This is a genomic window from Giesbergeria giesbergeri, assembly GCF_054779375.1.
On record NZ_BAAGYJ010000004.1, the window covers coordinates 1 to 115,343 of the forward strand.

Here is a 115,343-nt window from a genome sequence, read left to right on the forward strand (position 1 = left end):
CGTCGATGGCTTGCTTGCCCAAAATGATGAGGCCGGGTTGTTCTTTGTCCACCAGCGCCTTGAGCAGCTTGGCCACGGCCAGCGGTTGCAGTTCGGCCTCGGTTTCGACCAAGATGGCGCGGTCGGCACCAATCGCCATGGCCGTGCGCAGGGTTTCCTGGCACTGGGCGGTGCCGCAGGAGACGGCGATCACCTCAGTGACCAAGCCTTTTTCTTTCAGGCGCACGGCTTCTTCGACGGCAATTTCGTCAAAGGGGTTCATGCTCATTTTGACGTTGGCGATGTCCACGCCGGTGCCATCGGATTTGACACGCACTTTCACGTTGTAGTCCACCACGCGCTTGACCGGTACGAGAATTTTCATAGTTTCAATCTCTCAATCATGGAAATAACGACCCGCTGCCGCACGCTGCACCACGGCGGGTGCTGGTGCATACAGTGGTGAAATGGATTGGTAGCTTTGGCAACGGCGCACCATCTCGGCCAAACCGATGCGGTCGGCCCAGTGCAGGATGCCGCCCAAATGGCGCGGAAAGCCCAGCCCCAGAATCAACCCCATGTCCACCTCCACGGCTGAACCCACAATGTTGTCGTCTAGGCAACGTGCGGCCTCTAGCACCATCGGTAGCATCATGCGGTCTATGATCTCTGCGTCTGTGAAGCTGCGCGGGCCACGGGGCTGCACAGCAGCCAGCAGGGCCGAAACGCCCTCATCTACCAGCCGCTTGGGCTTGCCCTTGGCATCGGTTTCGTAGCGGAAGAACCCTGCACCAGACTTTTGCCCCAACCGCTGCGACTGCACCAGCAGCTCTACGGCCAACGGAAAATCGGGCTGCATCCGAGGGCCGTAGCCATCGGCAATGATGTGCAACACATGCTCGAGTGTGTCCATCCCGATCACATCGGCCAGATAAGCGGGCCCCATCGGCCAGCCAAAGGCTTCCATGACCCGATCCACCTGCTGGTAGTCGGCCCCATCATGCACCAGCCGCAAAAAGGCCAGGCAGTATGGCACCAGAATGCGGTTGACCAAAAAGCCGGGGCAGTCCTGTACCACAATGGGTGTCTTGCCCATGGCCACCGCATAGCCAGCGGTGGAGGCGGCTGCCACCGCATCGGTGGCCGGGCCTTGAATCACTTCTACCAGTGGCATTTGTGGCACAGGGTTGAAAAAGTGCATGCCAACAAAGTTTTGTGGCCGCTGCAAGGCGCTGGCCATGTCGGCAATGGACAGTGACGAGGTATTGGAGGCAATGATGGCTTCTGGGCCTACCAACGCCTCCACCTCGGCCAGCACTTTTTTCTTGATGCCCAGGTTCTCGACAATGGCTTCAATCACGATGTCGGACTGCTCAAAGCCTGCAAAATCGAGTTGTGCGTGGATGGATGCCCGCACCTGCTGGGCTTTTTCGGGTGGCATGCGGCCCGAAGCCACTTGCTTGGCCAGCAGCTTGTCGGCCTCGGCCAGCCCCAAATCCAGTGCAGGCTGGGCAATGTCTTTCATGCGCACAGCAACGCCGCGCACGGCGCTGGTGTAGGCAATGCCCCCTCCCATGATGCCCGCGCCCAACACCGCCGCTTGTTTGACGGGCCGAGCCTGCCGGGCATAGGCCTTGGCCTTCTTTTTCAGAAACTGGTCGTTGACAAACAGGCGCACCAGTGAGGCGGCTGTTTCTGTCTTGAACAGGCGGGCAGCCACCTGCGCCTCCTGTTGCAAAGCGGCGGGAGCCTCTTGGGAGGCTGTGTCTGCCAACAACTGCACAAAGGCCGAGGCTGCGGGGTAGTGGGCAGCCGTTTTGGCTGTGCTGACACGGGCCTGCTCCAGCACCGCAGCATCCAGTGCCACACCGGCATGGACGCGCGCCCGATACGCTTGCCAATCCTGCTGGCCGTGGGCCGCTTGGGTCAGCCAAGCCAGTGCCGTACTGCGCAGAGCGTCGGGCGTTGCGATGGCATCCACCGCGCCCGCCTGTAGGGCCGCAGCCGCCTTGTGGGAGGTGCCGCTCGTGATCCACTGCAACGCCACCGCACTCCCGGCAATGCGCGGCAGCCGGGTAGAACCACCATAACCGGGGATGATGCCCAGACTGACCTCTGGCAAACCCACCACGGCCCCTTCGGCCATGACACGGTGGTCACAGGCCAAAGCCACCTCCAAGCCGCCCCCCAAAGCCGCTCCGTTGATGGCAGCCACTGTCGGAAAAGGCAACTGGGCCAGCGCAGTCAGGGTGGCACTGCCCTGCACCACAGCGGCTTCTATCTCGGCCTGCGAACGCTCCAACAACGCCCGAAACTCGAAAATGTCGGCACCCACAATAAAACTGTCTTTGCCGCTGCTCAACAACAACCCCCGCACCGCTGGAGTCTGTTGCAGCAAGGCCAACGCCTGCCGAAATTCTGCCATTGTGGACTGGTTGAGCTTGTTGACGGCCTCACCGGTGCCGTCAAAACACAGCTCCACCAACCCATCATCCAAGGGCACCAGTCGCAGGTTTTTTCCTTCAAACATGTTCAATGTCCTGCTGCTCATGGGGTTTAGATTCGCTCAAAAATAGCCGCAATGCCTTGGCCTCCGCCAATGCACATCGTCACCAACGCATAACGGCCTTGGATACGCTGCAACTCGTGTACAGCCTTGACCGTAATCAATGCCCCAGTGGCACCGATGGGATGACCCAACGAGATGCCCGAGCCATTAGGGTTAACTTTGGCAGGGTCCAAGCCCAAGTCCCGGGCCACAGCACAGGCTTGTGCTGCAAAGGCTTCGTTGGCCTCAATCACATCCAAGTCTTGCACTGTCAGGCCCGCTTTTTTGAGGGCCAGTTGCGTGGCAGGCACGGGGCCAATGCCCATGTATTTGGGATCTACCCCAGCGTGGGCATAGGCCACCAAACGGGCCAAGGGCTGAAGACCACGGGCCTGTGCGGTTTGCGCCTCCATCAGCAGCACCGCAGCCGCAGCGTCATTGATACCCGAAGCATTGCCCGCAGTAACAGTGCCGTTTTCTTTCACAAACACTGGCTTGAGTTTGGCAAAGTCTTCCAGCGTGGCATCGGGGCGAAAATGCTCATCTGTGGCATAGGCCACCTCGCCCTTGCGGCTCTTGAGCATGACGGGAACAATTTGATCCTTGAAATAACCCGCCTGCGTAGCGTGTTGGGCGCGCTGGTGGCTTTGCATAGCCAAATGGTCTTGCTCTTGGCGCGTGATGCCCCACTTGCTTGCAATGTTCTCGGCTGTCACACCCATGTGGATTTTGTGAAAAGGGTCGTGCAAGGCACTGACCATCATGTCCACCATCTGGGTGTCTCCCATGCGGGCACCCCAACGGGTATTGAGGCTGGCATAGGGAGCACGGCTCATGCACTCAGCCCCCCCACCAATGGCAATGTCGGTGTCACCCAACAAAATACTCTGGCTGGCTGAGACTATCGCCTGCAGACCCGAACCACACAGGCGGTTGACGTTGAACGCAGGCGTGCCTTCGGCACAGCCCCCTTCAATGGCCGCCACGCGCGACAGGTACATATCGCGTGGCTCGGTATTGACCACATGGCCAAACACCACATGGCCTACATCCTTGCCTTCTGTTTGGGTGCGGGCCAAAGACTCTTTGACCACCAGCGCCCCCAATTGGGTGGGAGGCACATCTTTGAGGCTGCCACCAAAAGTGCCAATGGCGGTACGGACTGCGCTGACGACGACGACTTCACGTTGCATAACGGTCTCCTGGAATGGTTGTAGGACGTGGGGTACTCAGAACGCGCTCAGGGGCATGGCAGCCATGCCTTGGTAGCCATTGACGATGCTGTCACGCAACGCTCCTGTGCGGGGCAAGATGTGGTCGGCATAGAAACGCACGGTGGCAATCTTGGCCTGCATGAACTCTGCATCACGGCCTGCCGCCAGCTCACGCTCGGCCACCTCCAGAGAGCGGGCCAATTGCCAACCTGCCACCAAGTTGCCTGCGAGCATCAAATAAGGCACGCTGGCGGCATAGACCGCATTGGGTTGAGACTTGGCCTGAGAGGCAATGCACTGCACCGCACCAACAAAGGCTGCACGGGCCGCCTGTAGCCGCGCTGCCACGGCGCGGGCGTGGTCACTGCCTTGGGCCAAGGCCGCCTCGGTGGCCGCAATTTGCTCGGCCAATGCCAAGGCCATCTGCCCCCCATCGCGGGCGGTCTTGCGGCCCACCAAGTCATTGGCTTGGATGGCCGTGGTGCCCTCGTAAATGGTCAGGATGCGGGCATCGCGCAGGTGCTGGGCCGCCCCCGTTTCCTCAATAAAGCCCATGCCGCCATGCACTTGCACACCCAGTGTCGTGACCTCTTGGCTCATCTCGGTGCTGTAGCCCTTGACCAACGGCACCAGCCACTCATACAACGCTTGGTTGTGCCGACGGGTGGCCTCATCAGGATGGTGGTGGGCCAAATCGTAGGCAGCTGCTGTCACGCTGGCCATAGCCCGGCAGCCTTCGGTCAAGGCACGCATGGTCAACAGCATGCGCTGCACATCGGGATGCTGGATGATGGCCACCGCGCCAGAGGCACTGGCGTCTACTGGGCGGCTTTGCACACGGTCGCGGGCATATTGCACCGCTTGCTGGTAAGCGCGTTCGGCCACCGCCACCCCTTGCACCCCCACGGCAAAGCGGGCAGCATTCATCATGATGAACATGTATTCCAAGCCGCGGTTTTCTTCGCCCACCAAATAGCCAATAGCGCCGCCGTGGTCGCCAAACTGCAAGACGGCCGTAGGGCTGGCCTTGATGCCCAGCTTGTGCTCAATGCTGACGCAATGCACATCGTTGCGCTCACCCAAAGAGCCATCGGCATTGACCAACACCTTGGGCACAATAAACAGGCTAATGCCCTTGACGCCCTCGGGCGCACCCTGCGCACGGGCCAGCACGAGGTGGACGATGTTTTCGGCCATGTCATGCTCGCCATACGTGATGAAAATCTTGGTGCCAAAGATTTTGTAGCTGCCATCCTGTTGGCGCTCGGCACGGGTGCGCACCAAGGCCAAGTCAGAGCCTGCCTGGGGCTCGGTCAGGTTCATGGTGCCAGTCCAGGTGCCAGCCACCATCGGGGGGATGTAGGTGGTCTGCTGCTCGGGCGAACCGGCGGTCAGCAACGCCTCAATAGCCCCATCCGTGAGCAAGGGGCACAGCGCAAAGCTCAGGCTAGACTGGTTCAGAATCTCGATGACGGCAGCACCAATAGTTTTGGGCAGCCCCTGACCACCAAACTGTGCTGGATGCTGCAAGCCCTGCCAGCCTCCTTCGCCAAATTGCTGAAAGGCTTCCTTAAAGCCAGGGGTGGTGACTACCTTGCCATCCTCAAAATACGAGGGATTAAGGTCGCCCGCACGGTTGAGTGGGGCCACAACCCCCTCATGAAAACGGGCACATTCATCCAAGACAGCTTGGGCGGTTTCCAAACCAGCGTCTTCAAAAGCGGGCACTTGGACAGCCATCTGCTCCAACTGGGCCAAGTGCTGTACGTTGAACATCAAATCTTTGACGGGGGCGGCGTAGCTCATAGGGGACTTTTTTATGGGTTGAATAGAAGAGGAAACGGCTTACTGGGCTGTGGGTGCAGGGGCTTGGGCACTCTGGTAGGTTTGGCGCAATTGCCGCTTGTTGAGCTTGCCCACGCTGGTGCGGGCAATCGACTCCACAAACTGCACCTGTTCGGGCACAGCAAATTTGGAGATATGGCCCTGATTGGCAAAATGGGTCAGGTGCTCGCGAATGTCTTGTGCCGAGGCCGTGCAACCTTGGCGCAACACCACCAAGGCCATAGGGCGCTCGCCCCAGCGGGCATCATTGACGGCAATCACTGCGGCTTCAGACACTGCCGGGTGGCGTGAAATCAGGTCTTCCAGCTCTAGCGAGGAAATCCACTCCCCGCCAGTCTTGATCACGTCTTTGATACGGTCGGTCACGCGCAGGTAGCCATGCGCATCAATCACACCAATGTCATTGGTGTGCAGATACCCCCCCTCCCACAGCACTTCGGAGTTGGGGGCATCTTGGAAGTAGCCCTGTGTGAGCCAAGGCGCACGCACCACGATCTCACCAGAGGCCGTACCGTTGTGGGGCACATCCTGCATATTGGTGTCCACAATGCGCAGGTCTACCAGCGGAATGGGCAACCCCGTGGTGGTGCGCACCTGCAATTCACGCTCGGCATTGCCCTGCAACGGTGTCTTGATTTGGGCCAGTGTCAGGATCGGGCAGGTTTCTGACATGCCATAGCCCGTAAACACATCAATGCCACGCTCTACGGCGGTTTGGGCCAGCCCTTGCGACAGGGCCGATCCGCCAATGATCATCTTCCAGCCGCGCAGATCTGTCTGTGCGGCAGCGGGATGGTTCAAGACCATGTGCAGCAGCGTAGGCACCCCATGCGAGAAGGTCACTTTCTCTTTGGCAATCAGCGCCAACAGGGTGTCGGGTATGTAGCGGCCTGGGTAAACCTGTTTCAGGCCCATCAGCGTAGCGATATACGGCAACCCCCACGCATGGACATGGAACATCGGTGTCATGGGCATATAGACGTCATCGCGGTGGATGCGCCCTTGATCGACCGCACTGGTCAATGCCCCCATCGTTGCCAGCGTGTGTAACACCAGTTGGCGGTGGCTAAAGTAAACCCCCTTAGGCAGGCCGGTGGTGCCGGTGGTGTAGAAAGTAGTGGCGCGGGTGTTTTCGTCAAAATCTGGGAACGGGTAATCCGCACTGGCCAGACCCAACAAGGTTTCGTATTCGCCCCCAAAGCCTTCGGGCAACGCCAGCGTCTGGCCGTCGGCAATCAAGATGAAGGTCTGCACCGTCTCTAAACGGGGGCGTATTTCCTGCAACACCGGCAAAAAGTCGGCGTGCACCAGCAATGCCTTAGCGCCCGAGTGGTTGAGGGTGTAGGTGATCTGGTCAGGTGACAGGCGCACATTGGTCGTCATCAGCACCGCGCCCATCATCGGTACAGCAAAGTAAGCTTCGAGATAGCGGTGGCTATCCCAGTCCATCACAGCCACGGTGTCGCCGGGCTGAACGCCTGCACTGCGCAGGCTGCTGGCCAACTGACCAATGCGTTGGCGAAACTGGCGGTAGCTGTAGCGGGACTGGTCGCGGTAGACGATCTCTTGGTCTGGATTGACGGCCAAGGGGGTGGTCAACAATTGCTTGATCAGCAGCGGGTAAGCGTAGGCTGAAGGGGTACGGTCAATCAACGGAAGGGCATCCATGCCTGTGTCTCCTGGTGCTGCGGCTTGTGCAACCCCGCACGCCGCCATAGAGAAAGCATAGGGCGACCACCCCTGAAAGCATCCCCCCGCAAAGGGGAGGCGCTGCCATTGGCGATGGGGGGGGAGGCCATAGTGGTAAACCCTGATCACCCCACCTGAATCAGGCCACCGCCCTTGCCCAAGACGGGCTGGCAGGGCAAACCCTGTGTGGCCCATCTGATGCTGGAAGCAGCCCCAATGCTAAAATTTTTGACACTGCCAAGGTGATTCAGTTTGGGGCTCGACCCAGACTCTCAGAGTCCGGCTCTATCCTTTGCGGCCATCCGTTGCCCGGCATGGCAGGCCGGAATTTCCATCTGTTTGCACCTTGTTTGTATGTCTGGGCCTGTCCCCCTCTCCAGTCCCGTCTGGCACCTGACGCTGATCCAGACCAAAATGACGCCCCCCAGCCCCCCCCGCAGGCAGGTGGCGCGGTTGGCCCTGTGCCAACGCCTAGAACAAGCCCTAGAGCGCCGCGTGACAGTGGTCACGGCCCCGGCGGGTTTTGGCAAAACCACCTTGCTGCGCCAATGGTGTGAGGAGTTGCGCGCACGCCAGCATGTGGTGGGCTGGCTGAGTGTAGACACCGAAGACAACGATCTACAGCAGTTTGGTGCCTACCTGTTGGGCTGCCTGCGCCTGGGTGGTGTGGGCGGACAAGCCGAAGCACTGCTGCGTGACGACCCCATGACCCCCGTCAACGCCATTGTGTCGGTGCTGCTCAACGAAATTGCTGCCGACCCGCGGCAAGTGTTTCTGGTGTTAGATGATTTTGACCGACTGACTTCACAGACCATCCGTGCCCTAGTGCTGCGGCTGCTGCGCTACGCCCCAGCCAATTTTCATCTGCTGATGGGGGTACGGCACGACCAAGGCCTGAATCTGGGCGAACTGCGGGCACAAGACCAGTTGCTCAACATCGGCGTTGACGAGCTACGCTTTACGGTAGAGGATGCACGCCGTTTTCTGTGCCAAACACGGGGGGTGGCACTAGACCCCTCTAGTGTGCAAATGCTGCACGATGCTACCGAAGGCTGGGTGGTTGGCCTGCAACTGGCCTCGTTGGCGCTGGAACAATCTGTGGATGCAGCCCAAGTGGCCCACGACATTACCAGCAATCGGTACGGCATTGACGCCTACCTCGAAAGCACGGTGTTGGCACAAATGCCTCCGGCCATGAAGCAGTTTGCCTTGCGCACCTCCATTCTGGAGCGCCTTGGGCCTGAGGTGTGCGATGCCGTCATGGCCGAGCACGGCAGTAGCTGGGAAAAACTCGAATGGCTGGAGCAGCACAACCTGTTTTTGCGCGCGCTGGACGAAGAACGGCGCTGGTACCGCTACCATGCCCTGATGGCGGCTGCACTGCGCCGACGGGCCGAACGCAGCTTGGCCACCGAGCTACCCCAACTGCACCGGCGGGCGGGCGCTTGGTTTGCCGAACAGCAACTCTGGCCCGAGGCTGTGCGCCATGCACTGGCCTGTGGCGACATGGCACAGGCCGCAGGTTGGGTGGAGGCCGCAGCAATGGCACTGATTGGCCGCAGCGATGTGCGCACCGTGCTGGGCTGGCTGGCTAAATTGCCCCCAGAAATCGTGCAGGAGCGCCGCCGCTTGCGGCTGGCACGGATTTGGGCGCAATTGTTGTCTTTGCGGGGCCGCGAAACCACCGAAGCAGCGGCCCTACTAGCGCAGGAGGTGACACAACAACAAGCCTTGGGCCACACCTCGGCTGCCGACACGTCACTGTTGGCCGAAATCAATGCAGCCAGAGCCCTCAATGCCGGGCTCATGGACGATTCGCACACATCGATGGAACTGGGCCGTTTGGCACACGCACAGGCACAAGCGTCCTCTACGGCACCCGGATGGGTGCGGCGCTTTGCCGAGGCAGCATTGGCATTTGGGCTGCCCTACGCTGGACGATTTGACGAAGTACGGCAGTTGCGCCAGACGGAAAGACGCGACCTCGACAGCGAAGTCTCGCTGTATGCCGACGTTTACTGCACCAGCATGTTTGGCCTGAGTGCGCTGGTACAAGGGGAAATTGACGAGGCGGCAGCCATCTTTGAAGCAGCCCTGAGCAAGGCCGAAGGCATGGTGGGCCGCTACGCCGCTGCCGCTGTGCTGCCCGCAGGCTATCTGGCCCAGATTTACTACGAGCGCAACGACATGGTGCGGGTGGAGCAAGTGATTGCAGGGCGCACAGCCATAGCCATACAGGCCTGCGCTCTGGGGTCACTACAGCGGTACTGTCGCACCTGCGCCCGCTGGTTTGCCCGGCGGGGTGACTTGGCCTGGGCATTGACCATTCTGGATGAAGGCAGAGAGTTGGCCGGGGTGCGGCAGTGGTTGCGACTGCGGGCCAGTTGTGATGCCGAGGCCGTGCGTCTACACCTGTTGCACGGAGACCTAGAGCAAGCCCAAAGGGTGGTAGACGAACTCAGCGCCGCCATGCCCACGACTGAGCCTTCGCCCATAGGCAGCTTTTTAGAAACCTACGCTAGCCATGCCTTTGCCCAAGCCCGGCTGGCCATGGCCCAAGGCCGGGCCGGGCAGGCGGTTGAACGGCTGACGGAAGTGCAGAGCCGCCTACACGCCGCAGGCATGGCCTACCTGCATGCCATTGCCTCCATGCTGCTGGCACTGGCCCTCGACCAGCGCGGCAGCCAAACCGAGGCTTTTAGCGCCTTGGATCAGGCGCTGGCCTATGCCCAAGCCCAAGGCATGGTGGGAAGCTTTATTGATGAAGGGGCCGTGATGGTTGGCCTGCTGCGCGCACGCCAGAGCTACACCGCCCGGCCTTTGGAGCCTGTAGGCTCCATCGTCGGGCAATTGCTAGAGCTGCTGGATACCAACCACCGGCCAGATACCGCGCTGACCCCTGCTGTCCAGCCCCATACCGGCACGGCCTCACCACTGCTGAGTGGACGCGAAATTGAAGTGCTGGGGCATATTGCCCAAGGGCTGTCCAACAAAGAAATTGCCCGTGCTTTGCAAGTGGCCCCCGAGACCGTCAAATGGCACTTGAAGAATATTTTTGAAAAGCTCAATGTTGGCTCTCGTGTTGAGGCGGCCCAAGTGGGCTTGGGCCTGCTGCGCTTGTTGCCGGGCCATACCACAGAGGCTACGGGCGTGGCCCCACCTACCAAAGGCCGCCGCACGGCATAGCAGGTGTTTGGTCAGGAAGCGGGCTGTTTTCTGCGCATACCGATAGTTGTTTTTCTTGGTTGGTCGGCCACAGACGACGGCCTACGCTGTGGCTTTTATCCACTCTGCCCACAAGGAAAATTCATGACTACCGCAACGGCCCCAGCGCCCCGCACCCTCAAACTGGGTTTTGTTCTGCATGGCGTGGGGGCTGGCTGGGGCGACTGGCGCCACCCAGAGGCTGTGACGGATGCCAGCACCAACTTTCGTTTTTACCAATCCCAAGCCCAACTGGCCGAACAAGCCCGATTCGACTTTTTGTTTGTGGCCGATAGCGTCCACATCACCCCACGCTCCAGCCCGCACTACCTCAACCGCTTTGAGCCTGTAACAATTCTGTCGGCATTGGCCAGCGTGACCCGCCACATCGGGCTGGTAGCCACCATCACTGCCAGCTACAGCGAGCCATTTACCGTGGCCCGACAATTGGCCTCGCTAGACCATCTCAGCGGTGGGCGGGCTGCCTGGAATGTGGTGACTTCTTGGCTCGATGGCAGCGCCCGCAACTATGGCCGCCACCAACACTATGCCCACGACGTGCGCTACCGCCTAGCCAACGAACACTTGGACGTGGTGCAAGGACTGTGGGACTCTTGGGAAGACGATGCACTGGTGCGCAACCAAGAAACCGGCCAGTTCTTCGATGCACAGAAGCTGCACCGCTTAGACCATCAAGGCGAGTTCTTCTCGGTGGAAGGGCCGCTCAACATCAGCCGTTCACCACAAGGCCAGCCGGTGATTTTCCAGGCTGGTGCCTCAGAGAATGGCAAAAACTTTGCTGCCCAACGGGCCGATGCCATCTTCTTCCATGCCGACAGCTTTGAAGAAGCCCGCGCCTACTACCAAGAGGTGAAAGAGCGTGTCGCTGCCGCGGGCCGCAACCCCGACCAAGTGTTTTTGCTGCCCGGTTTTCGCCCGATTGTGGGGCGCACTGCCGAAGAGGCAGAACGCAAATACGAAGCGTTGGCGGCACTGGTGCCGATAGACAACGCCATTGCGGCACTGGCGCGGCCGTTCAACGACCATGATTTTTCGCAATACCCACTGGATGCCCCTTTCCCAGAGCTGGGCGACCTGGGGCGCAACAGCCAACAGGCAGCCAGCGACAAAATCAAGCAATATGCCAAGACCCACCACCTGACGCTGCGCGAAGCAGCACAGTGGTACGCCCGGCCCAAACGCACTTTTGTGGGCACAGCAGAACAGGTGGTAGATGAAATCCAGCGTTGGTTTGAGGGGGGTGCTGCCGATGGCTTCAACTTCTTTGAGGCGCTGCCCAATACCTCGCTCAAGGATTTTGTCGAATGGGCTGTACCACTGTTGCAACAGCGTGGGCTGCTACGCACCGAATACCCCGCCAGCACCTTCCGGGGCAATCTGGGGCTGCCATTTCCCATCAATCGTTACGCTCGGGAGCCACTGGCCACATGACCAATGGCAATGGCTGCCCTGTACGGGCAGCCATTGTGCGGGCCGCGTTGCGGCTCAAATCACCCGAAAGCCATGTGTGCCATCACGGCCCAATTGCTCAACCAAGCCAAACTCCCAGTCCAGATAAGCTTGCATGGCCTCGCGGGCGTTGTCGGTGCCTTCATAAGGTCGGCGATAGCGGTCAATGCAGGGCGAGGCCAGATGGGTGGCACCGTGCTCCAGTGGCAATCCCGCCTCTATCCAAGCGGTAGTGCCGCCTTGCAGCACATACACCTCTGCCCCGGTCAGACGTGCCACATCAGCGGCGGCATAACGGGCGAGCAGGCTGCTACCGCAGGTCAGCACATAACGGCGGGCTTTTGGCAGATGGGCCACAGCCTCAGCCAGTTGGGAACGCAACACAAACCAAGCCCCCGGAATATGGCGCTTGACATAGTTGGCGCTGGTGGTGGTGTCGATCACCACTGTTTCAGCAGCAGCCCCCGTTTGCAGCCAACTGGCCAACTCAACCGGTTGCACCAAGTTCAATGGGCCTTGTGGCTCTGGGTAACTGGGGGCGGGGGCAGCCACCTCAACAAAGGCACTGGCAGGCACACCGTCCAACACCCAAACCTCCCAGTTCATTTGCGCCAACCAAGAAGCGGTCATGTGGGCGCGCACCCCATCGGTATCTGCCAGCACAATGCGTGCGCCGCGTACGGGGGCGCAGTGGTCGGTCTCTTGCACCAATTGGCCGCCGGGGGCACTGCGAAAGCCCGGCAAATGGCCTGCCGCGTATTCTTCGGGGGTGCGAACATCCAACAGGTAGGTGGTACGCCCTGCTTGGGCCACAAAATGTGCCACATCTGCGAGCTGGGCGTGGCGCACCCCGGCACGGTCGGCCACCGCACGGGCTTGGCGGGCCGCTTGGGCCTGTTGCTCTGGCGAGACGGGGCCAAAACGACGGTCGGCACCATGCTCCAAGGTTTGGCCAGCCAGCGTCCAGCCAATGGTGCCATTGCGCAAAGCCGCTACCGGGTTGGGGATGCCCGCATTCACCAGCGACTGGGCACCAATCAGGCTGCGCGTACGCCCAGCACAATTGACAATGATCTGTGTGGCTGGATTGGGGGCGAGGGCTTGGGCGCGCAGCACCAACTCGGCCCCCGGCACGCTGATGCCCCCAGGAATGCTCATGGTCTGGTATTCATCCAAGCGGCGGGCATCGAGCACCACCACATCGGCATGTTGTTTGAGCAAGGTATGCACCTCTTCGGCGGCCAGCGAGGGGGTGTGACGCACCGATTCCACCAGCTCACCAAAAGATTTGCTGGGCACATTCACATCGATGAAGATTTCACCGCCCGCATCCTTCCAGCCTTGCAGCCCGCCGTGGAGCAAGGCCACATCGGTATAGCCCAGTTGTTGCAAGGTACGTGCTGCCGGTGCGGCCAGCCCCTCACCATTGTCATAGACCACGATGGCGGTATCGCGCCGAGGAATACGGCTCCAAGCATCCAGCTCCAGACGGCCTGCGGGAAAGTTGGCGGCAAACAACGGATGGCCTTGGGCAAAAGGGGCTTCTTCGCGCACATCGATCAGTGCAATTTCTTGCTGCGCCAGCAGCGCCTGGCGCACATCCTGAAAGGTTTTGAAAGGCAAGGGATGGGTCATAGTGTGGTTCAGAAAAGCAAAAAAGACAGGCAGACTCAAACAACAACCGCCGCCGCCTGCAAGGCGGCGTTCTTCTCGGTAGACAAATCCCAGATATTGGGCAAGGCGGTGTTGCTGTAACCCGAGACAAAGGGCTTGCGGCTGCCATCCTCCAAAAACACTGACCGCTCTACCGCGCCAATATTGGCACCGTACACATGGATGCTGATAGAGGGCTGGTCGGCCAGCGCATTGCTCACACGGTGCACATCACCCACGGTGGGCGAGACCGCCTCCACCTGACCAGGCCGCAACACCACGGGTGCGCCACTGGGCACCCAGCGGCCCAGTGCATCTTGCGCATAACCCTGCGACACCTCTGCGCCGCGCAACAGGCCAATCAGCCCCCACACGGTGTGATCGTGGATGGGCGTGGACTGCCCCGGCCCCCACACAAAGCTGACCACAGAAAAACGCCCCAGCGCATCGGCGTGGAGCAAATTTTGTTGGTAATACTGCGGTTGCGGCTGGGCGTAGTCATTGGGCAACCAGTCGTCATGGGCGACCAAATCGGCCAACAGGGCGCTGCCCTGGGTCAGGATCTCTGGCTCGGCGGGCTGGCGCTCCAGCAGGGCTGCCAGCTGCTGCACAAAGTGGCGCAGACGATGGGATGAAGGGTGCAAACGCATAGATAGACGGGTGCAAGAGAGAAGCAAGGGTTGGCATTGCATCGCATCGCCCGCATTTGCGGTGCTGATTCTTTTGCATATAGATGGCCGTTTTTCTTCGTTCCCCCAAGCCACGCACTGGGATGCAATGCAGACTTTTCGGGCACGCGAACACAGCACAAAACGCTGGTGCGTGCAGCTGTCATTTCAGGAAGAGGGGGTTTTTATGGTCGCAACACAAGATTTCATCGGGTCACGCCGCCAATGGCTGCGCGCTGTCGGGGCAGCGGGGATCGTGGGCGCCACTGGCATGGCGGCCAGCCATGTGTTGGCCCAAGGCACGACCGGCAAGCTGCGCCAGTTCAAGCTGGCTTGGAATGCCAATGCCCCGTGCTTGGCCGCGGCCCCAGTGGCCCTGGAGCGCGGACTGTTTGAGAAACATGGGCTGCAGGTAGAGCTCATCAACTTTGCTGGCTCCACTGACCAACTGCTCGAAACCATTGCCACGCAAAAGGCCGATGCCGCGCTGGGCATGATCCACCGCTGGATCAAGCCGCTAGAGTCTGGGCTGGATGTGAAGCTGGTGGGCAGCAGCCACGGCGGCTGCGTGCGGCTGGTGGGTTATGAACCTGCCGGGGCCACCACACTGGCCCAACTCAAAGGCAAGACGATTGCGGTCTCTGACCTCAACAGTCCGGGCAAAAATTTCTTTTCGGTGTTGCTGGTCAAGGCCGGTCTGAACCCCGACAAGGACGTGACTTGGCGCCAGTTTCCGGCCGACATGCTGGGGCTGGCTGTCGAAAAGGGCGAAGCCCATGCCATAGCCGACAGTGACCCCAACTTGGCACTGATCCAGCGCCGCACCAAAGGATTGGTCGATCTGGCCACCAACCTGTCGGGCGAATATGCCGCCAAAACCTGCTGTGTGGTGGGGGTAGGCACCAAGCTGGTACAGGCTGAGCGCCCAGTGGTGGCATCGCTGGTGCGTGCCATCAATGAAGCCTCGGAATTTGTGGCCGACTATCCCAATGAGGCCGCCAAGCTCTACAAGCCCTACTCCAAAGCCTCGCTAGAAGACTTGCGTGCTGTGCTGGGCACGCTGACCCACCGCAGCCATCCACACGGTGCAGCTTTGCAAAAAGAAGTCGAGTTCTATGCCCGCGATTTCAAACTGGTCAATGTGCTCAAGCCCGGCACCGACCCCGCACGGCTAGCCAAGCACGTCACCGTAGACGTATTGGGCTAAGCCCCTAGGAGCCTGAACATGAGCACTACCGCCGACAAACTGTTTCCCCCTCCTATCCCAGTGGCAGCTGCCTTGCGCCGCCCCACAGCGCACACACCGGCCAGCGCCCATGCAGAACGCCTCTCACCTTGGTGGGGCGGCTTAATCGCCGCGTTGGCCTGGGGTGTGCTGGGCAGCCTGACCTACGCTTGGCCCAACAAAGAAGTGGGCTTTAGCGACTGGGCCTACACCACTGAGTTTGCTTGGGTGGCCTTCGCGGTGGCCGTGGTGCTGGCAACCATCGGTTTGGCCCCTGCATTGGCAGGTGCCTTGCTGCCACGCTTGCGCTTGGCAGGGCCGTGGCTGGTGGCCTCTGCATTGGGCTTGGCACTGTGGGAGCTGTTCACCGCCAAGCTGGGCACCTTGCCCACCCCCTTCTTTGCGCCGCCACAAAGTTTGGCCGAGGTCTTTATCTCAGATGGAGAACGGCTGATCGATTGCGCGGCCAATTCGATCAAGCTGCTGCTGATCGGTATTGGTTTTGGCGGAGGAACGGGCTTTGTGGTGGGGGTGCTGATTGGCTGGTCTCGGCAGGCGAATTATTGGATTCATCCCGTGTTGCGCGTGCTGGGGCCCTTGCCCACCACGGCATTGCTGCCCATCTCGTTCTACTTCTTCCCGTCGAGCTGGTCTACCGCTGTGTTTCTGATTGCGCTGGGCACGGCCTTTCCAGTGGCTATCCTGACTTGGTCGGGGGTTTCCAGCGTGAACAAGAACTACTATGACGTGGCCCGCACAATGGGGGCTTCGCCTTGGTTTTTGGTGCTGCGGGTAGCCATTCCGGCGGCACTGCCGCAAGTGTTTGTCGGGTTGTTCATGGGGCTGGGCGCTGCGTTTTCGACGCTGGTAGTGGCCGAGATGTTGGGCGTCAAGTCTGGGCTGGGCTGGTATCTGACCTGGGCCCAAGGCTGGGCCAGCTACCCCAATATGTACGGTGCGCTGCTGGTGATGGCCCTGTTGTTTTCTGGCGTGATCTCGCTCTTGTTTTTGGCCCGCGATCGGGTGCTGTCGTGGCAAAAGGGGATGGTCAAATGGTGAGCACCGTTTTGCCCCCCAAGGCCACATCGGCCCACCCCACCACCGCCGCCCCGCAAGGCCAAGGCCAAGGCCAAGGCGCCCGCATTGAAGCACACAATGTCAGCCATTGGTTCCATCTGCCCAGCGGGGCTTTGCAAGTCATCAATGATTTGAACCTTGCGGTAGCGCCCGGCGAATTTGTTGCCCTGCTCGGCCCCAGCGGCTGCGGCAAGTCCACTTTTCTGCGATTGGTGGCCGGGCTAGAACCTGCCACCACAGGCCAGTTGCTGCACGATGAGCAACCAATCACAGACCCCGATCCCTCGCGGATTGTGGTGTTCCAAGACCCCACGCTGTTTCCCTGGCGCACCGTGTGGGACAACGTGGCCTTGGGGCTGCAAGCGCGTGGGCTCCTCAAAACCCAGCGCCACCGCGTGGACGATGCGCTCAAGCGGGTGGGGTTGGAGGGTTTTGCCAAAGCCTTTCCGCACCAGCTCTCTGGAGGCATGGCACAGCGTGTGGCCTTGGCACGCGCGTTGGTCAACGACCCCAGTTTGCTGGTGCTGGATGAGCCGCTGGGCAAGCTCGACTCCCTGACCCGCATTGCCATGCAGACCGAGTTGGTCGAGCTGTGGCAACGCACCGGGTTTTCAGCCTTGCTGGTGACACACGATGTAGAAGAAGCCTTGTTCATGGCCCAACGGGTGGTGGTGTTTTCTGAGCGCCCCGCCACCGTGAAGCAAATTTTAGTCAACGACCTGCCCTACCCACGCCACCGGGGAGACCCCCGATTGGCCCAACTGCGCCACGAAGCCTTGGCCCTGCTCGGGCTGGATGCAAGCTGGTAAGGTCAATTCACTTCGGCATGGACTGGAACTTGCCACCCGAGGCACTCAATGCCTTGCTCAGCCTGCTGCACGAGGCCCACATGGGCCTGCGGGCGCTGTGGCACGCACTGGGTTTATCCACCGAAGTGCATGGCCAACCTGCTTGGCCGTTTGCACAACGGCTAGCGGGCGAACGGTTAGTGCAAGAAGCAGGCCATGCACGCCGTGTGGTGCTGGCCTTGCTATCGGGGTTGACCGTGGTACTGCTGTGGGGTCTGTCGTGGCACTGGCGGCGCGCACGCGCAGTGCTGTGGGGGCTCACGGCGCTGCTGTTGCTGCTGACCCCGTGGCCCGAAGCCCGGTTGCTGCTCGCACCGGCAGTCAACACCAGCTTGCACCAGTCCCCCAGCCAATTTACCGCCGATGGCATCGTGCGTGGGCAAGCGTTGTACCAACAGCATTGCCTGCGGTGTCACGGCAGTGATGGTCGGGGCGAAGGGCCAGATGCACCGCATTTGCCGATGTGGCCCCCTAACTTCAGTGGTGCCTTGCTCTGGAAGCGACTGGAGGGCGAACTGTTCTGGCGTGTACGCCACGGGCTGCACAACCGCCACGGCCAAGCAACCATGCCCGGCTTTGCCTCCTCATTGAATGACACCCAAATCTGGGAACTGCTGGACTTCCTACAAGCCCAAGCAGCTGGCCAAACCTTGAAAGAATCTGGTGTCTGGCAATCGCCCATACGGCTGCCCAACGCCAGCGTGCGGTGCCGTCAGGGCCACCACAGCACGCTGCGCCACCTTACTGGCCAACGCCTGCGCATCGTGCTCACGGATGGCACCGCCCCCACCGTGGCCGAAGACCCCCGGCTGGTCACCGTGCTGGTAGGCCCATCCAACGACGCGCTGGCGCAAGCCGATCCCGAATGCCACAGCCACAGCACACAGATGACCGAGGCGCTGGCCTTGGTGCTGGGCGTGCCCACCCCTGAAGTGGTTGGTTACCAACTGATGGTCGATCGCCAAGGTTGGCTGCGGGCGCGGGGCAAGCCAGGGCAAGCTGCATGGTCAGAAAACGATCTGGTTTGTCGCTCCAACACCACGGCAGCTACTGCACCTACCAGCGCCAGCCCCAGCAGTGATGGACTCGAGAGCCTGATCCGCCGCATGGATGCCGAGCCAGTGCGCTTGCTACGGGGGGGCTTTCCACACGGCAGTTAAGGCGCTGCACTCGCGGCCTGTCATGCAGTTTCTGCATGAGCACGACCGTTTTCCTTCGTTGGCGCAGACCCATGCAGCTTCTATCGTCAAGGCCATTGATTGCTTTCTTCCTGACCGATTTCAAGGAGTTCTTATGGGTGTCCAGTTCATTGGCATGATCCAACCACACGAAGTGTCTGAAACCTTTGCCCGCAAAGGCAGTGCTGTCGATCCCGATTACGTTCGCGTCTTTGCCCAGGCCCATGAACACGCTGGGTTTGACCGCATTCTGGTGCCTGCCCACGGCACCAGCCCCGACAACCTGCTCACCGTGGCCTATGCGGCGCTGGCCACACGCAAAATTCCGTTTTTGTTGGCACACCGCCCCGGCCTGACGGCGCCCACCGTTGCCGCGCGCCAGTTGGCAACGCTAGACCAGTATTTGGGGGGCCGTGTGGCCGTCCACTACATCACCGGCGGGTCAGACGAAGACCAACAGCGTGATGGTGATTTTCTTGACCACGACCAGCGTTATGCCCGCACCGATGAATACCTGAGCGTGCTGCGCCGCGTCTGGACGGAAGAAGCCCCCTTTGACCATCAAGGGGCACATTACCGTATCCAAGGTGCATGGTCAGAAGTCAAGCCGCTACAAAAGCCCTATGTGCCCATTTATTTTGGTGGTGCCTCGGCACCGGCACTGCAAGTGGCAGGCAAACATGCCGATGTTTATGCGCTGTGGGGCGAATCGCTGGCCCAAGCCGGCGACTTGGTGCGCCGCGTACGCGCTGAGGCCGCACAGCATGGCCGCAGTATTGCGTTCAGCATTTCTTTCCGCCCCATTCTGGGAGCCACCGAAGAGCAAGCCTGGGCCAAGGCCGAGCGCATTCTGCAAGACACCCGCCGTTTGCGCAACGAACAAGGCTACGCCCGTGGGGGCGCACAGCAAAGCGAAGGCGCACGGCGCTTGCTCAGCGATGCGGCCCAAGGCGACCGCGTGGATGAACGCCTCTGGACAGCCATTGCCCGAGAAACGGGGGGACGCTCTAACACTACGGCGCTGGTCGGCACCCCCGAGCAGGTGGCCGATGCGCTGCTCAAGTACTACGACCTGGGTATCACCACCTTCCTGATTCGGGGCTTTGACCCACTGCCCGATGCCATCCAGTATGGCCGCGACCTGCTGCCACTGGTGCGCGCCAAGGTGGCCGAACGCGAACGCCTGGCCGCCGCCCAGCCGGTGCTCAAGGCGGCCTAAGCCACAGCGCCCCCGCCCACAGCCTCTCTTGACCCCATCACTGATTCACTATGTCCGCTGTTCTGTCTTCCTTGCCACGCACCAGCACGCTGGCCTTCAACCCCCAACCCGAACGCAAAGACTGGTTTGAACCCGCACCACCACGCCCCACCCTGGAGGCCGAACGCCGCTACCGCCAAGAGCGGCTGGCGGTGGCCTTTAGGCTGTTTGCCCAATGGGGTTTTGACTATGGGCTGGCCGGGCACATCACGGCCCGCGACCCCCAATGGACTGACCACTTTTGGGTCAATCCGCTAGGGGTGCATTTTTCGCAGATCAAGGTTTCAGATCTGCTACTGGTCAACTCCAACGGCGAAATTGTCATTGGCGAGGGGCCACTCAACCGGGCGGCCTTTGCCATCCATGCCGCACTGCACGAGGCCCGCCCCGACATTGTGGCCGCTGCCCATACCCATTCGGTGTACGGCAAGGCGTGGTCTGCACTGGGCCGCCTGCTGGAGCCATTGACGCAGGATTCATGCATCTTCTACGAAGACCACGCACTATTTGACGACTTCACCGGCGTGGTGCTGGAAAAAGAGGAAGGCCTGCGCATTAGCAAGGCGCTGGGCCAGCGCAAAGCAGTGATCCTCAAAAACCACGGCATCCTCACCGCTGGCCCCTCAGTAGAAGCCGCTGCTTGGTGGTATGTGGCACTAGAAAACGCCAGCCAAGCCCAACTGCTGGCCGAGGCCGCAGGCCAACCCCAGCCCATTCCCCATGCCATAGCCCAGCTTACCCACGCGCAAATTGGTGGGCCAGGAGGTGCCGAATTTGCCTTCAAGGCACTGTTTGAACGGTTGGTGCGAGAGCAACCCGAGGTATTGCAATGAATGCCCCACTCACCTGGGGCCAAACCGCCCAAACACTGGCAGTAGAGTTTGCCGCCCGCGCCGCCCAGCACGACCGCGAAGCCAGCTTTCCGTTTGAGAACTTCCATGACCTGCACCGCGCGGGGCTGTTGGCACTGGCGGCCCCTCGCGCCTTGGGCGGGCAAGGAGCCTCGCTGGCCCACCTGGGGGAGGTGATTGGTGCTGTGGGCCAAGGCGACCCAGCCACCGCGCTGGTGCTGACCATGCAATACATCCAGCACCGCAGCATGGGCCAGCGCGGCAAAATTTGGCCCGAGCATTTGGCACGCCAACTGGTACAAGAGGCCGTAGCAGGCGTCTCATTGATCAATGCGCTGCGGGTGGAGCCAGAACTGGGCTCGCCCGCCCGTGGTGGATTGCCTGGTACCGTGGCCCGTCAAACCACCGAAGGCTGGCGCATCTCGGGGCACAAGGTGTATTCCACTGGCGTGCCCATCCTGAAGTGGTATGCCGTCTGGGCACGCACCGATGAGGCAGAACCACGTTTAGGCACGTTCTTGGTGCCTGCTGGCCTGCCCGGCATTCGCATTGTCGAAACCTGGGACCACCTGGGCTTGCGCGCCAGTGGTAGCCATGATGTGATTCTGGACAACGTGCTCATCGCCCACGACCATGCCCTAGATTTGCGCCAGCCCCACGACTGGGCCGGGGGCGACCCCAGCCTACAAGCAGACATGACGGTGCTGATGGGAGCCCTCTATACCGGCGTGGCCCGCGCAGCCCGCCACTGGGTGATCGATTTTTTACGCCAGCGCCAACCCGCCAGCTTGGGGGCCACACTCTCGACCCTGCCGCGCGCCCAAGAAATCATCGGCCAAATCGAGGGCTGGTTGCTCACCAACCACCGGCTGATCGCCAGTCTGGCCCGCGATGTAGATGCCGGGCTGGATGTGCCCACTGTAGAGAGCGGCCTCATCAAATCCATCACCACCAACAACGCCGTGCAAGCCGTGCAAGCGGCCCTGTCCTTGAGCAGCAACCACGGTATCTCGCGCAAAAACCCACTGGAGCGCCACCTGCGCGATGTGCTCTGCGGACGCATCCACACCCCACAAGACGACAGCGTGCATATTGCCGCCGGACGGCGTGCTTTGGGCGTATGAGCCGCCCCCGCCTGACCATCCTGAACCAGCTTGGCACGGCTACCACCCGCGCCATTGCCACCTCGGGAGCGCAGGTGCAAGTGCTGGACGATGCCTGCGTATCCCCCTGGCAACAAACTGCCCATGCCGAGATACTGCTGACCGCACCACGCAATGGCTGGCGCGAAGCCCCGCAGCAAGCACCACCGGGCTGGCCGGGCCGCCTGCGTTGGGTACATACGGCCTCTGCGGGGGTGGACTTCTATCCCCGCTGGTTGTTAGATGTGCCACAGGTCAGCTGCTCACGCGGTGTGGCCGCCGCACCTATTGCCGAATTTGTACTGCACGCCCTGCTGGCACACACCAAGGAGTTGGGCCAGCGCCGGGTGACAGATCCACAACAATGGCACGATGGCTTTGCCCAAGTGCATACCACGCCCCTGGGTCTGCTACAGGGCCAAACTTTGGGTTTGCTGGGCTATGGCGCTATCGGTCAGGCCATCGCGGTTCGGGCGCAAGCCTTGGGCATGCATGTGCTGGCCCTGCGCCAAAGTGCTGCGCCTGTGGGGGATGCAGGTGTGGGCACGGTGCGCAGCTTGCCCGAACTGCTGGCGCTATCTGACCATCTGGTGCTGGCCCTGCCTGCCACAGCCGCCACATACCACATCATCAATGCCCACACCCTGGCGCATGCACGCGCTGGGCTGCATCTGGTCAACATTGCCCGTGGGTCACTGGTGGATCAGACCGCACTGCTGGCCGCTTTGGACGCTGGCCGCCTGAGCGGTGCCACGCTGGATGTCACCGACCCAGAACCCCTACCCACCGGGCATCTGCTCTACACCCACCCACGGGTGCGGCTCACGCCGCATATCTCTTGGTCGGCCAGCAACGCCGTGGCCGCAACCGCAGAAAAATTTGTGGTCAACCTACACCGCTATCTGCACGGCCAACCCTTGCTGGATCAGGTAGACCCCCAACGGGGCTACTAGAAGACCAGCCAGACAGCCCATGCCGCCACAAAGTCATTTTGGGAGTTTGCTTGCACACAAATCTTCGTTGGCGGCAACCCCCTGGGTGTCCATCATCACCTGACCGGACATCTCCGGTCAGGTTCTGCATTGCGCAGCCCTGCTGACCACAACCCAAGGATTTCACCATGAGCAACCATGTCTACCAGATTCTCGAATTCACAGGCTCTTCGACCGTTGGGTCAGACGAAGCCGTGCAAAACGCCATTGCCAAAGCTACCAACGCCAGCCGCCAGATCAAATGGTTTGAAGTAGTGGAAACACGCGGCCAAGTGCAAGACGGTCAGGTGGCGCACTGGCAAGTGACGCTCAAGGTTGGCCACACCCTGGCCTGAATACCGTTTTTTTGAGCGAGCCTGTGCCATGCAACGACGCCAGTTTCACCAATTTCTAACCTCCGCCGTGACTGCTGCGGCTTTTCTCTCACCCGTATTGGTACACGCACAGCCCCGCGTGTTGTTGCGGGCCGGTGACCAAAAAGGCGGCCTGCAAGCCCTGCTGGAGGCCGCCGGAGAACTCAAAGAGCTGCCCTACGACATCAAGTGGAGCGAGTTTCCCGCAGCCGCCCCCTTGGCCGAGGCGCTCCACGCCAACGCGGTGGATTTTGGCACTATTGGGGATGCGCCGTTGCTGTTCACATTGGCAGCGGGCAGCAAGGTCAAAGCCTTTGCGGCCAACCGCTCTGATGCCTATGGCACCGCCATTTTGGTCAGGCCAGACTCGCCTTTCAAAACCGCAGCCGACCTTCAAGGCAAAAGTATTGCCACCAACCGAGGCTCTATTGGGCACTTTGTCACCCTCAAGGCGTTGGCCTCGGTGGGCCTCAAGGCAGACGATGTGCAGCTGCGCTTTATTCCTCCCGCAGATGCCAAGCTGGCCTTGACCCAAGGCTCGGTAGATGCCTGGGCCACTTGGGAGCCCTATACCGCACTGGCCGAAACTGGAGGCCATGCCAAGGTACTGGTCAATGGCCGGGGGCTGTGGAGCGGTTTGGGGTTTTTGGCGGCCACAGAACAGGCGTTGGCCGACAAACGGGCCGTGCTGCAAGACTTCAAAAACCGGGTCGAGCGGGCGCAGGCTTGGTCTTACCAGCACAGCAAGGAATTCGGCACCACCTTGGCTCGCATCATTGGCATTCCGGCCAACGCTGCGCAATTGCAGTTTGAGCGCCGGGCCACCCGGTGGCAAGCCATCGATGCCCCCCTCATCGCCGAGCAGCAGCGCACAGCCGATTTTTATCTGGCCGCTGGGCTGCTCAAACAACGGCTAGATGTGCAAGCCACCTTTGACACCCGCTTCCACACCGGGTGACGCCAAAGTTGTGGCAGCCCAAAAAAGATGTTTAAGTTATTTCAACTCTGTTTTTTATTCTTTTGTGAAATGAATGTTTTCTCCTAAATTGGCTGCCATAGCCCTTTGAGAACCCCAAGGAAACATTCCCCATGACTGCCGAAATCGCAGAAACCCCCCTTCCCGCCACGCTAGAACAAGCCCGCGCCAACGCTCTAGCACAGGGCTTGTCGTACGCTGGTGGTGTCTCGCCCACCACAGCATGGGAACTGGTACACAACGGACAAGCCCTGTTGGTAGACGTGCGCACCACCGAAGAGCGCAAGTTTGTGGGCCATGTGCCCCAGAGCCTGCATGTCGCTTGGGCGACGGGCACCTCTCTGACCCGCAACCCGCGCTTTGTGCGCGAGCTGGAAGCCAAATTGGCCCCATACGGTGGCAAAGAGGCCATCGTGCTGCTGCTGTGCCGCAGCGGCAAACGCTCGGTGCTGGCCGCCGAAGCGGCGGCAGCCGTGGGTTTTAACCATGTCTTTAATGTCTTAGAAGGTTTTGAAGGCGAGCTCGATGCCACACAACAACGGGGCAAAGATGACGGCTGGCGCCACCACGGACTGCCCTGGGTGCAAGACTGAGAAGGCGCAGCACCATGTCCACTTTTGATATTGCCGGTATCGCCCAAGCATTGCATGCGGCACGCCGTGAATGGCGCGAAGCGCAAAACCGCTCCCAAGAGCCAGGCGGGCGCGAGCTGCCATCGCGCCATGCACTGGTCAAAATCGTTGATCAGCTCAAAGAGTCTCTGTTTCCAATGCGTCTGGGGCCATTGGACTTGCGCCAAGAAAGCGAAGACTTTTTTGTTGCCCATCGGCTCGATGCCGCATTGCACGCCCTGCTGGGGCAAGTGGTGCTAGAGCTGCGCTATAGCCGCCGCCACAGCCCGCACACCAGCAGCGACTTGCAAACCGATGCCTTGGCAGCCACGCGCAGTTTTGCCCAATCCTTGCCCGGCATCCGCCACCTGCTCGACAGCGATGTATTGGCCGCCTACTATGGCGACCCTGCTGCGCGCGGAGTTGACGAGGTGCTCCTGTGCTACCCCGGCATTCTGGCCATGATCCACCACCGACTGGCGCATCGGCTATACCAATTGGGGCTGCCACTACTGGCACGCATCGTCTCAGAATTGGCGCACAGCCAAACCGGCATTGACATCCACCCCGGCGCCCAAATTGGCGCAGGCTTCTTTATCGACCACGGCACTGGCGTAGTGATTGGCGAAACCGCTGTCATTGGTCAGAACGTGCGCATCTACCAGGCCGTGACGCTGGGTGCCAAGAGCTTCCCGAAAGATGGTCAGGGCCATCCGCAAAAAGGCTTACCTCGCCACCCCATCGTAGAAGACGATGTGGTGATTTATGCCGGTGCCACCATCCTAGGGCGGGTCACCTTGGGGCAAGGTGCAGTGATTGGCGGCAACGTCTGGATCACGCACGACGTGCCCGCTGGCTGCCATATCACCCAAGCCATCTCCCGCGAGGGGCAACCATGAGTGGCGGCAGCAATCTCATCCAAAGCTTTGGCGTGGCCGTGCGCCAATCGCGCGAGGCACAGGGCTGGTCACAAGAACAACTGGCCGAGCAGGCCGACCTCAACCGCTCCTATGTAGGCGAAATCGAACGGGGCCGGGCCATTGCCTCTTTACAAACCGTCGAAAAGTTGGCGTTGTCGCTGGGCATGGCGCCCTCTGCCTTGGTGCTGCGCGGCGAAGCCCTGCGCCAAGCCAATCTGGTGCGGGGCTTGCAGTTGGCGGCTATAGCCTGTTGAAGCATCCCCACAGAAATTTGACACTGCACCTTGCATTTTTTCACTGTTGTTTTTTGAGGGAGTTTCTTTATGTCGGCAACCGTAGGCGGTACTACCGCACTGGGCGATAACGCAGCGCGGCAATTAGCCAATGCCACCAAAACAGCGCCACAACTGGCAACCATCACCCCCCGTTGGCTAACCCATTTGCTGCAATGGACACCCGTAGAGGCCGGCATCTTTCGCCTCAACCGCGTCAAGAACCCCGAAGACATCAAGGTGGTTTGCACCGCCAAAGAAAAAGACAACAAGCAACTGCCCCGCACCTTTGTTGAATACGAAGAGCACCCGCGCGAGTTTTTCTTGAACGGCGTGAGCACCGTGTTGGATGTGCATACCCGCATTTCTGATCTCTACAGCAGCCCGCACGATCAAGTCAAAGAGCAGTTACGCCTGACCATCGAGACCATCAAAGAAAACCAAGAAAGCGAACTGATTAACAACCCCGACTATGGCCTCTTGGCCCAAGTCACGGAGGAACAACGCATTTTCCCGTTGACTGGCGCACCCACCCCCGATGACTTGGACGAGCTGCTGACCAAGGTCTGGAAAGAACCGGCCTTCTTTTTGGCCCACCCACTCACCATTGCTGCTTTTGGCCGCGAAGCCACCCGCCGGGGCACGCCACCGCCTACGGTCAGCCTGTTTGGCTCACAGTTCATCACCTGGCGCGGTGTGCCGCTGATTCCATCCGACAAAGTGCCGGTGGCCGATGGCAAGAGCAAAATTTTGCTGCTGCGCGTGGGCGATAAGCGCCAAGGCGTAGTGGGCCTGTACCAGCCCGGCCTGCCCGGCGAGCAAAGCCCCGGCCTGTCGGTGCGCTTCATGGGCATCAACAACCATGCCATTGCCTCCTATTTGATTTCGCTCTATTGCTCGCTGGCCGTGCTGACGCCAGATGCACTGGCCGTACTAGACGATGTGGAAATCAACAAATACCACGACTACCCCGACACCTACAAATAAAGTGGCCGCGTGGTGACTATCCTTTCATCCCCCCCTACTGGCGTGCCGGTAGCTCCTGAAGCCCCCATCGGCCCAGACCTGCTGGCGCGCATGGCTACGGCATTCTTCACGGCGCTGCCCGGACAAACGCCCGATTTTGTGGGTGATGTTGCCGCCACGCCCCCGGCCTCCGTGCCGGGCGTGGGGCAGGCATCACCCCTGCCGCCCGGCGTGCAAGCGCCGGTCAACGTAGCACCGCCCGGCTCTCCACTGGCCAGCCCTGCCGGGTTAGGCCCGAGTGTGCCGGGCACGCCGTTCCCGCAAGGCATCGTGCCCGGTGCTAATTTGCTGCCAGCCTCGCCCACGCCGCTGGCCTCGTTGGCGCACCGTGCTCCGGCGCTGTGGCCCCATGCACCCGCAGGCAATGGGGTGCCCGATACGGTGGCCAGCGCCCTGCCCGCTTACGAACCACGCTTGGGCAGTGGCATCTTGGGTGTGCCCGAAGCCACCACGGCGGCCCGCCCGGCAGCAGCGAGCGCCTCGCCGTTCTACTTTCTGGCCGACCGGCAAGGCCATCCTGCGGCCACCGACCCACTGGACACTTTGGCACAGGCGCCCTTTGCCGTGCCCCAAGTGCCACGCGCCAGCACACCCACGGCTGGCCCGGGTGTGCCCAGCACCACACCCTCGGCAGAACCCCAGTTTTACTTTGTCGATGCCGTGGTGCTGCCGGGTGGTTACACCACACCGGCCCACCCAGCGCAAACAGGTGCGGTGCCACAGGCAGGCCACAGTACCCATCCGGCGTTCGATGTCCATGCCGTGCGGCGCGATTTCCCGGTGCTGCAAGAGCGCGTTAATGGTCGGCCTTTGGCTTGGCTAGACAACGCCGCCACCACGCACAAGCCGCAATCGGTCATCGACCGTATTGCTTACTTTTACCAGCACGAGAACTCCAACATCCACCGCGCTGCCCATGAACTGGCCGCCCGCGCCACCGATGCCTACGAAGGCGCACGGGAACGGGTGCGCCGCTTTATCAACGCACCGGACGTGAATGAGGTTATCTTCGTACGCGGCACCACCGAGGCCATCAATTTGGTGGCTAAAAGTTGGGGCTGGCAGCACATTGGCGAGGGCGACGAAATCATCGTTTCCAACTTGGAACACCATGCCAACATCGTGCCTTGGCAACAACTGGCAGCCGCCAAAGGGGCCAAACTGCGCGTGATTCCGGTGGATGATTCCGGTCAAGTGTTGCTGGATGAGTACCAAAAACTGCTCAACAGCCGCACCAAGCTGGTCTCGGTGACGCAGGTATCCAACGCCTTGGGCACGGTAGTGCCGGTTAAGCAAATCGTAGAGTTGGCGCACCGCGCTGGGGCCAGGGCGCTGGTGGATGGGGCGCAGTCCATCTCCCACATGCGGGTGGATGTGCAAGACATTGGCGCGGACTTTTTTGTTTTTTCTGGGCACAAGGTGTTTGGCCCGACCGGCATCGGCGTGGTCTGGGGTAAGCGCGAAGTGTTGGAGGATATGCCGCCGTGGCAAGGCGGTGGCAACATGATTGCCGACGTCACCTTCGAGAAGACCGTGTTCCAGCCAATTCCGAATAAGTTTGAGGCGGGCACCGGCAACATTGCCGATGCTGTGGGCTTGGGTGCAGCCATCGACTATGTGAACCGCCTGGGCATCGAGAACATTGCCCGCTACGAGCATGATTTGCTGGTGTACGGAATGCGCGCCTTGGGCGATGTGCGCGGCCTGCGCCTGATTGGCACGGCAGCAGACAAAGCCAGCGTGATGTCGTTCACCTTGGCGGACTACACCACCGCCGAGGTCGGCCAAGCCCTGAACGAAGAAGGGATTGCCGTGCGTACCGGCCACCACTGCGCCCAACCCATTTTGCGGCGCATGGGGGTCGAAGCCACGGTGCGCCCCTCCTTGGCGTTTTACAACACCTTTGAAGAAATTGACCGACTGGTGGCCGTGGTGCAGCGCCTGTCTGACCAGCGGCGCAGCAGGTAAATAGCTGCCACTTACGCCCGCTAGCACAGCGCCAGAGGCTTAGGCCTACTGGCGCTTTTTGGTCTATTTTGATCCTTCTAGAATGCCCAAAGCTACCACCTCTAAAACACCTTGGCCCACTGTGAAAGCCCCAAAATGGGGTGTTTGGGTTTCAAACTGCAAACCCGGCAGCGCGACCAGATGTCCTGTTTAATCACTGATCGTGGCCTTTGCTGAGTCGGCAAACTCTTGAACTATTGCTGTGAATTTACAGTTTCAACCAGCCGCCACGGCAAAGCCTCCCCTGCGCGCAGCGGCTTGAGTTCAGCCTCGCCAAAGGCAAAGCTCTCGGGGGGTGTCCAGCTTTCACGTTGCAAAGTGATGGTGCCTTGATTGTGTGGCAAGCCGTAAAAGGCTGGGCCATGAAAGCTGGCAAAGCCTTCGAGCTTGTCTAGCGCACCGGCATTGTCAAAAGCCTCTGCATACAGCTCCATCGCTGCATGGGCTGTGTAGCAACCGGCGCAACCACTGGCGTGCTCTTTCAAGTGCGCTGGGTGTGGCGCACTGTCGGTGCCGAGGAAGAACTGAGGCGCACCACTGGTGGCCGCTTGCACCAGCGCCACACGGTGGGTTTCGCGCTTGAGTACCGGCAGGCAGTAATAGTGTGGACGAATACCGCCGGTAAAAATGGCATTGCGGTTGTAAAGCAGGTGGTGTGCCGTGATGGTGGCTGCGGTATGGGGGCCAGCCTCTGACACATACTGCGCAGCCTCTTTGGTGGTGATGTGCTCCATCACGATTTTGAGTTCTGGGAAATCGCGGCGCAATGGCATCAATTGTGTGTCGATAAACACCGCTTCGCGGTCAAACAGGTCAATATCGGCACTGGTCACCTCACCATGCACCAGCAAGGGCATACCTGCACGCTGCATGGCTTCCAGTGTTGGGTAAATGTGGCGCAACTCGGTCACACCCGCATCGCTGTTGGTGGTGGCACCGGCGGGGTAGAGCTTGCAGGCAACAACGCCTGCCTGCTGGGCCAAGGCAATTTCTTCGGGGGGCAGGTTGTCGGTGAGGTACAACGTCATCAGCGGCTCAAAAGCCACCCCTGCAGGCACGGCGGCCAAAATACGCTCTTTGTAAGCCACAGCCTGTGCAGCCGTGGTCACTGGCGGCTTCAGGTTGGGCATGATGACGGCCCGCCCAAATTGGGCTGCGGTATGTGGCACTACGGTGTGCAAGGCGGCGCCATCGCGCACATGCAGATGCCAGTCGTCAGGGCGGGTCAGGGTGATACGGTTGGGGGCAGTGGTAGAGATGGTCATAGCGCCATTTTCCCATTGCACAGCCCCCTTTGCTTTAGCGGTAGGTGTAGGTTGCGCTGTAAGGCATGGTGAAAAACGGTGTGGTCAGCGTCATACCGATATTGCCCACTGTGCCATTAAAGCTGCACGAGGTCATGCTCCATGAGCCAGTCATGCCGCTGGTTGCTTGGGTGATGGTCTCGCGCAAAAGCGGATCATTACAAAACTCGTCTTGCGTGTTGGGCTTAGGCACGTTCTCAATCACGACAGGGGGCACTGTAAAACCTTGGGCCGTGACTTGGACTTCCAGCCGGTATTGGCCTTGCACGCCAGAGTCCACCACCAAAGAGCCGTAGCTCTCCAACGAGAAACCAGGGTTGGTCAGGCTCACGCGCGGATAGGTAACCCCTGCCACAGTGACTTGGGGCAGACGCAACACATTGCCGTTGGACAGGAACTCAATCTGGCTGCCAACTGCCGGATCGTCCACTTGGAGTTGTCCCAGGGTGATCAAGCGCAGGCGAACATCTCTGAACTGGGCGTTGCCATCAATCTTGACCAATGGCAGATTCAAGGTGCCAGCACCGAGATCAAAACTGGCCGTCTCTACGGCACCAGCCCAACCAACGACCAGTGCCCCCAGCAGACCAAGACCACTACGAACCATTACGGAAGAACGCATTACATCTCCTTTCTTACAAAAGCATGGAAAAACTCAATGTTGCAGGATTTTGTTCAGGAACTCTTTCGTCCGGGGCTGGCGAGCCTCGGGGTGGTTGAAGAAGTCATCCTTGGAGCAATCTTCCAAGATCTTGCCGCCCACGTCCATAAAAATCACACGGCTGGCTACTTTGCGGGCAAAGCCCATTTCGTGGGTGACGCACATCATGGTCATGCCTTCTTGGGCCAAGCCCACCATCACATCCAGCACTTCGCCCACCATTTCGGGGTCGAGCGCCGAAGTGGGTTCGTCAAACAGCATCACGATAGGATCCATGCTCAGGGCACGGGCAATGGCTACGCGCTGCTGCTGGCCGCCCGAGAGTTGGCCTGGAAACTTGTCTTTGTGTGCCATCAGCCCCACCCGGTCTAGCATTTTGAGGCCGCGCTGTTTGGCCTCATCGGGGGCGCGCCCCAGCACCTTGATTTGTGCAATGGTCAGGTTCTCCGTCACCGACAGGTGCGGAAACAGCTCAAAGTGTTGAAACACCATTCCCACATGGGCGCGCAATTTGGGCAAGTTGGTGTGGGGGTCGTGCAAGGGCACACGGTCGACCCAGATTTCACCCGACTGGATCGGCTCCAGCGCATTGATGGTTTTGATCAGGGTGGACTTGCCAGAGCCTGACGGCCCGCACACCACCACCACTTCGCCCCGGCCAATGCGGGCCGAGCAATCGGTCAATACTTGGTAGTTGCCGTACCACTTGGAGACGTTTTTGAGTTCAATCATGGTCATGTCCTCGGGTAAGCCGCGTTAGCGGATGATGGCAATCTTGCGGTGCAGGCGCTTGACCGCCCACGACAGTGCGTAACAGATGATGAAGTAACAGACGGCAGCCGCCAAGTAGGCCTCAATCGGGCGACCAAAATTTTTGCCTGCCACTTCAAAGCCCTTGAGCATGTCGTAGGCACCAATGGCATACACCAGCGAGGTGTCTTGGAACAAGATGATGGTCTGGGTCAGCAGCACCGGCAGCATGTTGCGAAATGCTTGGGGTAGCACCACCAGCCGCATGTTCTGACCATAGGTCATGCCCAAGGCTTGTCCGGCAAAAATTTGACCGCGTGGAATGGCTTGGATGCCCGCGCGCATGATTTCGCTGAAATAAGCGGCCTCAAAAGCCACAAAGGTCACAATGGCCGACAGCTCGGCACCAATTGGGCGACCAATCAGCATCGGAGCCAACAGAAAGACCCACAAGATCACCATGACCAGAGGAATGCTGCGCATTCCGTTGACATAAATGGTGGCAGGCACGTCCAACCATTTGCGTCCCGACAGGCGCATCAATGCCAGCACCGTGCCCAGCAAGACACCGCCCACAGTCGCAACCACGGTGAGCATCAGGCTAAACCCCAAACCCTTGAGCACAAAATCGCTGATCAGGTTCCAGTTGTAGAAGGAGAGATCAATCTGCATGTCAGTGCCCTCCTGCGCCCGAGGCTTGCAAGCCAGGGATGCGTACCCGTTTTTCGATGAAAGCCATGATGCGGTTGATGGCAAAGGCCGACAGCACATACAAAGCCGTGACCGCCAGATAAACCTCAATGCCGCGTGCGGTCTCTTCTTGGGCTTGCATGGCAAACATCGTCAGTTCGGCCACCGAGACCGCAAAGGCCACCGAGGAGTTCTTGAAGATGTTCATCGTCTCACTGGTCAGCGGAGGAATGATGATGCGAAAAGCAGCAGGCAGCAACACATAGCGGTAACTCTGGAAGGTGGTAAACCCCATTGCCATAGCCGCATAACGCTGACCGCGTGGCAGCGTCTCAATTCCGGAGCGCACCTGCTCTGCAATCCGTGCAGAGGTAAAGAAACCCAGCGCCAGCACCACCAGCACAAACCCCGGCACAGCTTGCAAGGCTGGAATGAGGGTGGGCAGCACGTGGTACCAAAGAAAAATTTGTACCAGCAGTGGTATGTTGCGAAACAGCTCGACCCAAGCATTGCCCAGTTTGACGATGTAGGGGCGGTCGGGCAGAGTACGCAAAGTACCTATCAGGGTGCCCAACAACAGGGCCAACAGCAGGGCCAGCAACGATACCGACATCGTCCAGCCCCAAGCGGACAGCATCCAATCCAAGTAGGTGATGTCCCCACCCTTGCCAAAACAGCCCTGCACGGGCGCGCGTTCAATGGTGTCTTCGCAAAACACCTGCCAATCCCAAGCCATAGTGTGCTCCCTTCCTGTACGGACAAAAAAACCCCTTCAAACGCCACGGCTTGAAGGGGCGCAAGGCTGGGCAGGCTTACTTCTTGGCGTAGTCTTCCAGAGGTTTGTCGTTGGGGTTGGCCCAAGCTGCCTTGGTGGCCTCAGACAGAGGCAGGCCAATCTTGGTATTGGTGGGTGGCACGGGCTGCATGAACCATTTGTCGTAGAGCTTGGCCAGCGAGCCATCGGCAATCTGGCGCTTGATGCTGTCGTCCACCGCCTTCTTGAAGGCGGGATCGTCTTTGCGCAACATGCAGGCAATCGGCTCGACAGAGATCACTTCGCCCACAATCTTGAAGTCGGCTGGGTTCTTGGCCTTGGAGATGCTGGCCGCCAAAATGGAGCCATCCATCACAAAAGCGTCGGCACGGCCTGTTTCGAGCAGCAAGAAACTGTCCGCATGGTCTTTACCCATGACTTCCTTGAAGTCAATGCCGCCCGCGCGTTCATGTTTGCGCAAGTGCTGCACTGAAGTGGTGCCGGTGGTGACGGCCACGTTTTTGCCATTGAGGTCTTTGATGGCTTGGATGCCCGAATTGGCCTTCACAGCAATGCGCACCTCCTCCACATAGGTGGTCACGGCAAAAGAAACATCCTTTTGGCGGGCCGCGTTATTGGTGGTGGAGCCGCACTCTAGGTCTACGGTGCCATTGCTGACCAGAGGAATGCGGTTTTGCGAAGTCACAGGCTGGTATTTGACTTCCATTTTGGACAGGCCCAACTGCTTTTGGATGTCGGCCAGCACCCGCTCACCCATTTCAGTATGAAACCCGACATATTTGCCATTGCCCAAGGTATAGCCCAAGCCAGAGGACTCACGCACCCCCAGCGTGGCACTGCCCGAGGATTTGATCTTTGCCAAAGTGTCGCCAGTTTGTGCCACGGCAGCCGTGGCGGCCAGGGTAGTGATGGCCAGGGCCAGCAGGTGTTGTTTCATGGTGCTCTCCTTGTGGGTGAATGAAAGATGCAAAAACGGTGGTATCGCACAGATTGTTACCTTAGCAAGATACTTGCCCGGATTGCGCCATTGTGGCGAATGACACCTGAGTTTTTATGGGATCAGGTGCTGTTTGTCTCCATTTGCACGGTATGGTGGGACTGCAAAAATGTCCATAGGGCTTGTGCGGTACTTTTGGTGGTTTCTTTGCCTGAGGGCTTGTCGCGGCAGGCGCGTATGTCCATTGTCAGCTCCAACAGGGGCAGCCCCGCAGCTTCGGCACGCACCAGTCGGCCTTGTGCCAGATCTTGCGCCACGGCGCTGTAGGGTAAAAAGGCAACGCCATGCCCTTCCAGCGCCATGGCCTTGAGCCCCTCGGCCATGTCGGTTTCGTACACACGATCCAAATGAATGGGCGAAGGTGATTGTTTGAGGATCATTTCAGTCACCCCCCCCAGATAGGCACCCGGTGCGTAGCCCAAGTAGGGCAGCGGCTGGGCCACCCGTCCCGGCAGCGCATGCAATGGCTGACCCCGTGCATCGGGCTTGGTGTAGGGTGCCAGCACTTCCTGCCCCAACACCACCATATCGTGGCGTTGGGCATCAATCTGCAAGGGTTGTGATGCATGGTGGTAGGTGATGAGCAAATCGCAACTGCCTTCCACCAACCGCATCACGGCATCATGGACATTGAGGGCAATCAGCCTGCTCTTAAACGGCCCAAATTGGGCTCGCAAGCTTGATACCCAAGCCGGGAAAAAAGTGAATGCCAGTGTGTGTGGCACGGCAAACTCGATCATGTCTTGGCTGGAGGAGCCATGCGCGCGCAGGGTGGTGCGTGTGTTTTGCAGCGCCTGCAACATCTCCAATGCTTGGTTGTAGAGGGTTTTGCCTGCAGGTGTGAGCCGGGTAGGGTAGGAGCTACGATCGACCAGATCGGCTCCTGCCCAAGCTTCTAATGCTTGGATACGCCGCGAAAATGCTGGCTGTGTGACATGGCGCAATTGCGCCGATCTACTGAAGCTGCGGGTTTCTGCCAGACTGACAAAGTCTTCAAGCCACTTGGTTTCCATAGGGGCATTATCGGCGCAGGTGGTGGTGCCATCGGGGTAGCCACAGAGGGCCGCATAATAGGAGAACTGCGTCTACAGCGCATTCTGGTCGGGCTGATGGCACACAACGCCAATACGCAGCGGCCCCTCTGTCGTTTTTGCTCTCCCCCGATTTCCCCTGTCATGTCTTCCCCTCCCCATTCTGGCCCAGACACTGCTGCTGGCCCCGCTGCTTCTGTGTCCCCTGCCACTGAACCGCATTCCTTGTATATCGAAGACGGGTTGACCGTGCTGATCATGGCAGCTTTGGCCTTGATCACTTTGGCCAATGTGCTGGCCCGTTACTTCACCGACAGTTCGATTGCATGGACAGAAGAGATTTCCGTCTTTCTGATGATTGCTCTGGCACTGGTAGCAGGTTCGGCTGCCGTAGCCCGTGATCGGCATATCCGCATCGAATACTTTGCGGAGAGTGGCTCGGGTGCCCGGCGGCGCTTTCTGGCCCGTTTTGGTGCCTTGATGGTGGCATTGCTGTTTGCTGCCATTGCGGTGTTGAGTGTGCGTGTGGTCTGGGACGACTATCGTTTTGAAGAGACCTCGCCCGGCATTGGTGTGCCGCAGTGGTGGTATTCCATCTGGCTGCCCATCTTGTCAGCTTTGATCACGGTGCGGGCCATAGGTTTGTTTATCCGGCGCGGCAAGCAGCCAGATGTGGAGTTCTTGGAGGATGCCCAATGATTGCCACGCTGCTGTTTGCTATTTTTCTGTTGATGATGCTGATAGGCGTGCCTATTGGCGCTGCCTTGGGTTTGGCCGGTGCCGCCGCTATTGCGCTAGCCAACCAAGACGCACAATGGTTGGGGCTGTTGGCAGTGCCACAGAACTTTTATGCCGGGCTGGGCAAATACCCCCTGCTGGCAATCCCTATGTTTGTGTTGGTGGGCTCTATTTTTGACCGTTCGGGCGTGGCCCTGCGACTGGTCAATTTTGCGGTAGCCATTGTGGGGCGTGGCCCCGGTATGTTGCCACTGGTCGCCATTGCAGTAGCCATGTTCTTGGGTGGCATTTCCGGCTCTGGCCCGGCCAATGCTGCGGCTGTGGGCGGGGTGATGATTGCGGCCATGTCACGCGCTGGTTATCCCGCGTCGTTTTCGGCCAGCGTGGTGGGCGCTGCAGCGGCTACCGACATTCTGATTCCCCCTTCAGTGGCTTTCATCATTTATTCGGTCTTGGTGCCAGGCGCTTCGGTGCCTGCCCTGTTTGCTGCCGGTATGGTGCCAGGTGTGCTGGCTGGGTTGGCCTTGATCGTGCCTGCAGTGTGGATGGCGCGCAAACACCAGATGGGCGCTCTGGAGGCCGATATGCCCCGCCCACCGTTTTGGCAAAGCCTGCGCGAGGCGGCCTGGGGCTTGGCCGCGCCCGTTCTCATTTTGGGTGGGATGCGTGCAGGTTGGTTTACACCCACCGAGGCTGCCGTGGTGGCTGTGTTTTACGGCTTGTTTGTGGGCATGGTGATTCACCGCACGATCAGTGTGCGCGACCTGTTTCCCATTTTGCGGGAGTCGGGCGAGTTGTCCGCAGTGATTTTGCTGGTGGTGTCGCTGGCGGGGATTTTTGCCTATTCACTCTCTACCCTGGGAGTGATTGACCCCATAGCAAAAGCCATTGTCAACTCCGGCTTGGGTGAGTATGGCGTGCTGGCGCTGTTGATTTTGCTGCTGGTGACGGTGGGCATGTTTTTGGATGGCATTTCCATCTTTTTGATTTTCGTGCCCTTGTTGTTGCCCATCATGCAGCACTATGGCTGGGATCCAGTATGGTTTGGTGTGATCTTGACGCTCAAGGTGGCACTGGGCCAATTTACGCCGCCGTTGGCTGTCAATCTAATGGTGTCGTGCCGCATTGCCGGTGTGCGCATGGAGTCCACCGTGCGTTGGGTCGGCTGGATGTTGTTTGCCATGTTCTTGGTCATGGTGCTGGTGATTGCGTTTCCGCCACTGGCATTGTGGCTCCCCGCCCGCTTGGGCTATTGATCTCCAAGGAGAAAATGAATGAAACTGCGTACCTTTCTGATGAGCACCGTCGCTGCAGCTGCCACGCTGGCTTTCACAGCCCCCGCAGTGATGGCACAGCAGGCCGCTTACAAGAGTGAATACCGCATGTCGTTGGTGTTGGGCACGGCCTTTCCTTGGGGCAAGGGCGGCGAGCTTTGGGCCAACAAAGTGCGTGAGCGTACCCAGGGCCGTATCAATATCAAGCTCTATCCCGGCGTCTCGTTGATCCAGGGCGACCAGACCCGTGAATTTTCGGCGTTGCGCCAAGGTGTGATTGACATGGCGATTGGCTCGACCATCAACTGGTCGCCCCAAGTCAAGCAGCTCAACCTGTTCTCGCTACCTTTTTTGATGCCCGACTATGCTGCCACCGATGCGCTAACCCAAGGCACGGTGGGCAAGAGCTTGTTCCAGACGCTGGACAAAGCAGGTGTAGTGCCACTGGCTTGGGGGGAGAACGGTTATCGTGAGATCACCAACTCCAAAAAGCCCATCAAGTCTCCGGCAGACCTCAAGGGCATGAAAATTCGCGTGGTCGGCTCTCCGCTGTTCTTAGACACCTTCACGGCGCTGGGGGCCAACCCAACGCAAATGAGTTGGGCCGATGCCCAGCCCGCCATGGCCAGCGGTGCGGTGGATGGTCAAGAGAACCCCCTGTCGGTCTATCAGGCAGCCAAGCTGCACACTGTGGCACAAAAGTATGTGACCTTGTGGGGCTACATGAATGATCCGTTGGTGTTTGTGGTCAACAAAGACATCTGGAATTCTTGGACACCCGAAGACCGCGAGATCGTCAAGCAGGCCGCGATTGACGCTGGTAAAGAGCAGATCGTCATTGCCCGTAAGGGGCTGGTAGAGGCGGACAAACCATTGGTCAAGCAATTGGTAGCCAACGGTGCCACTGTGACCGAGTTGACGGCTGCCGAGCGTGACGCCTTTGTCAAAGCCACCCGTCCGGTAGTAGATAAGTGGAAGGGCCAGATCGGTGCCGATCTGGTAGCCCAAGCCGAGAAAGACATTGCAGCCCGCAAGAAGTGAGCACGACAAGGGCCAGCGCGTCTGCGGGTGCTGCTGGCCCTATCGCCAAAGAAGAGAGACTCCGGCGGTTTTCACATCCCCAGTGACTTGAGCAGCTCGTCGGTTTCGCTCAGGGCTTGGGGCGCGGGGGTGGGGGCCGCAGCGGTTTCGCGGGTCTGGGCCATGAGGGCGTCAGGATCGGGCGCAGCCTGGGGTTCAAACTCGTAGAGTTTGATAAATTCAGTGCGGTCAATCGCCATCTCCAAATAGAAAATGTTGTTGGCGCTGGTGTAAAAAGTGACTCGGCGGGCTTCGGGCTGGTCTAGGTTGGCATCCACATTGAGCACCACCTCTTTGTTGAGCACCAACATTTTGGGCTGGTTTTGCGTGATGTGTGTTTGCAGCTCACGGCGCACTTTGCCCGTAAAGTCTCCAACCACTTGGTTCATGAGCTCGCCCATGACGTTGCTGACTTCATCCGAAGTGAAAGAGTTGGCCAGCTCACTTTTGGACATGCCCATGCTGAGCATGTAGCTCTCGTAGATTTCCATGGCGGCTGCGCCAGAGAAATTGATGATCACCAGCCCAGAAAAGCCCCCATCAAACAACACAAAGCAACCAATGTCGGGTTTGAGGCAGGTTTTGCTGATGCGCTGCACCATGCCGGAGTAGTTGATCTGGGTCTGGGTAGCTACGTTCAGCACCCTAGTAACAGAGTTGCACAGGCTGACCAGCACATCTTCTGTGCCATAGACCACGGAATCTTGGAGTGCGCTCATGGATTTGTCTCAAAAAATAGGGCTGTCGGTGAAAGGCGGTGTATAGCACAAGCTTAGGCGGCCTCGCCGCTTTGCTGCAAGGCCCACATGTTGGCGTAGCGGCCGTTGGCGGCCAGCAGTTGGGTATGGGTGCCCCGCTCAATGATCTGGCCTGCCTCCATGACCAAAATCTCGTGCGCATCTACGACGGTGGACAGCCGGTGTGCAATCACCAACGTGGTTTTGTTTTGTGCCACATTGCTCAACTCGGTCTGGATGGCACGCTCGTTGGCCGAGTCCAACGCTGATGTCGCCTCGTCAAAAATCAAAATGGGGGGGTTCTTGAGCAAGGTGCGGGCAATAGCCACACGCTGTTTTTCACCGCCTGAGAGTTTGAGGCCGCGTTCACCCACCATCGTGTCATACCCCTTGGGAGTGGCGGCAATGAAATCGTGGATTCGGGCCGCACGGGCCGCTTCTTCTACCTCGGCACGGCTGGCACCAGGGCGGCCATAGGCAATGTTGTATTCCACCGTGTCGTTGAACAGCACGGTGTCTTGTGGCACGATGCCAATAGACTGGCGCACGCTGGCTTGTGTGACTCGGCGCAATTCTTGCCCGGCAATGGTGATGTGGCCCTGTTGGATGTCATAGAAGCGAAACAGCAGCCGTGCCAGTGTTGATTTGCCCGAACCCGACGGCCCCACCACTGCCACCGTCTTGCCCGCAGGCACCTCAAAGCTGATGCCCTTGAGGATGGGACGTGCCGGGTCGTAGGCAAAATGCACGGCCTCAAAACGCAGGGCAGCCCCTTCGCGTGGCACCACCAACGCCGATGCACCAGAGGCATCGGCCACTTCGCGTTCGCGATCCATCAGCGTGAACATTTTGTCCAGATCAGTCAGGCTTTGCTTGATTTCACGGTACATCACGCCCAAAAAGTTGAGCGGAATGTAGAGCTGGATCATGAAGGCATTCACCATCACCAAATCGCCCAGCGTCATGCGGCCCTCGGCCACGCCTTGGGTGGCTCGCCAGAGCATGGCAACTAAACCGACCGCAATGATGATTTGCTGCCCCGCATTGAGCATGGACAGGGTGGTTTGCGCCTTGAGGCGGGCTGTGCGCAGGCGTTGCAGGCTTTGGTCGTAGCGTTGTGCTTCAAAACGCTCGTTATTGAAGTATTTGACGGTTTCGTAGTTGAGTAGCGAATCAATGGCCTTGCTGTGCGCGGCAGAATCAAACTCATTGGCTTGGCGCCGAAATTGTGTACGCCACTCCGTCACCCAGACGGTAAAGGCGATGTAGCAAACCAACGCTGTCAAGGTAATGCCCGCAAACCAGAGATCAAACTTGACCCCCAACACTGACAACACCAGCAGCACTTCGATCAGCGTGGCACCAATGTTGAACAATGAGAACGAGATCAGTGATTCAATGCCGCGCACACCGCGCTCGATGTCGCGCGTCATGCCCCCCGTTTGGCGCTCCAAATGAAAGCGCAGGCTCAAAGCATGGAGGTGCTCAAAGGTTTGCAGCGCAATGGCACGCGCAGCACCTTGCGTGGCTTTAGAAAACACCAGTTCGCGCAATTCTGTAAAAAACGAGGTAGACAGCCGCAGGCCACCATAAGCCAATAGCAGCCCCACAGGCACTACCAGCAAAGCGGTGGGCTGGCCGGGTTGGATGGACATGGCATCCACCAAGTTTTTTAGCAGTACGGGCACCCCCACATTGGCCACTTTGGCCGCCAGCATGAAGACGATGGCAGCGAGCACCCGCCATTTGTATTGCCAGAGGTAAGGCAACAGGCGCGAGAGGGTGGCCCAATCAGAGCGCGTTGGGGGGGGCGCATCGGGTGCAGCAGGGGGGGCGATGTGGCCGTGGTGGCGCATGGAGGACAATGCTTCAAGTTATTCTTACCGAGATTGTGCCCATGACTTCCACCTGTACTGTTGCACCCACCCGTTCACCGAATGTGCAGCTCCCCACCGATATGGAGCTGGTACTCAAAGTGGTGCCCATGCCTGCCGACTGCAATGTCAACGGTGACATCTTTGGTGGTTGGGTCATGGCTCAGGTGGATATTGCTGGCTCCATTTTGCCCAACCGCTATGCGCGGGGCCGTATGGCTACGGTGGCGGTGAATGAGTTCATCTTCAAACAGCCGGTGCGGGTGGGCGATTTGCTGTCGTTTTATTCCAAGGTGATTCGCATTGGCACAACCTCCATCACCGTGCAGGTAGATGTGTTTGCCGAGTGCTTTACCGAACAGGGGCGCTACGTCAAAGTCACAGAGGCCCGCCTCACCTATGTGGCTATTGACCACGAAGGCCGCCCGCGCCCCCTACCACAGCCATTGCCTTGCCAAACGCCAGCGGCTTGAGCGTTGTGGGCGGTTGTCAGGAGACGATGTAGGCTGCCGAACCTGCCGACATCAACTGTCCTTCTGGCCCCAAAAACTCCATTCGGGTGCTGGCCACCCGCGAGCCCAGACGCAACACCTGGGCGTGCAGCTCAAAATGCGTGCCAATACCGGGGCGCAGGTAGTCTACGCGCAGGTCAATCGTGCCGAGTTTGCCAAAGCGTTGCAGGCGCTGCGCTGGCGGCTCGTCCATGTGTTTGGCACCCGTGGCTGCCATGACGGCCAATGCGCCCGTAGCGTCTAGTCCGGCACTGATGACACCACCATGCACCCGGTGGTAGGCAAAGTGGCCTACCAACTCGGGCTTCATGTCGATGCGCGTCACAACACGCTCGGGCTGTACGCTCACGATCTTGAGCCCCAAGAGCTGGTTAAAGACGATGCGCTGCTCAAAGATGTCTTTCAGGCCCGCGATAAATTCGGGTTCAAATGCGATGGATAGAGGAGTGTTTTTGCTCATGCTAACCATTGTGCGGCAGCCACCTACAATTCCGGGCCGTCTTTTTGGGTCTGTCTGTCCTTGAAAACTTCCCCGCCTTCTGTGTCGGCTGCTGTGGCAGCTCCTTCCTGGTCTAGCGCCTCGGGCGTGGTGGCTGCGGGTGTCTCTTGCCTGCTGTGGGCGTTGGCACAGTGGCTGGCCAGAGGCAACCTGGACGGCTACCACGATATGTTGGAGAACTACGCTTGGGCACAAGCTTGGGAGTGGGGCACGCACAAGCATCCCCCCTTCTTTGCCTGGGTGGTGGGGGTGTGGTTCGCCATTTTTCCGCAAACCGACCTGTTCTACCACTTGTTGTCTTATGCCAATGTAGCCGTGGGTTTGTGGGGGGTATGGCACTTGGGGGTGCGTTTGGGCTTGCGCAATATAGCGCCCGTGGCGGTCTTGTTGCTGATGTGGTGCCTGCCCTACACCACGCTGGCGGCCAAATTCAATGCCAACAGCCAATTGTTATCGCTGTGGCCTTGGACAGCGGCCTTATTGTTAGCCAGCTGGCAAGAGCGTGGTTGGCGCGGTCTGGCCTACAGTGTTGCACTGGGTGTGCTGGCGGGGGCCAGCATGTTGAGCAAGTATTACAGTGGTGTGTTTCTGGCTGGGTTTCTGCTACCCATCTTGTTAACTGCCAGTGGGCGCCAGTGGCTGTTGACACCGCGCCCCTATGTGGCGCTGGCCGTGTTTGGCTTGGTGTTGGCACCCCATATTGCTTGGGTGGCTGGGCATGGCTGGATCACATTGGGCTATGCAATGGATCAGGGCAGTGGAGACACCCAATGGGGCTATGTGCTGCGCTTTGCTTTGGCGCCGCTCCTATACTGGTTGCCTGGCTGGCTCGCTTGTGTGGCGGTGTGCAGTTACCAACAGGCGCAGGTGCAGCCCCAAGCGTTTTGGCCGCTATGGTGGCGTTTGGCGGTGCGCAGTTGGATGCCCACAGGGTGGTCTGATGCCTTGTTCTGGTTGGCTGTGGCACCCTGGGCCTTGACCTTGGCCTTTGGCATCGCTGGTGTAGCAGAATTGTCCACACCGTGGGCCATCCCGATTGGATTTGCCTTTTCATTGTTGTGGTTGCGCAATCTACAGATGGCTGTGCCCCATGCCACTGCGGCGGCCTTGCGGGTGTTGCACCGGGCTGTGTGGCCGGTATTGGCTACCATTGTCTTGGCAGCACTGGTATTGGCTACAGGCAGTGCGCGCACGGGGCAGGTGGGTTATTACCGCCCCAGTGCCGAGGCTGCACAGGCCATTGCCCAAGATTGGGCGCAGCGCCACCCAGGAGTCGCCTTGACATGGGTGGGTGGAGCTTGGGCAGAAAACGCTCTGCTCTCGTTCTATGCGTTGCCCACCGCCCGAACCTTGCCAGGTTTGCCCGACACCTATCCAGCACATTTCAACCCCTATCCCAACTGGAGCCAACAGGCCGGTATGCTGCTGTGTCCGCGTGGCCCTGTGCGGCCCGATGGCAGCCAGCCCCTGCCTACGCTGTGCGACCAGCAAGCGCAACAGTGGCTGTTGCAGCGTGGGCAAAATGCACAGCCCATATTGTTGGCCGTGCAGCGTCAAGGATGGCGCTTTCCGCATCCCCAGACCTTTGTTTATGCCGTGTTTGATGTTTTGCCACAGCCTGCACCGGCACACCGCCTGCCATGAGTCCCTTTGCACCACCCATGACACCCCTGCATCCGCGTCCGCCACTGCGCTTGAGCTGTGTGGTGCCTGCCTACAACGAAGCCGGTCATCTGGCTGAATTTTTACAAGCTTTGCACACCTGTGCTGCGGCGCTGACCAACGATTTTGAGATTCTGGTCATCAACGATGGTAGCCGCGATGCCACGCGCGAGGTGGCACTGGCCCAAGCGCAGGCGCTGGGGGTGCGGTACTTGGAGTTTTCGCGCAATTTTGGCAAAGAGGCTGCGTTGTCGGCAGGGGTTGACCACGCACGGGGCAATGTTGTGCTGTTGATCGATGCCGATTTTCAGCACCCGCTGGAACTGGTGCCACGCATGGTCGATCTTTGGCGCAATGGCTACGATATGGTCTATGGCGTCATTGCCGACCGGGCCGCCGAGAGTGGCCTCAAGCGCCTAGGCACCAATGTGTTTTATCGCTTGATGAACTGGGGCTCTAGCGTCCAGATGCCTCGCAATGCAGGGGATTTTCGGTTGATGGATCGCAAGGTGGTGGATGCCCTCAAAGCCTTGCCAGAGCGCAACCGCTTCATGAAGGGGCTGTATGCCTGGGTGGGCTTCACGACCGTGGCATTGCCCTTTGTGCCCGCCGAGCGGTTTAGCGGCCAATCCAGCTTTAGCCTGCGGCGTTTGGGGGCGCTGGCACTGTTGGGGCTGACCTCTTTTACTACACTGCCCCTGCGCTTTTGGAGCGTGGCTGGGGGGTGTATTTCGCTATTGGCTATAGCTTACGGTTTGTGGATCACAGTGAGCACCCTGTTGTTTGGCAACCCAGTGGGGGGGTGGCCCACGCTGGCTGCCAGCGTGATGCTGTTTTCTGGGGTGCAATTGCTGTCGATTGGTATTTTGGGTGAATACATTGGCCGCATTTACGAAGAAGTGAAGCAGCGCCCGGTGTATTTGTTGGCGCAGGACGAAGACCACAGCCCGCTGGCGCCCCCTCGCCCATGAAAGCCTTGTTGATGTGGCTGCGCAGCTGGCCCCAGCCTTTGCGTTTTGTTTTGGTGGGTGGCGCAGCCGCCAGCACACATTTGCTGGTGGTAGCGTTGTTGGTGCAGGGGCTGCAATGGCTGCCGTTGACGGCCAATGTGTTGGCCTTTTTGCTGGCATTTTGGGTCAGTTACGGTGGGCATGCTCTTTTGACGTTTGTCCAGGCAGGTGTGGCACATCGGCAGGCGTTACCGCGCTTTTTTGTGGTGGCCTGTGCGGCTTTTGTAGTCAATGAGGTGCTCTACTTTGCCGCTTTGCGCTGGCTGCCGTGGCATTACCTGATTAGCTTGTTTCTGGTGTTGCTGGCGGTAGCGGTAGGCACCTTTGTCAGTAGCAAACTTTGGGCATTTGCCCAACCACCACCATGAAGCAAATTACCCTGTGTGCCGACGATTTTGCCTTGCACCCGGCGGTAGATTCGGCTGTGGTGGCACTGGCCCAAGCGGGCCGCCTGAGTGCCACCAGTTGTATGACAACAGCGCCGCGCTGGCCCGAAGCCGCCCAGCTTTTGCCGCCACTGCGCCCGGCTTTGCAGGTTGGACTGCACTTTAATTTGACCGAGGGGCATGGTCACACCGCCGCCCCCAGTCTGGTGCAAGTGCTGGCACGGGCTTATGCCGGGCAGTTGCGCCCGGCACAGATGGCGCCGATTTTGCACCGCCAGTTGGATGCGTTTGAGCAGCAACTAGGGACGCCCCCCGATTTTGTAGATGGTCATCAGCACGTCCACCAACTGCCGGGGGTGCGCACCGCGTTATTGCAGGTGCTGCACGCCCGCTATGGCCGCAACGTACCGTGGGTTCGTTCTACCCTACCGGCTCGGCCAGAGCTCAACAAGGCCACCCTGTTGGCCGTGCTGGGGGGCTGGAGTCTGCGCCGCTCTCTGGTGCAATGGGGCGTACGCCACCACACGGCGTTTGCTGGGGTTTATGGCTTTGATGCGGCCACACCTGCCGCCTATGGCACACGCATGGCGCAGTGGCTGGCACAAGCCACCGATGGCACTTTGCTGATGTGCCACCCGGCCAGCACTCCCGTGTTGGGCGATGCCATTGGTGCCCAACGTGCTGTGGAATATGCCTATCTGGCCTCGCCCGAGTTTGGTGCTTTGTTAGAGCGCCTTGGGGTGGTGCTGGTGCAAGGCGAAGCGTTGGTCACAGCCCCCAGAGCTTAGAGCCTTCGCTAACACCACTATCGACACGGCCTGCTGCACCTTGCCGCACCAGGCGCGCTGCCCACTCACTGACTTACGCCTCAGCTCGACCACAAACCTGATTGTTATGGGTTGTGTTAGCCGCTCTTAACGTACGATTTTCCCAAAATACCCCCGTTGACACCGTTTGGTGGTTGAGAGTCAGAAGACACGGTAGGGATGCCCGCGCACTGGGTGATGCTCACGGCCGCTTCTTCATGACCAGCGCATACAGCGCCTGCGCCGCCACCGACAGACTTTCGTCCCGCCGCCGCACCAGATAGATTTGCCGTGTGAGGCTTGGCAACGACAGCGGCCGCGTGACCAGGCCCGGTTGCTCAAAATGAAACTGTGTGAGTGCAGGCACCACGCTGATACCCAGTCCTGCGCGCACCATGCCCATCACGGTGGCCAACTGTTCGACTTCCATCAGCGTGTGCATGGCCTGCGGGTGCAGCGCAGCATCCAAGTACTGGCGCACGCTGCTGGTGCGTGCAAGGTGGATGAACGGCCAGGCTGCTAGGTCCTGTGTAGTGATGGCTTGAGACAAGCGGGACAGTGGGTGCTCGGCGGGGCACACTAGGTAAAAGTTGTCCGTACAAAAGGGTTCGGCCTGTAGCGCCGGAGTGTCGGCACGGATGGCGGCGAGCGCGAAGTCGGCATGGCCGCTGGCCACGCGGTCGATGCAGGGCTCTGAAAGCACATCAGCGATGTCGATCTCGATGCCAGGGTGCGCAGCGCTGTACTGCGCCAGAACGTCCGGCAGCCAGCCAGCAGCCAACGAAGGCAGCAGCGCCACTGCCACGCGGCCGCGCTGCAGCGTGGCTGCATCGCGCACGGCAGACAGTGCGTTGGTTATCTCGATACGGATGCGGCGGGCCGACTCCAAAAATTTCCGACCCTCAGGCGTCAGGTCCACATGGCGCGTGCTGCGATCGAACAGGCGCAGGCCCAGGTCATCTTCCAGCGCCCGGATGAGGGCGCTGAATGCGGGCTGCGACAGGTGGCACAGCGCCGCTGCGCGCGTGAAGCTGCGCTGCTCGGCCAGCGCGATGAAGGCGTCGAGTTGGCGGCTGGAGAGATGGGTGGTGCTCATGTCTTGTGCTGTGGATCGGAAATCGGCTGCCAAGCAATTCATCTGAAATACAGATGGATTCATCATAACAATCGATTTCACAGAATACTGCAATCTCTCTACAGTGGTTCTAGGAGACAAAGAACCCATGGCAAACAACACCAATCTACTGGTCGGCTGCGCCGCTGGCTTTTCGGGCGACCGCACTGATGCCGCTTTACCGATGGTGCAGGCACTCATTGCCAGTGGCAAGCCCTCGGTGCTGATTTTCGAAACCCTGGCCGAGCGCACACTGGCCTTGGCCCAGCTTGCCCGCCGTACCGACCCCGATGCGGGCTACGAACCCTTGCTGGTCGATTTGCTGCACCCCGTGCTTGCGCAGTGCTTGACCCACGGTGTGCGTATCGTCAGCAACTTTGGCGCCGCCAACCCACACGGCGCTGCCCGCCGCATCCACGCGTTGGCAGCCGAGTTGGGCTTGCAGCGCCCGCGCATTGCCGTGCTGCAGGGCGACGACCTGAGCGGTCCTGAACACCGCGCACTGCTGGAAAGCGCACTGGGTGATGCCATGCCCACCGCCCCCATAGTGAGTGCAAACGCCTACATCGGTGCGCAGGCCATTGCCGATGCCTTGCGCAACGGGGCAGACATCGTCGTCTGCGGTCGCGTGGCCGACCCCTCGCTGGTGCTGGGCCCAGCCCTAGCGCACTACGGTTGGGCGTCAGACGACTGGGACCGGCTAGCCCGCGCCACCATGGCAGGGCATCTTCTCGAATGCGGCGCACAGGTCACAGGCGGCTACTTTGCCGATCCGGGCTACAAGGACGTTCCCGGTCTGGCCACGCTCGGTTATCCCATTGCCGAGATCGACTCCGACGGCCACTGCACCATCACGAAACCGCCCAGCACAGGCGGGCGCATCGATGAGCGCACCGTCAAAGAGCAGCTGCTGTATGAGCTGCACGACCCTGCTGCCTACATCACGCCCGATGTGGTGGCCGACATCACCCAGGCCCGTGTGCAGGCCGTGGGCACCGACGCCGTGCGGCTGGACGGCGTGCGGGGCCACGCCCAGCCTGCCACGCTCAAAGTCAACGTGTGCTTTGAATCCGGCTGGTTTGCCGAGGGAGAAATCTCCTATGCAGGCCCACGCGCCGAGGGCCGCGCGCGTCTGGCGGGCGAGGTGCTGCGTGAGCGTTTACATGGTCTGGGCCCACTGCGCATCGACCTCATCGGCGTGACCAGCGTATTGGGTGACGACACCAGCCGCTGGCTCAATGTACCCGCAAACGATAGCAACGATGCCCGCGACGTGCGCCTGCGTGTAGCCCTGCAGCACCGTGAACACGCCAGCGCCCAGCGCCTGCTGCGCGAGGTGACCACGCTCTACACCTGCGGACCGGCAGGCGGCGGTGGCGTGCGCACCGCCATGCGCCCGCGCCTGGGCACGGTGTCGTGCCTCGTTCCGCGCGAGGCCGTCGCCGTGCGCTTTGAGATGGTTGATTGAGGAAATACCCACCATGACTTGCGCAACTGCTCCCACGATCACGGTTCCACTCTACCGTCTGGCCCACAGCCGCACGGGCGACAAGGGCAACCGCTCCAACATCAGCATCATCGCCTGGCACCCCGCGTTGTGGGATACGCTGGTCGATCAGGTCACCGAATCCGCCGTGGCCCGGCAGTTCGCTCTGCGCCAACCGCGCCAGGTTACGCGCTATCTGTTGCCCCAGTTGCAGGCCATGAACATCGTGCTCGATGACGTGCTCGACGGTGGCGTCAACGATGCGCTCAATCTCGACAGCCACGGCAAGGCACTGAGCTATCTGCTGCTAGACCTGCCCGTGCAGGTGCCCGCCGCGCTGGTACAGCACTTCGGCGGCCCACGGTCGTAGCCAGTCTTTCTTTTCTCAGTTCCCCATTCCTTTTCCGCCTTTCATACCTATACACAAGGAGACAACATGAGCCAAAAAAAATCGCTGATCAACTTGGGCCGCCGTCATGCCACGGCCTCTGCCCTGCTGGCGTTGGGCGCATTGCACGGCACTGTTGCACTGGCGCAAGCTCCTGTTTACCCGGCCAAGGCCATCACGTTTGTGGTTCCTTTTGCTGCAGGCAGCGCCACAGATCAGCTGGCACGCGCGCTGGGCCAATCCATCACCACCGAGACCAAGCAGCCCGTGGTCATCGACAACAAAGCTGGTGCCAGCGGCATGATCGCTGCGTCCGCCGTAGCCAAGGCTGCGGCTAATGGCTACAGTGTACTCATCACCACCAACACTACGCATGCGGCCAACGAGCACCTGTACAAAAAACTCTCATACGACCCAGTGAAAGACTTCGCCCCTGTCACCGGCCTAGGCAAGGGCGGACAGGTGCTGGTGGTCAACGCCAGCGCACCGTACAAGAACGTGGGCGAGCTGCTGGCCTTTGCCAAGAAGAACCCCAGCAAGCTGAGCTTTGGCAGCGGTAGCTCATCGAGCCGCATGGCGGGTGAAATGCTCAAGCAGCTGGCTGGTGTGGACATCCTGCACGTGCCCTACAAGAGCAACCCGCTGGCTATCACCGATCTGCTGGGCGGGCAGATCGACCTGATGATCACCGACACCTCCACCGGCGTGCCACAGGTCAAGGCGGGCAAGCTGCGGGCCTTGGGCTACTCCACCCAAAAACGCAGTGCGCAATTGCCCGACGTACCCACACTGGACGAAGCTGGCGTGAAAGGCTACGACATGGGCTACTGGTTTGCAGCCTACGTTCCCGTTGGCACACCCGCTCCGGTAGTAGCACGCCTCAATGAACTGCTGGCCGCCGCAACCCAAAGCGCTGCGGCCAAGAGCTTCTTTGACAACGCCGGCTCTGAGGCTTGGACGACCTCACCTGATGAACTCGCCAAGTTCCAAGCCGCCGAAACCCGAAAGTGGGGCAAGGTGATCAAGGCGGCAGGTATCGAGGCCGAGTAATACTCAAACCGATTGAGCCATCGCTAGAGGTAAAAACAAGGTCAGCGGTCTGTCTGGCAGTGCAATTAAAGCCACTAACACAACTATCGATACGGCCTGCTGCACCTTGCCGCACCAGGCGCGCTGCCTACTCACTGACTTACGCCTCAGCTCGACCGCAAACCTGATTTTTATGGGTTGTGTTGGCCGCTCTTAACCCGGCCAAGTCACGGTGACGGTGCAGCCCTCGCCGGGCAAGGCGCTGGCTTGGGCATCACCACTGTGGCGCTGGGCAATGGTGCGCACCGCTGCCAAACCAGTGCCCACACCCTCAAACTCATTTTCTCTGTGCAAGCGTTGAAACAAGCCAAACAGTCCTGTGGCTTGCGCTGGGTTAAAACCCACGCCATTGTCTTGCACGCGCAAAGTCACTTGCCCCTCGGTGCTGCGCCAACAAGCAATGGCAATGCGCGCCGGGACACGCGACTGCGTAAACTTGAGCGCATTGTCTAGCAGTTGTCGTAGCAATTGGCGCAACAAGGCAGCATCGGCCTCGACATGGGTGATTTGCAACTGGGCTTGCCACTCAATGCTGCGCTGTGCAGTGCGCCCCGCCAGTTCGGTTTGCACCTCGGCCAGCAAGGCCGCCAAAGCCACTGATTGGCGTTGTAGCGGCGCACGCACAATACGCGACAAGGCCAACAAGCCATCGAGCATCTGCCCCATGCGCCGGGCCGATTGGTTCATGGTGCCCAAAAACTCCTCGGCCTCCTCCCAGGCTGGGCCTTGCAGACCCGCCTCTGGCAGCACCTCTGCCAGCAAGGTGCCATAAGAGGTGACGTGGCGCAGTGGGGCGCGCAAATCGTGCGACACAGCGCGCAGAAAATCCTCATAGGCTTGGCCCATCTCGGCCAGTTGGTGTTCGCGTTGCGCCAGCAGCGCACGCAGTTGTGCCACTTCTTGTTCAATGCTGGGCGTGGGCAGCGTCATCTGGATTCAGCCTTTGGGTTGTTTGGTGGGGCGCTGCCATTGGGCAACGCTGATTGGCTTGCCACGGGCCACACTCAAACTGCCGGGCGGAGCATCTTTGGTCAGGGTGGTGCCCGCGCCCACCGTGCCACCAGCCCCCACAGTGACAGGGGCCACCAGTACGCAATTGCTGCCAATATGCACATCGGCCTCAATCACTGTGCGGTGCTTGTTGGCCCCATCGTAATTGGCGGTGATGCTGCCTGCACCATAGTTGACGCGTTCGCCCACGGTGGCATCGCCCAAGTAGGCCAGATGGTTGGCTTTGGCACCAGCGGCCAGCGTGCTGTTTTTGACCTCGACAAAGTTGCCAATATGCACCTCTTGGCCCAGTTCGGCACCTGGGCGCAAGCGGGCAAATGGGCCAATCAGGGCGCCCTCGCCCACGCTGGCCCCCAATGTCTCGCCATCAATGTGGGTATAGGGGTGGATAACGGCCCCAGCCGCAATGCGTGCATTGGCAATGCAACAGTGGGCACCCACCTGCACACCCTCGCCCAACTCTACTTGGCCGGTAAAAATGCAGCCGACATCAATCTCTACATCTGGGCCGCACACCAGTGCGGCCTTGGCACCAGAACGCACATCGTCGCGCAAATCAAAGCGGGCAGGGTCGGCCAGCCGCACCCCTTGCTCCATGAGTGCACGAGCCTGACGCCATTGGTGGGCCCGCTCCAGTTCAGCCAATTGCAGTGGGCTGTTGATGCCCGCCACTTGGAAGGCATCTTCAATGCAGTGGCCTACCACTGGCACACCCTCTTGCACGGCCATCGCCACAATGTCGGTCAAGTAATACTCACCTTGGGCATTGTGGTTGTTCAATCGGGCCAACCAGCCCGCCAGCCGCTGTGCGGGCACGGCCATGATGCCGCTATACACCTCTCGGATGGTGCGCTGTACCTCGCTGGCATCCTTGTGCTCCACAATGCCTTGCACCGCCCCATCGGCTGTTCGCACAATACGGCCATAGCCGCTAGGGTCGGGCAGGGTCACGGTGAGCAAAGCCAAGGCACCGCCTGCCACGGCCTCTGAGGCCGCAATCAGCCCGTGCAGTGTTTGGAATTGGGTCAGTGGCACATCCCCCGATAGCACCAGCACCGTGCCATCGCCGGCCAGCAAGGGCAAGGCCTGCTGCACAGCATGACCGGTGCCCAATTGTGGTTCTTGGCGGGCAAATTTCAGGGCAAAGGCTGGTGCGGGGTCTTGGGCCACAGGGGCCAGCGCCAGTTCTACGGCATCGGCACCATGTCCGGTAATCACGATGGCGCTGCGGGGTTGCAACAGTGCTGCTGTGTCTAGCACATGCTGCAAAAGGGCACGGCCTGCCAAGCGGTGCAGCACCTTGGGGCGGCGGCTTTTCATACGGGTGCCCTTGCCTGCCGCCATGATGAGAATGTCCAGTGGTGTCATGAAAGTGTCGTGGTTGGATCGATAGGATGCAAAAGACTTTGCACATAAGCCTGCTGCGGCGTATTTTCAACGACCAAGCCCACTCCGCAAAAACCCGTACTGTGCCCTACGCCTCCTTGAGTTTCTGATCTGAGTCAAGCAAGAACCGGAAAACATCCTCTACAAGGTTTTAACGATAAGGCAGGCAAGGTTTTTGCTGGATGGGCCTGCCAAGCACCTACAGGAGAAACACCGATGAGCTTCATGCCGTGGACCCCCGAACTGGAATTGGGTTTTGAGGAGATCGATGGCCAGCACCAATGGCTGGTACACCTGACCAACCGATTGCACAATGAGCTGTCGCAGCCCCTGCCTCGGCGTGAAGCCGTAGGCGAGGTACTGGAAGGACTGGTGGACTACACCCACAACCACTTTATTGTGGAAGAGGTGATGTTTCAGCACCACGACTATCCAGAAACCCCTGCGCACAAGGCCGAGCATGACGGTTTTACCGGCAAGGCGATGGATTTGCTGATGCGCTTTGAAGAGGGTGAAGAAGTGACCTTTGAAGCCTTGGGCTTTTTGAAAGAATGGCTGATCCACCATATTTGCCATGTGGACCGTTCTTACCTGCCCTTCTTTCGTGCCCATCAAGCCCAGACCCGGCACCTGACGATGGCCTGAGCCACTCCAGCCGCTTGCACCGGGTCGGGGCTACGGGCCTCAGACCAGTGCAATCCGGGCAAACTTGCGTTTGCCTACCTGCACTACATAGGTGCCAGCGGCCAGCTTCAAGCCCCGATCACTGACCACGCTGCCATCGACACGCACGCCCCCGCCATCGATCAGGCGGTTGGCCTCGCTGGTGGATGGGGCCAGATTGGCCTGCTTGAGCAGTGCGCCTATCCCCAGAGGCGCTCCAGAGAGGCTGATCTCCGGGATGTCATCGGGCACCCCGCCCTTGCTGCGGTTGATAAAGTCTTGCTCCGCCGCATCAGCGGCCGCCACGCTGTGAAAGCGTGCCGTAATCTCTTTGGCCAGCATGACCTTGGCCTCTTTGGGGTTGCGGCCCCCGGCCACTTCTGCCTTGAGTGCCGCAATCTCGGCCAAACTCTTGAACGACAGCAGGGTGTACCAGTCCCACATCAGGGTGTCTGAGATAGACAGCACCTTGGCAAACATGCTGTTGGCATCTTCAGTGATACCAATATAGTTGTTCTTGGACTTGGACATTTTGTCCACGCCATCCAAGCCCACCAACAGTGGCATGGTCAGCACGCACTGCGGCTCTTGTCCATATTCCACTTGCAAATGGCGCCCCATCAGCAGATTGAACTTTTGGTCGGTGCCACCCAGTTCCAAATCAGACTGGAGGGCCACCGAATCGTAACCTTGCATCAGTGGATACAAAAATTCATGCACGCTGATGGATTGGCCGCTATGGAACCGCTTATGAAAATCATCACGCTCCATCATGCGGGCCACGGTGTATTTGGCTGCGAGCTGGATCATGCCGCTGGCCCCCAGGGGTTCGCACCATTCGCTGTTGTAGCGGATTTCAGTGCGGGCCGGGTCTAGCACCAGACTGGCTTGCTGGTAGTAAGTTTCGGCATTGGCCTTGATCTGCTCGGGCGTGAGTGGTGGGCGGGTGCTGTTGCGGCCCGAAGGGTCGCCAATCAGGCTGGTGAAGTCGCCAATCAGAAAAATCACCTGGTGGCCCAAATCCTGCAATTGGCGCATCTTGTTGAGCACCACAGTATGGCCAATGTGGATGTCGGGGGCTGTAGGGTCTAGCCCCAACTTGATGCGCAAGGGCTGGCCGGTGGTCTCGGCACGCACCAGTTTTTTTACCCACTCGTCTTGGGGCAGGAGTTCTTGCACTCCACGCAGCGAGATTTCCAAAGCCTGGCGTACCCCGTCCGACAAGGAGGTTGGCGTCACAAAAGAGTCATCCATATGATATTTCTTACATTTCTAAACGGTGGGCTTGGCTATACTTCGCCCACTTTACAGTGGCGGATTCTAGTAGCCCGCTTTTTCAGACCCAACTGAGACGCTGCAAGTCCGTCAGTCTGTGCGCTCCGCCGCACCCAGTCTTTCAGCTGGGATTTTGCCCCGGACACACGCTCACCCTGGGAAGAAAATTTTGAAAAACGGCTTCACCACCGCCAGCACGGCCTTGCTTTCGCGACTCTCCCACAGTCTTCAGCAACACCCTAAGCGCATCACCGCTGCATTGGCTACCGTGCTTCTTACCGGCGGTGGAGGTGCCTTTGCTGTGGCCTCTTTGGGGCCAGATCCTGCCGATTTGCCCGTGCGTTTGGTGGAGCAACCCGTACAGTCCTTGGCCAGCGGTTCTACCTTGGCCGATCTGACCGATGGTGTCGGTTTCTCCTTGTACCGCGCCGACAATGTGCGCAATACCGATACGGCCGAATCTCTGTTGCGCCGCATGGGTGTTGCCGATCCGGCGGCTGCCGCTTTCTTGCGCCGTGACAGCAGCACCCAACAAAATCTGTTGGGCCGCAATGGCCGTGTGGTACGTGCAGAAACCACCGATGACCACCGCCTGCTGCGTTTGGTCGCACGCTGGGCCCATGAGGACAACGGCCTGTTCAACCGGCTGGTGGTGGAGAAGGATGAGCAAGGCAAGTTCACGTCTCGCCTTGAGACCGCACCATTGACCATTTCTACACGCTTGGCCGGTGGCATTATCCAGAGCTCACTTTTTGCTGCCACCGACGATGCCAGCATCCCCGACAGCGTGGCCACGCAAGTGGCCGAAATCTTCTCCAGCGAGATTGATTTTCGCCGCTCCCTGCGCAAGGGAGACCGATTCTCCATCGTGTATGAAACCCTAGAAGCCGATGGTGAGCCATTGCGCAGTGGTCGGGTGCTCAGTGCCGAATTTCGTAACAATGGCAAAACCCACCAGGCAGTTTGGTTCCAGTCCCCCGGTGCAGACAAAGGAGCCTACTTCAACTTGGAGGGGCAAAGCCTGCGCCGCGCTTACCTGAGTTCACCGCTAGAGTTCTCGCGTGTGACCAGTGGTTTTGCCATGCGTTTTCACCCCATCCACCAAACTTGGCGCGCCCACCTTGGCACTGATTTTGGTGCCCCCACTGGCACCCCCGTGCGTACGGTGGGGGATGGTGTGGTGGAGTTTGCTGGTACCCAAAACGGCTATGGCAATATCGTCATCATCAAGCACCGCAACCAGCATGTCACAGCCTATGCCCACCTGAGCCGCATGGATGTGCGCAAAGGGCAAAGCGTTGCGCAAGGCGAGAACATTGGGGCGGTCGGTGCTACGGGCTGGGCCACTGGGCCGCACTTGCACTTTGAGTTCCGTGTCAATGGTGTCCACCAAGATCCCATGATCATCGCCAAGCAAAGTGAAGCGGCTGCGCCAGTGGCTGCCGCCCAACGTCCGGCTTTTGACCGTGTAGCTACGGCCATGCGTCTCCAGTTGGCATCGGCAGAGTTGGTGCATCAGGCCAACGCCCAATAACCAGGCATTGGCCGTGCCGCCAGAGCTTGGAGGCCCCATGGAACGCTATATTGGCCTGATGTCGGGCACCTCACTGGATGGGGTAGATGGGGTGCTGGTGGAGTTTGCTGGCAACCGTTGTATGGTGCAATGCCACCAGTCTGTACCATTTCAGCCCACATTGCGGGCCGAGCTGTTGGCCTTGAACAGCAGCGGCCCCGATGAGCTGCACCGGGCTGCGCTGGCCGCCAATGCTTTGGCGCGTACCTATGCCCAAGTGGTTCGGGCCTTGTTGGCCGATAGTGATTTGCCCGCCTACGCTATTGCAGCCGTGGGCGCCCACGGCCAAACGGTGCGCCACCGCCCCGGACTCTACGATGGCACCGGCTATACCCTGCAACTCAACAGCCCGGCCTTACTGGCCGAATTGACGGGTATCACCGTGGTGGCCGATTTGCGCAGCCGCGATGTAGCCGCAGGCGGCCAAGGTGCGCCATTGGTGCCTGCCTTTCACCAACAGGTGTTTGGCCGACCGGGGCAAGACACATTGGTGCTCAATATCGGTGGCATCTCCAATTTGAGTGTTTTGGCTGCCGATGGTCGTGTGCTGGGTTTTGACTGTGGCCCCGGCAATGCCTTGATGGACGCTTGGTGCCAACGCCACACAGGTCAGCCCTTTGATGCTGCGGGTGCTTGGGCCGCCAGCGGTCAGGTGGTTGCTGCCTTGTTGCAACGTTTGCAGGCCGAACCCTTTTTGCACCAGCCTCCCCCCAAGAGCACGGGCCGCGATTTATTCAATGCAGATTGGCTGGCGGCCCAACTCGAAGGTGGTTCCCATTGGGCCCCCCAAGATGTGCAAGCCACCTTGACTGAGTTCACGGCCTTGGTCTGTGCGGACTGCGTGCAAAGCCACGGCCCGCACAGCGATGTCTTGATAGTGTGCGGTGGTGGGGCGTTCAATCAGCACCTGATGGCACGTTTGCAGGCCTTATTGCCCCACTTGAAAGTGCAACCCAGCGATTGCCACGGGTTGCCCGCCCAACAGGTGGAGGCCGCAGCTTTTGCCTGGTTGGCCCGCCAAGCCTTGCTCGGGGCGCCGGGCAATCTGCCCAGCGTGACTGGCGCGCGGGGCGCACGAGTGCTTGGGGCTATTTACCCCGCCTGAAGGGCCGCAAGATCAAACGGCTGGCCGCGCTCTTGGGCCAGCCATTCCAGCACCGGATAAGCACCGGGCAATACAGGCCGCACTTGCAACGGCAGCTGTTGCCAAGCCATTTGCTGACCTTCGCGCATCTCAAACTCGCCTGTCCAGTCCCATACTTTGCACCAGTGCAAGCGCACCAAAGCATGGGGATAGTCGTGTTCCGTGATTTTCCAGACGGTGGCTGGGCCTATGGTGATGCCTAGTTCTTCGATGAGCTCGCGGCGCAACGCTTGCTCTACCGTTTCATCGGCTTCGATTTTGCCCCCTGGAAACTCCCAATAACCGGCATAGGCTTTGCCCGGTGGCCGGGTGGAGAGCAGCAGTGCGCCGTCAGGGCGCAAGAGCACGCCCACAGCCACTTCGGTGTGTTGGCGTGCAGGGGAGGCAGCACTGGGGGTGACATCGCTCACGGCAAGGCTTTCGGCAATCAATTCAAAGGGTGCTGGACTCTGCCAGCCCGGTCACATCGGCAATGCGTTCGGGGTGGGTAGGTTGCGCCTGTGTGCGCCCAGCATAATCGCGAGCAAACTGGTACGCCACGCGGCCACTGCGTGAGCCACGCTCCAAGGCCCACACCAGTGCTTCGGGGCGGGCCGTGGCAATGGCCGCAGCATCCAGCCCCAAAGCCGAAAGCCACTGCGCCACAATCGTCAGATATTCTTCTTGGCTGAAGGGGTAAAAGCTCACCCACAGACCAAAGCGTTCAGACAGGGAGATTTTTTCTTCGACGCCCTCGCCCGGATGCACTTCGCCATCGGGGGTGTGCCGATAGCTCAGGTTCTCCGACATATATTCGGGCAGCAAATGACGGCGGTTGCTGGTGGCATAGATCAGCACATTGGGCGTGGCTGCAGCCACCGAACCATCCAAAATAGACTTGAGCGCCTTGTAGCCCGGCTCGCCATCCTCAAAGCTCAAATCGTCACAGAAAATGATGAACTTTTCGGGGCGGCTGGAGACAACATCCACAATATCAGGCAAATCCACCAAATCGGCCTTGTCTACCTCGATCAGGCGCAGCCCTTGCGATGCAAAGGCATTAAGGCAGGCTTTAATCAGCGAAGATTTGCCCGTGCCGCGCGCACCCGTCAACAGCACGTTGTTGGCGGTGCGTCCAGCCACAAACTGCCGGGTGTTGCGCTCAATCTTCTCCTTTTGCACCTCGATTTCTTTCAACTCGTGCAGCGCCATACCACTGACATGGCGCACTGGCTCCAGCGTGGCATGACCACTGCTGCGCTTGCGATAACGCCAAGCCACAGCCACCGACCAGTCGGACGGGGCCGACAACGGCTGCGGCAGCACAGTTTCAATGCGTGCCAACAATTGCTCGGCACGGGCCATCAGGGTTTCTAACGGAGAAGTCATGGCAGCAGGCATCCGGCAATGCCGGAGCGATCAGGAGCGGTAGTCGGCGTTGATGGTGACGTATTCGTGGCTGAAGTCGCAAGTCCACACCGTGTCTTGCGCTGTACCTCGGCCCAGCAACACACGTACGGTGATTTCTTGCTGCTTCATCACACGCTGGCCGTCTTCTTCTTGGTAGGCAGGGTTGCGGCCACCGTTGATGGCAACATGCACGTCATCCAAATACAGGTCGATGCCGGTTTGGTCGAGGTCGTCGATACCGGCATAACCCACTGCTGCCAAAATGCGGCCCAAATTGGGATCGCTGGCGTAGAAAGCGGTTTTGACCAATGGCGATTGGGCAATGGCGTAAGCCACTTGGCGGCATTCTTCGCCAGTTTTGCCACCCTCCACACGCACAGTGATGAATTTAGTGGCCCCTTCGCCATCGCGCACAATGGCTTGGGCCAGCTTTTGCGCCACATCCAGCAATGCAGCTTGCAGTGCTTGGCCTTCGGCGCTGTCTAAGCTGGTGATGGTGGGATTGCCCGCTTGGTGTGTGGCTACCAGCACAAATGAGTCGTTGGTAGAAGTGTCGCCATCAATCGTCACGCGGTTGAAGGAGCCATCGGCCAAAGCTTTAACCAAGGGTTGCACCAGTGCTGGATCTATAGCGGCATCGGTAGCCAAAAAGCCCAGCATGGTAGCCATGTTGGGGCGAATCATGCCTGCGCCCTTGCTGATGCCGGTAATGGTGATGGTTTGGCCTGCGATATTGACCTGGCGGCTGTAGGCTTTGGGCAGGGTATCAGTGGTCATGATGCCCTCGGCAGCGCGGCCCCAGTGGGCGGCTTGGGCATCGGCCAAGGCAGCAGGTAGGGCAGCCGTGATGCGCTCCACGGGCAACTGCTCCATGATGACGCCTGTCGAAAACGGCAAAATTTGTGCGGCTGTCACGCCCAACTGAGCCGCCAGTGCCGCGCAGGTGGCGCGGGCGCTCTCTAACCCTTGTGCGCCAGTGCCTGCATTGGCGTTGCCGGTGTTGATCACCATCGCGCGGATGCCTTGGCCTGCGGCCAAATGCTCGCGACTGACTTGTACGGGTGCAGCACAGAAGCGGTTTTGGGTAAACACACCAGCGACGCTGGCACCTTCATCGAGCAAAAAGACGGTCAGATCTTTGCGGTTGACTTTGCGTACACCAGCTTCGGTCACGCCAATACGCACACCAGCCACCGGGAGCAGATCGGAGGCCACAGGAGCAGACAGATTCACGGGCATAGGAAGCTTCCTGAATGAAATCGAAACGAGCCAAAGGATGGGGTTACATGCAAGCACGGGCCCAAGCCCGTGCCATTGTGCAGTGGTTTGATGACGCTATTGCTCAGGCCAGTTTGCCGTGGCACTGCTTGTATTTTTTGCCGCTGCCACAGGGGCAGGGATCGTTGCGGCCGATGTGGGCACCAGCCACGGCGGCCACGGTAGCGGCAGCGTGGGGCACGGTGCTTTCGTCCAAAGTGGTTTGGGCTTCGCCGGTTTCGGTGGGGGCGGTGTAGGTGACGTTGGCAATGTGCTCTGCGCGTTGCTCCATGTCTTCGGCCACCTGCTCGATCTGTGTCGGCGACTGTACCTGCACGGTCATCAAAGTGCGGGTAACATCGTTTTTCACAGTATCAATCAACTGGCGAAACAGCTCGAAAGCCTCGCGCTTGTATTCTTGCTTGGGTTGCTTTTGGGCATAACCGCGCAGGTGGATGCCTTGGCGCAAATAGTCCAGCGCGCTCAGGTGGTCACGCCAGTTGGAATCGAGGTTTTGCAGCAACACCATGCGTTCAAAGTGAGTGAAATTGTCTTCACCCACCAAATCCACCTTGGCCTGAAAGGCGGCATGGGCGGCAGTCAGCACCTTCTCCAAAATATCTTCGTCAGTGATGGATTCTGCACCTTCAACCAGTGCGCGCAACTGGAGCGGCAATTGCCATTCTTGGGCCAAGGCGGCTTCGAGGGCGGGCAGGTTCCATTGCTCTTCTACCGATTCGGCGGGCACATGTTGGCGCACCAAATCCGTGAAGCAATCTTCACGCATGGCGTGAATCACATCTTGCAGAGCTTGGGCATCGAGAATGTCGTTGCGCTGCTGGTAGATGACTTTGCGCTGGTCGTTGGCAACATCATCGTATTCCAGCAATTGCTTGCGAACATCAAAATTGCGGGCTTCTACCTTGCGCTGAGCCGATTCGATACTGCGGGTGACGATACCGGCCTCAATGGCTTCGCCTTCGGGCATCTTCAGGCGATCCATGATGGAGCGCACCCGGTCGCCCGCAAAGATACGCATCAGCGAATCATCCAGACTCAGATAAAAGCGTGAAGAGCCGGGATCGCCTTGGCGACCAGAGCGACCACGCAGTTGGTTGTCGATGCGGCGCGATTCGTGGCGTTCGGTAGCGATGATGCGCAAGCCGCCCAAGGCCTTGACCTTTTCGTTGTCTTGCTTCCAGGCCGCACGCAGTGCTTCGATCTGGCTGGCCTTGGTGGCGGCATCCAGTGCCTCGTTGGTCTCGATGGCGGCCACTTCTTTTTCGATGTTGCCACCGAGGACGATGTCGGTGCCCCGACCAGCCATGTTAGTGGCAATGGTGATCATGCCTGCCTGGCCCGCTTGGGCAATGATGTCGGCCTCGCGGGCGTGCTGCTTGGCATTGAGCACCTGATGCGGCAGACCGGCCTGGGTTAGCAGGTGGTCGATGATCTCGGAGTTTTCAATCGAGGTGGTGCCCACCAGCACCGGCTGACCACGTTCGTGGCACTCGCGAATGTCTTTGATGGCTGCGTCGTATTTTTCTTTGGTGGTTTTGTAAACGCGGTCGAGCTGGTCGTCGCGCTTGCTGGGCTGGTTGGGCGGAATGACCACCGTTTCGAGGCCATAGATCTCTTGGAACTCATAGGCTTCGGTATCGGCGGTGCCGGTCATGCCCGAGAGTTTGCTGTAGAGGCGGAAATAGTTCTGGAATGTGATGGAGGCCAGGGTTTGGTTCTCAGCCTGAATGGCTACGCCCTCTTTGGCTTCTACAGCCTGGTGCAAGCCCTCGCTCCAACGGCGTCCGGCCATCAGGCGGCCCGTGAATTCATCAACGATGACGATCTCGCCCTTTTGCACCACATAGTGCTGGTCGCGGTTGTACAGGTTGTGGGCGCGCAGTGCTGCATACAGGTGGTGCATCAGCGAGATGTTGGCCGGATCGTACAACGATGAGCCTTCGGGCAGCAAGCCTTGGGCTGCCAGCACGCGCTCAGCAGTTTCGTGGCCTTGTTCGGTCAAGAACACTTGGTGCGATTTTTCGTCCAGCGTAAAGTCGCCGGGCTTGGTCACGCCCTCGCCCGTGCGGGGGTCGGCTTCACCTTCTTGGCGCGTGAGCAGCGGCACCACCTGGTTCATGGCCAGATACAGGGCGGTGTGGTCTTCGGCTTGACCACTGATGATGAGGGGCGTGCGCGCTTCATCGATCAGAATCGAGTCCACCTCGTCGACGATGGCGTAATTGAGCTGGCGCTGCACCCGGTCGGCCGACTCGTACACCATGTTGTCGCGCAGGTAGTCAAAACCGTATTCGTTGTTGGTGCCGTAGGTGATGTCGGCGCCATAAGCGGCCTGTTTTTCCTCGCGGGGCATGTTGGGCAGGTTGATGCCTACCGTCAAACCCAGGAAGTTGTAGAGGCGTGACATCCATTGGGCGTCACGGTTGGCCAGGTAGTCGTTGACAGTGACGACATGCACGCCTTGGCCTGACAACGCATTGAGGTATACCGGCAGCGTGGCGGTGAGGGTTTTGCCCTCGCCGGTGCGCATTTCGGCAATTTTGCCGTAGTGCAGGGCCATGCCCCCCAACAACTGGACGTCGAAGTGGCGCATCCGCATGACGCGCTTGGAGCCTTCGCGTACCACGGCAAAGGCTTCGGGCAGCAGGGCGTCGAGCGATTCGCCTTGGGCCACCCGCTGTTTAAATGCCTCGGTCTTGGCCCGCAGCGCCGCGTCATCGAGCTTCTCCAACTCTGGTTCCATGGCGTTGATGCGTGCCACGGTCTTGCGGTACTGCTTGAGCAACCTGTCGTTGCGGCTGCCGAAAAGTTTGGTAAGGAAGTTGGTGACCATGCGAGCGGGAACACACCAGCAGGCCAAGCCCGCAGGGTGTCCGAATCCCTGTGAAGATATGAAGATGTCGGGTGGTGCCAGGCAGCACTGTGGCTGTTGACAGCACTAGAGAGTCTACCGGCACCGGAAACTTGTTTCCAGATTTTAGCCGCCATGTGGGATACGGGTGCTGATGGGCGGCTGCCAGATAATTGGTCTTTTATTGCATCTGCACAGCCATACGCCAACCCCATGACCTCTGCTCGCCGTCACCACGCCATTACGTTGATGCAGGCTTCGGAAGAAGCGCCTGTGCTGGCGCCCTTGCTGGCCTTGATGCGTGAGTCCAGTGAGCGATTGCGGGTGGTGGAGCCGTTGATTCCCGTGTTGTTGCGTCCTAGTGTGCAAGCGGGGCCAATTGAGGGGGACACTTGGTGTTTGGTCGTCAAGAACAATGCCGTAGCGGCCAAACTGCGGCAGTTGTTGCCCCTGCTGCAAGCGCGTTTGCGCGCCCAGGGTTGGGAGGTCAGTGCCATTCGGCTCAAAATCCAAGGGCAGGGTGGCTGAGAGTCAGAGGCAAGAACCCTCAGGCAAGGTGATGGGCCTCCTGCATGGCCTGATCCACCACCGCGCGGGTCAGGGTGGGCACAAAGCTTTCAATGAACTGGTAGGCATAGCCACGCAGCCAAGTGCCCCGGCGCAGGCCCAGGCGGGTCAGGTTGACTTCAAACAGGTGGCGTGCATCGATCAGGCGCAAGTGGCGGTCGCGCTCGGCATCGACTGCAATAGAGGCGACGATGCCCACACCCATGTCCAGTTCTACATAGGTTTTGATGACATCGGCATCCATCGCGCTGAGCACAATGTCGGGTGCCAAGCCTTCGCGGGCAAAGGCTTCGTCAATGTGGGCGCGGCCGGTGTAGCCTAGTTCATAAGTGATGATGGGGTAGCGGGCCAGTTGCTCTAAGGTGATGGGGTGGGGATACGCCAGCAGCGGGTGATCCGGTGGCACGACGATGCTGTGCGTCCAACGGTAGCAAGGCAGCGTGACCAAGGTGTCGTAGCCTGCCAGTGCTTCGGTGGCAACGCCAATATCGGCTTCGCCCGAGAGCAGCATTTCGGCCACTTGGCGTGGTGAGCCTTGGTGCAGGTGCAGGCTGACCTGTGGAAACAGCGCCCGAAAATCATGCACGACCTGCGGCAAGGCATAACGGGCCTGTGAGTGTGTGGCCGCAATAGACAGGCGCCCTTGTTCGCTGGCGTTGAAGTCTTGTCCGGCCCGGCGCAGGTTTTCAGACTCCAGCAACAGGCGCTCCACGATGGGCAGCAAGGTCTGGCCCGGTGGGGTCAGGCCCGTCAGGCGTTTGCCTGCCCGGGCAAAGATTTCTACGCCCAGTTCTTCTTCCAACTCGCGAATCTGGCGGCTGACGCCCGGTTGCGATGTGTGCAGCATCGCGGCCACCTCGGTCAGGTTAAATCCCCGCCGCACGGCTTCACGGACAGAGCGCAATTGCTGAAAATTCATGGGCGTGTTGACTGCTGTGCGGGGTGGGTGGGCCGGGGCAAGCCCAAGTGCTCACGCAGGGTGTGGCCGCTATAGGCCGTGCGAAATAAACCGCGCCGCTGTAACTCTGGAATCACCAGATCGACAAAATCTTGCAAGTCAAAGGGGAGCGTGGGGGCCATGATGTTGAAGCCATCGGCGGCACCAGTGGTAAACCAGTGCTCTAACTGATCGGCCACCGACTCAGGTGTACCCACCACCGTCCAGTGGCCACGTGCGGTAGCCACGCGCTGGTAAAGCTGGCGCAGGGTGAGGTTTTCTTCGCGGGCCAATTTGAGAAACAGGTCTTGGCGGCTTTGCCAGCCTTCGGTGGGCGGCAGGTTGGGCACCGGGCCATCGAGGGGGTAGGGAGAAAAATCAAAGCCACCCACAAAATGCGACAGCAACCCCAAGCCCACCGCTGGCTCGATCAACGCTTGCAGCTGTTCGTATTTTTCTTGCGCTTCGGCCTCGGTGCGGCCTACCACGGGCGAGACACCGGGCAAAATTTTGAGGGCATCGGGGCTACGGCCATAGGCGGCCAAACGGCCCTTGAGGCTGGCGTAGAACGCCCGCGCACTCTCTACCGATTGGTGTGCGGTAAACACCAACTCGGCGGTGGCGGCAGCCAGTTCTTGCCCATCTTCGGAGGAGCCCGCTTGCACCAGCACCGGGTAGCCCTGCACCGGGCGCTGGCTTTGCAAAGCGCCGTGTACCTTGAAGTATTTGCCATCGTGGGCCAGACGGTGCAGTTTGGCCGGGTCAAAGTAACGGCCAGCGGCCTTATCCAACAGATAGGGCTGGTCTTCAAAAGTGTCCCACAGCCCTTTGACCACATCGACATATTCACGGGCGCGTTCATAGCGATCGGCGTGCGAAATTTGTTGGTCTAGACCAAACAGTTGGGCCTCTTGGTCAGAGCCAGAGGTGACAAGGTTCCAGCCGGCACGGCCTGCGCTCAGGTGGTCTAGTGTGGCAACCTTGCGCGCCAGATGGTAGGGCGGCAGGTAGGTGGTGGAGACCGTGCCCACCAGCCCAATGCGCTCAGTGACACCGGCCAAGGCGGTGAGCAACTCTAGCGGTTCAAACTGGTGCGGCGGCACGTTGCGGGCCAATGCCTCGGCGGGCGTGCCGGGCAGGCCCATGGTGTCGGCGCTAAAAATGGCATCAAACAGGCCCGATTCTGCAATGCGGGCCAGTTGCTGGTAGTGGGCTGGGCGCAAAGCGGCAGCCGGGTCTACCTTGGGATGGCGCCAAGCAGCAATGTGGTGGCCCACACCAAACAAAAAAGCGCCCAAATGCAGTTGGCGCGGTGCAGCAGCAGTGGTCATGGCGCGTATCCCTATTCCTATGGGTTTAGAGCTTGGCGATCGACACTTCGGTCGATTTGACCAGTGCGACCACTTCGGAGCCAAGGGTCAGGCCCAAATCGTCTACCGAGCGGGTGGTGATGACGGAGGTGACGATGCCCCAAGGGGTTTCGACATCAATCTCCGAGACCACATCGCCCCGGATGATTTCTTTGACTTTGCCCTTGAATTGGTTGCGTACGTTGATGGCTTGAATCGACATGGGATAACTCCTGAACGATGGTGAAGTTGGCACCGGACGGGAGCAGCCCCATCCGTTTTTAATAACCAAAACGAATGTAAAACATTTTCTTAAAACTTATAAATAATAAAAAGCGATGTGCAAAGACAAAGATGTTGCCGTCATAAGTTGCGATACAGCCGCTATAACGGCAACCCCCACGGCCCGCTTCAGGTGGGCAGGCTGCCACTTTTGCGCCCAATCAGTTTGTCCAAAAATTGCTGCGCTCGCTCGGTAGCAGGACGGGCAAAAAAGTCCTCTGGGGCTGCTTGTTCCACGATTTGGCCTTGGTCCATAAACACCACACGGTCGGCCACCGAGCGGGCAAAGTCCATCTCGTGCGTGACGCAGACCATCGTGATGCCTTGGCGGGCCAATGTGGTCATCACATCCAGTACCTCGTGCACCATTTCAGGGTCGAGGGCGGAGGTGGGTTCATCAAACAGCAAAATATCGGGCGACAGACACAGCGCCCGAGCAATCGCCACCCGTTGCTGCTGGCCCCCAGAGAGTTGCAACGGAAACTTGTGTGCCTGATCGGCAATGTGTACGCGCTCCAATTGGGCCAGTGCATGGGCTTGGGCCTGTGCGCGTGGCACCTTGGCGGCATGGATCGGCCCCAGCGTCAGGTTGTCTAAGACACTCAGGTGCGGAAACAAATTGAACTGCTGAAACACCATGCCGACATGGCGGCGCACTTGGGCAATAGTGCGCTCGTCTTCTTGGCCTTCGGGGTGCAACGGCACTCCAGCCACCCACAGGTGGCCCTGCTGGAAAGGTTCTAGTGCATTGATGCAGCGGATAAAGGTTGATTTGCCTGAACCGGATGGCCCACACACCACGAGCCGCTCACCACGGGCTATGTCCAGGTCTATGTCGCGCAGCACATGAAAGTCTGTGCCAAACCATTTGTTCAGTTGCTGAAAACGGATCAGCGGGGCCGTATCGGCAGGGGCAGTCATGGCTTCTAGCATTCAAAAAATCAGCGGGCGTGGCTGCCTGCCTGTTGTTGCTCCACCCATAGGCTGTAGCGCGACATGGCGGCACAAACAACAAAATAAATCAGTGTGATGAACAGATAGCCCTCAAGCATGAACGGACGCCACATGGGGTCGCCACTCAGGGCCAGCCCCAACGAGCCGGTCAGCTCATACAAGCTGACAATGGTGATGAGTGAACTGTCTTTGAAGATGGAGATAAAGCTGTTCATCAGCCCCGGCACCACCGCGCCCAAAGCTTGCGGCAACACCACCAGCCGTTGGGTTTGCCACCAGCCCAACCCGATGCTGGCGGCGGCCTCGATCTGGCCGCGTGGCACTGATTGCAACCCAGCACGCACGGTTTCTGCCAAGTAGGCGGCAGCAAACAAGGCAATGCCCAGCAGCACACGCAGCAGCACATCGGGCGTGGCCCCCGCTGGCAGAAACAGCGGAAACAAAAAACTGGCCATAAACAGCACTGAGATCAACGGCACACCGCGCACCAGTTCGATATACAAGCTACACAAGGCCCGCACGGCGGGCATCTGGGAACGCCTCCCCAGTGCCAACAGCACCGCCAGCGGACAGGCCAGCACGATGGACAAGGTACTGAGCATCAACGTGAGGGGCAAGCCGCCCCAGCGGTCGGTGGGCACAGAGGCCCAACCCAACACACCGCCCCCCATCAGGGCCACAAATACACCCCACACCAGCCCCCAAGCCAGCAGCAACCCACGGTTCCAGCAGCGGCGCATCCCGCTGGCTACTACCAGCGCCAGCAGCAGCCCGGAAGCTAACCAAGGGCGCCAGCCCTCTTCCTGCGGATAGCGGCCCAGAATGATGAACTGGTATTTCTCTGCCAACATTCCCCAGCAGGCACCGTTGCCCCGTGCTGCTTGGCAAGCGGCCACATCGGGTTGCCAAATGGCTTGCCACAAAGCCCAGTCGGCCAACGGTGGCAGCAGCCAGAGAGCGCAGCCGAGCAGGGCCAACGTGGTCAGGCTGTGCGCCCAGCCACCCAACCATTCACGGCGCAGCCAGCCCAGTAGCCCCCCGGTACGGGGGGGCGCAGGGCGGGCAGCTATCGAGCGTGCAGGGGGAGCGGACATGGGTTAACGCTCCTGCAATGCGGCCCGGCGGTTGATATGGCCCATGACCAAGGCGGTAGACAACGACAAGCCCAAATACACCACCATGATGACGGCAATGCACTCCAATGCCCGCCCCGTTTGGTTCAGGCTGGTATTGGCAATCGACACCACATCCGGGTAGCCTACGGCCACCGCCAGCGACGAATTTTTCGTCAGGTTCAAGTATTGGTTGGTCAGCGGTGGCACGATGATGCGCAGCGCCTGCGGCCCTGTGACATGGCGCAGCGTTTGGCCCCGGCCCAAACCAATGCTCAGGGCGGCTTCGATCTGGCCGCGTGGCACGGCCGTGATGCCCGCGCGCACCACTTCGGCCACAAAGGCGGCGGTATACAACGTCAAGCCTAACAGCAGGGCCAAAAACTCGGGTGAGAGCGCCGCACCGCCTTCAATGGCAAAGCCTTGCAGCGTGGGCAAGCTCCAGTGCCAACCTTGTGGGCCTTGCACCGGAAACGGCAAGCTCAGGCCAGCTTTGCTCCAGAACACAAAGTCGCCCCAATGCCAAGCCTCCGTGGGGTCGGGCAGGTATTCCACCAGCAGCAAATACCACAGCAACAGCTGCACCAGCAATGGCACGTTGCGAAACAGCTCGACATAGCCCCGGCACAGCATGCGCACCGGCAAATTGCGCGACAAGCGCCCAATGCCCACCAACATCCCCAGCAGGGTACACAAGACTATCGCGGCCACCGACACGCGCAAAGTGTTGAGCACACCCACAGCAAAGGCACGGGCGTAGCTATCGGTGGAAGCAAAGGCAATGGCTTGCTCACCGATGTCAAAGCCCGCCGTCTGGCTGAGAAAATCCCAACCACTTTGAATACCCCGCGCCGCCATATTGGCTTGGGTGTTGTGTACCAACCAACCCAAGCCCAGCACCACGGCCAGCAAGGCCAACAACTGCCACACTAACGCCCGTGTGCCGGGGTGGTGCCAAGACCAGCGCCGCCGCGCGCGTGGTGGCGCTGGACGGGGGGCAATCAGTGGGTGCTCACGCCCCCTCACCGCACCGGCAAAGCATAGAGCAGGCCACCTTGGTTCCACAGGCGGTTGAGGCCACGCGGCAAACCGACCGGGGTTTTCTCGCCCACGTTACGCTCGTAGATTTCGCCATAGTTGCCCACCGCTTGGACGGCGCGCACCAGCCAGTCACGGTCTAGGCCCAGCAGCTTGCCGGTGTCTTCGGTCTTGCCCAACAGGCGGCCTACCACTGGGTCGGTGCTTTCGGCTTTGAGTTGGCCTACATTGGCTTGGGTAATGCCATTTTCTTCGGCCTCGATCAGACCATACACCACCCAGCGCACAATGGCTTGCCACTCATCGTCACCCCGGCGCACCAGCGGCCCCAGTGGTTCTTTAGAGATCAACTCTGGCAAGATAACATGCTCTTGTGGGTTCTTGGCCTCTTTGGCCCGCACCGAGGCCAGCCCCGAGGTGTCGGTGGTATAGGCTTGGCAGCGGCCCGCAAAGTAGGCCGCATTGGCAGCATCAAACTTGTCAAACACCACCGGTTTGAGGTTGAGGTTATGCAAGCGTGAGAAATCGGTCAGGTTTTTCTCAGACGTGGTGCCCGACTGCACGCACACCGTGGCGCCCTTCAGCTGCTTGGCACTCTTGACCTTGAGTTTGGCGGGCACCATAAAGCCTTGGCCGTCATAAAACACCACAGCGGTAGCAGCCAGCCCCATTGAGGCATCGCGCGTCAATGTCACGGTGGTGTTGCGCGAGAGCACATCCACTTCACCCGATTGCAAGGCCGTAAATCGCTGTTGCGAGGCCAACGGCACCCACTTCACCTTGTTGGCATCGTTGAGCACAGCAGCAGCCACGGCCTTGGCAACATCTACATCCAGCCCCACCCATTGGCCTTGGCTGTTGGCGGCAGAGAAGCCGGGCACACCGGTACTCACACCTACGGTGATCTGGCCGCGCTGTTGGATGGTGTCGAGCGTTTTGCCTGCGTGGGCTACAGGCAGCAAGGCCGCCAGCCCCAAGGCCAGGGCAGTCAGGGAAGTGCGAAAAAGAGGCATGTTGCAATAGCGGTGTTGGAATGGCAAACAACCCCCCCGCCTTGCCAGCCACGGCACAGCACGGATGGACGGGGGGACACATGGGCTAAAGGTTAAACGATTTGCGCTACGTCTTCGAAGGCCAAGCGCGGGCCACGCGGATGGGTGCCACTGTGGTCAGCCACGCCCAAATTGACGATGAAGTTGACCTGATAGCGCCCATCGGGGAAAAACGCGTCATTGACGGCTTGGGGGTTGAAGCCCGATTGTGCTCCGGCATCGAGCCCCAGCGCCCGTGCTGCCAGAATCAGGTAAGCACCTTGCAGGCTGCTGTTGCGAAATGCCGTAGAGGCAGCCAAATCGGCATTGGCTTCAAACAACGGCTTGGCGTTATAGGCCGGGAATTGTTCGGGCAGGTGTTCGTAAAAGCGTGTGTCTTGGGCCACGATCACAGTGACAGCGGCGGCATCGGTCTGGGCCACATTGCCCGCCGACAGGGTGGGGCGCAGCTTGGCCTTGGCCTCGGGGCTGCGCACAAACACATAACGCGCAGGCTGTGCGTTGAAGGCCGTTGGCCCCCACTTGAGCAAGTCGTACAAGCGGGCGATGGTCTCGTCTGACACAGGTTCGGGCTTGAAGGCATGAACCGTGCGGGCTTCGCGGAACAACTGGTCTAGCGCAGCATCGCTCAAAGGGGGATGGAAAGACTGAGTCATGCAAACTCCAAAAAATTGGCAAAGATGGCACCCAATGTACGTGTAAGGGGTGGTTTTACCAAAGCATCAAACCACTTGTCCTCATAACCCAAGCGCCTAATTTATAGGCCTAAGTAGAACAAAAAAAAGCCCGCACCAGGCGGGCTGTGAAAGTTCCCCTTACCAGCTCCTATCAATGAATGGGATGTGCCAGATCACCACAGAAACCCAGTGTCGTGCTTAGACGCTGCATGGTCAAACCACCGATCCGCACATCGATATGCAGAAAAAACCCTTCTGTTCAGGCCGCCAATGGTTGTGGCTGGGCAGGTTGCGCAGGAAATGCCGGTCGGGGCAGCCCCAGATGTTCGCGCAGGGTGTGGCCGGTGTAGGCGGTACGAAATAAGCCGCGCCGTTGTAATTCGGGCACCACCAATTCAACAAAATCATCCAACCCGCCCGGCGTGCTGCTGAACATGACATTAAAGCCATCGCAGGCTCCCGTGTGGAACCAGTGCGCAAAATCATCGGCAATGCTCTGGGGCGTACCCACCAGCATCCGGTGGCCGCCCGCACTCCACCGGGTGAGCAATTGCTGCACGGTGGGGCGTTCATGGCGTATCCAATCCACCAGCAGTTTTTGTCGGCTTTTGTGTGCGTTGGTCTCGGGGATATGCTCGGGCAGTGGCACACGGTCGCTGGGCGATAGCCCGGTCAAATCCACGCCCAAGCTGGCATAGCTGGACAAGGCGCGCAACTGCACATCGGTATCACGATAGGCCAGCAGTTCGGCAAATTTGGCATTGGCTTCGGCGTGGGTGCGGCCTATCACTGGCATCACCCCAGGCAGGATGTGGATCTGTTCAGGAGACCGGCCATAGCGTACGGCACGGGCCTTGACGTCGCGGTAAAAGTCGCGCGCCTCGTCAATGTCTTGGGCAGCGGTATAGAGCAGTTCTCCCACGCGGGCAGCCAGATTTTTGCCTGCCTCAGAGGAGCCCGCTTGGCACAGCACCGGCCAACCCTGCACAGGGCGTGGCGCATTGAGCGGCCCCTTGACCCGGAAATGCTGGCCCACATGGTGCAGCAAGTGCAGTTTGGCCGGGTCGGCCCATTGGCCGCTGGCCTTGTTTTCCAAAAAGGCATCGTCAGCCCAACTGTCCCATAGCCCCGTGACCACATCCACAAACTCGTGGGCGCGTGCGTAGCGTTCAGCGTGGTCGCGGTGGGCGGGCAGGTTGAAGTTTTCGCCCCCAGCAGTGGAGGTGACAATATTCCAGCCCACCCGTCCTTGGCTCAGGTGGTCTAATGAGGCAAAGTGGCGGGCCACGTTGTAGGGTTCGCTGTAGCTGGTACTGACGGTAGCGACCAGCCCAATGCGTTGGGTCACCAAGGCCAGTGCCGCCACCAGCACCAGTGGATCCCAACGCGGCGACAGTGGGGCAGTGGAGACGGTGGTGGCATCGCTGGCGGCAAACACGTTGTCGTAAAAAAACAGGGCATCAAAGCAGGCGGCTTCGAGCTTTTGTGCGTACTCCTTGTAGCGGTCAAAGTTGCGATAGGCGTCGGTGTGGGCCGCAGGATGGCGCCAGCTATCGCCCTGAACGCCCGCGCCAGTAAAGTAGGCGCCCAGCCGTAGTTGTCTTGGTGTGGTGGTCATGCGCAAGTGCTCTCTGAGTGGGGGTCAGGCGCTGCGCAGCACCGGGTCAAATGTACGGCTCCATAAAGGGGCTACCTGTGCTGGGCCATCGAGCACGCCCAGTTGCAAAAAAGTGTCGGCCACAGCTTGGTGGCCTTGCACTACGGCGTTGTCCACCGCGCGTAGCGCATAGTTGGTGCTGCGGTTGTTCCACAACTCAATCAAATCGCCCACCGGAATGCGGGTCTCCTGTGATTGCGCCTTGGCATAGGCCAAATAATTCTGGTTGGCCCAGTGGTAGGCCGTGCGCAGGCGTTGCAAGTAGTCGGCAATGGCCGCTTGTTTGAGTGTGTCTTCCACCGATTGCGGATTGGCATAGACCGGAAAGTTGCCCGATAGGTAGCCCAAGCCCGTCTTGAGCACCTGCGCGCCATATTTGATGCGTGCGGTCTGGCCGTTGTAGCCATAAATGGCCCAAGCATCGATGTCGCCCCGATCAAATGCAGACAGCCCATCGGCAGGGGTGAGATTGATGGGGGTGATATCGTTAAAGCTCAACCCAGCCTCGGCCAGTTGGCGGCTCAGAAAATAATGGGCCGTAGTGGCGCGCACATAGCCTACCCGCTTGCCTTTGAGGTCAGCAATGCGCTGAATGCCGCTGTCTTTACGCGCCAGTGTGACTTGGCTGTTCAGGTCTTCACGCACTACGGCAATAAAGCGCACCTGGGTTTTTTGCCGTGCCGCAAACAGGGCCGGGATCTCACTGCCCGAACCCAAATCCAGCGCATTGCCATGAATAGCCTCGATGTGCAGCACACCATTGTTGAGCTCGCGCCATTCGATTTTGTAGGGGGTCTGGGTCAGTTGTGCCGCCGTTAACAGCGCCCGCCAGTTGCCCTTATAGGTGCCAATGCGCAGTGTGACGCCTGATAGGTCGGCCTTGGGGGCCGCCCGCGCCCCCAGTGGCAGCAACAGACCCGCGCCACTGGCCGCAGCGCCAGCCAGCCATTGACGCCGCGTACTCTTTCCCCAATTGCTTTGCATGGTGCACCTCCAAAAAATCTGAAGGAGGCAGCATAGAAATCTGGGGCAAGGCTGCCAACGAAGGGCTGGTAGCAACGATATGCGTAAGTTTTAAGGCTATTTGCTGTGGGCGCTACGCCCCACCTTGGGGGCACTGCTGGTGCCAGTGCATGCAGCCAGGGGCAGGCCATGACTGTCCACTGCCAACAGATCCCTTATATCCCGCCGGGTTGAGCATGGATCAAAGAAATGCGGTGCAGCCCCTGAGCATCCAAGCGCAGCACTTGCGCACGGGCAGGTTGGGCGGCCAAATCCCAATCGCTCAATACCATGCGCGATAAATGGGGGGCCAAAACATGCTCTGCCGGGCGATGGGTATGACCATGAATCAAGGTGTTGGCTGTTGCGGCCTCTAACCACGCGATAGCGGTGGCACTGTCCACATCGGCATAGAAGGCACCCGATTGTTTGCGCGCCTCACTTTCTTGCCGAATGTGGCGGCCTTGTACCCGACGCTGCGCCAAAGGCTGGGCTAAAAACTGCTGTTGCCACGGTGCGCTGCGGGCCACAACCCGAAAACGCTGGTACTCCACATCGTCAAGACACAGGGCATCGCCGTGGCTGAGCAACAGGCGTTGCACACCCCATTGCAGCACGGTAGGGTCTGTCAGGATGTGGATGCCACACTGTTGGGCGAACGCAGCCCCGAGCAAAAAATCCCGGTTGCCCGCCATAAAGAAAACCGCTCGGCGCTGTGCCGCTGCCTGTAACACCGTTGCACAATGGGCCTCAAAGCTGTCTGGCTCTGCCAAGGCATCATCGCCCACCCAGACCTCAAACAAGTCTCCCAAGATGAAAACAGCATCGGCGGGTGTGGTGTGCAAATAGCATTGCCATGCCGCACTGGTGGCTGCATCGCCCGAATGCAAATGCAAATCAGCAATGAAATCAACCGTGCGCCAGTGCGATGGAGCTACAAGCTCCTCGAACCGGGGCACGGTCGTAGTCACGGGGACAGAGAGAAACGGTAGGCTTAGAGTGCCACAGCCTTTTCGATCACTACGTCTTCTTTGGGTACATCGTCATGGAAGCCGCTGCGGCCTGTTTTCACGGCCTTGATTTTGTCTACCACCTCGGTGCCCGAGACCACCTTGCCAAACACTGCATAGCCCCAGCCTTGGGCGCTAGGGGCAGTATGGTTCAGGAAGCCATTGTCGGCCACGTTGATAAAAAACTGTGCCGTGGCCGAGTGCGGATCGCTGGTGCGGGCCATTGCGATGGTGTAGTTGGCGTTTTTCAGGCCGTTGTTGGCTTCGTTCTCGATCGGGGCATCGGTGCCCTTTTGCTTGAGGCCCGGCTCAAAACCGCCGCCCTGGATCATGAAGCCCGGAATGACGCGGTGAAAAATGGTGTTGTCGTAATGGCCCTTACCCACATAGGCCAAAAAGTTGGCTACCGACTTGGGGGCCTTGTCTGCGTCGAGTTCCAGGGTAATGACGCCATAGTTGGCAATGTGCAGTTCGACTTGGGGGTTGCTCATGGCAAAAGGCTTTCTATCAAAAAGGGTTAGGGCAGCACAGTGGCTGAGGTAATGGTGATGGGCGTGGTGGGCACATTTTGGTGGAACCCCTTGTTGCCAGTGGGCACCGCCTTGATTTTGTCTACCACGGCAGTGCCATCAATCACTTTGCCAAAGACTGCATAGCCATCATTGCCGGGCTGACGGGCATTGAGCATGTCGTTGTCTTTGACATTAATGAAGAACTGCGATGTGGCCGAATGTGGATTGCCAGTGCGTGCCATCGCAATGGTATAGGTCTGGTTCTTCAGGCCATTGCCCGACTCCAGCATGATGGGCGTCTTGGTGGGTTTTTGCGTCATGTCGGCGGTAAAGCCACCGCCTTGGATCATGAAGCCGTCAATGACGCGGTGGAAAATAGTGCCGTCGTAGTGCTTGTCTTTGACATAAGCCAAGAAGTTTTCTACCGACTTGGGTGCCTTGGCCGGGTCAAGCTGCACCACGATATCGCCCATCGAGGTACTGAGCTTGACTTTAGGAGCGTCTTGGGCCGCCACAGGTTGCACCATTGCCAGCCCTAAGACCAAACTGCTGGCGGTCAGTGCCAGCACAGACTTTCTTCTGGAAATCATCAACTGATCACTCCTTCATAGAATATTTGCCATTGGTCGCCTTGGCGTTTCCAATATTGGCGCCGGGTCGTGCCGCTGCGCTCACCCTTGGCAACTTCACCAAAGGTGACAACCATTGTTTCGCTGGAATCTCGCCAATGGAGATAGGACTTGTCTTTGAGTTCTATTTCCTTGCTTCGCTGCGCATTGGCCAGCCGGTTCAGCCACTCTTGCCGGGGTTGTTGCGAGGCGCTTTTAAAGTCTCGGGCGTAGAAACGTTGTAGCCCTTGCACATCCCCTTGCACCTTGGCGCTGCTCCAAGCCTGGAGCACAGCGTCAAATTGTTGGCGGGCTGTCTCTACACTGTCTGGCGCTACCCAACGCAGCTCAGGGGCAATGACTACCGGTGTGGCACGTTCTACTGTGCGCAGCAGACGCTCCAAATCGGGGTTAGCCAATGCTACGCAGCCATCGGTAGCTTGGGGCGCACGGGCAAACTGTTCTGGTGGCGTGCCATGCAACCAAATGCCGCTGCCGGTTTTGCCCCGGCTGAGATCCAACGGATTGGGGTAGTTCAGTGGCAACGCCCCTGCACCATAGAAATCACGCAAAGTAGAGGGGTCTAGGCGGCTGGTGATGAAGTACACACCGATGGGTGTACGCTGGTCGCCTTCCACGTATTTATCAATCCCCAGTTTACCCACCGAAGCGTAGTAGTCGGCCACCAAGCGCAGGCCATCGCGCGTGTTTTCAAACAAATACAAGCGAGAGCGAGACGCATCTACTGCCACCGCATGGCGCTGGCGTGGAGACAGGGTCAGGAACTGGGCCGGAATAGTGTTGGCCGGCGGGCGCGCATGCAGTGCTTGCAGCCGTCTGCGGGACTCCTCACGCAGCACATTCAGATTGTGGTTTTCGGTGGTGGTGGCCGGCAAATGGGCCCCTGGAACGGCACTGATTTGCTGCGCTGGGCGCGCCCGTGCAGCCAGCAGATCACCCAGCACCAATTGGGCCAGTTGGAAGTTGGGGTAATCACGCACCAAACTTTCGGCACCGGCCAAGGCCTCTCGGTGTTGGCCCTGCCCCACCGATTGGTAAATCTCTAGTAGACGCGTCTCGGCCTGACCATCAACCAGAGCCGCTGGTGGCGCTTTGCTGCTGGCTTTGGCACTGGCACGGGCCGATGTCTTAGGGTCTTGGGCTATGGCAGATGGTGTCTGCGTTACCAAGAGACAGGTCAGAGCAGCCGCCAGTACCGGCCAGCGACTTGTGGTGTTGGAGCGGGAGAAATACCGAGAGATCACATCGATTTCCATATCCATGACGCAGGCGGCAACCAAGGCCGCTCAGTTACCGACGGTTTCGCGCACGATCACCCAACGCCCCTGAATCTTGTTCATTTCTAGGGTTTTGCGGCTGCTGGTTTGTAGTGATCCGGCGCTGTAGTCCTGGCGGAAGCGAGCGATGGCTGTATCGCCTTCTGTAGTGACTTTCAGGTCACGCACATTGACGCTGATGCGAGATTTGCCCTCAATGCGCGAACGCCGCTCTGCTTCCCATTCTTTGCGGCTTTGCTTGCCCGAAGGAACGGTATTTTTGGCATAGGCCGCAAAATAGCCGTTCAGGTCTTTGCTGCCCCAAGCACTGGCCCATGCTTCTACGGCAGTCGTCACTGCCTGCACAGCCGCTGCGTCTGCAACAGGCACCGCAGGCGGGGGTGGCACAGGCGCTGGTGGTGGCGGCGGCGCTACCGGGCTAGGCGCCGGTGCCGGCTTGACGGCCACTGGTGCTGGTGCTGGTGCTGGTGCTGGTGCTGGTGCTGGTGCTGGTGCTGGTGCTGGTGCTGCTGTGCTCACACCGGGCTTGGCCGTACCGGTTGGGAAGGCCAAGCCTTCAATCAGTTCCAGCTTGGGTTGCACGCTGGCTGTCTGGGTGCCATCGAGTTGCAGCGCCTTGTTGTAAGCCGTGCTGGCCAAGCGGGCATAGACATCGCCCAGATTCTCATGGGCCGTAGCGTAGCTGGGGTTGGTACGAATCGCCATTTCCAGCGCAGAGCGGGCCTTGTCAAACTGGTTCTGCCCGGCATAGAGCACCGCCAGATTGTTGTAGGGCTCGGGCAACTCGGGGTAGTCTTGGGTCAGCTTGGTAAAGACGGCAATGGCCTGCTCACGTTTGCCCGCTTGCGTCAGGGCCACACCGCGCAGAAAACGCAGTTGCGGATCACGGGGCTTGGCTGTCAGCAGTTGGTCTGTTTTGGCTAACGCATCCGCAGGCTTGCCTGCGCGCAGCAGCTTCTGGATGTCGCCATATTCATCGGCCTGGGCTATGCCAGAGCCTAGCAATGCAGTCAAGGTCAGCAGGCGCAGAACATGGGAGAAGGTGCGGCGAACGTGCATCATGAAGAGGGGAAAATGGAGGGGCCGTAGCAGGCCCGCAGGCGCTTATACTGGCGCGGATTGTAGCGGAGGGGGGCCGAACCAAGACCTATTCCCTCCACCAGTGCTGTCATTGCCTGCCAGACTACCGATGGGTCTGCGTGTTTGCTTCCCAACCCTCTCTTTCCCTGATCTCACTATTCCATGAGTCTGCGTATCTACAACACGCTATCGCGTGCCTTGGAGGCGTTTTCGCCGCTGGAGCCGGGCCATGTCCGCATGTATGTCTGCGGCATGACGGTGTATGACCTGTGCCATCTGGGCCATGCACGTTCTATGGTTGCCTTTGATGTGGTGCAACGTTGGCTCAAGGCCAGCGGCTACCGTGTCAGCTATGTACGCAACATCACCGACATTGACGACAAAATCATCCAGCGTGCCGTGCAAAATGGCGAGAGCATCCGCCACCTGACAGATCGGATGATCGACGCCTTGCACCAAGATGCCGATGCCTTGGGCATTGAACGCCCCAGCCACGAACCGCGCGCCACCGACTATGTGCCGCAGATGCTGTCGCTGATTGGTCAGCTTCAAGACAAGGGCTTGGCCTACCCAGCGGGCAATGGCGATATGAACTATGCTGTGCGCAAGTTTGTAGGCTATGGCAAGCTCTCGGGCAAGTCGCTCGACGAGTTAAATGCTGGCGAGCGGGTGGCGGTACAAGATGGCAAGCACGACCCACTGGATTTTGTCCTCTGGAAGTCCGCCAAACCCACCGAGCCTGCCGAAGTGCAGTGGGAGAGTCCGTTTGGTAAAGGCCGCCCCGGCTGGCATATTGAGTGCTCGGCGATGGGTTGTGCGCTGCTAGGCCAGACCTTTGATATCCACGGTGGCGGCGCTGATTTGCAGTTTCCGCACCACGAAAACGAAATCGCCCAAAGCGAAGGGGCGCACGGCCAACCCTTGGCCCGCTTCTGGATGCACAACGGCTTTATCAACATCGACAACGAAAAGATGTCCAAAAGCCTGGGCAACTTTTTCACCATCCGTGATGTGCTGCAAAAATACGATGCCGAGACGGTGCGTTTCTTTGTCGTGCGCAGCCACTACCGCAGCCCACTCAACTACAGCGATGTGCATCTCAACGATGCCCGTGCCGCACTCAAGCGCCTCTATACCGCCTTGGCCGAGGTGCCCGCCGCAGACATCGCCATCGACTGGGCCGATCCTTATGCCGCCCGCTTCAAAGCAGCGATGGACGAGGATTTTGGCACCCCTGAAGCCGTAGCCGTGCTGTTTGATTTAGCCAGTGAAGCCAACCGCAGCAAATCGCCCCAAGTGGCCGGACTGCTCAAGGCACTGGGGGGCGTGCTGGGCTTGCTGCAAACTCCTGCGCAAGATTTCCTGCAGGCGGGCAGCAGTCTAGACGTCAGCGCCATCGACACACAGATTGCCGCCCGTGCTACAGCCAAAGCCGCCAAAAACTGGGCCGAGGCCGACCGTATCCGCAAAGAGCTGCTAGAACAAGGCATTGTGCTCAAAGACAGCCCCACCGGCACCACTTGGGAAGCTGTGCAATAGCCGTTCTACCCCCTGCACCGCCTGTGAAAACCGCCAGAAAAACCAGCCGCTACACCAGCCACCCCGACCTGCCGCCCTATTGGGCGCAGGCTTGCGCGCAGCTGATGCAAAAAGATCGGGTGTTACGTCGCCTGATTCCGCAGTTGGGTGAACATGTGCTGCGCCCAAGTCGGGATGCTTTCACCACACTGGCTCGCAGCATGGTGGGGCAACAAATTTCGGTCTCAGCCGCCAGAACGCTGTGGCAGCGTCTGTTGGCGCTGTTGCCTGCACCGCTGGTTGCAGAGCCAATGCCCCCCACCACGGTGGTGCAACTGGCCTTGGATTTGGCCCCGCCACCCGTTGCTGATGAACCGCGCCGGGTCTTGCCAGCAGATGTATTGCAGCTGAAGGTCGACGACATGCGTGCCGCAGGGCTATCGCCGCGCAAGGTAGATTACCTGCTGGATCTGGCACAGCACTTCGTCCACGGCAAACTGCGTCCCCAAAGCTGGGCCACCATGGACGATGAGGCCATCATCCAACAGTTGATGCAGTTGCGAGGGGTGGGCCGCTGGACAGCAGAGATGTTTCTGATGTTTCATCTGCTGCGCCCCAACGTGTTGCCATTGGATGATGCTGGGCTGATCCGTGGCATCAGCCACAATTATTTTTCTGGTGATCTGGTGAGCCGCAGTGAAGCACGCGAGGTAGCACAAGCCTGGCAGCCGTGGTGCAGCGTAGCCACTTGGTATATTTGGCGCTCGCTGGAACCCCAGCCGCTAGCGCCCTGAACGCCGTTGCTCCCGCCAGATTCGGCGCTGAGAACGCACAAGGAGAACCCATTTTGGCCAAAAAAACTTTTCTCGATTTCGAGCAACCCATTGCTGAACTCGAAAGCAAAATTGAAGAACTGCGCTATGTGCAAAACGAAAGCGCCGTCGATATCTCCGAAGAAATCGACCAACTCAGCAAAAAAAGCCTACAACTCACCAAGGACATCTACAGCGAGCTGTCACCTTGGCAGGTCACCAAGATTGCCCGCCACCCCGAGCGCCCCTACACACTGGACTATGTGCAAGGCTTGTTCACCGATTTTGTTGAACTGCATGGTGATCGCCACTTTGCCGATGACAAATCCATCGTAGGCGGTTTGGCACGCTTCAATGGCAACGCCTGTATGGTGCTGGGCCACCAAAAAGGCCGCGATACGAAAGAGCGCGCCCTGCGCAACTTTGGCATGACCCGCCCCGAGGGCTATCGCAAGGCACTGCGGCTGATGAAAACCGCCGAGAAGTTCAAGCTGCCAGTCTTCACCTTTGTCGATACGCCTGGTGCTTTTCCGGGCATTGACGCTGAAGAGCGCGGCCAATCTGAGGCCATTGGCCGCAACATCTACGAGATGGCACAACTGGAAGTGCCCATCATCACCACCATCATCGGCGAGGGCGGCTCTGGCGGTGCGCTGGCCCTGAGTGTCTGCGACCAATTGCTGATGTTGCAGTATTCGATCTACTCGGTCATCAGCCCTGAAGGTTGTGCCTCTATCCTTTGGAAAACCAGCGACAAAGCACAAGATGCAGCCGAAGCCCTGGGCATTACCGCACACCGCCTGAAGGCTCTGGGGCTGGTGGACAAAATCGTCAATGAACCGGTGGGTGGTGCACACCGCGACAGCAAACACATGGCGGCCCTGCTCAAGCGGGCGCTGGGCGACGCCTTCCGGCAGGTAGCAGACCTCAAGGTAGATGAGCTGATAGAGCGCCGTTACGCCCGTCTGCAAAGCTATGGCCGTTTTAGCGACACCAAAGCCAACCACCGCTGAACCAAAGCCACTTCGGCAGCCATGACGCAGTGTTTTGAGGCGGCCATCGCGGCCTTTCACCCTGTGCTGCCTCTCACCATCGCCTTGAGTGGCGGTGCGGACTCCACCGCACTGTTGCTGGCCTGCGCCCAGCGTTGGCCAGGCCAAGTGTCGGCTATCCATGTCCACCACGGCTTACAAGCGGCAGCCGATCACTTTGAACAGCATTGCATCGATTTATGTGCACGGCTTCAAGTGCACTTAACGGTGCAACGCGTCGATGCCCGCCATGCCCGTGGACAAAGCCCAGAAGAAGCGGCCCGCACAGCACGCTACCAAGCCCTGCAAACCGCTGCAACAACCCATGCCATAGCACCAGCGTCTATCGCACTGGCACAACACGCCGACGATCAAGTAGAGACGCTTCTGTTGGCACTCTCGCGCGGGGCTGGAGTGGCCGGGCTGGCAGCCATGCCCGCACAGTGGCAACGCGGCGGGTTGGTTTGGCACCGGCCCTTGCTATTGGTCGCTGGTGCAGACATCCGCCGTTGGTTACAAACCCAACACCACAACTGGGTCGAAGACCCCAGCAACACCGACGAACGCTACACACGCAACCGCATCCGCGCCCGCCTGTTGCCCGTGTTAGAAGCTGTCTTCCCGGCGTTTCGTGCAACTTTTGCCCGCAGTGCTTCCCATGCAGCACAAGCCAAGGAGTTGTTGTCAGAGCTGGCCGAGCAAGACTTGGCCCAAGTGGGCAACCCACCCCACATCCATGCGTTACAAGCCCTCAGCCCGGCACGCCAAGCCAATGTGCTGCGCCACTGGTTGCTCATCGCCCACCAAACAACTCCAGCCAACAACCAGTTAACCCAGTTGCAACAGCAAATACACGCCTGCACCACGCGAGGCCATCGCATCCACCTCAAGGTAGGGCGTGGGTTCGTCATCCGCACTGGTGCGGTGCTGCATTGGTACAATTGACAAGTTTTGGCCTACTTTTGCACGAAACGCGGCGGCGCCCCAAAACATTGTTCAACCTGCGCCGCGCCCTCTGGGTTTCGTCACCACACATCTCCAATGGCATTGATCGTTCATAAATATGGCGGCACGTCGATGGGTTCGCCCGAGCGCATCCGCAACGTTGCCAAACGCGTGGCCAAATGGGCGCGCGCTGGCCACCAGATGGTGGTTGTACCCAGCGCCATGAGCGGCGAGACCAATCGCCTGCTGGGTCTGGCGGGCGAACTGGCTCCTGCCAAATCTACGGCTGAGTACCAACGCGAGCTGGACATGCTGGCTGCTACAGGTGAGCAGGCATCATCGGCCCTGTTGGCCATTGCCTTGCAGGCCGAAGGGCTGGACGCCATCAGCTATACCGGCTGGCAAGTGCCTGTGCGCACAGACAGTAGCTACACCAAAGCCCGCATCGAGTCGATTGACGATCAGCGCGTACGTGCCGATTTGGCCGGTGGCAAGGTAGTGGTTATCACGGGCTTTCAGGGCATTGACGAGGACGGCCACATCACCACCTTGGGTCGTGGTGGTTCTGACACCTCCGCCGTGGCGATTGCGGCTGCCATGAAGGCTGACGAGTGCCTGATCTACACCGATGTGGATGGGGTGTATACCACCGACCCACGCGTGGTGCCTGCTGCTCGCCGTTTGCACACTGTCAGTTTCGAAGAAATGCTCGAAATGGCCAGTTTGGGTAGCAAGGTGTTGCAGATTCGTTCGGTCGAGTTTGCTGGCAAGTACAAGGTGCCCATGCGGGTGCTGTCAAGCTTCACCCCTTGGGACATTGACCTGGCCGAAGAAGCCCAATCGGGCACGCTCATCACTTTTGAGGAAGACGAAAAAATGGAAAAAGCCGTTGTATCCGGCATCGCGTTCAACCGTGGCGAAGCCAAGATCTCGGTTCTGGGTGTGCCCGACACCCCCGGCATTGCCTACCGTATCCTCGGCCCGGTGGCAGAGGCCAACATCGAAGTGGATGTCATCATCCAAAACATTAGCAAAGATGGCAAGGCTGATTTCAGCTTCACCGTCAATCACAGCGATTACAACCGTGCCTTGGATCTGCTGCGCACCAAGGTGGTGCCCGAATTGGGCGCCCAAGAAGTGGTCGGCGATCCCCATATCTGTAAAGTCAGTATTGTCGGCATTGGCATGCGCAGCCATGTGGGCGTAGCCAGCACCATGTTCCGCGTGCTTAGCCAAGAAAACATCAACATCCAGATGATTTCTACTTCCGAAATCAAGACCTCGGTCGTCATCGACGAGAAATACTTGGAACTGGCCGTGCGCGCTTTGCACACCGCCTTCGATCTGGACAAACCTGCCGAGTGATTCTTGCAACCACCCTGAAAATCAGGGTACAATGGCAGGATTGGAAACGTGACCGAGTGGCCAAAGGTGCTCCCCTGCTAAGGGAGTATGGGGTGTAGAGCCTCATCGAGGGTTCGAATCCCTCCGTTTCCGCCAAAACCAGCCCCCTGAAGCAATTCAGGGGGCTTTTTGTTTTCCAAGTCTGGTATCCGCTTTTTAAAAGCATGTTGTGAACTACCCAGCAGCAGTCCATACTTCACCCGGTGCGCGGGAGGGAAGCCCCGGAGTTCAGTCCGGGGTTAAGCGCAATCCATAATCTACGTCATGGACTGCACCAAAACCCTGCGTCTGCGCATCAAAGACAAGCACGCCAAAGTGCTGGCGTTGATGGCGCGTGAGGTTAATCAGGTCTGGAATTTTTGCAACGAAACCAGCCACCGCGCCATCCGCGAGCGCCACCAATGGCTCTCGGGCTACGACCTGCAAAAGCTCACCAACGGTTTCAGCCAGTGCGATCGCATACACATCGGTTCGCCCACTGTGCAACAGGTGTGCGAGGACTACGCCAAAGTACGCAAGCAATTCAAAAAAGCCAAACTGCGCTGGCGTATCTCCAACCCCCAGTCCAGCAAATACAGCTTGGGCTGGATTCCGTTCAAAGCGCGGGCCTTGCAATACAAAGCGGGGCAAATCGCCTTTGCGGGTCATCGCTTTTGTTTGTGGGACAGCTACGGCCTAGCGGACTACGAGTTGCGTGCGGGCCGTTTTAGCCAAGACAGCCGGGGTCGTTGGTATTTGAATGTGGTGGTCAAGGTGCAGGCCCAGGCCAGTGCGGGCGCAGCCAGTGTCGGTATCGACTTGGGTTTGAAAGAGGCGGCGGTCACTTCTACTGGCGAACGCATTGAAGGGCGTTTTTACCGCAAGCTCGAATGCAAACTCGGTATTGCACAGCGGGCGCACCAAAAGCACCGGATCAAAGCCATCCACGCAAAAATTGCCAACCAGCGCAAAGATGTGCTGCATAAGTTCAGCACGGAACTGGTGAAACAAAACGCCGCTATTTTTGTCGGTGATGTGAGCAGCGCCAAGCTGGTCACAACCAAGATGGCCAAGTCCACACTGGATGCGGGCTGGGCCATGCTCAAGACGATGTTGGAATACAAGAGCCATCAGGCCGGTGTCGTCTTTGAAGTAGTGAATGAAAGCTACACCACCCAGACTTGCTCGTGCTGCGGGGCCATCCCTGCCAGCAGTCCGAAAGGTAGAGCGGGTTTGCGAATAAGAGAGTGGAAGTGCAGCGAGTGCGCAGCGGAACACGACCGCGATGTGAATGCGGCACGCAACATTCTCGCGGCGGGGCATCGCCGTCTAGCAGTAGGAATCCCCGTCCTTTAGGGCGGGGAGGATGTCAACGTCTCTGTCTCTGTTACAGCCCTCTGTCCCGTATTGCACAACCCCTCTACTGGGGCACGCTCTGGCTGATTGGCAGACGTCACATGCAAAGCCCGCAAGTGCTCGAATGTATCGGTCCCGCTGCCTACACCTTGCTGCCTTGTCTGCGCGTGTACCCATCTCGTTAATGCTCTGGGCTGCTACAGTCAAAACCAAGGTGGCAGCGGCATTGGTTCAAAAAGAAGGCTGTAAAGTCGCCAACCCCTCCACCCACGAGACGGTGGCAGCCACCTCGCCCACCCGCAACTCATGGCCCACAGCAAACTCACGGAAGGTGGTACGAATGGGTGTATTTTCTAACTGGCGACGGATAGATTGGGCATGGACGGCAGGCACCACGGCATCGTGCGTGCCGTGGCTTACCCACAACTGGTGGCCTTGAAAGGCGCTGCGTTCGGCCTGCAAATCCAGCATGTCTGGCAATACATCTGGCAACAAACGCCCATGCCAAACAATGGCAGCACGCATAAGCTCAGGGCGCCCCAACAGCAGCGACAAAGCCATGATGCCGCCCTGACCAAAACCAGCCACCACTACATGCTCTGGTGTAATGCCCAAGCGCAGCCCTGCCGCCACGATGCTTTGCACCACCAGTGCACGACTCTGGGCTTCTTGCTCCAAATCGATCACCGGACTGCCACCAGGCGGTATTGCAAAATCAAACCAAGCATGGGAGCCCGGCCCCATACGGTGTGGTGCACGCAGACTCAACAAGTAAAAACGCTCAGGAAATGCCGTAACTTGCTGTAGCAAATCGTGCTCGTTGCTGGCTACATCATGTAGCAGCACCAGCAGCCAAGGCCGAGGCGTGCCCGGCGCTGCAGGGCGTTGTAAAAAAGTCAGTGGCAAATCCAGCATGTCAGGCTCCCACCATGGTCAAGCAAAACAGGTTGCACTTTACTCTGAGCCACGCCAACATGCTCTAGGGTACGGATGGATACCTTGCCTGTTCCACCCCCTGCCTACAAGGCCAGTGCATCAATAGCCAACCCATAGCCCTGTACCCCCAAGCCACACATCACGGCCTTGGCTACCGCCGACAGATAAGAATGGTGGCGAAAGCTCTCGCGCGCATGAACGTTGCTGATGTGCAACTCGATCAGCGTTACCCCTGTGCCCTTGATGGCATCGGACAGAGCGATGCTGGTATGGGTATAGGCTCCCGCATTGAGCACGACACCAGCCAATTGCCCGGCCGCGTGTAAACGACCTGCCTCATGAATCCAGTCTAACAGTACACCTTCGTGGTTGCTTTGGTGAAAACGCAATGCAAAACCATGCCGAACGCAAGCGGCAATGCAGATTTGCTCTACATCAGCCAAAGTCTGAGCACCATAGACAGTGGGCTCGCGGGTACCCAATAGGTTCAAGTTGGGCCCATTGAGGACAAAAACAGTTTTCAACAGCAAACTCCTGACATGCCAGTCCCATCCGCCCCCTGTGCCGACAGGGCCAAATCGTGCATTATCAACGCCCGCGCACCAGCTCAGCGACGATCCCAATCACCACGGCGATCATGCCCATACCGATGGCCCCGGTCATGGTGGTGGTGCCGATGGTGCCGACGACCATCACGATAGTAATACCCCGCTGGCGGAGCCACATAAACGGGAGGGGCATAGTAAACGGGACGCGGGGGCGGAGCGTAATACACCGGCTGAGGGGGCGCTGGGTAGTAGACCGGGCGGGGGGGTGGGGGGGTCAGATACACCGGAGCTGGAACCACACGCACCGCACGGCCATTGTCCACATCCACCACCACGCCGGGGGTGCTGATCCCTATCGACCAATTCACATCGCGGGCTTGCGCAGCGCCAGTACCCAGCAGTGCCGCCAAGGTCAGGCTGGCACCTGCCAGCAGTGCGCTAAAAAAACGGTTGCTTGCCATACCGAAATCTCCTGAAAAGAAAACCACAAACCCGAATGTCTGCGGTTGAATGCAGACTTAACGCCGCACAGCGGCTACAGGATGGCAAGAAAAGCCAGCAAACTTGTTTCTGGACGTATATCTAACGGCCATAGCACCACCACCGTCACCATACCCGCCACCTAAAATGCCCGCTATGAGTATTCCCACATCTGCCCCCGCCGCTACTGCGGCCCCTGAAGTCACCAAAACCAGCAACTTCTTGCGCCAGATCATCGAACACGACCTGGACAAAGGCACTTATGCCAGCCGCCGCTGGGCGGGTAGCCCTGGCGATGCCGCTCACCACGCTGCGGGCGCGCCCGACCCGGCCAAAATCCGCACCCGCTTTCCGCCCGAACCCAATGGTTATCTGCATGTGGGCCATGCCAAATCCATCTGCATCAATTTTGGCTTGGCGCGCGACTATGGTGGCGTATGCCATCTGCGCTTTGACGACACCAACCCAGAAAAAGAAGACCAAGAATACGTCGACAGCATCATGGATGCCGTGCGTTGGCTGGGCTTTGACTGGAGCCAACCGGGCAACGACCAGCCCTACCAGGCCAGCGACTATTTTGACTTCATGTACCGGGCTGCCGAGGCTTTGATTGAGACCGGCTACGCCTATGTGGACGAGCAAACTGCCGAAGAAATGCGCACCAACCGGGGCGACTTTGGCAAACCCGGCATAGACAGCCCGTACCGCAGCCGCACTCCCGCAGAAAATCTGGCCCGCTTTCGCCAAATGCGCGATGGTGCTTTGCCCGATGGTGCAGCCGTGCTGCGCGCCAAAATCGACATGGCAAGCCCGAACATCAACCTGCGCGATCCAGCCATTTACCGCATCAAGCACGCGAGCCACCACCACACTGGCGACCAATGGTGCATCTACCCGATGTACACCTTTGCCCACCCGATTGAAGACGCACTGGAACAAATCACCCACAGCATTTGCACATTGGAGTTTGAAGACCAGCGCCCGTTCTACGACTGGCTGTTGCAACGCCTGATTGAGGCCGGTTTGCTGGCAGCACCTGCACCGCACCAATACGAGTTTGCACGCCTGAACCTGACTTATGTCGTCACCAGCAAACGCAAGCTGGCACAGCTGGTGAATGAAGGCAAAGTCAGTGGCTGGGATGACCCACGTATGCCCACCATCGTGGGCCTGCGCCGTCGGGGCTACACCCCCGAGAGCTTGCAACTGTTTGCTGAGCGCATTGGCGTGACCAAGAGTGACAGCTGGATCGACTACAGCACGCTGGAGGGTTGCCTGCGTGAGACCCTTGAAGCCACGGCACACCGGGGCATGGTGGTGCTAGACCCAGTGAAATTGGTGCTCACCAACTGGGACGAAGTGATGGGAGCTGGACATCTGGAGCCTTGCGTCTTGCCCGCATTGCCCCATCCCCCAGCAGGCACCGAACCACCGTTACGCCACTTTCAGATAGGTAAAGAGGTTTGGATTGAACGCGAAGACTTTGCCGAAGTCCCGCCCAAGGGTTATAAGCGCCTGTTCCCCGGCAACAAGGTGCGCCTCAAGGGTGGCTATGTGATTGAATGCACCGGCTGCACCAAGGATGCCCATGGGCAGATCACCGAGGTGCTGGCCACCGTAGTGCCCGATACCAAGAGCGGCACGCCCGGTGCCGATAGCGTCAAAGTCAAGGCTGCCATCACCTGGGTCGGCGTGAGTGACGGCATACAGGCCGAAGTGCGCATGTACGACCGCCTGTTTGCTGACGCCCAGCCCGATGCCGGAGGCAAGGACTTCTTGCAGGCGCTCAACCCCAACAGCCTGAAAGTGGTCACAGCCATCATTGAACCTTCGTTGGCCCATGCCCAACCCGATGCCAAGTTTCAATTTGAACGCCACGGCTACTTTGTGGCCGACCGCGTAGACCATGCACCGGGCAAACCAGTGTTCAACCGGGCTGTGGGGCTAAAAGACAGTTGGGCCTGACAGGCTCAAAAGCCGCGCATCACAGCCCATTCATCAAAGGGTGCGCGGCCTGCCTCAAGGGCATTGATGGGAGCCGCAGTGTCTTCATAGCCCAATGCCACGCCACAGGCAATGGTGTAGGGCTGGGGCAAGGCCAACGGCTCGCGCAGCACCTCGGTATATTTGCGCCAAAATCCCTGTGCACAGGTAGCCAATCCGCTTTCAGTGGCTTGGAGCATCAACGATTGCAGGTAAATCCCCACATCCATCCACTGCGGCAGGCCCATACGCTCATCAATGCAGATGAAGATGCCCACAGGAGCGCCAAAGAATTGCGCATTCTTGGCCAGTTGTTGCAACCGTGCAGCTTTGTCTTCGCGGGGGATGCCCAAGGTGCGATAAAGGTCTTCCCCGTTGGCAAAACGGCGCGTGCGGTAGGGCTCCCACAGGTTGGGTGGATACGACAAACTGTTGGCATATTCTTGGGGGTTTGATTGAGCAGCGGCCTGGAGCACCTGCGCCAACGCCTCGCCCGTCAGGGCCACCACACGCCAAGGTTGCAGGTTGCCCCCCGAAGCAGCGCAGGCAGCGCGCTCGAGCACAGTACGCACCAGCAGGGCACTCGGGGTTTGTGGCAAAAACGCCCGCACCGAACGGCGCTGCTGCAAGGCTTGGGATACATCCATCGGTCTGATCTCCTGATACAAAAAAGAAAGTGGCTCCAGCCCTTACTTGCCCACCAAGGCATTGAGCTTGTCTGCCTCGAACTGCTCCTGTCGGGCGGCATCAGCAGGCACGCAATTGCCGTTCTGGGGGGCGGCAGCCAACTTTTCTATTGCTTGCCACAGCAGGGCAATCTGGTGTTCTTGGGCACTGGCGTTATCGATCAGGCCACGCATGGCCTGAGAGAGAGGATCATCGCTTTGCGTGACACCATAGGCAGAAAACCCCATTTTGGAGGCGGCTTCCTCGCGACGCACATCGGCCTGTGCCTCAATGATGCGGGCCGGATTGCCCACTGCCGTGGCACCTGCCGGTACGGGCTTGGTCACCACGGCATTGCTGCCGATTTTGGCCCCATCGCCCACCGTGAAGCCGCCCAACACCTTGGCACCCGCTCCCACCACCACATTGGCCCCCAGGGTGGGATGGCGCTTGGTGCCTTTGTAAAGAGAAGTGCCACCAAGCGTGACACCGTGGTAGATGGTGCAGCCGGGGCCGATTTCGGCGGTTTCGCCAATGACTACGCCCATGCCATGATCAATAAAGACACAGGGTGCAATCTGGGCACCGGGGTGGATTTCGATACCCGTGAGCCAGCGCGCACTGTGAGAAATGAAGCGCCCGAGCCACTTGAGGCCATGCGTCCAGCACCAATGGGCACGGCGGTGCAGCACCAGTGCGTGCAGGCCGGGATAGCAAGTCAATACCTCCCAAGTGCTGCGCGCAGCCGGGTCGCGCTCAAGAATGCACTGGATATCGGAGCGCAGGCGGGTGAACATGGAAAGAAAGTACCGTGCAAGCCAAAGAGCTGGCAAGTTTAGTGCTTTGCTTGTGCTGCTTCGATCATGGCTTTGGCAACACCACGCAGGATGTGGATTTCCTCGGTCTGCAATTGCGCCCGATTAAAAAGCTGGTTGAGCCGGGGCATGAGCTTTTTGGGTGACGCAGGGTCCAAAAAACCCACAGCCAGCAACGCCTGCTCCCAATGTGCCAGCATCCCTGCCACTTGGGCTGCATCGGCCCGGTTTGTGGTGGTAGTGGCCGGTGCTGTGGCAAGCGCAGCAAACCCGCCCAAAGCTTGGCGCCACTCGTAGGCAATTACCTGAATGGCAGCGGCCAAATTGAGCGAGCCAAATTGCGGGTGCGTTGGGATCTGCAAGGCAACATCACAACGGTACACATCTTCATTGGCCATGCCAAAACGCTCACAACCAAACAAAAAGCCCACCCCCGTCTCTGCACTGGTTGGAGCCGTGGCAGCCGCTGTGGCCTCTGCATGGGCCACAGCATGGGTAGACAGGGCGCCTTGCAACAGCAACTCAAAATGCTGGCGCGGGGCGCGCGTGGGCGGGCCAAAATCACGCGGTGTCATGGCAGTGGCGCACAGATGACTCAGGCCATCTAGGGCTTCATCGAGAGTCTCAACGATGCGGGCATTTTTGAGCACATCCAAGGCACCACTGGCCCGCTGGATGGTTTCTTCACGGCGCAACACGTTGGGCCAACGCGGCGCTACCAGCACCAAATCATCAAAGCCCATAGTTTTCATGGCGCGGGCAGCAGCACCTACATTGCCAGCATGGCTGGTCTGGATCAGGATAAAGCGGGTTTTCATGGCAGGCAGAGCAGACCTGGGGCGTCACCCATGCTGCAAACGTTGCAAAGGCACGATGCACGTTGGGGACGGCACAGGTAAAATCAGGGGCCTTATTGTCGCAGCGCGCATCGCCGGGCTGCGTTTTCTTTGTTCTTGGCCTGTGCGCCGCTGTTTTGTCAGTGAGCGCACCAACTCCCACAATTTATGTCGTCTAATCTGCACCCCATGCTCAACGTGGCCATTAAGGCTGCCCGCGCCGCCGGCGCCCTCATCAACCGCGCGGCCTTGGACGTGGAGGCGGTGCGCATTTCGCAAAAGCAGATCAACGACTTTGTGACAGAAGTAGACCACGCCAGCGAACAAGCCATTATTGAGACCCTGCTCACCGCCTATCCTGGTCACGGCATTTTGGCCGAAGAATCGGGCAGCCAATATGGTGCCAAAGACTCCGAGTTTGTCTGGATCATTGATCCACTGGACGGCACCACCAATTTCATCCACGGTTTTCCGGTCTATGCGGTCAGCATTGCCCTGTCGGTGCGCGGCAAAATTGAGCAGGCCGTGGTTTACGACCCCTCGCGCAATGACCTATTCACCGCCACCAAAGGTCGGGGTGCCTACCTGAACGAGCGCCGTATCCGCGTCAGCAAACGCACCCAGCTCAAAGACAGCCTGATCTCTACAGGCTTTCCGTTTCGTCCTGGGGACAACTTTCAAAACTACATGCGCATGATGGCCGATGTCATGCCACGCACGGCAGGGCTGCGCCGCCCCGGTGCTGCAGCTCTGGACTTGGCTTATATCGCCGCTGGTTATTGCGATGGCTTCTTTGAATCTGGCTTGAGCAGTTGGGATGTGGCAGCAGGCTCGTTGTTGGTAACGGAGGCCGGTGGCCTGATCGGCAACTTTACGGGAGAAGCCGACTTCTTGGAGCAGGGCGAATGCCTGGCAGGCAACCCACGCATCTATGGCCAGCTGGTCAGCATTCTGGGTAAGTACAGCAAGTTTGCCAGCGCAGGCGAAAAAGCAGGTTTGCGCCAAACCGATGCGGTGAGCACTGCCACCGCCTCCGACACAGAAACCAGCGCAACGGCCACCCCTCACGAAACGCCAGACGCGCCTTTCTAAACAGGTGTGTTTGCACCAGAGAGCGGATCTGAATGCCTGTGGCTTGCTTGTCGGGGCTGGTTGTTGCGCCCAGTGCGGGCTGCTGGGGTACTGCTCTCGTCGGGGTAATTGCGGGCAATGCGCTGAAAGTCTTGGGCTATGTCAATAAAGGCATCCACCACTTCAGGATCGAATTGCGTTCCTCGGCCCCGAAGCAACATGGTGCAAGCCTGCTCGTGGGTGAACGGTTCTGGTCTATAGATGCGTGGATGCACCAAGGCATCGTAGACATCGGCCAGCGCCATCAGACGCCCCGCTAAAGGGATGTCTTCTCCCACCAACCCTTCCGGATAACCACCACCATCCCAATGCTCGTGGTGGCTATAGGCCATGTCTTTGGCGATGCGCAAAAAGGGTACCCGCATCCCCAAACGCCGCTCAGCCCCTTCGATGGCCCTGCGCCCCAAAGAAGCATGGCGCTGCATGGTACCAAACTCCTCTGCGGTGAGTTTGCCCGGCTTGAGTAAGATGGCATCGGGAACACCAATCTTGCCAATGTCGTGCAGAGGGGCCGACTTGTAAAACAGCTCAATCATGCGCTCATTGAGTTGGGCCTCAAAACGCGGTTGGGTGCGCAGGCGCTCGGCCAAGGCCTTGACATAGAGTTGGGTGCGCCGAATATGGTTGCCGGTTTCATCATCGCGGGTTTCGGCCAGTGAGGTCATCGCCATGATGGTGACGTCCTGAATGGCCTGCACTTCTAATGTGCGCAAGGCTACTTCACGCTCCAAATACGCACTCTTATCACGCAAAAAATCAGCAGTGGCCTTGAGGGCCAGATGGGTCTGCACCCGTGCCAACAAAATGGGAGGGCTGACTGGCTTGGTAATGTAGTCCACCGCTCCCAGGGCAAAGCCCTTGCGTTCGTCTTCTGTATCAGCACGGGCTGTCAGAAAAATGACCGGAATGTCGCATGTGGTTTCTTGGGCCTTGAGTTGGCGGCACACCTCGTAGCCATCCATGCCAGGCATCATGATGTCCAACAACACCAAATCGGGGGCTGGTCGGGCTTGGGCAATTTTTAAGGCCCGCTCTCCATTGGCAGCCACTTTGACGCTGTAACGCTCCTTGAGCAACTCAGCCATGAGTGCCAAGTTGTCTGGCGTATCGTCCACCACCAATACCACGGGCAAGGGCCGCTCGGGCCGTTGCGGTGGCAAAGGGGTGACAGAGGCTGCTTCCATGATCTCTCCTGGTGTGCTGGCGGCTGGTGTGATGGTGACGTCAGGGGGTGGAGCCAATGCCCGATGCAGCACCGGGTTGTACCCCTTGTTCTGGGATTTGCTCCAAAGACAGATAGCTTTGCAGCAAGGTCTGTGCCGTTGAAAAATCAAATTGACGCACCGCACTGAGCAGTTGCGGCCAATTGGTGCCCACACGCTGCGACAAAGCAGCGGCATGGCGGTCTAGATAAGCCAGAGCTGCGGGGTCATCTTGATCCAACAAGGTATAAAGCCGTTGCAGTGCTGCTGCCTCGCTGCCTTGGGCCATGTCGTCTGTGGGCGCAGACTGGCAACGGCTGTGCTGGGCCTGCCAAAGGCTCAATGGCTCGAGAACGGCCCGCAACTGGGTCTGCAAAGAGGCCAACAGCTCGGTCACGCAAGCCTGTGAGGGTGCCACGTCCACATCCAAGGTTTGCTCCAGCTCTGCAGCCGTTTGGCTCAGGGCAGTGGCTCCCAAGGTGGCGGCCAGCCCACGCAAGCTGTGGGCCAGCCGCCGGGCCGTATCATGGTCTCCTTGGGCCAGACTGGTCGCCAAAATTGTCGCTGTATTGGCTTGATGGCTGACAAAGCGGTGTAACAAGTCTGCATACAACGCCCGCCGCCCCAAAGCGTGGCGCAGGCCCAAGGCCATGTCCAGCCCGGCAATCGGTGGGGGCAGCTCTATGTGCTCAGTCGCCCCGATGTGGGGCTGCACCAAGGCTGCGCCACCTGTGGCCCCACGGGGGGCAATCCAATGCTGCAACACCTGCCACAGCCGTTCTGGCTCCATCGGCTTGGACAGGTGCTCGTTCATGCCTGCTTGCAAGCAACGCTGGCGATCTACCTCGAGGGCATTGGCCGTCATGGCAATGATGGGCAAGGTGGCAAAGCGCGGATCTGCCCGCAGCCACCGCGTTGTGTGCAGACCGTCCATGACGGGCATTTGCATATCCATCAGCACCAAATCGTAATGTTGGTGCTGCAAGCAGTCGATGGCCGCTTGCCCATCTCCAGCCACATCCACCTGCGCTCCCGTTTCTTCTAGCAGAGCGCAGGCCACTTCTTGGTTGAGCAGGTTGTCTTCTACCAATAGCACCCTGGCCCCATGCAGTGCCGGAGGTACCAATGCGGCTTCTGAGCGCCAACCCCCACCTGTGCTGCTGGCAAACTTGGCTTGTGGGCTGGCCAGCACTTCGACAATGGTGTCCAACAACATGGAGGCGTTGACGGGCTTGATCAGCACCTGTGCAATGCCACAACTGCTGGCTGAGCGCAGCACATCTTCGCGGCCAAAGGCTGTGACCATAGCAATGCGCGGGGGTTGTGGCAACTCCATGTCTCCCATGCGCCGTGCCAACTCCAACCCATCCATGCCTGGCATTTGCCAATCCAGCAAGACCAAGGAAAAGGCCCGGCCTTGGGCGCTGGCCTGCCACAGCACCACCAATGCTTGGGCACCAGAATGGGTTTGCTCCACAACAAAACCCATCGCCTGCAACATTTCGGCCAACACCGCAGCAGCAGAAGGGTTGTCATCCACCACCAACACCCGGCTGCCACGCAGATCGGGGGGTGGCAGCAGCACCCTGGCGGGGCCACTGCGTTGCACGGGTACGGTGAACCAGAAAGTCGATCCTTCTCCCCACTGGCTTTGTACCCCTACTTGCCCGCCCATCAGTTCTGCCAAGCTCTTGCAAATAGCCAAACCCAGACCCGTCCCCCCATACTTGCGGGTGGTGGAAGCATCGGCCTGCTGAAAACTCTGAAACAGTTGTGGCAACTGTTCGGGGGCCAATCCAATGCCCGTGTCTCGCACCTCAAAGCGCAGCAGCACACGGGCATCACATTCTTCCTGCACCCGCACCGCCACCCCAATCTCGCCACGCTCGGTAAACTTGACGGCATTGTTGGCATAGTTGATCAGTATCTGACCAATGCGCAGCGCATCGCCTACCAGATGGGTGGGCACATCGGGGGCCACATCACAAATCAGTTCCAACCCCTGGGCCGCAGCCTTCTGACCAATCACATCAATGACGCCAGCCAACACCTGATCGAGCACAAAGGGACGGGGGTCAATGCGCAGCTTGCCAGCCTCCACCCGCGAGAAGTCCAGAATGTCGTTCAGGATGCCCATCAAGTGGCGACTGGCCTGCTCAATTTTGCCAATATAGTCGCGTTGACGCTCATTTAGACCCGACTGCAAAGCCAAATGTGACATGCCAATGATGGCATTCATGGGCGTGCGAATTTCGTGGCTCATATTGGCCAAAAAACTAGACTTGAGGGCCACCGACTGTTCGGCCCGCTCCTTGGCCTGTTGCAACTCTTGGGCAGCCCGTTGGCGTTCGGTGATATCAACAAAGACACCGATGACTCCGCCCGGCTGACCATCGGGCTGGGCAAAGCCTTGCAGCCAATACAGCATGTGGTGCAGCTGTCCATCGGCATGGGGAATATCGATCTCGCGGTGTACAGGCGCTTGCATGCAGCCCAAGGCTATCTGGGTGGCCTGCTGGAACTCCTCACGCAGTGCAGACCCAAGGTAATCTAGCTCTAATACCGTGCGCCCCAACAAGTCTTCACGGCGTTGACCAAACGCTTGGGTGTAGGCACGGTTGAGGCCCAAATAACGCCCCTGAGCATCTTTGTAAAACACCGGCATCGGAATGGTGTCAATCAGCACCTGCTGAAACTGCATGGCCGCCTGCATCGCCAACTCAATGCGCCGGGCCTCGCTCACATCCTCAATCACCCACAAAGAGGCCTCTTGGCAGCCTTCCAGCTCCACCCGATGCCCAGACAAGCGGGCCTCAAAATGACTGCCATTGCTGCGGTACAAACGCCAATCGATCCGCACGGGTTGCCCATCCGCCAACAACGGGGCCACCTTGGCCGAAAAAGCCGCTTGCTGCTCCAAATTACCAAAAAAGGCACTGGTACTTTGGCCGATACGCACTGGCCCCAACAAAACGACCAAGGCTGGATTGAATTTGTGCACCACACCGTTGCCCACTACCAGCACCGGTGGGGCATGGTCAAAAATGGCCGTTTGCTCTTGCAAGAGTTCTCGCAGCCGTGCTTCGCTGTGGCGTTTTTCTTGCTGCTCGCCAATACGACGGGTTACATCTTGTTGCAATCCAACCAGCCCCATGCACTTGCCTTGGGCATCCAACACTGGAGAGATGGTGACATCATCGTAGTATTCGGTGCCATCACGACGGCAATTAATAAACTGCCCTGTCCAGATGCGCCCCGCCATGACGGTACTCCACATATCATGGAACGTCTGTGCCGAGGTGCGGCCGCTGGCCAACATAGACGGTTTGCGGCCCCGCACTTCATGCAGCGCATAGCCGGTATTGCGCTCAAATTGCGGATTGACCCACTCAATCACACCACTGGCATCGGTGACAACCACTGCCAGCGGATTGTGCTCCAAAGCTGTGCCCAACAGTTGCACGCGCGCCAACATGGCCGCCATGCGGGCGCGGCTGCGCAGCAAGGCCAATACCAACAACCCCAGCAAAACCAGCAAGACCCAAGCAATCGAACCATAACGCAAGCTGTCGGCGGCAGACATCTGCGGGCTGACATTGTCCAACATGACCAACTGCCAAGGGCCATCGGGATGGCCCCAATCCATACCACGCTGCTGTACCGTATGGGCCTGCCCATCTACCACCACCTCGGTGGCCACAGGTGAAAACGGCAAGGCAGAGGCGACACCATTGTCAAAATGATGACCAAACTGCCCCAAGGCGGCAATGGCGTCAATGCGACTTTGTGTCAGTGGCGGTGCCACGGTATAGATCCACTCGGGCCGTGTGGCCGCAAACACCACGCCTTGGGGTGACAGCAACAGCATGGGATGGCCGGCACGGGCCAACAGTGCATCCAAGGGAGAAAACGCCAACTGCACCACCAACACGCCAGAAACTCGATCAGACTGCGGGCAGTGGGCCGACAGAGGTGCCAACAGATAGAGCTGGCGTTCATGGGTGCTGGGGCTGACGGCGGCTTGTACCTGTATGTCAGGGCCAGCCACCATGGCAAAACGCTGGCGTAAGTGCAGACCAGCCGCAGATAAACGGGTACTAGAAACATCTTGGGCCAACACCTGCCCCTGGGCATCGAGTATGTAGACCGCTTCGGCAGACAGGGCTGTGCGCACTTTGGTTAGCCAAGCGGTAAGGGCTTTTTCGGGCATGGTGGCTGGTTGCTGCACACGCTGTTGCGCCAGTGTGCAAGGCACCTGCCCCCCATTTTTCAGGTGCTCACGCAATACCTGCTGGGCCGCCTGCCCATCCAGTGCCTGCGCCATCAACTCCAGCATCTGCCCCTTGGTGGTTTGGCGCTCATGCAAACGCTGTTCGCGAACCTCCTGCACCGCCAGTGCCGCCCCCAACACCGCCAACAGCAACACCACGACCACACCACGCCAGCCATACAAAGGATGCTGTGGCATGGGATGCTGGAGCATAGGAAACTGAACGTTGGTAAAAGTCAGGGCTGGGCATGGAGCAGTGCCTGCAACGCCTGCGCCGAACCCGGACGGCCAAACAGGTAGCCCTGGAACTGCTCACAACCGTGCAACCGCAAGAATCCCATCTGGCCGGTGGTCTCGACCCCTTCGGCCACGGCTACCAAATCGAGGCTCTGCGCCAATGCCAAGATGGTGCGCACAATTGCGGCGTCATTGGGGTCGGTGAGTACATCGCGCACAAAACTCTGGTCAATCTTGACTTGGTCTAGCGGCAGGCGCTTGAGGTAGCTAAGGCTGGAATAACCAGTACCAAAATCGTCCAGCGCAAAGCCTACGCCCTCATGCTGGAGTTGCTCCATACGATCGATGGTGCATTCCAAATCGCCCAACAGCATGCTTTCGGTCAGCTCCACCTTGAGTCGGCGCGGGTTGGCGCCGGTCTCGGCCAGAATCTCCAGCACCTCGGCCACAAAGCCCGGTTGGCGAAACTGGCGCGCACTCACATTGACAGCCACACTGAGATGGGCAGCCTGCGGATCGTCAGCCCACTCTACCAATTGCAGGCAAGCGGTGCGCAACACATGACGCCCCAGCGGCAAAATCAAGCCGGTTTGTTCAGCCAATGGGATGAAATCGGCCGGGCTGATCATGCCGCGCTCGGGGTGACGCCAGCGTGCCAGTGCCTCGGCGCCCAAAATCTGCCCACGGTGATTGACCACGGGTTGGTATTGCACAAACAGCTCACCACGCTCTAGCCCCAAGCGCAAGTCGGCCTCTAAACTGGAGCGGGCCAACAGCGCCGCCTGCATGGACGGGTCAAACAAGCGTTGGGTATTGCGGCCTGCGGCCTTGGCTTGGTACATAGCCAAATCGGCCCGCTTGAGCAGTTCATCGACGCTGTGGCGCTCATCGCCAAACAGCGTGATACCAATGCTGGGGGTGCTGTAATGCGGTGCTGCGCCCAAGGTGTAGGGCGTATTCAAGGCCCGCAACAATTTTTCGGCCACGGTCTCGGCCTGGGCTGTGGCGGTGCTCACATCAGCACAGAGACCATCGAGCATGACCACAAATTCATCACCGCCAAAACGGGCTACCGTGTCAGCATCGCGCACCACAGCCACGAGGCGCTGTGCCACTTGGGTCAGTAGCAGGTCGCCAATATCGTGGCCCTGGGTGTCATTGAGGTCTTTGAAATTGTCCAGATCAATGAACAGCAAAGCCCCGCGCTGCTGTTTGCGCAAACATACCGCAATCGTATGTTCTAGCCGATTGAGCAACAGACGCCGATTGGGCAACCCGGTCAGGGCATCGTAAAAAGCCAGTCGTTCAATTTCTTCTTCAGCGCGCTTGCGTTCGGTCATGTCCAACGTATAGCCATGCAGCAGCACACTGCCATCAGACTCCATTTGCGGCACGGCACTGGTCATGTGCCAGCGTATCGTGCCATCGTCGGCATGCACTCGGTATTCACTTTGCCACGGTTGCAAGTCGTGTGCCGCACGCTGCAACGTAAGACGCATGCGTTGCAAATCACTGGCATCGACCCTGGCCTCAATTTGGGCCAAATCGTGCATGACGGTCTGGGCCGAGACCCCCAACAGCTCTTGCACGGCATCGCTGATGTACGGAATGCAGGTCGAACCATCAGGACGAATGCGGTACTGGTAAATAAACCCTGGAATGCTGCTGGCAATGCGTTGGATAAAGTCCAGTTGTTCACGCAGTTGTGCTGCCACCTGGTGCCCCTGGGTCACATCCAGCACCACACCCAACTCCATCACGGTGCCCTCTTGGGTTTGGTGCAGACACATGCGCGTGCGCAAACGGCGCACCTGACCGTCGGGACGGCGCCAGCGGTATTCCATATCGCGGCCATCCATGCGGGCGACTGCATCCTGAAAGGCGCTCCAATCGTCGGGCAAGATGCCACTGCGCCCCTGTTGGCAACTGACCCACTCTTGCTCAGGAAAACCCGCCAAATGGCATAACCCCGGAGACCAGTACGAGCCGCTGCTGTGGTCTCCGCGAATACGCCACCAGTAGCCCGCTCGGGCCAAGTCCTCCATCGCCTGAAAGACACGGGCCTGCTCATGCAATTGGCGCTGTGCCTCCTGCAATTGCTGTTGTGTCTGCGCCAACCTTGCGCGCAAGGCGGCAATTTCCACCACTGGGTCTTCCAGTGACATACAGGTTTCGGGCTGCAACGATGGCTCGTTACCCTGGCTGATGACGGGAAATAAGGCTCTGGAGGTAAACGAATTCACGGCGACAGTGCAGCAATGGCGAAGAATCAGACATAGTAAGGTGCAATAGCCATAAGAAAGTAACAGAAAACGGCTTGCCTGACACCATTAGCGTGCCCAATGCCCACGGAATGCACCCCAGTCCGGTCCGAGATGGGGCAGTTCGCTAAGCCCAACAGCGGCAAAATTGCGCTTTGTCTAGCAAACAGTTAGTGCCAAGCAATTTTTTATCTGCGGCATGGATCAGTAATGGATAACAACGACAAACCCATCAAGGCCAAGGCCGGTGAACACCACACCCCCATGATGCAGCAATACCTGAGCCTCAAGGCTGGGTATCCCGACACGCTCTTGTTTTATCGCATGGGTGATTTTTACGAGGTCTTTTATGCCGATGCCGAAAAAGCAGCACGGCTACTGGATATCACCCTGACCCAACGCGGCCAGTCGGCAGGTCAGCCGGTGATGATGGCCGGGGTGCCGTTCCATGCGCTAGAGAACTATTTAGCCCGCCTCATCAAGTTGGGCGAATCGGTTGCCATTTGTGAACAGGTGGGGGATGTAGCTACCAGCAAAGGCCCCGTGGAACGCAAGGTGGTGCGGGTGGTCACCCCCGGCACGCTCACCGATGCCGAATTGCTTTCAGACAAAACCGAAGCCCTGTTGTTGGCTATCCACCAAGGGCCACGCGCCCGTTATGGCTTGGCTTGGATGAGTGTGACGCAAGGCATTGTGCAGTTGGCAGAATGCCACCCGGACGAGCTGGCCGCATGGTTGGTGCGCATTGCCCCCAGCGAGGTGATTTACAGCGCCGGTAGCAACGAGCGTTTTGAGCAGCAATTGTTGCTGCTGCGACAGCGTGGTGCTTTTCAATGCCCCATCAGCCCCAGGCCCGATTGGCAGTTTGACCCCGCTTTGGGGGCACGCCAATTGCTAACGCAACTCGGGGCTGCTGGCCTACACGCTTGGGGCGCACAAGACTTGGCCCAAGCCCATGCGGCAGCTGGTGCCCTGCTGCAATATGCCGAACACACCCAAGGCCGGGCACTGACCCATGTTCACCACATCCAAGTGCAACGCACAGGTGACATGATCGACCTGCCCGCCAGCACACGGCGCAATTTGGAGCTAGTCAAAACCCTGCGTGGCGAAGACGGGCCCACACTGCTGTCCTTGCTCGATACCTGTATGACCGGCATGGGCAGCCGCCTGCTCAAGACTTGGCTGCTGGAGCCTCGGCGCGAGCGCACCGAGGCCCAAGCGCGGCTGGCGGCCACCACGGCGCTGCACAAGCATGGCAATCTCTGGCAAACCTTGCGCAACGCACTAAAAGGTGTGAGCGATGTCGAGCGCATCAGTGCCCGCATCGCACTGCGCCAAGTGCGCCCACGCGAACTGGTGGCGCTGTGCAAAACCTTGCAAAAGCAGGAGCTGCTCGCCCTGCTCCCCCCCGAGGCCGACCCCTACCTCAGCCATATTGCTGCTGATTTGCAAGTGCCACCGGCTTGTGTCACCTTATTGCAAGCGGCGATAGCCGAAGAACCAGCCGCCTTGGTGCGCGATGGTGGCGTCATTGCCAATGGCTTTGATGCCGATTTGGATGAGCTACGCGCCATCCAGAGCAATTGCGATGCTTTTTTGCTCGATTTAGAAAGCCGCGAACGCACCCGCACTGGCATTGCCAATCTGCGCGTGCAGTTCAACAAGGTGCATGGTTTTTATATCGAAGTCACGCAGGGCCAAAGCAGCAAAGTGCCCGACGACTACCGCCGCCGCCAGACGCTCAAAAACGCCGAACGCTTTATCACCCCCGAATTGAAAGCCTTTGAAGACAAGGCTTTGTCGGCACAGGAGCGGGCACTGGCCCGTGAAAAATGGCTGTACGAGCAGGTGCTGGAGCAGTTACAAGGCTATGTGCCAGCACTCACACGCATGGCACGGGCCTTGGCGGCGCTGGACGTGTTGTGCTGCTTGGCCGAACGCGCACTCACACTGAACTGGTGTGTGCCAGAGTTCACCCCCGAGCCCTGTATTGACATTGAAGCGGGCCGTCACCCGGTCGTAGAAGCCCGATTGGCCCAAACCTCGAGCGGCGCTTTTATAGCCAACCACACACGGCTCAACCCCCACACACGCTTGCAAATTATCACCGGCCCCAACATGGGCGGTAAATCGACCTATATGCGCCAAGTGGCACTGATCGTGCTGTTGGCTAGCATGGGCAGCCATGTGCCCGCCAACGCCTGCCGCTTGGGGCCGATTGACGCCATCCACACCCGCATTGGGGCCGCCGATGACTTGGCCAACGCCCAATCGACCTTCATGTTAGAGATGGTGGAGGCAGCGCAAATTTTGCACGCCGCCACACCACACAGCCTGGTGCTGATGGATGAGATTGGCCGAGGCACCAGCACCTTTGATGGATTGGCGCTAGCCAGTGGGATTGCCACCCACTTGCATGACAAGACCAAGGCGCTCACACTGTTTGCCACACATTACTTTGAACTGACCGAACTGCCTGCGCAAGCACGCCATGCCGTCAATTGGCATGTGAGCGCCGCCGAATCCGGCCACGATATTGTGTTTTTGCATGAACTTCAAAGTGGCCCAGCCAGCCGCAGCTATGGCATTCAAGTAGCCAAGCTGGCGGGCATTCCTGCCGCTGTGTTGCACCACGCCCGCCACACCCTCGCGAGCTTGGAAGAGCGTGCCAGCCAACACCAAGCCCAGGTAGATTTGTTTGCTGCACCTCCAGCGGCAGAGCCACCTCCATCCAGCCCCGTAGAGGCGGCACTGGCACAGATACAACCCGATGCCCTAAGCCCCCGAGAGGCTTTGGAGACCCTCTACCAACTCAAGCGGCTGGCCGAGCAGACGGCGGCCCCTTCCTCCTAAAGCGCCACCCCTACCCGATCGCGACCAGCTTCTTTGGCATGGTAGAGCGCCCGATCGGCCGCCTGGAGCAAGGGTTCGGGGCCGTTGCTACCATCGGGCACCGCAATGGCTACGCCAAAGCTGGCCGTGACACAACCTTGGGTATGCAGGGCGTGGGGAATGGCCTCTTGGGCAATGACCAAACGCAGCTTTTCTGCCAGTTGCTGGATGCCATGCAGATCAGTGGCTGGTGCAATCACGGCAAATTCTTCGCCTCCATACCGGGCTACCAAATCGCCAGGACGGCGCACATTGTCCGCCAGTATCTGGGCGACCCGACGCAGACAGTGGTCGCCCTCCACATGACCATAATGGTCGTTGTAGCGTTTGAAATAATCGATATCTATCATGATCAACGCCAATGGCTGGCGGGTGCGTCTGGCCCGAGACCATTCCTCGGCCAACACCTCATCAAAACAGCGTCGATTGGCCAGCCCGGTCAGGCCATCGGTGTGCGATTGGCTAGACAGCTCACGATTGGCAGCCTCTAGTGCCGCCGTGCGCTCGGCCACTTGGCTTTCCAGATTTTGTGTGTAGTTGCGCATCTGCTCGGTCATGAACCCCAGAGCATGGGACAGCGCCCCCACTTCGGCCATCGGGCTATGGATACGAGGCTGAGCACTGTTCCAATCGCCTTGCCCCAATTGTTGTGCCCAATGCCCCAACGCCTCCAAGGGCCGCGCCACCCATTTGCTCACTACCCAAGCCGCCAGCAGGCTGATCAGTACCGACACCATGACCAAACCCACAAAATGCTCCATCAGATTTTCACTGGGGGCATTAAAACGGCTTTGTGGCAAGGCTACGCCAATGCGCAAGGGCGGGCCATCAGGGAGTTGGTATGTCCACCAATCCAACAGGTACGGCTCTCCTTGAATTTGCCGTATCGCCCGCCCCTGTGGCTGGTTTTGGCTGTCCATTGCTTGGGCGGTGCTGCGAATCACTGGGTGTTGGCTATCTGCCGCCCGGATACGGACGGCTTTGCCATTGTCTAAGTGGTAGAGCGGATCGGAGATGGAGGTGGCCAACAAGGCTCCACTGGCGTCCGCCAACAAGGCCACACCGCCCAGCTCACGGGTGATGTCGGCCAACAACTGGCTCAATTGCACCAGCGCGACATCGGCATTCAGCACCCCGATAAAGTGGCCTTCGGCATTGCGCAAGGGAGCCGACATGCCCATGCCCATCGCCTCGTAGGCGCCCTGTTCATCGTGGATGACATAGCGATAGGGCAAATACCATTGCATACCCGCCCTATCCGCTGCTATTTGAAACCAAGGCCGGGTGCGGGCGTCAAAATAGCGATTACCCAAGGCGATGCGCTGGCCGCGCTGGTTGTCGTCGCGGATGCGATAGATAGACATCACGCGCCCCTCGCTCAAGGGTGCATCTAACAGACGCAAGCTCTTGTCTTTTCCCAACGGGGGACGACTGACCGAAAAATACTCCCCTTCGGCATTACCCATCGACAAAAAAGTCAATAGCGGCTCACGACGCAACTGGTGCAAAAAGAATGGCAGCAGGCGCTCTTGATCTTGGGGTTGCAACAATCCGGCACGAAAGAGCTGTACGTTAAACGACAACACCTGCTGTGGCACCGCAAAGAACTGCACCACCTTGTCGTAGATACGCGCGCTGACCTCGCGGGCCAATTGCGTTTGGTATTGCTCGGCAGAGGTTTGTGCCGCCCGGTAGGAGAACCAGCCATGCACCATAAGCAACGGTAGCAACACCAACAACAGCACCGCCAACAACAGCCGTTGCAGGGTAATGCGAAGTGCAGGACGTACCATACTAAAAATATACCTCCTGCGTTGCTGGCCTAGTGGCCCGGTGGCTTATGGGTTTAGCCTGCGCTGCCTAGGCTCAAGCCCGCATGCTCGCGCAGTGGGTGGAAATGAATCTTCGGAAATCGCTCTTGCGCCAAGCGCACATCGTAGGGGCTGGTGCAAAGATAAGCCAGCGTATCTGCAGCATCATGGGCCAAACGCATGGGGTAGGCATCGGTAAAGGCGCGCAAGTCGGTGGGGCTGTCTGCCGTAATCCAACGGGCGCCGGTGTATTGGCAGCTCTCTAGCCGCACATCGCAGTCGTATTCAGCCTTCAGTCGGTGTTGCACTACTTCAAACTGCAATTGACCAATGGCCCCCAACAGCATGTTGCCGCCAGTGTCGGGCTTGAACACCTGAATCGCGCCTTCTTCACCCAACTGCGCCAAGCCCTGCTGCAACTGCTTGGTGCGCAGCGGGTTTTTGAGCACCACGGTCATGAACATTTCTGGTGCAAAGAAGGGCAGGCCAGTAAATTGCAAACTCGCGCCATCGGTAATGGTGTCACCCAACTGCACACCACCGTGGGTGGTGAACCCGATGATGTCGCCCGCATAGGCTTCTTCTACGGCCTCACGGCGCTGGCTCATGAAAGTCACCACGCTGGTGGGGCGCAGCTCTTTGGCGGTGCGTTGCACGCGCAGCTTCATGCCAGGCTGGTAGCGCCCCGAGGCCACGCGCACAAAGGCGATGCGGTCGCGGTGGTTGGCATCCATGTTGGCCTGTACCTTGAAGACTACGCCAGCAAAGCCTTCGTCTTCGGGCTGGATGGTTTTGACCACCGGCTGCTTGTTGACCTGCAAGGTACTGACACGCGGGCCAGGTGATGGAGCCATGTCTACCAGCGCATCGAGCACTTCCATGACACCAAAGTTGTTTACCCCCGAGCCAAAAAACACCGGCGTGAGTTTGCCTGCCAAGAACGCCGCATGATCCCAAGCGGGTGAAGCCCCTACCGCCAGCTCCATGCTCTCCATCGCAGCATCAAACTCGCTGCCAAAGCGGGCGCGCAAGGTGTCTACCTCGGTGAGCGGGATGGCTTCAAAGTCTTGCGGGCGGCGCTCGCTGCCCGACTCAAACACCGTCATGGTCTGGTTGCGCAGGTTGATGATGCCGCCAAATCGTTTGCCTTGGCCCACCGGCCACGTCATAGGGCAGCAAGGCATGCCCAGTTCACGCTCTACTTCGTCCAGAATGTCCAGCGGATCGCGCACCTCGCGGTCCATTTTGTTGACAAAGGTGATGATGGGGGTGTCACGCTGGCGGCACACCTCAATCAGGCGGCGGGTTTGGGATTCGACACCATTGGCCGCGTCAATCACCATCAGGGCCGAATCGACAGCCGTGAGCACACGGTAGGTATCTTCTGAGAAGTCTTTGTGGCCGGGAGTATCGAGCAGGTTAATCACATGCTCACGGTAGAGCATCTGCATCACCGAACTGGCCACCGAGATGCCGCGCTGCTTTTCGATTTCCATCCAGTCGGAGGTGGCATGGCGGCTGGCCTTGCGGCCCTTGACGGCCCCAGCAATCTGGATGGCACCCGAAAACAGCAACAGCTTTTCAGTCAGCGTGGTTTTACCCGCATCGGGGTGAGAAATAATGGCAAAGGTGCGGCGGCGCCGGGTTTCGGGGGCGTAAGACACAGGGGAGCGTTCCAGAACGAGAGGGATAGCGACTGCCAATGCGCAGCGGCCACAGAGAGATACTGTGGGAGGGTGGCCCGTCGGCGCCCAAAGCGCACACCAGGCCGGGTACAAGGCAGCGATTTTACCGGGGCAACTCGCTTGCAGGCAGAGCCGTGATGGTTGGTAGAAAATGGCCCTTTGCAACCTGCCTGATCCAGGCCAGAGAAACCTCATGGGCATAGGCCACTACATCAAAGAAATTGGGCGCGGCCCCCGCGGCGCCAAACCACTGACCCGCGAACAGGCCGCCGATTTATTCGCTCAGGTGCTCGACGGCACGGTGAGTGATCTAGAAATTGGCGCCTTTTGCTTGGCTATGCGCATCAAGAGTGAAACCCCCCAAGAGCTGGCCGGTTTTCTGGATGCTACCCACGCCCGATTGCCCCGGTGGCCCACCAGCACCCGACCGCTGGTGGTGCTGCCAAGCTACAACGGCGCCCGCAAGCTGCCGGTACTCACGCCCCTGTTGGCCTTGCTGTTGGCCCGCGAGGGGTTGCCCGTGCTGCTACACGGCATGCGCACCGAGGCGCGCCGGGTTTTAGCCTCCGAGGTTTTGCAGGCGCTGGGGGTTGCAGCCCTGACAAAACCAGAAGCCATTGCTGCGGGTCAAGTGGCGCATATTGACACTCACGATCTGCACCCCGGTCTGGCCCGCCTGCTGGCGGCACGCGAAGTGATTGGGCTGCGCAATCCCGGCCACAGCGTTGTCAAACTGATGAACCCCGGCGCCGAAGCCGCCTTGGTCGTCACCAGCTACACCCATCCTGAATACCTAGAGCGGCTGTGTGCCACCTTTACGCTGCTCCAGGCCAATGCGTTGCTCTCGCGCGGCCTAGAGGGCGAAGTGGCTGCTGACCCACGCCGCTGGCCCCGTTACGACGGCTTCGTGCAGGGGCAGCACTCCTTGCTGGAGGAGCAACAGGCAGGCACCGCCAGCGAGGTGCCGGGCTTGCCCACAGAAATTGACGTAGCCAGCACCACACGCTATACACAAGCGGTCATGCAAGGACGTTTGCCCGTGCCCACGGCATTGCAACGGCAGGTAGAACACATCCTGCATTTGGTAGCAAAAATGTGAATGTGGGCACAGGCCCAGTACGGGCTGTTGTCTCTGCGCTCTGGTGGCTTTGCGCTGACGCAAAAAGTCGCGCCTCGAAACCGCATGGAGGCATGAGGCCGAGCCGCCTGTGGCTATCATCGCGCAGATTCGCCTGCCACGGCAGCGCCAGGCCTTCCCTCACCACTGCCCAGGAACCTATGCCCACAGACCTGCCTTTTTCCGACGATGCAGCCCCCCATGCCCTGCTGCTGACCAAGCTGTTGACCGTGGCCGAACGCATTGCCCACCAAGGAGACATGCAGGCCGTGCCCGAACTGTTGGACATGGCCTCGGAACACCCAGAATCCCCCGAGCTGGCCGCTCTGGCCGAGGCCTTTGCCAAACTGGTCGTGCAGCATGAAGTCAAGGAGTTTGAGCTGCAATGCACCATTGACCACCTGCAACGCACCAAACAAGACTTGGAGTTGGCTAACTACGACCCCCTGACAGGGTTGGCCAACCGGGCCATTGCCCGCGACCGATTACAACAAGGCATGGAGCAGTCTAGACGCAGCAACTTGCCGCTGGCGGTGTTTTACATGGATCTAGACCGCTTCAAGTGGGTCAACGACAACATGGGCCATGCCGCCGGAGATGAGTTGCTGCGCCAAGTGTCGCAGCGCCTGCGCGATGCGGTACGCGCCGTAGACACCGTGGCCCGCTTGGGAGGTGACGAGTTTTTGTGCATCTTGCCCGATATGCTCACGGTGACTGATGCCCAGGCGCTGGCAGCACGCCTGGTGTACAGCTTGGCCCAGCCTTTTCCACTGGCAGCAGGCATTGCCTCAATTGGCACCAGCATTGGCATCGCGCTGTTTCCCGACCATGCCGACCATGTGGACGGCCTGATCGCCTGCGCTGATGCCGCGCTGTACCAAGCCAAGAATGCCGGGCGCAACGGCTGGCGACTGTACGAGCGGCCCAGTGCCTGAGCCTGAGCCTGAGCCTGATGAACCTTACGGAATCATCCAAGTAAACACATAGGCTTGCAGCGTGGTGATGATGCCCACCATCGTGGCAAAAATCAGGCTGTGCTTGACCGTAAAGCGGAACAAATCCGACTCTTTGCCCACCAAACCGACCGCAGCACAGGCCACGGCAATGGATTGGGGAGAGATCATCTTGCCCGTCACGCCGCCTGTGGTGTTGGCTGCCACCAGCAGGGTGTCTGACACGCCCACTTGGTGTGCGGTGGTGGCTTGCAATGAGCAAAACAGCGCATTAGACGAAGTATCCGACCCCGTCAGAAACACGCCCAGCCACCCCAAAAATGGCGAGAAAAACGGAAACAGCACCCCTGTGCCCGCCAGCAGCAGCGCCAAAGTAGCCGACAGACCGGAGTAATTGGCCACAAAGGCAAAGGCCAGCACCATACCAATCGAATAGATGGGGCGCTTGAGTTCAACCACGGTTTCCTTAAGCGCCTTGGCGGCATCACTGGTTTTCATGCCCAGCACTACCATGCTGATGAGGGCGGCAATGAAAATGGCGGTGCCGGTGGCCGACAAAATGTCGAGTTTATAGACCGCCACATAGGGTGTGGCCTTGGCCACAATTGGCTCCATCTTGATGACCAATTGATCAAGCATGGGCACCGGAAACTGGAACACCAGTGAATACAACTCCCCACCCTTGGCAAACAGGGCTTTGAACGGCTTGAGACTCCAGATCGTGACCATGACAGTCAGAATGACGAAGGGCGACCAAGCCTTGGCAATCTGACCAAAACTATGGTGGCTTTGCTGGTCGGCTGCGGTAGGTTGCTGGTTGTCAAAACGGAAAATGCGCTTGGGCTTCCAGTTTTTCAAGAACACCGTCAAGCAAATCAGGCTCACCAGCGCCGATGTGATGTCTGGCAGCTCTGGGCCAATGAAGTTAGCTGTCAGATATTGGGTGATGGCAAAACTCAGGCCAGCCACCAAAATAGCGGGCCAAGTCTCCTTGACGCCACGCCAGCCGTCCATCATGGCCACCAACCAGAAAGGCACAATCACCGACAACAGCGGCAATTGGCGGCCTGCCATCTGACCAATCTTGAACGGATCAATGCCCGTGACCTGACCACCCACAATGATCGGGATACCCATCGCGCCAAAGGCCACTGGGGCCGTATTGGCAATCAGGCACAGACCTGCCGCATAGAGTGGGTTAAAGCCCAGACCGACCAGCAAAGCGGCGGTAATGGCTACGGGAGCACCAAAACCAGCGGCACCTTCTAAAAAGGCACCAAAGGAAAAGCCCACCAACAGCATTTGCAAACGCTGGTCATCGGTGATCAACACCACCGAGGCCCGAATCACATCAAACTGCCCCGTCTTGACCGTGATTTTGTACAAAAACACCGCTGCAATGATGATCCACGCAATGGGCCACAAACCATACAGAAAACCATAGCCCGCCGAGGCCAGTGCCATCTGTACCGGCATTTTGTAGAAAAAGATGGCTACGGCCAACGAAATAGCCACGGTGATGGTGCCCGCGACATGGCCCTTCATGCGCAGCACCGCCAGCGCGATAAAGAAGAAGATGATCGGTAGCGCGGCGACCAGCGAGGACAACCAAAGGTTGCCCAGGGGGTCGTAGATTTGCGTCCAGGGTTGCATGGTGGTGTTTTCTCCTAGGGTGAGATACGGGTAAAAGTGGGTGAATCGGTATCAGCAGGTGGCAAGGCGGGTGGCCTCGGCACTGCACTCATCGAGCAAATGGACGATGGATCGGTAAGGCATGCCTGTGGCGTGGGTCAGGCCAATCTCACAGGTCTGGTTGCTGGAGTAGCCGCCGCAGCACCCGGTGGGCACCTCGGCATGCAGCTTGCGCAGGGCATGGGTGTTGAGTTCTGGCACTACAAAGCCCCGGTCGCCACCAAAACCACAGCACTTGACCTCGGCGGGCAATACCGTTTGGTGGGCACAGGTGGCAGCGAGTTGACGCAACTTGCCTTCCAAGCCCATGCGGCGGGCCGAACAGTTCAGATGGATCAGCACCGGCTCGGTCTTTTTGTGCAGCATCAGGCGGGGCAGGAGTGCATCGTGGGCAAACTCCACCAAGTCATAAACCTTCAGGCGCTCGGCCAAAAAGGTTTTCATGCGCAGTGAGCAGGCACTGGCGTCCAAAATGACCGGGTAAGCCCCGTTGTTGCTGGCCTTGAGCAAGGCGGCTTCCAATTCGGCGGCTTTGTCGTCGGCATCTTGCGCCAAGCCCTTGCTGGCAAAAGACTGGCCGCAGCACAGGCGGTTGACGTTGTCTGGCACGATGGGGGCGTAACCAGCACGCTCAAGTACCCGAATCACCGTGGCAGACAAAGCCTGCTCTGGGCTATCGGCACCCAACATGCGGCCTGCACAGGTGGGGAAATACACCACCTTGTCGCCTTGGGTGCGGGTGGCACGGCCCAGCGGCTGCGGGGTGGGCATGCCCTCTTTCCAAGCACCGCCCGTCAGGCGCGATAAGGCTTGCGTGCCCACCATAGCCTCGGCCCAATGGCCCGCCTTGAGCGCGGTGCGTGCCAACGCTTGGGTCGCCCCAAAATGATTCGCTGCCACATGGCCCAAGCTGCGGGCCACCCCCGAAAGCTGCTCACCACGCACCGCACGGGTCAGGGCACCGGTCTCTATCCCCACCGGGCAAGCCGTGGCGCACAGGCCACAGGTGGCACAGGTGTCTAGCCCCATGTAAAGGTAATCTTGGCCCAATGCACCCGGAGCCTCGCCTGCGGCCTCGCGGCGCGACAGCTCGCGCCAGCCGACGATGCGTTGGCGTGGCGACAGTGTCAGCCCGTGCGAGGGGCATTGCGGCTCACAAAAACCGCACTCAATGCAACGGTCTACTGCGGCATACAGTTGCCCAGCCGCGGGCATGGGCTTGAGGTGCTGCAAGTGGGCTTGCGCATCACTGTTGATGATGACGCCGGGGTTGAGCAGCCCTTCGGGGTCAAAAAGCTGCTTAATCTCTTGCATCAGGGCATAGGCTTGAGCGCCCCACTCCAGCTCCACAAACGGGGCCATGTTGCGGCCTGTGCCATGCTCGGCCTTGAGCGAGGCATCGTATTTGCGCACCAGCGTGTGGCACAAGTCGTCCATGAAAGCGGCATAGCGGGCCACTTCGGCCTCAATGCCAAAGTCTTGCGTGAAGACAAAATGCACATTGCCTTCGAGCGCATGGCCAAAGATGATGGCCTCGTGGTAGCCATGCCGGGCAAAGAGCTGTTGCAAATCGCGGCAGCAAGCGGCCAAATCGGCCACCGCCACGGCCACATCCTCAATAATGACGGTGGTGCCCGGCTTGCGCACTGCCCCCACCGCCGGAAAGGTGCCTTTTCGCACATTCCACAGCCGCTCCATTTCTGCCGGGTTGGTGGTAAAGGTTGGGGTCTCAACCAACGGATAGGCCGCCAACTCTTGCAACACGGCATCCATGCGCTGTTGCAAATCTGCCGCCGAGGGCGCACGGGTTTCGATCAACAGGGCCGTGGCCCCCTCGGGCAAAGTAGCCAACAGGGGCGGCATTCCTGGCTTGTCGGCCACGCAGCGCAATGAGGCCCGGTCGAGCAGCTCCACGGCATCTACGGGCCGCGCCTTGAGGCCGATCACGGCGCGGCAGGCACTTTCCATGTCGTGAAAGAAGGCCAACACACTGGCTTTGTGTGCGTGCTCCAGCACTGTGTAGTAAGTAATGCGTGAGATAAAGCCCAGCGTGCCCTCCGAGCCAATCATCAAGTGGGCCAAAATAGCTACCGGGTCGTGGTAATCGACCAAGGCATTCAGGCTGTAGCCGGTGGTGTTCTTGATCTTGTATTTGGCACGGATACGTGCGCTCAAGGCCGCATCGGCCCGCACCCCAGCGGCCAGCTCGTCCAGCCGTTCCAACAAAGTGCGGTGGCTTTGGCGGAAAGTAGCCACACTGTGGGCATCGCCGGTGTCCAGCACCGTGCCATCGGCCAGCATCACGCGCAAAGCCGCCAGCGTGTGGTAGCTGTTCTGTGCCGTGCCGCAGCACATACCCGAGCTGTTGTTGGCGGCCATGCCGCCAATCTTGGCGGCGTTGATGGAGGCCGGATCGGGGCCAATCTTGCGCCCCAGCGGTGCCAAACGGCGGTTGACTTCTGCGCCCACGATGGCCGGTCCCAGCTGCACGGTGGCACCATCGGGGCTGATTTGGCAGGTAGCCAGCCCCTCGCCCAACAACACCAGCACGCCATCCGTGACCGCCTGACCGCACAGGCTGGTGCCTGCCGCACGAAAAGTCACCGGGCGCTGATTGCTTCGGGCGATGTCCATCACCGCGCGCACTTCGTCCTCGGTTTGCACCACCGTGACCACCTCGGGTATCAAACGGTAAAAACTGCCATCGGTGCCATAGGCCAGGCGGCGCAGTTCGTCGGTGATTACGCGCTCGGCGGGCAGGCGCTGGCGCAGGGCATTGATCAGCGTGGACACAGGGGGGCTCCTCCCGGCAAAGGGATTGATCGGGTTACAGGAAAAAAGTCGGCCCGCTCCTGTCTGCAAACAGGAGGAGCACAACGCCTTATGCGTTCAGGGCAGGGGGGCTAGGGGGGCGGCGGTAAGGCGGGCGTCATCGTCGCTCGTGGAGTCTGTCTCTGAGCCTGCGGGGTGCCGGTTGCAAAGGGGTACGCGCTGCTGTCCAACCACTTTGCTGGCGGGGCGTTAAAGCACGAAACCGAGTAGCCAACCAAGTGAGGGCACGGTAAGCGGTGGGGCGGCTATAGATGCGCGCCCACATCTGCCACATCCAGCTGACCTTCGGGTCGTAGCCCGCGCCTTGGCCCACCATGGCGGGCTGGGCGTGGGGAGCACTTTGGGCTTCGCTGCGCAGGCGGATCAAAAGCTCCGGAATGGGGATCTTGACCGGGCAAACCTCACCGCAGGCACCGCACAGGCTAGAGGCCGTGGGCAGCAAGTGGGTTTGCTCCAACCCCATCATGTGGGGTGAGATGATCTTGCCGATGGGGCCGGGGTAGGTGGTGCCATAAGCATGGCCGCCAATGCGGGTGTACACCGGGCAGTGGTTCATACAGGCACCGCAGCGGATACATTGCAACGTTTTGCGCAGTTGCTCATCGGCATAGGCTTGGCTGCGGCCATTGTCCAGCAGCACCAGATGTACTTCTTCGGGGCCGTCTTGCTCGCCGGGGCGGCGCGGGCCAGAGATCAAATTGAAATAGGTGGACACCGCCTGCCCGGTGGCCGAGCGCGTCAAGATCGAATACAGCGGTGCCACATGCTCTAGCTTTTCGACAATTTTCTCAATGCCAGTGATGGCAATATGCACCTTGGGCACGGTGGTACACATACGGCCATTGCCTTCGTTCTCTACCAGGCACAGGGTGCCGGTTTCGGCCACTGCAAAGTTGACGCCCGACAGGCCAATTTCTGCCTGCTCAAACTTTTCGCGCAGCACACGGCGGCCAATCTGGATCAGCGTGTCTACGTTGTCGGTGTAATCCACGCCCGGAATCTTCTCGGCAAACAGCTTGGCAATTTGCAGCTTGGTTTGGTGGATGGCGGGCATGATGATGTGCGAAGGCTTCTCGCCGGCCAATTGCACGATGTATTCGCCCATGTCCGATTCCAACGCACCAATGCCTGCGGCTTCCATGGCGTGGTTGAACTCGATCTCTTCGCTCACCATCGACTTGCCCTTCACAATCAGCTTGGCTGCGTGTTGGCGAGCAATGCCCAGCATGATGGCGTTGGCTGCTGCGGGGGTTTCGGCCCAATGCACTGTCACGCCGTTGCGCGTCAGGTTGGCTTCTAGCTGCTCCAGCAGGTCGGGCAGTTTGGACAAGCTGTATTGGCGAATGCGCTCGGACAGGCTGCGCAACGACTCCAACTCAGCCGGGTCAGGAAACTGCGCCGCCCGCTTGGCCATCAGAAAATCCATGGCCCCCCGAAAACTCTGGCGCAGGTGTGGGTCATTGACCGCGCTGTGCATACGCTCGCGCAGGGCTTGGGCCGAAACAAAAGCGATAGGCTGGGGTTGGGTGCTCATGGCGCCTCTCCTTCGGTGTGGGTGACGATCACCACCAGCTCTTTGGGGCCGTGGGCACCATAGGCCAAGGTTTGCTGGATATCGGCCGTTTTGGAAGGGCCAGAAATCAACAGGGCGTTGGTGGGCAGGCCCGCCGCCCAGCACTCGTTAACCAAGGCATCGAAGAAGGTCGGGTGGATGGTGCGCGCATCCAGCAGCGCAAAGTGGATGGGCGGCACCAGCGACAAAGTGCGCGGCTCCGCCTCCGACGCCCAAACGATCAGACTGCCCGTTTCGGCAATGGCGCCACGGGCTTGGGTAAATCCAGCATCCACACGGTGGAACAGATCGGCTTTCAATGTTTCAAACTGGCCCGCCCACGGGCGCAGCGTGGTTTGCCCCAAACCATCCGTTTGCAAGCGGCGGCCTGCGGGGGTGTCGGCACCATAGATCAGCGTGCCCACTTGCTTTTGTGCGCACAACCGGGCCAAAAGGTCAGGCCAATCGGCCTCGGTGCTCAGGTGGACTTGGGCTTGAAAACCCTCGATACCTGCACGAAAGCGCACCAGCCGTTGCGCAACAGATTCGCCACGGGCACGGGGAGCGTAATGGGCTTTCAGATCGGGCAGAGCATGGGGCTGCTCTGGCCGGTGGGCGCGCAGCTTGGCCAAAATGCGGTCGCGCGCGCTCATCGCTGCTCTCCGGCAGGCTGACCGCCCAAGCGGCGCAGCAAAAAGGTAGCCAAATGCTCGCCCAACAAGGCGGGCTTGCTGCCACTGGTGTGCTGCTGTTGCCATGCGGCGTGCCGGGTAATGTTGAGCATACAGCCGCAATCGGCCGTCACCATCTGCTGTGCGCCAG

General features: G+C 59.4%; 99 protein-coding genes and 1 tRNA gene (1 of these 100 running past the window's edge). 44 read left to right on the top strand and 56 right to left on the bottom strand.

Annotated elements, in window-relative coordinates:
• The 5 genes from ACYVB2_RS08970 to ACYVB2_RS08990 form a co-directional block, all read right to left on the bottom strand.
• A partial coding sequence (locus ACYVB2_RS08970; protein ID WP_460536232.1) for an electron transfer flavoprotein subunit beta/FixA family protein occupies positions 1-364 on the bottom strand: 364 nt, incomplete at its 3' end.
• 12 nt (positions 365-376) lie between these two features.
• Complete coding sequence (gene fadB, locus ACYVB2_RS08975; RefSeq protein ID WP_382432791.1) at positions 377-2,509, bottom strand: fatty acid oxidation complex subunit alpha FadB; 2,133 nt, start codon at positions 2,507-2,509, stop codon at positions 377-379.
• 26 nt (positions 2,510-2,535) lie between these two features.
• Positions 2,536-3,720 (bottom strand): beta-ketothiolase BktB, encoded by a 1,185-nt coding sequence (bktB, locus tag ACYVB2_RS08980; protein ID WP_382432789.1) that lies wholly within the window; start codon positions 3,718-3,720, stop codon positions 2,536-2,538.
• Positions 3,721-3,756: 36 nt separating this feature from the next.
• Positions 3,757-5,547 carry an acyl-CoA dehydrogenase gene (locus tag ACYVB2_RS08985; RefSeq protein WP_382432787.1) on the bottom strand — a complete coding sequence of 597 codons (1,791 nt, stop codon included), beginning with the start codon at positions 5,545-5,547 and terminating at the stop codon, positions 3,757-3,759.
• 39 nt (positions 5,548-5,586) lie between these two features.
• Positions 5,587-7,254, bottom strand: coding sequence for a fatty acid--CoA ligase (locus tag ACYVB2_RS08990; protein ID WP_382432785.1), 1,668 nt, complete (start codon positions 7,252-7,254; stop codon positions 5,587-5,589).
• Between the two features lie 375 nt (positions 7,255-7,629).
• Between ACYVB2_RS08990 and ACYVB2_RS08995 the strand changes: the two genes are divergently transcribed.
• Both ACYVB2_RS08995 and ACYVB2_RS09000 read left to right on the top strand, forming a co-directional pair.
• Positions 7,630-10,461: a LuxR C-terminal-related transcriptional regulator gene (locus ACYVB2_RS08995; protein ID WP_382432783.1), complete on the top strand. Its 2,832-nt coding sequence runs from the start codon at positions 7,630-7,632 to the stop codon at positions 10,459-10,461.
• 123 nt (positions 10,462-10,584) lie between these two features.
• Positions 10,585-11,931, top strand: a complete 1,347-nt coding sequence (locus tag ACYVB2_RS09000; protein WP_382432781.1) for an LLM class flavin-dependent oxidoreductase — start codon at positions 10,585-10,587, stop codon at positions 11,929-11,931.
• Between the two features lie 54 nt (positions 11,932-11,985).
• Here the strand turns inward: ACYVB2_RS09000 and ACYVB2_RS09005 are convergent, their stop codons facing one another.
• Complete coding sequence (locus tag ACYVB2_RS09005; protein WP_382432779.1) at positions 11,986-13,584, bottom strand: rhodanese-related sulfurtransferase; 1,599 nt, start codon at positions 13,582-13,584, stop codon at positions 11,986-11,988.
• 35 nt (positions 13,585-13,619) lie between these two features.
• Positions 13,620-14,252, bottom strand: coding sequence for a cysteine dioxygenase family protein (locus ACYVB2_RS09010; protein WP_382432777.1), 633 nt, complete (start codon positions 14,250-14,252; stop codon positions 13,620-13,622).
• 205 nt (positions 14,253-14,457) lie between these two features.
• Between ACYVB2_RS09010 and ACYVB2_RS09015 the strand changes: the two genes are divergently transcribed.
• The 15 genes from ACYVB2_RS09015 to ACYVB2_RS09085 all read left to right on the top strand — a co-directional run bounded on the left by ACYVB2_RS09015 (position 14,458) and on the right by ACYVB2_RS09085 (position 28,967).
• Positions 14,458-15,477: an ABC transporter substrate-binding protein gene (locus ACYVB2_RS09015; RefSeq protein WP_382432775.1), complete on the top strand. Its 1,020-nt coding sequence runs from the start codon at positions 14,458-14,460 to the stop codon at positions 15,475-15,477.
• Positions 15,478-15,495: 18 nt separating this feature from the next.
• Complete coding sequence (locus ACYVB2_RS09020; RefSeq protein ID WP_382432773.1) at positions 15,496-16,554, top strand: ABC transporter permease; 1,059 nt, start codon at positions 15,496-15,498, stop codon at positions 16,552-16,554.
• A complete protein-coding gene (locus ACYVB2_RS09025; RefSeq protein ID WP_382432771.1) occupies positions 16,548-17,381 on the top strand; it encodes an ABC transporter ATP-binding protein in 834 nt (277 codons plus the stop codon). Before ACYVB2_RS09020 ends, ACYVB2_RS09025 begins: the two co-directional genes overlap by 7 nt.
• Positions 17,382-17,398: 17 nt before the next feature.
• Positions 17,399-18,580, top strand: coding sequence for a c-type cytochrome (locus ACYVB2_RS09030; RefSeq protein WP_382432769.1), 1,182 nt, complete (start codon positions 17,399-17,401; stop codon positions 18,578-18,580).
• A gap of 133 nt (positions 18,581-18,713) precedes the next feature.
• On the top strand, positions 18,714-19,817 hold the full coding sequence (locus ACYVB2_RS09035) for an LLM class flavin-dependent oxidoreductase (RefSeq protein ID WP_382432803.1): 1,104 nt from the start codon (positions 18,714-18,716) through the stop codon (positions 19,815-19,817).
• A 50-nt stretch (positions 19,818-19,867) separates the two neighbouring features.
• The gene (locus ACYVB2_RS09040; RefSeq protein WP_382432767.1) at positions 19,868-20,689 is read left to right on the top strand and encodes a class II aldolase/adducin family protein; all 822 of its coding nucleotides are present in this window, start codon (positions 19,868-19,870) and stop codon (positions 20,687-20,689) included.
• Entirely contained in the window at positions 20,686-21,831 is a 1,146-nt protein-coding gene (locus ACYVB2_RS09045; protein ID WP_382432765.1) for an acyl-CoA dehydrogenase family protein, read from the top strand. The genes ACYVB2_RS09040 and ACYVB2_RS09045 overlap by 4 nt, the downstream gene beginning before the upstream one ends.
• The gene (locus tag ACYVB2_RS09050) at positions 21,828-22,802 is read left to right on the top strand and encodes an NAD(P)-dependent oxidoreductase (RefSeq protein ID WP_382432763.1); all 975 of its coding nucleotides are present in this window, start codon (positions 21,828-21,830) and stop codon (positions 22,800-22,802) included. Before ACYVB2_RS09045 ends, ACYVB2_RS09050 begins: the two co-directional genes overlap by 4 nt.
• Before the next feature lie 167 nt (positions 22,803-22,969).
• Complete coding sequence (locus ACYVB2_RS09055; protein ID WP_382432761.1) at positions 22,970-23,176, top strand: dodecin; 207 nt, start codon at positions 22,970-22,972, stop codon at positions 23,174-23,176.
• A gap of 28 nt (positions 23,177-23,204) precedes the next feature.
• Positions 23,205-24,152 carry an ABC transporter substrate-binding protein gene (locus tag ACYVB2_RS09060; RefSeq protein ID WP_382432759.1) on the top strand — a complete coding sequence of 316 codons (948 nt, stop codon included), beginning with the start codon at positions 23,205-23,207 and terminating at the stop codon, positions 24,150-24,152.
• A 131-nt stretch (positions 24,153-24,283) separates the two neighbouring features.
• The gene (locus ACYVB2_RS09065) at positions 24,284-24,763 is read left to right on the top strand and encodes a rhodanese-like domain-containing protein (protein ID WP_382432757.1); all 480 of its coding nucleotides are present in this window, start codon (positions 24,284-24,286) and stop codon (positions 24,761-24,763) included.
• 14 nt (positions 24,764-24,777) lie between these two features.
• Complete coding sequence (epsC, locus tag ACYVB2_RS09070) at positions 24,778-25,680, top strand: serine O-acetyltransferase EpsC (RefSeq protein WP_382432755.1); 903 nt, start codon at positions 24,778-24,780, stop codon at positions 25,678-25,680.
• Positions 25,677-25,955, top strand: a complete 279-nt coding sequence (locus tag ACYVB2_RS09075; RefSeq protein WP_382432753.1) for a helix-turn-helix domain-containing protein — start codon at positions 25,677-25,679, stop codon at positions 25,953-25,955. The genes epsC and ACYVB2_RS09075 overlap by 4 nt, the downstream gene beginning before the upstream one ends.
• Before the next feature lie 69 nt (positions 25,956-26,024).
• The gene (locus tag ACYVB2_RS09080; RefSeq protein ID WP_382432752.1) at positions 26,025-26,960 is read left to right on the top strand and encodes a family 2A encapsulin nanocompartment shell protein; all 936 of its coding nucleotides are present in this window, start codon (positions 26,025-26,027) and stop codon (positions 26,958-26,960) included.
• A gap of 90 nt (positions 26,961-27,050) precedes the next feature.
• Positions 27,051-28,967: a family 2A encapsulin nanocompartment cargo protein cysteine desulfurase gene (locus tag ACYVB2_RS09085; RefSeq protein ID WP_382432801.1), complete on the top strand. Its 1,917-nt coding sequence runs from the start codon at positions 27,051-27,053 to the stop codon at positions 28,965-28,967.
• Positions 28,968-29,200: 233 nt separating this feature from the next.
• Here the strand turns inward: ACYVB2_RS09085 and pyrC are convergent, their stop codons facing one another.
• The 7 genes from pyrC to ACYVB2_RS09120 form a co-directional block, all read right to left on the bottom strand.
• Positions 29,201-30,271, bottom strand: coding sequence for a dihydroorotase (gene pyrC, locus ACYVB2_RS09090; protein WP_382432750.1), 1,071 nt, complete (start codon positions 30,269-30,271; stop codon positions 29,201-29,203).
• A 34-nt stretch (positions 30,272-30,305) separates the two neighbouring features.
• Positions 30,306-30,932 (bottom strand): hypothetical protein, encoded by a 627-nt coding sequence (locus ACYVB2_RS09095; RefSeq protein WP_382432748.1) that lies wholly within the window; start codon positions 30,930-30,932, stop codon positions 30,306-30,308.
• Between the two features lie 33 nt (positions 30,933-30,965).
• Positions 30,966-31,703: an amino acid ABC transporter ATP-binding protein gene (locus tag ACYVB2_RS09100; RefSeq protein ID WP_382432746.1), complete on the bottom strand. Its 738-nt coding sequence runs from the start codon at positions 31,701-31,703 to the stop codon at positions 30,966-30,968.
• A gap of 24 nt (positions 31,704-31,727) precedes the next feature.
• Positions 31,728-32,393 carry an amino acid ABC transporter permease gene (locus ACYVB2_RS09105; protein WP_382432744.1) on the bottom strand — a complete coding sequence of 222 codons (666 nt, stop codon included), beginning with the start codon at positions 32,391-32,393 and terminating at the stop codon, positions 31,728-31,730.
• 1 nt (position 32,394) lies between these two features.
• Positions 32,395-33,147, bottom strand: coding sequence for an amino acid ABC transporter permease (locus ACYVB2_RS09110; RefSeq protein WP_382432742.1), 753 nt, complete (start codon positions 33,145-33,147; stop codon positions 32,395-32,397).
• A 76-nt stretch (positions 33,148-33,223) separates the two neighbouring features.
• The gene (locus ACYVB2_RS09115; protein WP_460536252.1) at positions 33,224-34,123 is read right to left on the bottom strand and encodes an amino acid ABC transporter substrate-binding protein; all 900 of its coding nucleotides are present in this window, start codon (positions 34,121-34,123) and stop codon (positions 33,224-33,226) included.
• Between the two features lie 122 nt (positions 34,124-34,245).
• A complete protein-coding gene (locus ACYVB2_RS09120) occupies positions 34,246-35,196 on the bottom strand; it encodes a LysR substrate-binding domain-containing protein (protein ID WP_382432738.1) in 951 nt (316 codons plus the stop codon).
• A gap of 162 nt (positions 35,197-35,358) precedes the next feature.
• Here ACYVB2_RS09120 and ACYVB2_RS09125 point away from each other — a divergent pair, with 162 nt between their 5' ends.
• The 3 genes from ACYVB2_RS09125 to ACYVB2_RS09135 are packed head-to-tail and all read left to right on the top strand — an operon-like array spanning position 35,359 to position 38,267.
• On the top strand, positions 35,359-35,913 hold the full coding sequence (locus ACYVB2_RS09125; protein WP_382432736.1) for a TRAP transporter small permease: 555 nt from the start codon (positions 35,359-35,361) through the stop codon (positions 35,911-35,913).
• Positions 35,910-37,208: a TRAP transporter large permease gene (locus ACYVB2_RS09130; protein ID WP_382432734.1), complete on the top strand. Its 1,299-nt coding sequence runs from the start codon at positions 35,910-35,912 to the stop codon at positions 37,206-37,208. Before ACYVB2_RS09125 ends, ACYVB2_RS09130 begins: the two co-directional genes overlap by 4 nt.
• 18 nt (positions 37,209-37,226) lie before the next feature.
• Positions 37,227-38,267 carry a DctP family TRAP transporter solute-binding subunit gene (locus tag ACYVB2_RS09135; protein ID WP_382432732.1) on the top strand — a complete coding sequence of 347 codons (1,041 nt, stop codon included), beginning with the start codon at positions 37,227-37,229 and terminating at the stop codon, positions 38,265-38,267.
• 71 nt (positions 38,268-38,338) lie between these two features.
• Here the strand turns inward: ACYVB2_RS09135 and ACYVB2_RS09140 are convergent, their stop codons facing one another.
• Positions 38,339-39,025 carry a DUF3334 family protein gene (locus ACYVB2_RS09140; protein ID WP_382432730.1) on the bottom strand — a complete coding sequence of 229 codons (687 nt, stop codon included), beginning with the start codon at positions 39,023-39,025 and terminating at the stop codon, positions 38,339-38,341.
• 53 nt (positions 39,026-39,078) lie between these two features.
• Positions 39,079-40,899 (bottom strand): ABCB family ABC transporter ATP-binding protein/permease, encoded by a 1,821-nt coding sequence (locus ACYVB2_RS09145; protein ID WP_382432728.1) that lies wholly within the window; start codon positions 40,897-40,899, stop codon positions 39,079-39,081.
• Between the two features lie 41 nt (positions 40,900-40,940).
• On the opposite strand from ACYVB2_RS09145, the gene ACYVB2_RS09150 reads away from it, so the two are divergent.
• Entirely contained in the window at positions 40,941-41,390 is a 450-nt protein-coding gene (locus ACYVB2_RS09150; RefSeq protein ID WP_382432726.1) for an acyl-CoA thioesterase, read from the top strand.
• Positions 41,391-41,406: 16 nt separating this feature from the next.
• Here ACYVB2_RS09150 and ACYVB2_RS09155 read toward each other — a convergent pair whose 3' ends face one another.
• The gene (locus ACYVB2_RS09155; protein ID WP_382432724.1) at positions 41,407-41,889 is read right to left on the bottom strand and encodes a thioesterase family protein; all 483 of its coding nucleotides are present in this window, start codon (positions 41,887-41,889) and stop codon (positions 41,407-41,409) included.
• A 60-nt stretch (positions 41,890-41,949) separates the two neighbouring features.
• Between ACYVB2_RS09155 and ACYVB2_RS09160 the strand changes: the two genes are divergently transcribed.
• The 4 genes from ACYVB2_RS09160 to ACYVB2_RS09175 are packed head-to-tail and all read left to right on the top strand — an operon-like array spanning position 41,950 to position 45,774.
• A complete protein-coding gene (locus ACYVB2_RS09160) occupies positions 41,950-43,572 on the top strand; it encodes a glycosyltransferase family 39 protein (RefSeq protein WP_460536259.1) in 1,623 nt (540 codons plus the stop codon).
• A complete protein-coding gene (locus ACYVB2_RS09165; RefSeq protein ID WP_460536262.1) occupies positions 43,569-44,561 on the top strand; it encodes a glycosyltransferase family 2 protein in 993 nt (330 codons plus the stop codon). The genes ACYVB2_RS09160 and ACYVB2_RS09165 overlap by 4 nt, the downstream gene beginning before the upstream one ends.
• Positions 44,558-44,968: a GtrA family protein gene (locus tag ACYVB2_RS09170; protein WP_382432719.1), complete on the top strand. Its 411-nt coding sequence runs from the start codon at positions 44,558-44,560 to the stop codon at positions 44,966-44,968. The genes ACYVB2_RS09165 and ACYVB2_RS09170 overlap by 4 nt, the downstream gene beginning before the upstream one ends.
• Positions 44,965-45,774, top strand: a complete 810-nt coding sequence (locus ACYVB2_RS09175; protein ID WP_382432717.1) for a ChbG/HpnK family deacetylase — start codon at positions 44,965-44,967, stop codon at positions 45,772-45,774. Before ACYVB2_RS09170 ends, ACYVB2_RS09175 begins: the two co-directional genes overlap by 4 nt.
• Before the next feature lie 220 nt (positions 45,775-45,994).
• On the opposite strand, the gene ACYVB2_RS09180 is transcribed toward ACYVB2_RS09175, so the two are convergent.
• On the bottom strand, positions 45,995-46,888 hold the full coding sequence (locus ACYVB2_RS09180; RefSeq protein ID WP_382432715.1) for a LysR family transcriptional regulator: 894 nt from the start codon (positions 46,886-46,888) through the stop codon (positions 45,995-45,997).
• Between the two features lie 127 nt (positions 46,889-47,015).
• On the opposite strand from ACYVB2_RS09180, the gene ACYVB2_RS09185 reads away from it, so the two are divergent.
• The 3 genes from ACYVB2_RS09185 to ACYVB2_RS09195 all read left to right on the top strand — a co-directional run bounded on the left by ACYVB2_RS09185 (position 47,016) and on the right by ACYVB2_RS09195 (position 49,830).
• Positions 47,016-48,374, top strand: coding sequence for an acyclic terpene utilization AtuA family protein (locus tag ACYVB2_RS09185; protein ID WP_382432713.1), 1,359 nt, complete (start codon positions 47,016-47,018; stop codon positions 48,372-48,374).
• Positions 48,375-48,387: 13 nt separating this feature from the next.
• Positions 48,388-48,762, top strand: a complete 375-nt coding sequence (locus ACYVB2_RS09190) for an AtuA-related protein (RefSeq protein ID WP_460536267.1) — start codon at positions 48,388-48,390, stop codon at positions 48,760-48,762.
• Positions 48,763-48,828: 66 nt separating this feature from the next.
• Positions 48,829-49,830, top strand: a complete 1,002-nt coding sequence (locus ACYVB2_RS09195; protein ID WP_382432709.1) for a Bug family tripartite tricarboxylate transporter substrate binding protein — start codon at positions 48,829-48,831, stop codon at positions 49,828-49,830.
• 192 nt (positions 49,831-50,022) lie between these two features.
• Here ACYVB2_RS09195 and ACYVB2_RS09200 read toward each other — a convergent pair whose 3' ends face one another.
• Together ACYVB2_RS09200 and glmU are read right to left on the bottom strand one after the other, a co-directional pair.
• Positions 50,023-50,799 (bottom strand): sensor histidine kinase, encoded by a 777-nt coding sequence (locus ACYVB2_RS09200; protein ID WP_382432707.1) that lies wholly within the window; start codon positions 50,797-50,799, stop codon positions 50,023-50,025.
• Positions 50,800-50,805: 6 nt separating this feature from the next.
• Positions 50,806-52,248, bottom strand: a complete 1,443-nt coding sequence (gene glmU, locus ACYVB2_RS09205) for a bifunctional UDP-N-acetylglucosamine diphosphorylase/glucosamine-1-phosphate N-acetyltransferase GlmU (protein ID WP_382432705.1) — start codon at positions 52,246-52,248, stop codon at positions 50,806-50,808.
• 234 nt (positions 52,249-52,482) lie between these two features.
• Between glmU and ACYVB2_RS09210 the strand changes: the two genes are divergently transcribed.
• The gene (locus ACYVB2_RS09210; RefSeq protein WP_382432703.1) at positions 52,483-52,911 is read left to right on the top strand and encodes a bacteriohemerythrin; all 429 of its coding nucleotides are present in this window, start codon (positions 52,483-52,485) and stop codon (positions 52,909-52,911) included.
• Positions 52,912-52,950: 39 nt separating this feature from the next.
• Here ACYVB2_RS09210 and tyrS read toward each other — a convergent pair whose 3' ends face one another.
• On the bottom strand, positions 52,951-54,183 hold the full coding sequence (gene tyrS, locus ACYVB2_RS09215) for a tyrosine--tRNA ligase (RefSeq protein WP_382432701.1): 1,233 nt from the start codon (positions 54,181-54,183) through the stop codon (positions 52,951-52,953).
• 190 nt (positions 54,184-54,373) lie between these two features.
• Here tyrS and ACYVB2_RS09220 point away from each other — a divergent pair, with 190 nt between their 5' ends.
• Together ACYVB2_RS09220 and ACYVB2_RS09225 are read left to right on the top strand one after the other, a co-directional pair.
• Positions 54,374-55,738, top strand: a complete 1,365-nt coding sequence (locus ACYVB2_RS09220; RefSeq protein WP_382432699.1) for a peptidoglycan DD-metalloendopeptidase family protein — start codon at positions 54,374-54,376, stop codon at positions 55,736-55,738.
• 37 nt (positions 55,739-55,775) lie between these two features.
• Positions 55,776-56,882, top strand: coding sequence for an anhydro-N-acetylmuramic acid kinase (locus ACYVB2_RS09225; RefSeq protein ID WP_382432697.1), 1,107 nt, complete (start codon positions 55,776-55,778; stop codon positions 56,880-56,882).
• Here the strand turns inward: ACYVB2_RS09225 and ACYVB2_RS09230 are convergent.
• From ACYVB2_RS09230 to secA, 4 genes are all read right to left on the bottom strand, one after another.
• A complete protein-coding gene (locus ACYVB2_RS09230; RefSeq protein ID WP_382432695.1) occupies positions 56,870-57,331 on the bottom strand; it encodes an NUDIX domain-containing protein in 462 nt (153 codons plus the stop codon). The genes ACYVB2_RS09225 and ACYVB2_RS09230 overlap by 13 nt on opposite strands.
• 22 nt (positions 57,332-57,353) lie before the next feature.
• A complete protein-coding gene (locus ACYVB2_RS09235) occupies positions 57,354-58,289 on the bottom strand; it encodes an ATP-binding protein (RefSeq protein ID WP_382432693.1) in 936 nt (311 codons plus the stop codon).
• 30 nt (positions 58,290-58,319) lie between these two features.
• Positions 58,320-59,549, bottom strand: a complete 1,230-nt coding sequence (argJ, locus tag ACYVB2_RS09240) for a bifunctional glutamate N-acetyltransferase/amino-acid acetyltransferase ArgJ (RefSeq protein ID WP_460536276.1) — start codon at positions 59,547-59,549, stop codon at positions 58,320-58,322.
• Positions 59,550-59,652: 103 nt separating this feature from the next.
• Complete coding sequence (gene secA, locus ACYVB2_RS09245) at positions 59,653-62,421, bottom strand: preprotein translocase subunit SecA (protein WP_382432691.1); 2,769 nt, start codon at positions 62,419-62,421, stop codon at positions 59,653-59,655.
• Positions 62,422-62,652: 231 nt separating this feature from the next.
• On the opposite strand from secA, the gene ACYVB2_RS09250 reads away from it, so the two are divergent.
• The gene (locus tag ACYVB2_RS09250) at positions 62,653-62,967 is read left to right on the top strand and encodes a hypothetical protein (protein ID WP_382432689.1); all 315 of its coding nucleotides are present in this window, start codon (positions 62,653-62,655) and stop codon (positions 62,965-62,967) included.
• A 19-nt stretch (positions 62,968-62,986) separates the two neighbouring features.
• Here ACYVB2_RS09250 and ACYVB2_RS09255 read toward each other — a convergent pair whose 3' ends face one another.
• The 15 genes from ACYVB2_RS09255 to ACYVB2_RS09325 form a co-directional block, all read right to left on the bottom strand.
• The gene (locus tag ACYVB2_RS09255; protein WP_382432687.1) at positions 62,987-63,925 is read right to left on the bottom strand and encodes a CysB family HTH-type transcriptional regulator; all 939 of its coding nucleotides are present in this window, start codon (positions 63,923-63,925) and stop codon (positions 62,987-62,989) included.
• Positions 63,922-65,274, bottom strand: coding sequence for an LLM class flavin-dependent oxidoreductase (locus ACYVB2_RS09260; RefSeq protein WP_382432685.1), 1,353 nt, complete (start codon positions 65,272-65,274; stop codon positions 63,922-63,924). The genes ACYVB2_RS09255 and ACYVB2_RS09260 overlap by 4 nt, the downstream gene beginning before the upstream one ends.
• A 25-nt stretch (positions 65,275-65,299) precedes the next feature.
• The gene (locus tag ACYVB2_RS09265; RefSeq protein ID WP_382432683.1) at positions 65,300-65,515 is read right to left on the bottom strand and encodes a TOBE domain-containing protein; all 216 of its coding nucleotides are present in this window, start codon (positions 65,513-65,515) and stop codon (positions 65,300-65,302) included.
• 188 nt (positions 65,516-65,703) lie between these two features.
• Entirely contained in the window at positions 65,704-66,495 is a 792-nt protein-coding gene (locus ACYVB2_RS09270) for an amino acid ABC transporter ATP-binding protein (RefSeq protein WP_382432681.1), read from the bottom strand.
• Positions 66,496-66,515: 20 nt separating this feature from the next.
• On the bottom strand, positions 66,516-67,622 hold the full coding sequence (locus ACYVB2_RS09275) for an amino acid ABC transporter permease (RefSeq protein ID WP_382432679.1): 1,107 nt from the start codon (positions 67,620-67,622) through the stop codon (positions 66,516-66,518).
• Positions 67,623-67,625: 3 nt separating this feature from the next.
• Positions 67,626-68,666, bottom strand: coding sequence for an amino acid ABC transporter permease (locus ACYVB2_RS09280; protein ID WP_382432677.1), 1,041 nt, complete (start codon positions 68,664-68,666; stop codon positions 67,626-67,628).
• Entirely contained in the window at positions 68,663-69,691 is a 1,029-nt protein-coding gene (locus ACYVB2_RS09285) for an amino acid ABC transporter substrate-binding protein (RefSeq protein ID WP_382432675.1), read from the bottom strand. Before ACYVB2_RS09285 ends, ACYVB2_RS09280 begins: the two co-directional genes overlap by 4 nt.
• A gap of 92 nt (positions 69,692-69,783) precedes the next feature.
• Positions 69,784-70,386, bottom strand: coding sequence for a malonic semialdehyde reductase (locus ACYVB2_RS09290; RefSeq protein WP_382432673.1), 603 nt, complete (start codon positions 70,384-70,386; stop codon positions 69,784-69,786).
• Between the two features lie 280 nt (positions 70,387-70,666).
• Positions 70,667-72,025 (bottom strand): LLM class flavin-dependent oxidoreductase, encoded by a 1,359-nt coding sequence (locus tag ACYVB2_RS09295; RefSeq protein WP_382432671.1) that lies wholly within the window; start codon positions 72,023-72,025, stop codon positions 70,667-70,669.
• Between the two features lie 24 nt (positions 72,026-72,049).
• Positions 72,050-73,048 (bottom strand): ABC transporter substrate-binding protein, encoded by a 999-nt coding sequence (locus ACYVB2_RS09300; RefSeq protein WP_382432669.1) that lies wholly within the window; start codon positions 73,046-73,048, stop codon positions 72,050-72,052.
• Between the two features lie 194 nt (positions 73,049-73,242).
• Positions 73,243-74,037, bottom strand: coding sequence for a UDP-2,3-diacylglucosamine diphosphatase (locus ACYVB2_RS09305; protein WP_382432667.1), 795 nt, complete (start codon positions 74,035-74,037; stop codon positions 73,243-73,245).
• 23 nt (positions 74,038-74,060) lie between these two features.
• A complete protein-coding gene (locus ACYVB2_RS09310; protein ID WP_382432665.1) occupies positions 74,061-74,567 on the bottom strand; it encodes a peptidylprolyl isomerase in 507 nt (168 codons plus the stop codon).
• A 26-nt stretch (positions 74,568-74,593) separates the two neighbouring features.
• A complete protein-coding gene (locus tag ACYVB2_RS09315) occupies positions 74,594-75,178 on the bottom strand; it encodes a peptidylprolyl isomerase (RefSeq protein WP_382432663.1) in 585 nt (194 codons plus the stop codon).
• A complete protein-coding gene (locus ACYVB2_RS09320; protein WP_382432799.1) occupies positions 75,178-76,473 on the bottom strand; it encodes a L,D-transpeptidase family protein in 1,296 nt (431 codons plus the stop codon). Before ACYVB2_RS09320 ends, ACYVB2_RS09315 begins: the two co-directional genes overlap by 1 nt.
• Positions 76,474-76,503: 30 nt before the next feature.
• Positions 76,504-77,556, bottom strand: coding sequence for a YybH family protein (locus tag ACYVB2_RS09325; protein ID WP_460536291.1), 1,053 nt, complete (start codon positions 77,554-77,556; stop codon positions 76,504-76,506).
• Between the two features lie 180 nt (positions 77,557-77,736).
• Here ACYVB2_RS09325 and cysS point away from each other — a divergent pair, with 180 nt between their 5' ends.
• The 7 genes from cysS to ACYVB2_RS09360 all read left to right on the top strand — a co-directional run bounded on the left by cysS (position 77,737) and on the right by ACYVB2_RS09360 (position 84,619).
• On the top strand, positions 77,737-79,113 hold the full coding sequence (gene cysS / locus ACYVB2_RS09330; protein ID WP_382432659.1) for a cysteine--tRNA ligase: 1,377 nt from the start codon (positions 77,737-77,739) through the stop codon (positions 79,111-79,113).
• 23 nt (positions 79,114-79,136) lie between these two features.
• On the top strand, positions 79,137-79,886 hold the full coding sequence (locus tag ACYVB2_RS09335; RefSeq protein ID WP_382432657.1) for a DNA-3-methyladenine glycosylase family protein: 750 nt from the start codon (positions 79,137-79,139) through the stop codon (positions 79,884-79,886).
• Between the two features lie 53 nt (positions 79,887-79,939).
• A complete protein-coding gene (locus tag ACYVB2_RS09340) occupies positions 79,940-80,917 on the top strand; it encodes an acetyl-CoA carboxylase carboxyltransferase subunit alpha (protein ID WP_460536296.1) in 978 nt (325 codons plus the stop codon).
• A 21-nt stretch (positions 80,918-80,938) separates the two neighbouring features.
• Positions 80,939-81,880 (top strand): tRNA lysidine(34) synthetase TilS, encoded by a 942-nt coding sequence (tilS, locus tag ACYVB2_RS09345; RefSeq protein ID WP_382432653.1) that lies wholly within the window; start codon positions 80,939-80,941, stop codon positions 81,878-81,880.
• A 96-nt stretch (positions 81,881-81,976) separates the two neighbouring features.
• Positions 81,977-83,245, top strand: coding sequence for an aspartate kinase (locus ACYVB2_RS09350; protein WP_382432651.1), 1,269 nt, complete (start codon positions 81,977-81,979; stop codon positions 83,243-83,245).
• Between the two features lie 42 nt (positions 83,246-83,287).
• Positions 83,288-83,380, top strand: a tRNA-Ser gene (locus ACYVB2_RS09355).
• 168 nt (positions 83,381-83,548) lie between these two features.
• Entirely contained in the window at positions 83,549-84,619 is a 1,071-nt protein-coding gene (locus tag ACYVB2_RS09360; RefSeq protein WP_382432649.1) for an RNA-guided endonuclease InsQ/TnpB family protein, read from the top strand.
• A gap of 231 nt (positions 84,620-84,850) precedes the next feature.
• Here the strand turns inward: ACYVB2_RS09360 and ACYVB2_RS09365 are convergent, their stop codons facing one another.
• The 3 genes from ACYVB2_RS09365 to ACYVB2_RS09375 all read right to left on the bottom strand — a co-directional run bounded on the left by ACYVB2_RS09365 (position 84,851) and on the right by ACYVB2_RS09375 (position 86,564).
• Positions 84,851-85,534: an alpha/beta hydrolase gene (locus tag ACYVB2_RS09365; RefSeq protein WP_382432647.1), complete on the bottom strand. Its 684-nt coding sequence runs from the start codon at positions 85,532-85,534 to the stop codon at positions 84,851-84,853.
• 104 nt (positions 85,535-85,638) lie between these two features.
• Positions 85,639-86,082: a type II 3-dehydroquinate dehydratase gene (gene aroQ / locus ACYVB2_RS09370; protein WP_382432797.1), complete on the bottom strand. Its 444-nt coding sequence runs from the start codon at positions 86,080-86,082 to the stop codon at positions 85,639-85,641.
• 80 nt (positions 86,083-86,162) lie between these two features.
• A complete protein-coding gene (locus ACYVB2_RS09375; protein ID WP_382432645.1) occupies positions 86,163-86,564 on the bottom strand; it encodes a hypothetical protein in 402 nt (133 codons plus the stop codon).
• Between the two features lie 175 nt (positions 86,565-86,739).
• Between ACYVB2_RS09375 and ACYVB2_RS09380 the strand changes: the two genes are divergently transcribed.
• Positions 86,740-88,548 carry a glutamine--tRNA ligase/YqeY domain fusion protein gene (locus ACYVB2_RS09380; RefSeq protein ID WP_382432643.1) on the top strand — a complete coding sequence of 603 codons (1,809 nt, stop codon included), beginning with the start codon at positions 86,740-86,742 and terminating at the stop codon, positions 88,546-88,548.
• Between the two features lie 5 nt (positions 88,549-88,553).
• On the opposite strand, the gene ACYVB2_RS09385 is transcribed toward ACYVB2_RS09380, so the two are convergent.
• Genes ACYVB2_RS09385 through ACYVB2_RS09395 form a run of 3 tightly spaced genes read right to left on the bottom strand, consistent with a single transcriptional unit; the run spans position 88,554 to position 90,865 of the window.
• Entirely contained in the window at positions 88,554-89,213 is a 660-nt protein-coding gene (locus tag ACYVB2_RS09385; RefSeq protein WP_382432641.1) for a nitroreductase, read from the bottom strand.
• Between the two features lie 42 nt (positions 89,214-89,255).
• On the bottom strand, positions 89,256-90,029 hold the full coding sequence (gene cysE, locus ACYVB2_RS09390) for a serine O-acetyltransferase (protein ID WP_382432639.1): 774 nt from the start codon (positions 90,027-90,029) through the stop codon (positions 89,256-89,258).
• A gap of 38 nt (positions 90,030-90,067) precedes the next feature.
• On the bottom strand, positions 90,068-90,865 hold the full coding sequence (locus ACYVB2_RS09395) for an RNA methyltransferase (RefSeq protein WP_382432637.1): 798 nt from the start codon (positions 90,863-90,865) through the stop codon (positions 90,068-90,070).
• A gap of 186 nt (positions 90,866-91,051) precedes the next feature.
• Between ACYVB2_RS09395 and ACYVB2_RS09400 the strand changes: the two genes are divergently transcribed.
• Entirely contained in the window at positions 91,052-91,975 is a 924-nt protein-coding gene (locus tag ACYVB2_RS09400) for an inositol monophosphatase family protein (protein WP_382432635.1), read from the top strand.
• Here the strand turns inward: ACYVB2_RS09400 and ACYVB2_RS09405 are convergent.
• The 3 genes from ACYVB2_RS09405 to ACYVB2_RS09415 are packed head-to-tail and all read right to left on the bottom strand — an operon-like array spanning position 91,972 to position 99,966.
• The gene (locus ACYVB2_RS09405; protein ID WP_382432633.1) at positions 91,972-93,198 is read right to left on the bottom strand and encodes a response regulator; all 1,227 of its coding nucleotides are present in this window, start codon (positions 93,196-93,198) and stop codon (positions 91,972-91,974) included. The genes ACYVB2_RS09400 and ACYVB2_RS09405 overlap by 4 nt on opposite strands.
• A 40-nt stretch (positions 93,199-93,238) precedes the next feature.
• Positions 93,239-97,699, bottom strand: coding sequence for a response regulator (locus ACYVB2_RS09410; protein WP_382432631.1), 4,461 nt, complete (start codon positions 97,697-97,699; stop codon positions 93,239-93,241).
• A gap of 23 nt (positions 97,700-97,722) precedes the next feature.
• Positions 97,723-99,966, bottom strand: coding sequence for a putative bifunctional diguanylate cyclase/phosphodiesterase (locus tag ACYVB2_RS09415; RefSeq protein WP_382432629.1), 2,244 nt, complete (start codon positions 99,964-99,966; stop codon positions 97,723-97,725).
• Between the two features lie 228 nt (positions 99,967-100,194).
• On the opposite strand from ACYVB2_RS09415, the gene mutS reads away from it, so the two are divergent.
• Positions 100,195-102,840, top strand: coding sequence for a DNA mismatch repair protein MutS (mutS, locus tag ACYVB2_RS09420; RefSeq protein ID WP_382432627.1), 2,646 nt, complete (start codon positions 100,195-100,197; stop codon positions 102,838-102,840).
• Here the strand turns inward: mutS and ACYVB2_RS09425 are convergent.
• Both ACYVB2_RS09425 and ACYVB2_RS09430 read right to left on the bottom strand, forming a co-directional pair.
• A complete protein-coding gene (locus ACYVB2_RS09425; RefSeq protein ID WP_382432625.1) occupies positions 102,837-104,672 on the bottom strand; it encodes a diguanylate cyclase in 1,836 nt (611 codons plus the stop codon). The two genes, mutS and ACYVB2_RS09425, sit on opposite strands and share 4 nt — an antisense overlap.
• Positions 104,673-104,725: 53 nt before the next feature.
• Positions 104,726-106,354: a peptide chain release factor 3 gene (locus tag ACYVB2_RS09430; protein WP_382432623.1), complete on the bottom strand. Its 1,629-nt coding sequence runs from the start codon at positions 106,352-106,354 to the stop codon at positions 104,726-104,728.
• Positions 106,355-106,568: 214 nt separating this feature from the next.
• On the opposite strand from ACYVB2_RS09430, the gene ybiB reads away from it, so the two are divergent.
• Positions 106,569-107,474 (top strand): DNA-binding protein YbiB, encoded by a 906-nt coding sequence (ybiB, locus tag ACYVB2_RS09435; RefSeq protein ID WP_382432621.1) that lies wholly within the window; start codon positions 106,569-106,571, stop codon positions 107,472-107,474.
• A 179-nt stretch (positions 107,475-107,653) separates the two neighbouring features.
• Positions 107,654-108,427, top strand: a complete 774-nt coding sequence (locus ACYVB2_RS09440) for a diguanylate cyclase domain-containing protein (protein ID WP_382432619.1) — start codon at positions 107,654-107,656, stop codon at positions 108,425-108,427.
• A gap of 24 nt (positions 108,428-108,451) precedes the next feature.
• Here ACYVB2_RS09440 and lldP read toward each other — a convergent pair whose 3' ends face one another.
• The 5 genes from lldP to ACYVB2_RS09465 all read right to left on the bottom strand — a co-directional run.
• Positions 108,452-110,098, bottom strand: a complete 1,647-nt coding sequence (gene lldP / locus ACYVB2_RS09445; RefSeq protein ID WP_460536312.1) for an L-lactate permease — start codon at positions 110,096-110,098, stop codon at positions 108,452-108,454.
• Positions 110,099-110,149: 51 nt separating this feature from the next.
• Positions 110,150-112,930, bottom strand: coding sequence for an FAD-binding and (Fe-S)-binding domain-containing protein (locus tag ACYVB2_RS09450; RefSeq protein WP_382432615.1), 2,781 nt, complete (start codon positions 112,928-112,930; stop codon positions 110,150-110,152).
• Positions 112,931-113,066: 136 nt separating this feature from the next.
• A complete protein-coding gene (locus ACYVB2_RS09455; RefSeq protein WP_382432613.1) occupies positions 113,067-114,503 on the bottom strand; it encodes a LutB/LldF family L-lactate oxidation iron-sulfur protein in 1,437 nt (478 codons plus the stop codon).
• On the bottom strand, positions 114,500-115,174 hold the full coding sequence (locus tag ACYVB2_RS09460; protein WP_382432611.1) for a LutC/YkgG family protein: 675 nt from the start codon (positions 115,172-115,174) through the stop codon (positions 114,500-114,502). Before ACYVB2_RS09460 ends, ACYVB2_RS09455 begins: the two co-directional genes overlap by 4 nt.
• Positions 115,171-115,343, bottom strand: partial view of a (Fe-S)-binding protein gene (locus ACYVB2_RS09465; protein ID WP_382432609.1) — the end only. The gene runs 649 nt beyond the window's last position; the window shows 173 of its 822 coding nt (coding positions 650-822); the start codon falls outside the window, past its right edge; the stop codon is at positions 115,171-115,173. Before ACYVB2_RS09465 ends, ACYVB2_RS09460 begins: the two co-directional genes overlap by 4 nt.

Excerpts from the sequence above, each read along its gene's own strand:
- ACYVB2_RS09315 (WP_382432663.1), bottom strand. The coding sequence starts at position 75,178 with ATGATTTCCAGAAGAAAGTCTGTGCTGGCACTGACCGCCAGCAGTTTG.
- ACYVB2_RS09095 (WP_382432748.1), bottom strand. The coding sequence starts at position 30,932 with ATGCGTTCTTCCGTAATGGTTCGTAGTGGTCTTGGTCTGCTGGGGGCA.
- ACYVB2_RS09165 (WP_460536262.1), top strand. The coding sequence starts at position 43,569 with ATGAGTCCCTTTGCACCACCCATGACACCCCTGCATCCGCGTCCGCCA.
- ACYVB2_RS09275 (WP_382432679.1), bottom strand. The coding sequence starts at position 67,622 with ATGTCCGCTCCCCCTGCACGCTCGATAGCTGCCCGCCCTGCGCCCCCC.
- ACYVB2_RS09130 (WP_382432734.1), top strand. The coding sequence starts at position 35,910 with ATGATTGCCACGCTGCTGTTTGCTATTTTTCTGTTGATGATGCTGATA.
- ACYVB2_RS09325 (WP_460536291.1), bottom strand. The coding sequence starts at position 77,556 with ATGATGCACGTTCGCCGCACCTTCTCCCATGTTCTGCGCCTGCTGACC.
- ACYVB2_RS09015 (WP_382432775.1), top strand. The coding sequence starts at position 14,458 with ATGGTCGCAACACAAGATTTCATCGGGTCACGCCGCCAATGGCTGCGC.
- ACYVB2_RS09025 (WP_382432771.1), top strand. The coding sequence starts at position 16,548 with ATGGTGAGCACCGTTTTGCCCCCCAAGGCCACATCGGCCCACCCCACC.
- ACYVB2_RS09405 (WP_382432633.1), bottom strand. The coding sequence starts at position 93,198 with ATGGAAGCAGCCTCTGTCACCCCTTTGCCACCGCAACGGCCCGAGCGG.
- ACYVB2_RS09080 (WP_382432752.1), top strand. The coding sequence starts at position 26,025 with ATGTCGGCAACCGTAGGCGGTACTACCGCACTGGGCGATAACGCAGCG.
- ACYVB2_RS09045 (WP_382432765.1), top strand. The coding sequence starts at position 20,686 with ATGAATGCCCCACTCACCTGGGGCCAAACCGCCCAAACACTGGCAGTA.
- ACYVB2_RS09380 (WP_382432643.1), top strand. The coding sequence starts at position 86,740 with ATGAGTATTCCCACATCTGCCCCCGCCGCTACTGCGGCCCCTGAAGTC.
- ACYVB2_RS09385 (WP_382432641.1), bottom strand. The coding sequence starts at position 89,213 with ATGGATGTATCCCAAGCCTTGCAGCAGCGCCGTTCGGTGCGGGCGTTT.
- ACYVB2_RS09320 (WP_382432799.1), bottom strand. The coding sequence starts at position 76,473 with ATGGAAATCGATGTGATCTCTCGGTATTTCTCCCGCTCCAACACCACA.
- ACYVB2_RS09440 (WP_382432619.1), top strand. The coding sequence starts at position 107,654 with ATGCCCACAGACCTGCCTTTTTCCGACGATGCAGCCCCCCATGCCCTG.
- ACYVB2_RS09260 (WP_382432685.1), bottom strand. The coding sequence starts at position 65,274 with ATGACCACTGCTGCTGCACCGCGCCAACTGCATTTGGGCGCTTTTTTG.
- ACYVB2_RS09185 (WP_382432713.1), top strand. The coding sequence starts at position 47,016 with ATGGCAAACAACACCAATCTACTGGTCGGCTGCGCCGCTGGCTTTTCG.
- ACYVB2_RS09270 (WP_382432681.1), bottom strand. The coding sequence starts at position 66,495 with ATGACTGCCCCTGCCGATACGGCCCCGCTGATCCGTTTTCAGCAACTG.
- ACYVB2_RS09360 (WP_382432649.1), top strand. The coding sequence starts at position 83,549 with ATGGACTGCACCAAAACCCTGCGTCTGCGCATCAAAGACAAGCACGCC.
- ACYVB2_RS08990 (WP_382432785.1), bottom strand. The coding sequence starts at position 7,254 with ATGGATGCCCTTCCGTTGATTGACCGTACCCCTTCAGCCTACGCTTAC.
- ybiB (WP_382432621.1), top strand. The coding sequence starts at position 106,569 with ATGGGCATAGGCCACTACATCAAAGAAATTGGGCGCGGCCCCCGCGGC.
- ACYVB2_RS09200 (WP_382432707.1), bottom strand. The coding sequence starts at position 50,799 with ATGACGCTGCCCACGCCCAGCATTGAACAAGAAGTGGCACAACTGCGT.
- ACYVB2_RS09020 (WP_382432773.1), top strand. The coding sequence starts at position 15,496 with ATGAGCACTACCGCCGACAAACTGTTTCCCCCTCCTATCCCAGTGGCA.
- ACYVB2_RS09100 (WP_382432746.1), bottom strand. The coding sequence starts at position 31,703 with ATGATTGAACTCAAAAACGTCTCCAAGTGGTACGGCAACTACCAAGTA.
- ACYVB2_RS09120 (WP_382432738.1), bottom strand. The coding sequence starts at position 35,196 with ATGGAAACCAAGTGGCTTGAAGACTTTGTCAGTCTGGCAGAAACCCGC.
- ACYVB2_RS09365 (WP_382432647.1), bottom strand. The coding sequence starts at position 85,534 with ATGCTGGATTTGCCACTGACTTTTTTACAACGCCCTGCAGCGCCGGGC.
- ACYVB2_RS09210 (WP_382432703.1), top strand. The coding sequence starts at position 52,483 with ATGAGCTTCATGCCGTGGACCCCCGAACTGGAATTGGGTTTTGAGGAG.
- ACYVB2_RS09040 (WP_382432767.1), top strand. The coding sequence starts at position 19,868 with ATGTCCGCTGTTCTGTCTTCCTTGCCACGCACCAGCACGCTGGCCTTC.
- ACYVB2_RS09005 (WP_382432779.1), bottom strand. The coding sequence starts at position 13,584 with ATGACCCATCCCTTGCCTTTCAAAACCTTTCAGGATGTGCGCCAGGCG.
- ACYVB2_RS09400 (WP_382432635.1), top strand. The coding sequence starts at position 91,052 with ATGTCGTCTAATCTGCACCCCATGCTCAACGTGGCCATTAAGGCTGCC.
- ACYVB2_RS09295 (WP_382432671.1), bottom strand. The coding sequence starts at position 72,025 with ATGACCACCACACCAAGACAACTACGGCTGGGCGCCTACTTTACTGGC.
- ACYVB2_RS09075 (WP_382432753.1), top strand. The coding sequence starts at position 25,677 with ATGAGTGGCGGCAGCAATCTCATCCAAAGCTTTGGCGTGGCCGTGCGC.
- ACYVB2_RS09265 (WP_382432683.1), bottom strand. The coding sequence starts at position 65,515 with ATGTCGATTCAAGCCATCAACGTACGCAACCAATTCAAGGGCAAAGTC.
- ACYVB2_RS09310 (WP_382432665.1), bottom strand. The coding sequence starts at position 74,567 with ATGAGCAACCCCCAAGTCGAACTGCACATTGCCAACTATGGCGTCATT.
- tyrS (WP_382432701.1), bottom strand. The coding sequence starts at position 54,183 with ATGGATGACTCTTTTGTGACGCCAACCTCCTTGTCGGACGGGGTACGC.
- ACYVB2_RS09170 (WP_382432719.1), top strand. The coding sequence starts at position 44,558 with ATGAAAGCCTTGTTGATGTGGCTGCGCAGCTGGCCCCAGCCTTTGCGT.
- ACYVB2_RS09225 (WP_382432697.1), top strand. The coding sequence starts at position 55,776 with ATGGAACGCTATATTGGCCTGATGTCGGGCACCTCACTGGATGGGGTA.
- pyrC (WP_382432750.1), bottom strand. The coding sequence starts at position 30,271 with ATGACCATCTCTACCACTGCCCCCAACCGTATCACCCTGACCCGCCCT.
- ACYVB2_RS09125 (WP_382432736.1), top strand. The coding sequence starts at position 35,359 with ATGTCTTCCCCTCCCCATTCTGGCCCAGACACTGCTGCTGGCCCCGCT.
- ACYVB2_RS09085 (WP_382432801.1), top strand. The coding sequence starts at position 27,051 with ATGGCTACGGCATTCTTCACGGCGCTGCCCGGACAAACGCCCGATTTT.
- glmU (WP_382432705.1), bottom strand. The coding sequence starts at position 52,248 with ATGACACCACTGGACATTCTCATCATGGCGGCAGGCAAGGGCACCCGT.
- bktB (WP_382432789.1), bottom strand. The coding sequence starts at position 3,720 with ATGCAACGTGAAGTCGTCGTCGTCAGCGCAGTCCGTACCGCCATTGGC.
- ACYVB2_RS09255 (WP_382432687.1), bottom strand. The coding sequence starts at position 63,925 with ATGAATTTTCAGCAATTGCGCTCTGTCCGTGAAGCCGTGCGGCGGGGA.
- ACYVB2_RS09290 (WP_382432673.1), bottom strand. The coding sequence starts at position 70,386 with ATGACTCAGTCTTTCCATCCCCCTTTGAGCGATGCTGCGCTAGACCAG.
- ACYVB2_RS09350 (WP_382432651.1), top strand. The coding sequence starts at position 81,977 with ATGGCATTGATCGTTCATAAATATGGCGGCACGTCGATGGGTTCGCCC.
- ACYVB2_RS09155 (WP_382432724.1), bottom strand. The coding sequence starts at position 41,889 with ATGAGCAAAAACACTCCTCTATCCATCGCATTTGAACCCGAATTTATC.
- fadB (WP_382432791.1), bottom strand. The coding sequence starts at position 2,509 with ATGTTTGAAGGAAAAAACCTGCGACTGGTGCCCTTGGATGATGGGTTG.
- tilS (WP_382432653.1), top strand. The coding sequence starts at position 80,939 with ATGACGCAGTGTTTTGAGGCGGCCATCGCGGCCTTTCACCCTGTGCTG.
- ACYVB2_RS09150 (WP_382432726.1), top strand. The coding sequence starts at position 40,941 with ATGACTTCCACCTGTACTGTTGCACCCACCCGTTCACCGAATGTGCAG.
- ACYVB2_RS09410 (WP_382432631.1), bottom strand. The coding sequence starts at position 97,699 with ATGCTCCAGCATCCCATGCCACAGCATCCTTTGTATGGCTGGCGTGGT.
- ACYVB2_RS09455 (WP_382432613.1), bottom strand. The coding sequence starts at position 114,503 with ATGAGCACCCAACCCCAGCCTATCGCTTTTGTTTCGGCCCAAGCCCTG.
- ACYVB2_RS09110 (WP_382432742.1), bottom strand. The coding sequence starts at position 33,147 with ATGGCTTGGGATTGGCAGGTGTTTTGCGAAGACACCATTGAACGCGCG.
- ACYVB2_RS09375 (WP_382432645.1), bottom strand. The coding sequence starts at position 86,564 with ATGGCAAGCAACCGTTTTTTTAGCGCACTGCTGGCAGGTGCCAGCCTG.
- ACYVB2_RS09180 (WP_382432715.1), bottom strand. The coding sequence starts at position 46,888 with ATGAGCACCACCCATCTCTCCAGCCGCCAACTCGACGCCTTCATCGCG.
- ACYVB2_RS09135 (WP_382432732.1), top strand. The coding sequence starts at position 37,227 with ATGAAACTGCGTACCTTTCTGATGAGCACCGTCGCTGCAGCTGCCACG.
- ACYVB2_RS09060 (WP_382432759.1), top strand. The coding sequence starts at position 23,205 with ATGCAACGACGCCAGTTTCACCAATTTCTAACCTCCGCCGTGACTGCT.
- epsC (WP_382432755.1), top strand. The coding sequence starts at position 24,778 with ATGTCCACTTTTGATATTGCCGGTATCGCCCAAGCATTGCATGCGGCA.
- ACYVB2_RS09425 (WP_382432625.1), bottom strand. The coding sequence starts at position 104,672 with ATGGTACGTCCTGCACTTCGCATTACCCTGCAACGGCTGTTGTTGGCG.
- ACYVB2_RS08985 (WP_382432787.1), bottom strand. The coding sequence starts at position 5,547 with ATGAGCTACGCCGCCCCCGTCAAAGATTTGATGTTCAACGTACAGCAC.
- ACYVB2_RS09030 (WP_382432769.1), top strand. The coding sequence starts at position 17,399 with ATGGACTGGAACTTGCCACCCGAGGCACTCAATGCCTTGCTCAGCCTG.
- ACYVB2_RS09140 (WP_382432730.1), bottom strand. The coding sequence starts at position 39,025 with ATGAGCGCACTCCAAGATTCCGTGGTCTATGGCACAGAAGATGTGCTG.
- secA (WP_382432691.1), bottom strand. The coding sequence starts at position 62,421 with ATGGTCACCAACTTCCTTACCAAACTTTTCGGCAGCCGCAACGACAGG.
- ACYVB2_RS08995 (WP_382432783.1), top strand. The coding sequence starts at position 7,630 with ATGTCTGGGCCTGTCCCCCTCTCCAGTCCCGTCTGGCACCTGACGCTG.
- ACYVB2_RS09235 (WP_382432693.1), bottom strand. The coding sequence starts at position 58,289 with ATGACTTCTCCGTTAGAAACCCTGATGGCCCGTGCCGAGCAATTGTTG.
- ACYVB2_RS09395 (WP_382432637.1), bottom strand. The coding sequence starts at position 90,865 with ATGAAAACCCGCTTTATCCTGATCCAGACCAGCCATGCTGGCAATGTA.
- ACYVB2_RS09195 (WP_382432709.1), top strand. The coding sequence starts at position 48,829 with ATGAGCCAAAAAAAATCGCTGATCAACTTGGGCCGCCGTCATGCCACG.
- ACYVB2_RS09010 (WP_382432777.1), bottom strand. The coding sequence starts at position 14,252 with ATGCGTTTGCACCCTTCATCCCATCGTCTGCGCCACTTTGTGCAGCAG.
- cysS (WP_382432659.1), top strand. The coding sequence starts at position 77,737 with ATGAGTCTGCGTATCTACAACACGCTATCGCGTGCCTTGGAGGCGTTT.
- ACYVB2_RS09035 (WP_382432803.1), top strand. The coding sequence starts at position 18,714 with ATGGGTGTCCAGTTCATTGGCATGATCCAACCACACGAAGTGTCTGAA.
- mutS (WP_382432627.1), top strand. The coding sequence starts at position 100,195 with ATGGATAACAACGACAAACCCATCAAGGCCAAGGCCGGTGAACACCAC.
- ACYVB2_RS09115 (WP_460536252.1), bottom strand. The coding sequence starts at position 34,123 with ATGAAACAACACCTGCTGGCCCTGGCCATCACTACCCTGGCCGCCACG.
- ACYVB2_RS09050 (WP_382432763.1), top strand. The coding sequence starts at position 21,828 with ATGAGCCGCCCCCGCCTGACCATCCTGAACCAGCTTGGCACGGCTACC.
- ACYVB2_RS09055 (WP_382432761.1), top strand. The coding sequence starts at position 22,970 with ATGAGCAACCATGTCTACCAGATTCTCGAATTCACAGGCTCTTCGACC.
- ACYVB2_RS09105 (WP_382432744.1), bottom strand. The coding sequence starts at position 32,393 with ATGCAGATTGATCTCTCCTTCTACAACTGGAACCTGATCAGCGATTTT.
- lldP (WP_460536312.1), bottom strand. The coding sequence starts at position 110,098 with ATGCAACCCTGGACGCAAATCTACGACCCCCTGGGCAACCTTTGGTTG.
- ACYVB2_RS09285 (WP_382432675.1), bottom strand. The coding sequence starts at position 69,691 with ATGCCTCTTTTTCGCACTTCCCTGACTGCCCTGGCCTTGGGGCTGGCG.
- argJ (WP_460536276.1), bottom strand. The coding sequence starts at position 59,549 with ATGCCCGTGAATCTGTCTGCTCCTGTGGCCTCCGATCTGCTCCCGGTG.
- ACYVB2_RS09175 (WP_382432717.1), top strand. The coding sequence starts at position 44,965 with ATGAAGCAAATTACCCTGTGTGCCGACGATTTTGCCTTGCACCCGGCG.
- ACYVB2_RS09145 (WP_382432728.1), bottom strand. The coding sequence starts at position 40,899 with ATGCGCCACCACGGCCACATCGCCCCCCCTGCTGCACCCGATGCGCCC.
- ACYVB2_RS09065 (WP_382432757.1), top strand. The coding sequence starts at position 24,284 with ATGACTGCCGAAATCGCAGAAACCCCCCTTCCCGCCACGCTAGAACAA.
- ACYVB2_RS09000 (WP_382432781.1), top strand. The coding sequence starts at position 10,585 with ATGACTACCGCAACGGCCCCAGCGCCCCGCACCCTCAAACTGGGTTTT.
- ACYVB2_RS09300 (WP_382432669.1), bottom strand. The coding sequence starts at position 73,048 with ATGCAAAGCAATTGGGGAAAGAGTACGCGGCGTCAATGGCTGGCTGGC.
- cysE (WP_382432639.1), bottom strand. The coding sequence starts at position 90,029 with ATGTTCACCCGCCTGCGCTCCGATATCCAGTGCATTCTTGAGCGCGAC.
- ACYVB2_RS09250 (WP_382432689.1), top strand. The coding sequence starts at position 62,653 with ATGACCTCTGCTCGCCGTCACCACGCCATTACGTTGATGCAGGCTTCG.
- ACYVB2_RS09460 (WP_382432611.1), bottom strand. The coding sequence starts at position 115,174 with ATGAGCGCGCGCGACCGCATTTTGGCCAAGCTGCGCGCCCACCGGCCA.
- ACYVB2_RS09190 (WP_460536267.1), top strand. The coding sequence starts at position 48,388 with ATGACTTGCGCAACTGCTCCCACGATCACGGTTCCACTCTACCGTCTG.